The organism is Croceivirga radicis (assembly GCF_002072105.2).
Classification (GTDB): Bacteria; Bacteroidota; Bacteroidia; order Flavobacteriales; family Flavobacteriaceae; genus Croceivirga; species Croceivirga radicis.
The window spans coordinates 57,672-173,014 of sequence record NZ_MTBC01000006.1 but is presented as its reverse complement, the minus strand read 5'-3'; the positions used below and the strand labels follow the sequence as shown (position 1 = coordinate 173,014).

The 115,343-nt window shown below is 37.1% G+C and carries 101 protein-coding genes and 1 tRNA gene (2 of these 102 cut by a window edge); 47 read left to right on the top strand and 55 right to left on the bottom strand.

The genetic code is table 11. The annotated features are described in order from the left end of the window. A protein-coding gene (locus tag BUL40_RS10600) for a BaiN/RdsA family NAD(P)/FAD-dependent oxidoreductase (protein ID WP_080319240.1) crosses the window boundary here: on the top strand, window positions 1–995 show its 3' portion. Its footprint begins 280 nt before the window's first position; 995 of the gene's 1,275 nt are visible here — the last part of the coding sequence; the start codon falls outside the window, past its left edge; it ends in the stop codon at window positions 993–995. On the opposite strand, the gene BUL40_RS10595 is transcribed toward BUL40_RS10600, so the two are convergent. Both BUL40_RS10595 and glpK read right to left on the bottom strand, forming a co-directional pair. Then, the gene (locus tag BUL40_RS10595) at window positions 992–1,720 is read right to left on the bottom strand and encodes an MIP/aquaporin family protein (RefSeq protein WP_080319239.1); all 729 of its coding nucleotides are present in this window, start codon (window positions 1,718–1,720) and stop codon (window positions 992–994) included. The genes BUL40_RS10600 and BUL40_RS10595 overlap by 4 nt on opposite strands. Before the next feature lie 21 nt (window positions 1,721–1,741). Further along, window positions 1,742–3,235: a glycerol kinase GlpK gene (glpK, locus tag BUL40_RS10590; protein ID WP_080319238.1), complete on the bottom strand. Its 1,494-nt coding sequence runs from the start codon at window positions 3,233–3,235 to the stop codon at window positions 1,742–1,744. Window positions 3,236–3,289: 54 nt separating this feature from the next. On the opposite strand from glpK, the gene BUL40_RS10585 reads away from it, so the two are divergent. Beyond that, window positions 3,290–3,829 (top strand): DUF1697 domain-containing protein, encoded by a 540-nt coding sequence (locus tag BUL40_RS10585; RefSeq protein ID WP_080319237.1) that lies wholly within the window; start codon window positions 3,290–3,292, stop codon window positions 3,827–3,829. Here the strand turns inward: BUL40_RS10585 and BUL40_RS10580 are convergent. Next, entirely contained in the window at window positions 3,822–4,295 is a 474-nt protein-coding gene (locus BUL40_RS10580) for a TspO/MBR family protein (RefSeq protein ID WP_080319236.1), read from the bottom strand. The genes BUL40_RS10585 and BUL40_RS10580 overlap by 8 nt on opposite strands. A gap of 91 nt (window positions 4,296–4,386) precedes the next feature. Here BUL40_RS10580 and BUL40_RS10575 point away from each other — a divergent pair, with 91 nt between their 5' ends. The 5 genes from BUL40_RS10575 (at window position 4,387) to BUL40_RS10555 (ending at window position 9,412) form a co-directional block, all read left to right on the top strand. Then, window positions 4,387–5,475, top strand: coding sequence for a diphosphomevalonate/mevalonate 3,5-bisphosphate decarboxylase family protein (locus BUL40_RS10575; RefSeq protein ID WP_080319235.1), 1,089 nt, complete (start codon window positions 4,387–4,389; stop codon window positions 5,473–5,475). Window positions 5,476–5,607: 132 nt separating this feature from the next. Then, entirely contained in the window at window positions 5,608–6,540 is a 933-nt protein-coding gene (locus tag BUL40_RS10570; protein ID WP_080319234.1) for a mevalonate kinase family protein, read from the top strand. 6 nt (window positions 6,541–6,546) lie between these two features. After that, window positions 6,547–7,452 (top strand): geranylgeranylglycerol-phosphate geranylgeranyltransferase, encoded by a 906-nt coding sequence (locus BUL40_RS10565; protein ID WP_080319233.1) that lies wholly within the window; start codon window positions 6,547–6,549, stop codon window positions 7,450–7,452. A gap of 78 nt (window positions 7,453–7,530) precedes the next feature. After that, window positions 7,531–8,373, top strand: a complete 843-nt coding sequence (locus BUL40_RS10560; RefSeq protein ID WP_080319232.1) for a pseudouridine synthase — start codon at window positions 7,531–7,533, stop codon at window positions 8,371–8,373. A 100-nt stretch (window positions 8,374–8,473) separates the two neighbouring features. Then, complete coding sequence (locus BUL40_RS10555; protein ID WP_244901858.1) at window positions 8,474–9,412, top strand: YihY/virulence factor BrkB family protein; 939 nt, start codon at window positions 8,474–8,476, stop codon at window positions 9,410–9,412. Here BUL40_RS10555 and BUL40_RS10550 read toward each other — a convergent pair. The 5 genes from BUL40_RS10550 to BUL40_RS10530 form a co-directional block, all read right to left on the bottom strand. Further along, the gene (locus BUL40_RS10550) at window positions 9,379–10,302 is read right to left on the bottom strand and encodes a PorP/SprF family type IX secretion system membrane protein (protein WP_080319231.1); all 924 of its coding nucleotides are present in this window, start codon (window positions 10,300–10,302) and stop codon (window positions 9,379–9,381) included. The genes BUL40_RS10555 and BUL40_RS10550 overlap by 34 nt on opposite strands. A 3-nt stretch (window positions 10,303–10,305) precedes the next feature. Continuing rightward, window positions 10,306–17,442: a BspA family leucine-rich repeat surface protein gene (locus BUL40_RS10545; RefSeq protein WP_080319230.1), complete on the bottom strand. Its 7,137-nt coding sequence runs from the start codon at window positions 17,440–17,442 to the stop codon at window positions 10,306–10,308. Window positions 17,443–17,711: 269 nt separating this feature from the next. Beyond that, a complete protein-coding gene (locus tag BUL40_RS10540; protein ID WP_080319229.1) occupies window positions 17,712–19,319 on the bottom strand; it encodes an AraC family transcriptional regulator in 1,608 nt (535 codons plus the stop codon). A 35-nt stretch (window positions 19,320–19,354) separates the two neighbouring features. Further along, on the bottom strand, window positions 19,355–19,891 hold the full coding sequence (locus BUL40_RS10535) for a hypothetical protein (protein ID WP_010518188.1): 537 nt from the start codon (window positions 19,889–19,891) through the stop codon (window positions 19,355–19,357). 155 nt (window positions 19,892–20,046) lie between these two features. Further along, on the bottom strand, window positions 20,047–20,577 hold the full coding sequence (locus BUL40_RS10530; protein WP_080319228.1) for a hypothetical protein: 531 nt from the start codon (window positions 20,575–20,577) through the stop codon (window positions 20,047–20,049). Window positions 20,578–20,886: 309 nt separating this feature from the next. Between BUL40_RS10530 and BUL40_RS10525 the strand changes: the two genes are divergently transcribed. Continuing rightward, the gene (locus BUL40_RS10525; protein ID WP_080319227.1) at window positions 20,887–21,963 is read left to right on the top strand and encodes an endonuclease/exonuclease/phosphatase family protein; all 1,077 of its coding nucleotides are present in this window, start codon (window positions 20,887–20,889) and stop codon (window positions 21,961–21,963) included. Here BUL40_RS10525 and argH read toward each other — a convergent pair. From argH to BUL40_RS10445, 17 genes are all read right to left on the bottom strand, one after another. Next, entirely contained in the window at window positions 21,960–23,240 is a 1,281-nt protein-coding gene (gene argH, locus BUL40_RS10520) for an argininosuccinate lyase (protein WP_080319226.1), read from the bottom strand. The genes BUL40_RS10525 and argH overlap by 4 nt on opposite strands. Before the next feature lie 68 nt (window positions 23,241–23,308). After that, window positions 23,309–24,376 carry a M20 family metallo-hydrolase gene (locus BUL40_RS10515; protein ID WP_010518195.1) on the bottom strand — a complete coding sequence of 356 codons (1,068 nt, stop codon included), beginning with the start codon at window positions 24,374–24,376 and terminating at the stop codon, window positions 23,309–23,311. Further along, a complete protein-coding gene (gene argB, locus BUL40_RS10510) occupies window positions 24,373–25,149 on the bottom strand; it encodes an acetylglutamate kinase (RefSeq protein ID WP_080319225.1) in 777 nt (258 codons plus the stop codon). Before argB ends, BUL40_RS10515 begins: the two co-directional genes overlap by 4 nt. A gap of 19 nt (window positions 25,150–25,168) precedes the next feature. After that, window positions 25,169–26,107: an N-acetylornithine carbamoyltransferase gene (locus BUL40_RS10505; RefSeq protein WP_080319224.1), complete on the bottom strand. Its 939-nt coding sequence runs from the start codon at window positions 26,105–26,107 to the stop codon at window positions 25,169–25,171. A gap of 2 nt (window positions 26,108–26,109) precedes the next feature. Beyond that, entirely contained in the window at window positions 26,110–26,874 is a 765-nt protein-coding gene (gene proB / locus BUL40_RS10500) for a glutamate 5-kinase (protein WP_080319223.1), read from the bottom strand. A gap of 1 nt (window position 26,875) precedes the next feature. Next, window positions 26,876–28,000, bottom strand: coding sequence for an aspartate aminotransferase family protein (locus BUL40_RS10495; protein ID WP_080319222.1), 1,125 nt, complete (start codon window positions 27,998–28,000; stop codon window positions 26,876–26,878). 40 nt (window positions 28,001–28,040) lie between these two features. Continuing rightward, complete coding sequence (gene proC / locus BUL40_RS10490) at window positions 28,041–28,835, bottom strand: pyrroline-5-carboxylate reductase (protein WP_080319221.1); 795 nt, start codon at window positions 28,833–28,835, stop codon at window positions 28,041–28,043. A 23-nt stretch (window positions 28,836–28,858) separates the two neighbouring features. After that, window positions 28,859–29,833, bottom strand: coding sequence for an N-acetyl-gamma-glutamyl-phosphate reductase (gene argC / locus BUL40_RS10485; RefSeq protein WP_080319220.1), 975 nt, complete (start codon window positions 29,831–29,833; stop codon window positions 28,859–28,861). After that, the gene (locus BUL40_RS15650) at window positions 29,826–30,071 is read right to left on the bottom strand and encodes a hypothetical protein (RefSeq protein ID WP_141239657.1); all 246 of its coding nucleotides are present in this window, start codon (window positions 30,069–30,071) and stop codon (window positions 29,826–29,828) included. Before BUL40_RS15650 ends, argC begins: the two co-directional genes overlap by 8 nt. Window positions 30,072–30,076: 5 nt before the next feature. After that, window positions 30,077–31,258 (bottom strand): argininosuccinate synthase, encoded by a 1,182-nt coding sequence (gene argG, locus BUL40_RS10480; protein WP_080319219.1) that lies wholly within the window; start codon window positions 31,256–31,258, stop codon window positions 30,077–30,079. Continuing rightward, window positions 31,255–31,872, bottom strand: a complete 618-nt coding sequence (locus BUL40_RS10475; protein WP_010518203.1) for a GNAT family N-acetyltransferase — start codon at window positions 31,870–31,872, stop codon at window positions 31,255–31,257. The genes argG and BUL40_RS10475 overlap by 4 nt, the downstream gene beginning before the upstream one ends. 233 nt (window positions 31,873–32,105) lie before the next feature. Next, window positions 32,106–33,452, bottom strand: coding sequence for a polyprenol phosphomannose-dependent alpha 1,6 mannosyltransferase MptB (gene mptB / locus BUL40_RS10470; RefSeq protein WP_244901857.1), 1,347 nt, complete (start codon window positions 33,450–33,452; stop codon window positions 32,106–32,108). Between the two features lie 3 nt (window positions 33,453–33,455). Further along, entirely contained in the window at window positions 33,456–34,940 is a 1,485-nt protein-coding gene (locus tag BUL40_RS10465; protein WP_010518208.1) for a cellulose synthase family protein, read from the bottom strand. A 2-nt stretch (window positions 34,941–34,942) separates the two neighbouring features. Next, window positions 34,943–35,632: a glycosyltransferase family 2 protein gene (locus BUL40_RS10460; protein ID WP_080319218.1), complete on the bottom strand. Its 690-nt coding sequence runs from the start codon at window positions 35,630–35,632 to the stop codon at window positions 34,943–34,945. After that, window positions 35,632–36,105 carry a toxin-antitoxin system YwqK family antitoxin gene (locus BUL40_RS10455; RefSeq protein ID WP_080319217.1) on the bottom strand — a complete coding sequence of 158 codons (474 nt, stop codon included), beginning with the start codon at window positions 36,103–36,105 and terminating at the stop codon, window positions 35,632–35,634. The genes BUL40_RS10460 and BUL40_RS10455 overlap by 1 nt, the downstream gene beginning before the upstream one ends. 4 nt (window positions 36,106–36,109) lie before the next feature. After that, window positions 36,110–37,714, bottom strand: a complete 1,605-nt coding sequence (locus BUL40_RS10450) for a 4Fe-4S binding protein (protein ID WP_080319216.1) — start codon at window positions 37,712–37,714, stop codon at window positions 36,110–36,112. 20 nt (window positions 37,715–37,734) lie between these two features. Further along, a complete protein-coding gene (locus BUL40_RS10445; RefSeq protein WP_080319215.1) occupies window positions 37,735–39,081 on the bottom strand; it encodes an NAD(P)/FAD-dependent oxidoreductase in 1,347 nt (448 codons plus the stop codon). A 233-nt stretch (window positions 39,082–39,314) separates the two neighbouring features. On the opposite strand from BUL40_RS10445, the gene BUL40_RS10440 reads away from it, so the two are divergent. From BUL40_RS10440 to BUL40_RS10420, 5 genes are all read left to right on the top strand, one after another. Beyond that, on the top strand, window positions 39,315–40,034 hold the full coding sequence (locus BUL40_RS10440; RefSeq protein WP_080319214.1) for a DUF547 domain-containing protein: 720 nt from the start codon (window positions 39,315–39,317) through the stop codon (window positions 40,032–40,034). 25 nt (window positions 40,035–40,059) lie between these two features. After that, window positions 40,060–40,950, top strand: coding sequence for a hypothetical protein (locus BUL40_RS10435; protein WP_080319213.1), 891 nt, complete (start codon window positions 40,060–40,062; stop codon window positions 40,948–40,950). Between the two features lie 47 nt (window positions 40,951–40,997). Then, the gene (locus BUL40_RS10430; protein WP_080319212.1) at window positions 40,998–42,020 is read left to right on the top strand and encodes a glycoside hydrolase family 113; all 1,023 of its coding nucleotides are present in this window, start codon (window positions 40,998–41,000) and stop codon (window positions 42,018–42,020) included. Beyond that, window positions 42,021–43,274, top strand: a complete 1,254-nt coding sequence (locus BUL40_RS10425; protein ID WP_080319211.1) for a POTRA domain-containing protein — start codon at window positions 42,021–42,023, stop codon at window positions 43,272–43,274. It begins immediately after the preceding gene. A 73-nt stretch (window positions 43,275–43,347) separates the two neighbouring features. Further along, a complete protein-coding gene (locus BUL40_RS10420; RefSeq protein WP_080319210.1) occupies window positions 43,348–44,277 on the top strand; it encodes a hypothetical protein in 930 nt (309 codons plus the stop codon). A 2-nt stretch (window positions 44,278–44,279) separates the two neighbouring features. On the opposite strand, the gene BUL40_RS10415 is transcribed toward BUL40_RS10420, so the two are convergent. Genes BUL40_RS10415 through BUL40_RS10395 form a run of 5 tightly spaced genes read right to left on the bottom strand, consistent with a single transcriptional unit; the run spans window position 44,280 to window position 47,905 of the window. Next, window positions 44,280–44,984: a TIGR04283 family arsenosugar biosynthesis glycosyltransferase gene (locus tag BUL40_RS10415; RefSeq protein ID WP_080319209.1), complete on the bottom strand. Its 705-nt coding sequence runs from the start codon at window positions 44,982–44,984 to the stop codon at window positions 44,280–44,282. Window positions 44,985–44,991: 7 nt separating this feature from the next. After that, window positions 44,992–45,957 (bottom strand): arsenosugar biosynthesis arsenite methyltransferase ArsM, encoded by a 966-nt coding sequence (gene arsM, locus BUL40_RS10410; protein ID WP_010518221.1) that lies wholly within the window; start codon window positions 45,955–45,957, stop codon window positions 44,992–44,994. After that, window positions 45,954–46,769 carry a purine-nucleoside phosphorylase gene (locus tag BUL40_RS10405; protein WP_080319208.1) on the bottom strand — a complete coding sequence of 272 codons (816 nt, stop codon included), beginning with the start codon at window positions 46,767–46,769 and terminating at the stop codon, window positions 45,954–45,956. Before BUL40_RS10405 ends, arsM begins: the two co-directional genes overlap by 4 nt. Beyond that, window positions 46,769–47,389, bottom strand: coding sequence for a TIGR04282 family arsenosugar biosynthesis glycosyltransferase (locus BUL40_RS10400; protein WP_080319207.1), 621 nt, complete (start codon window positions 47,387–47,389; stop codon window positions 46,769–46,771). The genes BUL40_RS10405 and BUL40_RS10400 overlap by 1 nt, the downstream gene beginning before the upstream one ends. A gap of 12 nt (window positions 47,390–47,401) precedes the next feature. Continuing rightward, entirely contained in the window at window positions 47,402–47,905 is a 504-nt protein-coding gene (locus BUL40_RS10395; protein ID WP_080319206.1) for a rhodanese-like domain-containing protein, read from the bottom strand. Window positions 47,906–47,970: 65 nt separating this feature from the next. Here BUL40_RS10395 and BUL40_RS10390 point away from each other — a divergent pair, with 65 nt between their 5' ends. From BUL40_RS10390 to BUL40_RS10360, 7 genes are all read left to right on the top strand, one after another. Continuing rightward, the gene (locus BUL40_RS10390; protein WP_080319205.1) at window positions 47,971–49,536 is read left to right on the top strand and encodes a glycoside hydrolase family 32 protein; all 1,566 of its coding nucleotides are present in this window, start codon (window positions 47,971–47,973) and stop codon (window positions 49,534–49,536) included. 549 nt (window positions 49,537–50,085) lie between these two features. Then, window positions 50,086–50,679, top strand: a complete 594-nt coding sequence (locus BUL40_RS10385) for a phage integrase SAM-like domain-containing protein (RefSeq protein WP_080319204.1) — start codon at window positions 50,086–50,088, stop codon at window positions 50,677–50,679. Next, entirely contained in the window at window positions 50,655–51,239 is a 585-nt protein-coding gene (locus BUL40_RS10380; protein WP_080319203.1) for a site-specific integrase, read from the top strand. Before BUL40_RS10385 ends, BUL40_RS10380 begins: the two co-directional genes overlap by 25 nt. 122 nt (window positions 51,240–51,361) lie before the next feature. Beyond that, window positions 51,362–52,018: a hypothetical protein gene (locus BUL40_RS10375; RefSeq protein WP_080319202.1), complete on the top strand. Its 657-nt coding sequence runs from the start codon at window positions 51,362–51,364 to the stop codon at window positions 52,016–52,018. 244 nt (window positions 52,019–52,262) lie between these two features. Continuing rightward, window positions 52,263–52,571, top strand: a complete 309-nt coding sequence (locus BUL40_RS10370; protein WP_080319201.1) for a helix-turn-helix domain-containing protein — start codon at window positions 52,263–52,265, stop codon at window positions 52,569–52,571. Between the two features lie 37 nt (window positions 52,572–52,608). Continuing rightward, the gene (locus tag BUL40_RS10365) at window positions 52,609–53,007 is read left to right on the top strand and encodes a hypothetical protein (protein WP_080319200.1); all 399 of its coding nucleotides are present in this window, start codon (window positions 52,609–52,611) and stop codon (window positions 53,005–53,007) included. Window positions 53,008–53,118: 111 nt separating this feature from the next. After that, window positions 53,119–53,718 carry a hypothetical protein gene (locus BUL40_RS10360; RefSeq protein ID WP_080319199.1) on the top strand — a complete coding sequence of 200 codons (600 nt, stop codon included), beginning with the start codon at window positions 53,119–53,121 and terminating at the stop codon, window positions 53,716–53,718. 271 nt (window positions 53,719–53,989) lie between these two features. Here BUL40_RS10360 and BUL40_RS10355 read toward each other — a convergent pair whose 3' ends face one another. From BUL40_RS10355 to BUL40_RS10345, 3 genes are all read right to left on the bottom strand, one after another. Beyond that, window positions 53,990–54,907, bottom strand: coding sequence for a hypothetical protein (locus BUL40_RS10355; RefSeq protein WP_080319198.1), 918 nt, complete (start codon window positions 54,905–54,907; stop codon window positions 53,990–53,992). 307 nt (window positions 54,908–55,214) lie between these two features. Next, window positions 55,215–57,965 carry a DnaA ATPase domain-containing protein gene (locus tag BUL40_RS10350; protein WP_080319197.1) on the bottom strand — a complete coding sequence of 917 codons (2,751 nt, stop codon included), beginning with the start codon at window positions 57,963–57,965 and terminating at the stop codon, window positions 55,215–55,217. A 290-nt stretch (window positions 57,966–58,255) separates the two neighbouring features. Further along, a tRNA-Phe gene (locus BUL40_RS10345) sits at window positions 58,256–58,328 on the bottom strand. A 134-nt stretch (window positions 58,329–58,462) separates the two neighbouring features. Here BUL40_RS10345 and BUL40_RS10340 point away from each other — a divergent pair. The 7 genes from BUL40_RS10340 (at window position 58,463) to BUL40_RS10310 (ending at window position 66,263) form a co-directional block, all read left to right on the top strand. Further along, complete coding sequence (locus BUL40_RS10340; protein ID WP_080319196.1) at window positions 58,463–59,191, top strand: type III pantothenate kinase; 729 nt, start codon at window positions 58,463–58,465, stop codon at window positions 59,189–59,191. Then, window positions 59,192–60,454 carry a hypothetical protein gene (locus BUL40_RS10335; RefSeq protein WP_080319195.1) on the top strand — a complete coding sequence of 421 codons (1,263 nt, stop codon included), beginning with the start codon at window positions 59,192–59,194 and terminating at the stop codon, window positions 60,452–60,454. It abuts the gene before it with no gap. Between the two features lie 101 nt (window positions 60,455–60,555). Then, window positions 60,556–61,929, top strand: coding sequence for a tetratricopeptide repeat protein (locus tag BUL40_RS10330; RefSeq protein WP_176465473.1), 1,374 nt, complete (start codon window positions 60,556–60,558; stop codon window positions 61,927–61,929). 2 nt (window positions 61,930–61,931) lie between these two features. Next, entirely contained in the window at window positions 61,932–62,540 is a 609-nt protein-coding gene (lptC, locus tag BUL40_RS10325) for an LPS export ABC transporter periplasmic protein LptC (protein ID WP_080319193.1), read from the top strand. Next, window positions 62,533–62,730 (top strand): hypothetical protein, encoded by a 198-nt coding sequence (locus tag BUL40_RS10320; protein WP_010518234.1) that lies wholly within the window; start codon window positions 62,533–62,535, stop codon window positions 62,728–62,730. The genes lptC and BUL40_RS10320 overlap by 8 nt, the downstream gene beginning before the upstream one ends. A gap of 9 nt (window positions 62,731–62,739) precedes the next feature. After that, entirely contained in the window at window positions 62,740–64,032 is a 1,293-nt protein-coding gene (locus BUL40_RS10315; protein WP_080319192.1) for a hemolysin family protein, read from the top strand. Window positions 64,033–64,142: 110 nt separating this feature from the next. Beyond that, complete coding sequence (locus BUL40_RS10310) at window positions 64,143–66,263, top strand: peptidylprolyl isomerase (RefSeq protein WP_080319191.1); 2,121 nt, start codon at window positions 64,143–64,145, stop codon at window positions 66,261–66,263. On the opposite strand, the gene BUL40_RS10305 is transcribed toward BUL40_RS10310, so the two are convergent. Then, complete coding sequence (locus tag BUL40_RS10305) at window positions 66,260–67,168, bottom strand: GYDIA family GHMP kinase (protein ID WP_080319190.1); 909 nt, start codon at window positions 67,166–67,168, stop codon at window positions 66,260–66,262. The genes BUL40_RS10310 and BUL40_RS10305 overlap by 4 nt on opposite strands. Further along, complete coding sequence (locus tag BUL40_RS10300; RefSeq protein WP_080319189.1) at window positions 67,169–68,476, bottom strand: hydroxymethylglutaryl-CoA reductase, degradative; 1,308 nt, start codon at window positions 68,474–68,476, stop codon at window positions 67,169–67,171. A gap of 134 nt (window positions 68,477–68,610) precedes the next feature. Here BUL40_RS10300 and BUL40_RS10295 point away from each other — a divergent pair, with 134 nt between their 5' ends. Both BUL40_RS10295 and BUL40_RS10290 read left to right on the top strand, forming a co-directional pair. Beyond that, window positions 68,611–70,770: a S9 family peptidase gene (locus BUL40_RS10295; RefSeq protein WP_080319188.1), complete on the top strand. Its 2,160-nt coding sequence runs from the start codon at window positions 68,611–68,613 to the stop codon at window positions 70,768–70,770. 26 nt (window positions 70,771–70,796) lie between these two features. Continuing rightward, complete coding sequence (locus BUL40_RS10290) at window positions 70,797–72,332, top strand: peptide MFS transporter (protein WP_080319187.1); 1,536 nt, start codon at window positions 70,797–70,799, stop codon at window positions 72,330–72,332. Here the strand turns inward: BUL40_RS10290 and BUL40_RS10285 are convergent. The 5 genes from BUL40_RS10285 to surE are packed head-to-tail and all read right to left on the bottom strand — an operon-like array spanning window position 72,329 to window position 77,102. Further along, entirely contained in the window at window positions 72,329–74,356 is a 2,028-nt protein-coding gene (locus BUL40_RS10285; protein WP_080319186.1) for a ComEC/Rec2 family competence protein, read from the bottom strand. The genes BUL40_RS10290 and BUL40_RS10285 overlap by 4 nt on opposite strands. 1 nt (window position 74,357) lies before the next feature. Beyond that, window positions 74,358–74,900, bottom strand: a complete 543-nt coding sequence (locus BUL40_RS10280; RefSeq protein WP_080319185.1) for a C40 family peptidase — start codon at window positions 74,898–74,900, stop codon at window positions 74,358–74,360. 31 nt (window positions 74,901–74,931) lie between these two features. Then, on the bottom strand, window positions 74,932–76,041 hold the full coding sequence (gene lpxB, locus BUL40_RS10275; RefSeq protein WP_080319184.1) for a lipid-A-disaccharide synthase: 1,110 nt from the start codon (window positions 76,039–76,041) through the stop codon (window positions 74,932–74,934). Window position 76,042: 1 nt separating this feature from the next. Beyond that, complete coding sequence (locus BUL40_RS10270; RefSeq protein WP_010518245.1) at window positions 76,043–76,330, bottom strand: hypothetical protein; 288 nt, start codon at window positions 76,328–76,330, stop codon at window positions 76,043–76,045. Beyond that, window positions 76,323–77,102, bottom strand: a complete 780-nt coding sequence (gene surE, locus BUL40_RS10265) for a 5'/3'-nucleotidase SurE (protein ID WP_080319183.1) — start codon at window positions 77,100–77,102, stop codon at window positions 76,323–76,325. The genes BUL40_RS10270 and surE overlap by 8 nt, the downstream gene beginning before the upstream one ends. A gap of 188 nt (window positions 77,103–77,290) precedes the next feature. Here surE and BUL40_RS10260 point away from each other — a divergent pair, with 188 nt between their 5' ends. Together BUL40_RS10260 and BUL40_RS10255 are read left to right on the top strand one after the other, a co-directional pair. Next, window positions 77,291–79,489 carry a carboxy terminal-processing peptidase gene (locus BUL40_RS10260; RefSeq protein ID WP_080319182.1) on the top strand — a complete coding sequence of 733 codons (2,199 nt, stop codon included), beginning with the start codon at window positions 77,291–77,293 and terminating at the stop codon, window positions 79,487–79,489. Between the two features lie 75 nt (window positions 79,490–79,564). Further along, the gene (locus tag BUL40_RS10255) at window positions 79,565–80,365 is read left to right on the top strand and encodes a DNA/RNA non-specific endonuclease (RefSeq protein WP_080319181.1); all 801 of its coding nucleotides are present in this window, start codon (window positions 79,565–79,567) and stop codon (window positions 80,363–80,365) included. On the opposite strand, the gene rodA is transcribed toward BUL40_RS10255, so the two are convergent. The 7 genes from rodA to BUL40_RS10220 form a co-directional block, all read right to left on the bottom strand. Continuing rightward, on the bottom strand, window positions 80,362–81,642 hold the full coding sequence (gene rodA / locus BUL40_RS10250; protein WP_029511455.1) for a rod shape-determining protein RodA: 1,281 nt from the start codon (window positions 81,640–81,642) through the stop codon (window positions 80,362–80,364). The genes BUL40_RS10255 and rodA overlap by 4 nt on opposite strands. After that, a complete protein-coding gene (gene mrdA, locus BUL40_RS10245) occupies window positions 81,632–83,500 on the bottom strand; it encodes a penicillin-binding protein 2 (RefSeq protein WP_010518255.1) in 1,869 nt (622 codons plus the stop codon). The genes rodA and mrdA overlap by 11 nt, the downstream gene beginning before the upstream one ends. A gap of 10 nt (window positions 83,501–83,510) precedes the next feature. Next, entirely contained in the window at window positions 83,511–83,855 is a 345-nt protein-coding gene (locus BUL40_RS10240; RefSeq protein WP_244901856.1) for a hypothetical protein, read from the bottom strand. 157 nt (window positions 83,856–84,012) lie between these two features. Further along, window positions 84,013–84,822, bottom strand: a complete 810-nt coding sequence (gene mreC / locus BUL40_RS10235; RefSeq protein ID WP_010518257.1) for a rod shape-determining protein MreC — start codon at window positions 84,820–84,822, stop codon at window positions 84,013–84,015. Between the two features lie 50 nt (window positions 84,823–84,872). Beyond that, complete coding sequence (locus tag BUL40_RS10230) at window positions 84,873–85,901, bottom strand: rod shape-determining protein (RefSeq protein ID WP_010518258.1); 1,029 nt, start codon at window positions 85,899–85,901, stop codon at window positions 84,873–84,875. A 54-nt stretch (window positions 85,902–85,955) separates the two neighbouring features. Further along, window positions 85,956–87,488, bottom strand: a complete 1,533-nt coding sequence (gene purH / locus BUL40_RS10225; RefSeq protein WP_080319180.1) for a bifunctional phosphoribosylaminoimidazolecarboxamide formyltransferase/IMP cyclohydrolase — start codon at window positions 87,486–87,488, stop codon at window positions 85,956–85,958. A 90-nt stretch (window positions 87,489–87,578) separates the two neighbouring features. After that, entirely contained in the window at window positions 87,579–88,031 is a 453-nt protein-coding gene (locus tag BUL40_RS10220) for a GAF domain-containing protein (RefSeq protein ID WP_010518260.1), read from the bottom strand. A gap of 125 nt (window positions 88,032–88,156) precedes the next feature. On the opposite strand from BUL40_RS10220, the gene BUL40_RS10215 reads away from it, so the two are divergent. From BUL40_RS10215 to BUL40_RS10200, 4 genes are all read left to right on the top strand, one after another. After that, window positions 88,157–88,570 (top strand): HYC_CC_PP family protein, encoded by a 414-nt coding sequence (locus BUL40_RS10215; RefSeq protein ID WP_080319179.1) that lies wholly within the window; start codon window positions 88,157–88,159, stop codon window positions 88,568–88,570. Window positions 88,571–88,643: 73 nt separating this feature from the next. Then, entirely contained in the window at window positions 88,644–90,890 is a 2,247-nt protein-coding gene (locus BUL40_RS10210) for a TonB-dependent receptor (protein WP_080319281.1), read from the top strand. 8 nt (window positions 90,891–90,898) lie between these two features. Further along, the gene (locus BUL40_RS10205; RefSeq protein ID WP_080319178.1) at window positions 90,899–91,258 is read left to right on the top strand and encodes a heavy-metal-associated domain-containing protein; all 360 of its coding nucleotides are present in this window, start codon (window positions 90,899–90,901) and stop codon (window positions 91,256–91,258) included. After that, a complete protein-coding gene (locus BUL40_RS10200; protein ID WP_080319177.1) occupies window positions 91,258–91,974 on the top strand; it encodes a heavy-metal-associated domain-containing protein in 717 nt (238 codons plus the stop codon). The genes BUL40_RS10205 and BUL40_RS10200 overlap by 1 nt, the downstream gene beginning before the upstream one ends. A 312-nt stretch (window positions 91,975–92,286) precedes the next feature. On the opposite strand, the gene groL is transcribed toward BUL40_RS10200, so the two are convergent. The 7 genes from groL to miaB all read right to left on the bottom strand — a co-directional run bounded on the left by groL (window position 92,287) and on the right by miaB (window position 99,030). Then, a complete protein-coding gene (groL, locus tag BUL40_RS10195) occupies window positions 92,287–93,918 on the bottom strand; it encodes a chaperonin GroEL (protein ID WP_010518265.1) in 1,632 nt (543 codons plus the stop codon). A 75-nt stretch (window positions 93,919–93,993) separates the two neighbouring features. After that, window positions 93,994–94,272 carry a co-chaperone GroES gene (locus BUL40_RS10190; protein WP_080319176.1) on the bottom strand — a complete coding sequence of 93 codons (279 nt, stop codon included), beginning with the start codon at window positions 94,270–94,272 and terminating at the stop codon, window positions 93,994–93,996. 149 nt (window positions 94,273–94,421) lie between these two features. Further along, the gene (gene secG, locus BUL40_RS10185; protein WP_010518268.1) at window positions 94,422–94,775 is read right to left on the bottom strand and encodes a preprotein translocase subunit SecG; all 354 of its coding nucleotides are present in this window, start codon (window positions 94,773–94,775) and stop codon (window positions 94,422–94,424) included. A 5-nt stretch (window positions 94,776–94,780) separates the two neighbouring features. Then, a complete protein-coding gene (locus BUL40_RS10180) occupies window positions 94,781–95,752 on the bottom strand; it encodes a hypothetical protein (protein ID WP_080319175.1) in 972 nt (323 codons plus the stop codon). A gap of 3 nt (window positions 95,753–95,755) precedes the next feature. Next, window positions 95,756–96,280 (bottom strand): LptE family protein, encoded by a 525-nt coding sequence (locus BUL40_RS10175; RefSeq protein ID WP_080319174.1) that lies wholly within the window; start codon window positions 96,278–96,280, stop codon window positions 95,756–95,758. After that, window positions 96,280–97,566 (bottom strand): sigma-54 interaction domain-containing protein, encoded by a 1,287-nt coding sequence (locus BUL40_RS10170; RefSeq protein ID WP_080319173.1) that lies wholly within the window; start codon window positions 97,564–97,566, stop codon window positions 96,280–96,282. Before BUL40_RS10170 ends, BUL40_RS10175 begins: the two co-directional genes overlap by 1 nt. A 3-nt stretch (window positions 97,567–97,569) precedes the next feature. After that, window positions 97,570–99,030, bottom strand: a complete 1,461-nt coding sequence (gene miaB, locus BUL40_RS10165; protein WP_080319172.1) for a tRNA (N6-isopentenyl adenosine(37)-C2)-methylthiotransferase MiaB — start codon at window positions 99,028–99,030, stop codon at window positions 97,570–97,572. A gap of 130 nt (window positions 99,031–99,160) precedes the next feature. Here miaB and BUL40_RS10160 point away from each other — a divergent pair, with 130 nt between their 5' ends. The 9 genes from BUL40_RS10160 to BUL40_RS10120 all read left to right on the top strand — a co-directional run bounded on the left by BUL40_RS10160 (window position 99,161) and on the right by BUL40_RS10120 (window position 110,981). After that, window positions 99,161–99,922 (top strand): hypothetical protein, encoded by a 762-nt coding sequence (locus tag BUL40_RS10160; RefSeq protein ID WP_080319171.1) that lies wholly within the window; start codon window positions 99,161–99,163, stop codon window positions 99,920–99,922. 117 nt (window positions 99,923–100,039) lie between these two features. Further along, window positions 100,040–101,278 carry an LVIVD repeat-containing protein gene (locus BUL40_RS10155; RefSeq protein WP_176465472.1) on the top strand — a complete coding sequence of 413 codons (1,239 nt, stop codon included), beginning with the start codon at window positions 100,040–100,042 and terminating at the stop codon, window positions 101,276–101,278. A gap of 118 nt (window positions 101,279–101,396) precedes the next feature. After that, window positions 101,397–103,880, top strand: coding sequence for a type I DNA topoisomerase (gene topA / locus BUL40_RS10150; protein ID WP_080319169.1), 2,484 nt, complete (start codon window positions 101,397–101,399; stop codon window positions 103,878–103,880). A 23-nt stretch (window positions 103,881–103,903) separates the two neighbouring features. Beyond that, on the top strand, window positions 103,904–105,061 hold the full coding sequence (locus BUL40_RS10145) for a formimidoylglutamase (protein WP_010518279.1): 1,158 nt from the start codon (window positions 103,904–103,906) through the stop codon (window positions 105,059–105,061). Between the two features lie 122 nt (window positions 105,062–105,183). Further along, window positions 105,184–106,557 carry a T9SS ring complex lipoprotein PorK/GldK gene (porK, locus tag BUL40_RS10140; protein ID WP_010518280.1) on the top strand — a complete coding sequence of 458 codons (1,374 nt, stop codon included), beginning with the start codon at window positions 105,184–105,186 and terminating at the stop codon, window positions 106,555–106,557. A 79-nt stretch (window positions 106,558–106,636) separates the two neighbouring features. Then, window positions 106,637–107,290 carry a type IX secretion system motor protein PorL/GldL gene (gene porL, locus BUL40_RS10135; protein WP_010518282.1) on the top strand — a complete coding sequence of 218 codons (654 nt, stop codon included), beginning with the start codon at window positions 106,637–106,639 and terminating at the stop codon, window positions 107,288–107,290. 51 nt (window positions 107,291–107,341) lie between these two features. Then, window positions 107,342–108,910: a type IX secretion system motor protein PorM/GldM gene (gene porM / locus BUL40_RS10130; protein WP_080319168.1), complete on the top strand. Its 1,569-nt coding sequence runs from the start codon at window positions 107,342–107,344 to the stop codon at window positions 108,908–108,910. A 13-nt stretch (window positions 108,911–108,923) separates the two neighbouring features. Beyond that, window positions 108,924–109,829 carry a type IX secretion system ring subunit PorN/GldN gene (gene porN, locus BUL40_RS10125; protein ID WP_010518285.1) on the top strand — a complete coding sequence of 302 codons (906 nt, stop codon included), beginning with the start codon at window positions 108,924–108,926 and terminating at the stop codon, window positions 109,827–109,829. A 96-nt stretch (window positions 109,830–109,925) separates the two neighbouring features. Further along, a complete protein-coding gene (locus BUL40_RS10120) occupies window positions 109,926–110,981 on the top strand; it encodes an NAD(P)/FAD-dependent oxidoreductase (RefSeq protein ID WP_176465471.1) in 1,056 nt (351 codons plus the stop codon). Here BUL40_RS10120 and BUL40_RS10115 read toward each other — a convergent pair. Then, window positions 110,978–111,385, bottom strand: coding sequence for a DUF983 domain-containing protein (locus BUL40_RS10115; protein ID WP_080319280.1), 408 nt, complete (start codon window positions 111,383–111,385; stop codon window positions 110,978–110,980). The two genes, BUL40_RS10120 and BUL40_RS10115, sit on opposite strands and share 4 nt — an antisense overlap. A gap of 65 nt (window positions 111,386–111,450) precedes the next feature. Between BUL40_RS10115 and BUL40_RS10110 the strand changes: the two genes are divergently transcribed. The 3 genes from BUL40_RS10110 to BUL40_RS10100 all read left to right on the top strand — a co-directional run. Next, entirely contained in the window at window positions 111,451–113,358 is a 1,908-nt protein-coding gene (locus BUL40_RS10110) for an ABC-F family ATP-binding cassette domain-containing protein (protein ID WP_080319166.1), read from the top strand. Window positions 113,359–113,507: 149 nt separating this feature from the next. Further along, window positions 113,508–114,395: a leucine-rich repeat domain-containing protein gene (locus tag BUL40_RS10105; protein WP_080319165.1), complete on the top strand. Its 888-nt coding sequence runs from the start codon at window positions 113,508–113,510 to the stop codon at window positions 114,393–114,395. A gap of 149 nt (window positions 114,396–114,544) precedes the next feature. Further along, on the top strand, window positions 114,545–115,343 hold the 5' portion of the coding sequence (locus BUL40_RS10100; protein ID WP_080319164.1) for an efflux RND transporter periplasmic adaptor subunit. It continues 332 nt past the right edge of the window; 799 of the gene's 1,131 nt are visible here — the first part of the coding sequence; the start codon lies at window positions 114,545–114,547; its stop codon lies beyond the right edge, outside the window.

Here is a 115,343-nt window from a genome sequence, read left to right as displayed (position 1 = left end):
TACCCCTTAAAATTGAGGATGACGGACGTATTTTTCCCCTTTCAGATTCATCACAAAGTATCATAGATTGTTTTTTAGCAGAGGCGGCAAAATATAATATAGAAATATTAAAAAATAGTTCGGTAAAACAGATTATTGCTCCTTTAGAAACAGAGGACAACTGGCAATTGGTGACCAATAATAAAACCTATTTGTCCAAAAACTTGGTGTTATCTACAGGTAGTAATCCAAAGATTTGGGAGCAATTAAAAAGTTTGGGACATACCATTAGTACGCCGGTGCCTTCTTTGTTCACGTTCAATATTAAAGATACCCGTATAGATGGTTTACAAGGTGTGGCTACCCAGGCAACGGTAAAAGTTCTAAACCCCACCAAATTAAAACTAAAGGGATATACCATTGCTAGCAAAAACGTTAACCATGCTGTTTTGGAAGAAACAGGTCCGGTATTAATTGCACATTGGGGATTAACGGGTCCGGCTATTTTGCGTTTATCGGCTTGGGGGGCTTTGGTATTGAATCAGATGAATTATCAATTCACGATTCAAATAAATTGGTTGCCAGATTATACTTCGTCCTCTTTGTTAGCCTATTTTAAGGTGTGTAGGGAACAAGAACCTAAAAAAACGATCTTAAAATCCAAGGTGGTAGATATGCCAAAGCGGTTGTGGAATAGCTTAGTTAAATCTTCTGGTATTTTAGCTTCGGATAAGTGGGCAGATGCCAACAATGACACCCTTAAGACTTTGGCAAAAGCAATAACAGAAACAACGTTGGCCGTTAATGGAAAAAGTACATTTAAAGATGAATTTGTTACCGCAGGTGGTGTAGCTTTAACCGAAGTCAACTTTAAAACTATGGAGAGTAAAGTTATTCCTAGGTTATATTTTGCGGGTGAAATTATAAATGTAGACGCCATAACAGGCGGTTTTAACTTTCAAAATGCTTGGACTACGGCTTACTTGGCGGCTAAAGCTATTGCTGAGAAAATCTAAGCAAGTACAAGGGCCAATAATGCTGCCAAACTAGCACCTATAATAGGTCCTACTACAGGTATCCAAGCATAACCCCAACCCATATTTCCCTTATTCTTGAGAGGTAATAACGCATGTACTATTCTAGGACCTAAATCTCTTGCAGGATTTATGGCATAACCAGTTGTACCGCCCAAAGAAATACCAATGGCCCAGACCAATAAAGCTACTGGCAATGCCCCAAGGGAGCCTAAACCTATAATGGTTTCACTATCCGATATAATGGCATCCGTAAAATATAAAACGGTGAAAACCAATACAAAGGTGCCCAGTATTTCATTAAAGAGGTTTATGGTTGTGTTTGGTATGGCCGGTCCGGTACAAAACACACCTCTTTTGCTATCGCCGTCTGCTGTAACATCAAAGTGATCCTTATGCGTAATCCAAATCAAGAGTGCCCCTAGCATGGCTCCAATGAACTGCGCTAAAATATAAATGGGTACTAAATTCCAATCAAATTTATTGGCAACGGCCAGGCCAATGGATACTGCGGGGTTTAAATGTGCGCCACTATGTGGTGCGGCTACCACCACGCCAACATATACTGCAAAGGCCCATCCTGTTGTTATTACTATCCAGCCAGAACCTTGGCCATATGTTTTATTTAGTGTAACGTTCGCATTTACGCCAATTCCTAATAACATTAAAAGCGCGGTGCCTATAATTTCTGCAATAAAGGGAGTCATGTGTAAAGTTGGGGTTTAAATTTAGAGTGTAGACCAATATTCTAAAGCTTTTATTGCTTTATGCCAACCAGCTATTCCTTGTTCAATTGGTTCACGTTTTTTAGTTGGTTCAAAATGTACATCGGCATCCCAGATATCTTGTATGTCTTCAATATTATCCCAAAAACCAACAGCCAGACCTGCCAAATAAGCTGCACCTAGCACGGTTGTTTCTATAGATTTGGGTCTAACCGTAGTGGTGTCTAAAACATCGGCCTGAAATTGCATTAACAAATCGTTCACGGTTGCACCACCATCTACTCTAAGTTCCTTAATAGCAATACCAGAATCTATTTCCATTGCTTTTAAGACATCCATGGTTTGGTAGGCAATAGATTCCAAACTAGCTCTAGCTATGTGTGCATCTGTACTGCCTCTAGTTAAACCAAAAAAAGAACCTTTGGCGTTTTGGTTCCAATAAGGAGCGCCTAGACCTGCAAACGCTGGCACAAAATATACCCCGTCTGTATCTGTTACGGATTTAGCCAATAATTCTACTTGGTTAGATTTTCTTATAATTCCTAAACCGTCTCTTAGCCATTGTACTACTGCACCGGCTATGAAAATACTACCTTCAAAAGCATAAGTAGTTTTGCCTTTGATTTTCCAGGCAACGGTAGTTAATAAGTTGTTTTTGGATACGGTTGGGCTATCGCCAATATTCATAAGCATAAAACAGCCTGTGCCATAGGTGTTTTTAACCATTCCTTTCTTAGTGCACATTTGGCCAAACAAGGCAGCTTGTTGGTCTCCTGCTATGCCTGCAATAGGAATTTCATTCGCAAATATGTTTGGTTTGGTTTTGCCATAGACTTCGCTAGATTCTTTTACCACGGGCAACATACTAGAAGGAATATTGAATAGTTCTAGTAGTTCATTGTCCCACTCCATTGTATTTATGTTAAATAGTAAAGTTCTACTAGCATTGGTAACGTCGGTTACGTGTAGTTGACCTTGGGTCATTTTCCAAATTAACCAAGAATCTATGGTGCCAAAAGCCAACTCCCCATTTTCTGCTTGTGTTCTGGCGTTTGGCACATTATCCAAAATCCATTTGACTTTAGTTGCAGAAAAGTAGGAGTCGATGACCAATCCGGTTTTTTCCCTAATAGTTTTGGAATGGCCGTTTTTTTTTAATTCATCACAGAAAGATGCTGTTCTTTTATCTTGCCATACAATTGCATTGTAAACAGGAACTCCGGTTTTTTTATTCCATACTACGGCGGTTTCTCTCTGGTTGGTAATGCCAATACCTACAATTTGTGTTGCTAGAATTCCTTTGCTGGAAATTGCCTCTGCTGCCATACCCGCTTGTGTAGACCAGATTTCGTTTGCATCATGCTCTACCCAACCCGGTTTTGGGAAATACTGTGTAAACTCTTTTTGTGCAACGGAGATAATTGCCCCTTTTTTATTTACTACTACCGCCCTAGAACTTGTTGTGCCTTGATCTAGTGCTAAAATATATTCTTCCATAAAGTAGATTTCAGTCTGAAAATAATAATTTTATCCTTTGTTAATTGCATTATTATGAAAAACCATATTGTTTTTTTGAGGGGTATTAATGTTAGCGGTGCCAAAAAAATTAAAATGGTACACCTTAAAGGAGTTTTAAAAGATAATGGTTTAAAAGAGGTATTAACTTATATCCAAAGTGGAAACTTAGTTGTGCAAACCAATATGGATAGTGAAGAGCTTTCTAGGAAAATAGCGCAGATAATTAAGACAACATATGATTTTGATGTGCCGGTCAAGGCCTATGCCCCAGAACTATTACAAAAGCTTATTGAAAATAATCCCTTTAAAGGTGAACAGGAAGTTTCAAAATTATACTACGTGCTTCCGTTCACTAATATTGATATAGAAAGAAAAAAAATATTTGAGAAAGAAACGTTTGTGAATGAGGATTTTATAATAACTGATTCTTGTATCTATCTTAAGTGCAACGCGGGTTACGGAAAAGCAAAATTGAATAACAACCTAGTAGAGAAAAAATTAAAATTGGTGGCAACTACCAGAAATGATAAAACCATGCATAAGATGCTAGAGTTGGCCAATAATCCTAGTTAAGTACCCATATTTTGTAATTCAACACTGTGGCAAAAGCTACCCATGCAAAATAAGGTATAAGTAATAATGCAGCTTTTTTAGATACAACTTTAAACCATTTGTAGGTAAGCGCTATTAAAACAAGTAAGGCAATGATAATTATTAGCGCCAATTCAGGTTTTTTAAGGCCAAAAAATACAATACTCCATAGTGCGTTTAGCAATAGTTGAAATCCAAAATGGTATAGGGCCGTTTTAACCCATAGATGATGAAATCCTTTAGCCCATACCAAGCCAGCAGCCAATCCCATCATTATGTAGAGTACGGTCCAAACCGGAGCAAAAAGCCAATTTGGCGGATTAAAACTTGGTTTGTTAAGTGTAACGTACCAATCGTTAACAGAAGATTGTGTGGCAAAACTAGAAAGGAAACCAATGAGTAAACAAATTAAAATGGCAACGCCTACTTTTACTAGTTTTTTCTTCATTTTAAGTGCTTTGTACTAAAGTAGCAATTTATTTTGTTTGTAAAACAGGCTTCATTTATACATCTAGTATATTTGCGCAAACGCTTTTGGCATGACGGAAAAAGATTTTATTCCACAAGAAAATTTAAATTATCCTAAAAAAGGAAAGGTAGCCTATAAAGCACCAAGTAATATTGCTTTAGTCAAATATTGGGGTAAGAAAGAGAATCAAATCCCTGCTAATCCATCGGTTAGTTTTACACTTGATGCCTGCGCTACAAGAACTACGCTTACTTATCATCAAAAGGAAGATAAAAGTGATTTTTCCTTTGATTTGTTTTTTGAAGGCAAACCAAAAGAAGACTTTAAACCAAAAATTGAAACTTTTTTAAAACGTATAGAAAGTTATTTACCATATCTAAGAGAATATCATTTTACTATAGAAACTTCTAATTCATTTCCGCATAGTAGTGGTATTGCATCTTCTGCCAGTGGTATGGCAGCCCTAGCTTTATGTTTACTGGAAATAGAAAAGGAAGCAACGGTAAACCAGGATTCAGAATTTTTTAATAAAAAAGCTTCTTTTTTGGCCAGACTAGGTTCTGGTAGTGCGTGCCGAAGCATTAAGGGGAATTTGGTACAGTGGGGAAAGCATGAAGGTCTGGAAAACAGTACGGATTTGTTTGGAGTAAACTATCCAAATAAGGTTAACAATGTTTTCAAAAGCTTTCATGATACTATTTTATTGGTGCATAAGGGCCAAAAGACGGTAAGTAGTACGGTGGGACATAATTTGATGAACGGGCATCCGTATGCAGCAAGTAGGTTTGTACATGCCCATACAAATTTAGCGGCACTGGAAGCTGTCTTTGCAAATGGCGATTTGAACCAATTTATAAATATTGTGGAAAGTGAGGCACTTACGTTACATGCCATGATGATGAGTAGTACCCCATATTTTATACTCATGATGCCCAATACTTTAAATATTATTAATGCAATTTGGACTTACCGTAAAAAGACTCAAATTCCTGTGTGTTTTACATTAGATGCAGGAGCAAATGTACATGTGCTTTATCCAGAATCCTACAGTAAAGAAGTTATTGCTTTTATTAAAACGGAGCTAGTTCAATATTGTGAGAATGGGCATTATATTTGTGATAAGGTGGGGAATGGCGCTAAAAAAATAGAATTGAAATAATTTTCTTACAGTATTTAGCGTTATTGAGTTCTTAAATTAACGGTATAAATTAAGGTAGAATTAGATTTTCATCTATTTTTGTTTAACTTTATTAAAGTGTCTGTTTAACAAACAGCTTTTTGGTTAGAAATTATGAAGGGACCATTATTTTATTCAAAAATTTTACTCTTTGGTGAGTATGGAATTATCAAAGATTCTAAAGGACTTTCTATACCATATAATTTTTATAAGGGTGCTTTAAAATCATCAAATAACCTGTCTGATAGTGCAAAGCAGTCTAACGAAAGCTTAAATAGGTTTGCCAATTATCTGGAAAACTTACAATCAGAAGATTTGGTGTTGTTTGATATAAAAACACTTAAAAACGACATTGCCAACGGTATGTATTTTGATAGTTCTATTCCGCAAGGCTATGGTGTTGGTAGTAGTGGTGCCTTGGTTGCCGCTATTTATGACAAATATGCACAAGATAAAATCACGGTTCTAGAGAATTTAACAAGAGAAAAATTGTTGAAATTAAAGACCATTTTTGGTAAAATGGAATCCTTTTTTCATGGTAAAAGCTCTGGATTGGACCCGTTAAATAGCTATTTGAGTTTACCTATTCTTATTAACTCCAAGGATAATATAGAATCTACTATTTTACCAACTCAGAATAAAGAAGGTAAAGGTGCTGTTTTCTTGTTAGATAGTGGAATGGTAGGGGAAACGGCTCCTATGGTTCAAATATTCATGGAGCAAATGAAAAATGAGGGCTTCAGAAATATCATTAAAGAAAAATTTGTAAAACATACAGATGCTTGTGTAGAGCATTTTCTAAATGGGGATATCAAAGGGCTATTTGGTCACGTAAAACAACTATCTCATGTTGTTTTGGATAATTTTAAACCAATGATTCCAAAACAATTTCATCAACTTTGGCAAAAAGGAATTGAATCTAACGATTACTATTTAAAACTTTGTGGTTCTGGAGGTGGGGGCTATATCTTAGGTTTTACAGAAGATATAGAAAAGGCAAAACAAGCTTTAAAAGGGCATAAACTAGAAGTAGTCTACAACTTTTAGCAGACTATGCTAAGCCGAAAAAACAAACTTCTTTTATTTAAATTATTAAGTCTCTTCTCTGTTGTAAGAGGGTATAATGTGCTTATAATTACCTTGGCACAGTACTTGGCCAGTATTTATATATTAGCTCCGGATTGGCCGTTGAGAAAGGTAGTCTTAGATATTAACCTCTTTTTAATTGTAACGGCATCTGCCTTGGTCATTGCCGCGGGTTACATTATAAACAACTTCTACGATGCGGAAAAGGATTTAATTAACAAGCCTACCAAAAGCATGCTAGATCGTTTGGTGAGTCAAAAGTTTAAGTTAACCACCTATTTTGTTCTCAATTTTGTGTCCATAGTTGCAGCAAGTTATATATCGTTTAAGGCAGTGGTGTTTTTTTCTGCATATATTTTTGGAATATGGATTTACTCACACAAGTTAAAACGGATTCCACTGCTAGGAAATTTAGTTTCTGCCACCTTGGCAATTTCTCCGTTCTTCGTCGTTTTTGTGTACTACAAAAATTTCGAGCCTGTAATATTTGTTCACGCTATCTTTTTATTCTTACTCATTCTATCTAGGGAAATTATAAAGGATTTGGAAAACTTGGCAGGAGATATTGCCCAAAACTATAAAACATTTGCTGTTGTATACGGAGTTTCTAAAGCTAAATTATTAATTGGTTGTCTGTTATTGTTTACTATGATACCGGCCTATTTATTAATACATGATTTTAAAGTGGGCTATATGTATCTCTATTTTTATTTGTGTATTGGATTAATTTTGGCTGTATTAGTACTTCTCTTTAGAGGCACTTCAAAAAAACAGTATGTCTATATGCATAATCTACTTAAGCTGATTATAGTACTAGGCGTTTTTAGTATTTTATTGATAGATGTGGATTTAGTTTTAAATAGGGTGATTTAGAAAAGAATAGCTAAATAATTGATAATAGTAATAGTTGCTTTCTTTTATCAACTACATTTGCAAAAAATTTAAAGACTGATGAGAAAATCAGACAACGAACGCAATCGTAGACCTTCTAACAATAAAGGAGGCAACTTTAAAAAGAAACCTTTCAATAAGGGAGGTTCAAAGCCATTTAAATCGGCTCCTAAAAAAACAAATAGCAACCCGGATTTAATTCGTTTAAACAAGTACATAGCCAATGCTGGTATTTGCTCGCGTAGAGAAGCAGATACATTTATTACGGCGGGTAATGTAACGGTAAACGGTAAACCAGTTACAGAACTTGGTTATAAGGTAAAGAAATCTGATGATGTTCGGTTTGACGGAAGAAGATTAAACCCAGAGAAAAAGGAATACGTGCTGTTGAACAAGCCAAAAAACTTTATTACCACCACCTCTGATGATAAGGGCAGAAGAACGGTAATGGAATTGGTTTCCAGTGCGTCTAAAAATAGATTATACCCCGTTGGCCGATTGGATAGAAATACAACCGGTCTATTATTGTTCACCAATGATGGTGAGCTGGCTAAGAAGCTAACGCATCCAAAACATAATGTTCGTAAAATATACCATGTGCACTTGGACAAGGCCCTAACCATGAGAGATTTGCAGCAAATTATGGAAGGACTAACCTTAGAAGACGGGCCTATTACGGTAGATGAGGTTAGTTATGTGCAAGGAGCAACCAAAAAAGAAGTGGGTATTGAAATACATTCTGGTAAGAATAGAATTGTACGTCGCATATTTGAACATCTTGGTTATACTGTGGTTAAGCTAGACCGTGTGGTGTTTGCTGGGCTTACCAAAAAAGATTTGCCAAGAGGACATTGGCGCTTTTTAACAGAACAAGAGGTGATTAATCTTGGAATGATACGATAAACATAAAGACCGACTTACACGTCGGTTTTTTTATGAATTGAAGTCGTCTTTTATGGTTTTGCGCTCACTTTAATTAGGTTAATATAGTACCTTTCTTTGTGTGAAGAAGTGGTTGAATATACTATTTGAATCTCCAGAGAAAAACGTTCGTTTTAGCTGGAAACACCTGCCGTTCTTGCTTAAGGAAACCTATTTTTCTTGGATAGATAAAGACCCATTTAAGCTTAGTGCGGTTACCGCCTATTATGCTATTTTGTCCTTACCGGCATTTTTGATCATGGTACTTAATTTAGTAGGTTCCGTTTGGGAAAAAGACTTGGTCCATGGTAAATTATTTGGAGAAATTGCAAGTGCCTTGGGTCCAGACACCGCAATGGCCATTCAAAATATGATCGCCAATAAGGGTAATGAAAATACTTCTTTGACCACCACCATATTGGGTGTGGGTATTTTGCTATATGGTGCCACCGGAGTCTTTTATCAATTACAAAACTCCCTTAATGAAATTTGGAACGCCAAGACCAATTATGCCAATGGCATAATTGCCATGTTCATTGGTAGGGTCAAAGGTTTGGGTTTTATATTAATTCTTGGTTTTCTATTGTTGATTAGCTTTATATTAACCTCTTTGTTATCCGTATTTTCAGAACAATTATCTGCTTTGTTTAGCATAGTAGACCTAAGGTGGGCCATGGTTGTAGATTTCTTGTTCTCCTTTGTATTTATATCACTCTTGTTCGCGGCTATGTTCAAATACCTTCCCAGTACGGTAGTTCCTTGGAAAGCTGTAAGTAGGGGAGCCATTTTAACTGCAATTTTATTTCTAGTAGGTAAATACGTGCTGGCATTTTATTTTAGCGAAGCAGAGCCCAGTTCTACCTACGGAACAGCAGGCTCTGTTATATTGGTAATGCTTTGGGTCTCTTATTCTAGTTTAATCGTTTTTTTTGGAGCCAATTTCACCAAGGTATTTCAAGATAAATACCTAACTGATTCTAGTTTAGATCAATTAAACGCAAAACCCCTGCCACCTCTATAATTTAATACGATACCATGAAAATTCCCCAAGGGTGAATTTGCGTTGGCGCTAGAGTAATTATACAATACCCTAAAGTTTTTAAAGGCATACAGACCGGCGAATAAATTTAAGCTACTGCTACTTCTAAAGCCAGCACCTACTTCTAATACATTTTTATAGCTTACGGATATATTCGCATCTACCTGAAAGGGAGCCCCTGCTTCGTGTTTAAGTAAAACACTTGGTTTCATTATGTAGGTTGGGTCGTATTTGTTCGTGATGAAATGATAACCTAAATAGCCATAGATAGGCCGCGTTAGGTTTAAATTTTGGGAATTGGCAAAAGTATCCCCCAAAATATTTGGTGCGGAAATACCTGCAAAAAAATTTTCATGCCCAAATAGAAAGCCTAATCCAGCCATTGGCAAAGTCTCGTTTATGTTTTCGGAGAAATTGGCATCGTTCTGAATTTGTAGACTCAGCAGGTCTTCATTATAACTAAGTACACCTGCCGTTACGCCAAAAGAGAGCACAGTTCGTTCAAAGACCTGCCAATAAGGCCTGTTCTTCTTCCAATCAAAAAATAGTTTGTATGAAAATGCAGCAAAACCTTGCGTAGCCTTTGTAACGCCTATTTCGTCTGAAATTACGGCCGCACCCAGTCCCATTTTCCCTTGTTGTAAAGGCGCAGTAAAGCTAAAGCTTAGGTTCTTGGGCGTGTTTTGTATTTCACTTCCAAATCCAGAATTGCTCAATACCGCCTCTGTACCATTAAAGGAGCCGGAATACGCGGGGTTGATCAAGAACGGATTTACATTATATTCTGCGAATACGGGTGTTTGTTGGCAAAAGGAAAAATGTGTTCCTGCCATTAAAAGACCTAGGTAAAGTAGTTTTTTTATTTGGTTCATAGCTTATCTTTTTAAGACAACAAAGCCTTTGGTTGTTTGTAGGTTATGATTTTCAGGTAAGATTATCGTGAAGAAATAGGTTCCCTCCGGTAGTTGGTCCGCGCCCAATCCCATAAGTTGGTTCGCCTGCCCGCTGAATACTTTGTCCGCATTGTTATAGCCCTCTATTTTAAAGACCAAGTCCCCCCATCTGTTATAGATGTATACGGTGTTTTCCGGATAGGCTTCTATACCGTTAATTTCCCAGAATTCGTTAACTCCGTCGCCATCTGGTGAAAAGCCATATTTAGAAGCAACTTTTTCCTCCTCTGGCTCTTCTTCCGTTACGAATGATTCTATGCTGCAATTTTCAGCATCCCCTAAGGCATTATAAGGGATTATGCTAACAAATAGCTCCTGTCCATATGGTAAGTCGGCCGTAAAGGAATAATTGGTCAAGATACCAAGGTCGGTTCTTGGTACTATTTCATCACCTCCAGCGGTGGTTCCTACGGTCAAATAGTAGCCATCTGCATTGTCAATGGCGTTCCATCTTAAATCGGTTGAAATGGAAACTGATGTTGCCCCGTTCAAAGGAGCTGTCAAGCTGGTACAGCTTGGTATGGTAGCGACCGTTTCGGTAGTAAACGATTCTTCGGTACAACCTGTTGTGTTACCCACTCCGTTGTACGGAACTAGCGTTACGAATATTTGTGTGTTCTCCGGTAAATCGGCAGGCAAATCAAATGTAGTACCGGTAACATCCTCGGCGTCCAAGATATCGCTAGCACCAGCTGTGGTACCTACGGTTAAATAGTAGCCATCGGCATTGGCAACTGCGTTCCAACTTAAATCGGTAGCAACGGAGACACCTGTAGCAGCATTAAGTGGTGCACTTAAACTAGTACAATTTGGAACAGTAGCCAAGGTCTCGGAGGTAAAGGATTCTTCGGTACAGCTTGTTGCGTTACCCACTCCGTTGTACGGAACAACAGTTACGAATATTTGTGTGTTCTCTGGTAAATCGGTAGGCAAATCAAAAGTAGTACCGGTAACATCCTCGGCATCCAAGATATCATTGCCGCCAGCTGTAGTACCTACGGTCAAGTAATAGCCATCAGCGTTAGCAATAGGGTTCCAACTTAAATCGGTAGAAACGGAGACACCTGTAGCAGCATTAAGCGGTGCACTTAAACTAGTACAATTTGGAACAGTAGCCATGGTCTCGGTAGTAAACGATTCTTCGGTACAGCCTGTTGCATTACCAACACCGTTGTACGGAACAACAGTTACGAATATTTGTGTGTTCTCCGGTAAATCGGCAGGTAAATCAAATGTAGTTCCTGTAACATCTTCGGCGTCCAAGATATCGCTAGCACCAGCGGTGTTTCCCACGGTCAAATAGTACCCATCTGCATTGGCAACTGCGTTCCAAGTTAAATCGGTAGTGATCGAAACATCGGTAGCACCGTTCAAAGGCATGCTCAAATTGGTACAACTAGGTACGGTTGGTAAGGTCTCGGTAGTAAACGATTCTTCGGTACATCCGGTAGCACTTCCTACAGCATTGTAAGGAACTAGTGTCACGAAAATTTGAGTGTTTTCCGGTAAATTGGCTGGTAGGTCAAAGGTAGTTCCTGCAACATCTTCGGCATTCAATATATCGTTGCCACCAGTAGTTGTACCTACAGTTAAGTAGTACCCGTCTGCATTAGCAATAGCATTCCAACTTAAATCGGTAGTGATTGAAACATCTGTAGCACCGTTCAAAGGCGTATTCAAATTGGTACAACTAGGTACGGTTGGTAAGGTCTCGGTAGTAAACGATTCTTCGGTACATCCAGTAGCACTTCCAAAAGAATTGTAAGGAACTAGCGTCACGAAAATTTGAGTGTTTTCTGGCAAATCGGAAGGCAAGTCAAAAGTAGTCCCCGTAACATCTTCAGCATTCAAGATATCATTACCACCAGCGATGGTTCCCACGGTTAAATAGTACCCATCAGCATTGGCTGATGCATTCCAACTAATATTGGTTCCTATAGCTACGTCTGTTGCAGCATTTAATGGATTGCTCATTGACGTACAGTTTGGTGGGTCTGATAAAGTCCCTGCTCCTGTTGTAAATGATTCTTCGATACAACCAGTTGCATCTCCTATAGCGTTGTAAGGAATAATACGAACGAAATGCGTCCTATTTGCTTGGAGGTCTGAACTAAAGGAATAGGTGGTGGTATTACCAACATCTATATTATTTACTACTTCTATTCCACCAGAGGTTATACCTACACTAACTAAGTATCCAGTTGCATCTGCAATGGCATTCCAGCTTAAATCTGTATCAATAGGTACATTTACAGCTCCGTTGGTTGGACTGGAAATTGTAGTACATGATGGAGGAACTGGAATAAATTCCGTTCTAAAAGATTCTTCAATACACCCAGTGGCAAGGCCTTCTTCATTGTAAGGTAGAATAGTAACATAAATTAAAGTGTCTTCTGGTAAATCCGTAGAAAAATCATATTCGGTTACATTACCTACATCTTCATTGTTAACTAAATCTGTACCTCCGGGGGTTGTTCCTACATTGATTCTGTATCCATCTGCATTGCCAACAACAGTCCAGTTTAAATCTGTGTCAAAAGGAACATCGGTAGCGTTATTCAGCGGTAAGGTTAAGTTGGTGCAATCTGGAACGGTTGGTGGGTCGTTTGTAACGGTAAAACTTTCTTCCGTACAAGGCCCAACCGCATCACCATTTTCATTGGATGGAATAATGGTAACATAAACGGTAACACCGGGGTTAAAATCCGCAGCGAATTCAAATGAGGTGTTATTTACGACCACTTCGTTATTTAAGATATCTGTTCCTCCTGGTGAGGTGCCAACAAATAATTTGTATTCTCTTGCAAATTGAACCGCTTCCCAGGTAATATTAGTATTAACGGGAACATCCGTGTCGCCATTCAAAGGTGCAACCAGTTGGGTACAATCTGGGATGGGGCAATCAAGTACATCGCCAGTAAAAGTCCACCCAAAATTGTCTATCATAGATTGGCGTTCTTCAACCGCATCACAATACGGTAGGGTATTGGCTCCTAGGTTAATACCAGGAGTTACTATTTGTTCTGACCATGCGATTAAGGTGTTGTCATAATTTTCTCTTGAAAGAGCTGTATCATCCAGCATGCCTTGCATGTTGGTTACATTACTTACATCCCAATCCCCTAAAAATTGATTAAACGAAGTCGCATCATGAAACATATCTCGCATAGAAACGGTACCAATTAGCCATTGATCAAAAGATTGGTCTAGCGCACTAGCACCAAAGAACATTCTCTCCATATTGGTTACCCCGTTTACCCGCCAATTGTTTAAACTTTGATTGTAACTACTAGCACCATTGAACATATCTTGCATTGTAGTTACCGCCCTAACATTCCAATCGTTTATGGAGCTATTGAAGGAAGTAGCCTCTTGGAACATGCCACGCATAGTAGTTACAGATGCCACGTTCCATGCGTTTAAAGATTGATTAAAGGCACTTGCCTCTCTAAACATTTCTTGCAGGGTGGTAACAAAGGAAGTGTTCCAAGCAGAAATATCTTGGTCAAAAACAATTGCTCCATAGAACATTTCGGCCATATTTTGAGCCTCACCGGTATCCCAAGTATTAAGGGGTTGGTTAAAAGCCTCGGCCTCTTTGAACATGGAATTGAAATTGGTGACCACCCCTACGTTCCAATTGTTCAAAGGTTGGTTAAAAGCTAAAGCTGCATCGAACATGGATGGCATTAGGGTTACCGAACTTACATTCCAAGTATTGATGGGTTGATCAAATACTTCGGCATGCTCAAACATAGCGCTCATATTAGCAACAGCACTTACATCCCAATTATCTAAGGGTTGGTTAAATACTTGGGCGCTCCTAAACATACCGCTCATGTTTACAACAGAGTTCACATCCCAATTGTTCATTGGTTGGTTGTAAGAGATGGCATAGTTAAACATGTTGCTCATGTTGGTTACGTTAGTTACGTTCCAGCTATCAATATTTTGATTAAAAGCCTCTGCTCTAGAAAACATGGAGTTCATGGTGGTAACAGCACCAACATTCCAATTATTCAGTGGTTGGTCAAATGCTGTTGCGTCGTAGAACATTTGGCTCATATCTGTAACAGACGATACATCCCAACTATTGATGTTCTGGTTAAACAATTCTGCATCATAGAACATGGCAGACATGTCTATGACGTTCCCAGTATTCCAGTTATTTAAAGGTTGATTAAATACTTCTGCTCTTTGGAACATTTCTGACATATCTGTTACCTGACTTACATTCCAACTGTTAATAGGTTGGTCAAAAGCCTGTGAGCTTTGAAACATACGTCCCATATTTGTAACACTACCAGTATCCCAACTACTTAAATCTTGGTTGAAATCCTGTGTTTGGGCGAACATAAAATTCATGTTGGTCACTTGGCTAACATCCCAATTGTCCAAAGGTTGGTTAAATAATTGAGCAGCCCCAAACATTCCATACATATTGGTAACATTGCTGGTGTCCCAACTGTTTAATGGCTGATTAAAAATTCGTGCAGAAATAAACATGCTCTGCATGTTGGTAATATTGCTAACATCCCAATTGTCTATTGCACCATCAAATAAGTAACAACCGGAAAACATGTTGGAGGCTATCTCTACTTGCGAAAGGTTGGGCACATCTGTAGCGTTGTATTCCATATTTTCGCAACCATAAAATGCATAATTCATAGATTGCCAAACTTGGGTGCCCCATTGATCAATAGAAATAAGTTTAATATGATCAGAATTACTTACATAATGATAGGGAGCCGGAAAATCTCCAATAATAGCTACTGTATAAACACCTGGTGTTAAGTATGTATGTGTAATTTCACCGGTAACATTATTATTATACTGTCCGTCTCCCCAATCAATTGAATAATTATAGGTTAAGTAACCTGGATAACCTGTATTTGCTTCAATTTTTAACTGATTGGCAGGTGTTGAGCCAGATTCTGTGATGCTAGTATCATAGGTTAATTTGAAGGCATCAGGACTATTAACCCAACTTTCAACTACTGTAAACGAAAGTTCTTGGCAGCCGGTTGCAGGTCCTTCAGTATTATAAGGCACTACTGTTACGTAAACCGTATCACCGGCTTGAAATTCATTGGAAAAACTAAGACCAACCACATTACCTACATCATAGTTGTTTAATGTGTTCCCGTTTAGAGAAGCGTAATTTCTATTACCGCCACGTTCAATTTCTAAGGTAATACGATAACCATCGGCATTAGGAGCAGGATTCCATCTAATATCACTGTTGGCAGGTGTCATAGTGTCTCCTGCGGCCGGCATGGTAATTTCCGTACAGAGTACATAAGAACAGTTTACATTGTCTCCAGTAATGGTCCAACCGTTTGTGTCTATTAATCCTTGCCTTTGATTTAATGCATCGCAATATTGTAGTCCATTTGCTCCTAGGCTAACTCCATTCTGAACGGCTTGGCCTGCCCAACCAATTAAGGTATTATCATAATTTTCTTGAGATATTCCACTATTAGAAAGCATGTTACTCATTTGAGTGGCGTTAGCAATATTCCAATTGGCTAGATTTTGATCAAATGAACTCGCATTCAAAAACATTGCGGTAAACTGTGTTACATTGGAGACGTTCCACGTGCTAATGTCTTGGTTAAAATCTGTTGCTAAGCGGAACATATCCCTAAAGCTTGTAATACCAGATACATCCCAATTATCTAAAGGTTGGTTAAAAGCCGTTGCATCAAAGAACATACCTTCAATTGCTGTAACACTACCAATATTCCATGAGTTCAAGGGTTGGTTAAAAGCCGTTGCTTCATTAAACATTTGACTCATATTTGTAACATTGCTAACGTCCCAGTTATCTATATTTTGATTAAAAGCAGGGTTTTCTTCGAACATACCTCGCATGTTGGTTACGCCACTAACGTTCCACATACTTATGTCTTGATTAAATGCAGAATTATCCCTAAACATGTATTCCATGTCTGTTACGTTACTCACATCCCAATTATCTAAGGGTTGGTTGAAGACTGCTCCCCATATCCAACCATCAAACATCTCGGACATGTCCGTAACGTTGCTTACGTTCCAATTGTTTATGGGTTGGTCAAATGATCGGTTTCTATGAAACATTTGAGACATATTGGTTACAGTACTCACATCCCATAGGTTTAAAGGCTGGTTGAATTGTGATTCCCTAAAAGTAGCTTCCATAGTAACCACATTACTTACGTTCCAGTTGTTTATTGGTCTATTGAATGCAGAGCCTTGAAATGTACCCGTAAGGTCGGTAATATTACTTACGTCCCAATTGTCTAAGGGCTGATTAAAATTGCCTGTATATCTAAACGTTCCAATTAAATTGGTGAGATTTGAGATGTTCCAATTGTTGATATTTTGGTTAAAGGAAGATGCTTCTGATAAGAAAAACTCCATATCAGTGACAGCTGCAACATTCCAATTGTCCAAAGGTTCATTAAATGCCCTTGCTCTGTGAAAGGTGTAAGACATATCGGTAATGTTAGCTGTGTTCCAAAGATCCAAAGGCCTATTAAAAATGGTACATTCCTGAAACATTCCTGATATATTGGTTATAGTGCTAACATCCCAATTGTTAACAATACCATTGAAGGCTTCGCAGCCATTAAACATATTTTGTAGTGTGGTAACCTGAGAGAGGTCTGGTGAATCAATAGCATCAAAATTTAAGTTTTCGCAGCCATAGAATGCGTTCTCCATGGTTTGCCATTGGATATTGCCCCATGCCAATATTTCTATGATTTTTAATTTATCACTGGCATTTTCATCGTTAAAATAGATAGATGGAAAGGTGCCGCTAATTTCTATAGTATACGTGCCAGCAGTTGCATAAGTGTGGGTTATGTTTCCGGTAACACCAGTATCTATGTTGCCGTCTCCCCAATCAACATCATAATTGTAAGTAGTGAAGGCTGGGTTGGTGGGTATGGTTACTTCGTTATTGGCAGAAGAACCCGATTCTGTATTATTGGTATTCCATATAGATCTAAAAGACTGACCATGTACATTTACTACTAGTAAAAAAATACAACTGAAAAGTAATTTTTTAAACATATACTTAGGTTTGGTTTGGTAACAATGATGATAGGTTAGGGGTTTACATTGCGTTAGAAAAACACAGTGGGTTTTTCCGTAAAACTATATTTTAAGTAGCTTTAAGGGATACCCCGAAAACAGGGTTTTTTTAAATAACAGGTTAACCCTAACCAGAAAATCGTTGTCTTTGTTTTTTTGGTTAACGGCAGAGAAAAGCTAGGTAGTATGCCATTTGTACCACTCGTCCGAGTGGTACATGTTTTTTTAAAATGTAGTAGAATTAAGGGTTACCCCAAGAACTTATTTCTGTATTCAGAAGGGGTAAGGCCGGTATAATTTTTAAACAATCGGTTAAAGGTAGTTTTGCTTTTAAACCCGGAATCAAATGCAATGGCTATAAGTTTGGTCTCTTTATGCTTTTTGTTCTTAAGCATTTCTTGTGCGGCCAGTATACGATAAGAATTTATAAAGTTGTAAAAGTTTTGATTGAATCCTTTATTTAAAACTTCGGAAAGATGATGGCTACTGATGTTAATTTGTTCCGCTAAATCTTTTTGTGATAGTTCGCTATCTAAGTATGGTCTATTAGTTTTTATATGTGTGGTTAATCTTGCTTTGTATGCTTCAAAATCTTCTTCGTTAATAGAAGAGCTCTTGTAGGAGGCCTTCTGTTTTGCATCCGTTTTAGAGGATTTTTGTTGAGCATCCAAAGGTTCTTCTGTTTCTTTTTGAAGTACCAAAAATTGTTCTCTTAATAGTGTATTTTGTTTTTTGGTTTTAATCCTATAAAACAACAATAACGAACTCAACAACACCAAACAACCACCAAAGATCAAACTAAATTTTTTAAACTTGCTTTCATTTTGTGCCAAGTCAAATATTGCACGGTCCTTATCTTTTATAATCGCATTTTTGTCAGATAGGTCTTTTTGTAAATCAACTTTTATGGCATCTTGCTGCGTTGCCAAAATCTCATTTTGTATTTGTAGATAACTTTCCTTGGCTTTGCTACTAGCTTCTAGATTACCGGTAGCTTTTAAAACTTCGCTTAAATGTAAATAGGTCTCCGCTTCAATTTGGTTTAGTTTTTTGGTTTGGGCTATTTTGGTGGCTTCTTCTAAGAATGTTATAGCTGCTTCAATTTCTCCTAGTTTCCATTTGGCCAATGCCAAACTAGTGAGTAGCCAAGCACGTTCTTTCGTTGGTGCGGCGGTATGTTTTAAGTTTAAGCCGTCCAATGCGGCAAGTTTAGCTTTTTTAAATTTTTTCTCTTTAAAATAAAGTTCACTAATACTGTTAAAGGCCGTTGCTACAATTATTTCATTATTAATAGCCAAACCTAATTCTTTGGTTTTGGTGTGGTATTCTAACACTTTATCTAGCTGCCCAATTTTTTGATAATTAGTAGCAAGACCGTTATAGGCAGAGGCTCTTATTTTGGGATTGTCTTCATATTCATCTAAAAGTGATAACACGGTTTCCATTACATTAATGGCTTTATTGTGTGATCCAATAGCATTATAAACATTGCCAAGATTTACCAATACAATAATTTTAGACCTATAATCTTCTGGTGATGCATCACAAAGTTCCAATGCATTTCTGTAAAGTCTAATTGCCTTATCCTGTTGTGCCCTATTGTTAAAATAGATAGCTTGGTTAACCATGCCAAGTACTTGAAATTTGGTGTTTTGGTTTGTTTTTCCAAGAAGTACAAGAGAATCACTCAATAGCTTATGCTGTTCATAGTCACCATTGGCATATGCCGTTTGTAGCTTTTTAAGATAGCTATTGGCTTTTTGGTCTATGTTGCTTTTTAAGGTATCAACTTCCTGTCCGTAAATAAATAGTTGACCTAAAAAGAGTAAAATAAATAAGTTGGGGGATAATCTCATTTAAAATTAAATCTTTAAAGTAAAACTAAATATAGTTAAAACCTGCTAACTGTTAAATCATGTTGTTTGGCATAGGGTACCGAGGTTTGCATTAAATCTTGGTATAACGACTTTAATTTTTTACGTTTTTCTTGATCTAAATGAATCATCAAGTCTTGTATGGTAGTGGCATCTTCTCTATTGTCAATGAGCTGGGCAATGGCTATATAATCGTTTTTATAAGTTTCATGGGCAAAATTATAAAGGGCTAAAGAAGCATTGATCATGTCTTTGGTTTCTTCTGTTGGCTTTAAACTTTCAATTTCCATTATATAGCTTTCAACATTTGGAATTAAAAATGTCTCTATATGCTCTTGTATGCTTATGGTCTTAACCTTTCTGTTGTTTTGAATGGCTACCAAATTATTAGCATCTCTAAATTCTATAAAGCTCTTAAGGTCTTTGCTTCCAAACCCCCAAAATATATCTGTAGACTTGGTGGTTTTACTATAATATAAATCTGGCGATTGTGTTTTACAGCTGGCAAACGTAATTAATAATAGTACTAAAGTGGATGTGAAAAATCGTGTCATTGATGTTGGTTTTTGAGGTTGTAAAATTACCTTGGGGCCAACATGGATCAATCCCTGTTTTCAGGGGTTTACACCTAACGGAATAGCGTGATTTTATCTCAAGATCAAACAAAAAAAACCGACCTTGCGTCGGTTTTTGAACTATTTGTTATTAATTAATGGATAATTACCTCAATGTTATTGGCTTCTGCATAGGGCAGTGCCAAGGCCCATAATTCTGAATGTAATACATCAAATCTTGGAACTTTTAAACTATCTAGTTTAATAAGTTCCAGATTAATTGCATCTGCAGATTCATTGTTGTCTATCATTTTAGCAATAGCAATGTATTCTTTGGAATACGTGTTCTTGGCATATTCAAAAACCTCCAAACTTTTTACTATCATTTCTTTTGTTTCCTCAGTTGCTTTTAGCGTTCTAATTGTCTCAATGTTTGTTTCAATGTCTGGTATTATATACCCTTTAATGTATTCTTCTACCTTGGTTGTAGGTTTTACTTGATTTCCTTTGACTATGAACAAGTTATTGGTTTCTTTTAATTCTATAAATCGTATTAGATCATTACTTCCAAAACCCACAAGCTTGTTGCTGTTTAATGCGGCCCTATCAAAATAATTTTCTGCAGATGTAAAGTTGCAAGCGGTAACCAGTACACCTATAAATATTAAGGAAAAGAAGTTTTTCATGATGCGTTTTTGTTTGCCGTAAAATTAAGGAAGACAGGTAATGTTTTAACCCCTGTTTTCCGTTAAAAAAGACTATAGTTGATTAAAAGAGTTAATACTATTTTGATATACAGTAAATTATAAATTTATAGGCTGGTATATTGCAAACAAAAACATGAAAGCAGGCTCGTTATTAAGCATAGCAAAAGTTTTTGCTAAAAGTAAAAAGGTAAAGATTCTATTGGTTGGTGCCCAGTTGGGGTATCTGGGTTATACATATCTAAAAAATAGAAATCAAAATAAGGCAGAAATTACTCAAGAGTAAGCAAAATGGTAGTAAAATGGATTTTACGGGTATTTGCTATTCTGGTTATTTTATTAACCTTATTTCCGTATTTATCTTTTAATCAATGGTACGTTCGTATTTGGGATTTTCCACACCTACAGATTGCGCTATTAACTTTATTTGCCATAGCACTTTATTTTATTAAGTTCAATTTAAAAAGTAAATCGGATTATGCGGTAGTCTTGGCCCTCACTGGGTGCTTCTTGTTTCAGAGCGTTAAAATTTATCCCTATACGGCTTTTGCTGATAAGGAGATGGGTAATGCAAGCGCCAATGTCACCACCTCTTTGAGCGTTTATGCCGCAAATGTATTGCAGAAAAACAAAAAAGTAGAAGCGGTAGTAAAAGATGTTTCAAAATATCAGTCTGATGTGGTTTTGTTAACCGAAACTAACGAGAGGTGGAAAAACGCTGTAGTGAATAAATTAGAAGCAGCATATAAACATTCGTTCTTAGTACCAAAAGAAAACACCTATGGCATGCTGTTGTTCTCTAAATATCCGTTATATGAAACCAAGGTGAAGTATCTTGTAGAAGACACCATACCGTCTATACATACCAAGGTAATAATAGATACAAAAGACACTATTCAATTATTTGCTATTCATCCCGCACCGCCTACTCCACAACACAATCCTTCTTCCGTAGATCGGGATGCAGAGATGATGAAGATTACCCAGTTAACTCGAGAAACAGAATACCCTGTAATTGTTTTAGGAGACTTTAATGATGTAGCATGGTCAGAAACCACAGCATTATTTCAAAGGGTTAGTGGACTGTTGGATATGCGAAAAGGAAGAGGGTTTTTTAATACCTACAATGCCAATAGTTGGTTGATGCGGTGGCCGTTGGATCACGTATTCACCTCTGCAGATTTTAGGGTGATGCAAATAGAACGAGGTGCCGATATTGGCTCTGACCACTATCCATTTTATGCTAAACTTTCCTTGGAACCCAAATTGGCAGAAGAACAAAAGCTTCCACCACCTTCAAAAGAAGAAGTAGCAAAAGCTTTTGAACAAATCTCTGAGAAAGAAACTAGCCAAACAGCTGGCCATTAGGCAATAGCTTCCATCTTCTTTTTTATTTCTTCTAAACACAGATTTCCCAAACTACCTTCATGAGTGTGCTTTATATCTCTTTTGGGTTTAAAATTGCCATTTTCTATGGCCTTGCCCATGGTTTTGTAAGCATCCCTAAAGGGCATACCGCTTTTAACCATCTCATTTAACGTATCTACGCTAAACAGGTAATCGTACTTGGTGTCCGTTATAATGTCCGCATTCACTTTTATTTCTTTTAAACTAAAGTGGAGCATTTCCAAACAGGCTTTCATATCCTGAATAGCAGGTACAATTACTTCCTTTACCAACTGCAAATCCCTATGATATCCACTTGGTAAATTATTCATAATTAGGATTAACTGATTGGGCGTAGCTTGTACTTTATTGCATTTGGCACGAATTAGTTCAAATACATCCGGATTCTTCTTGTGTGGCATTATACTACTACCCGTAGTAAGCTCATTTGGAAAAGAGATAAAATTGAAATTTTGGCTCATATACAGCGTAATATCCATGGCCATTTTAGACAAGGTGGCTCCTAAACTAGAAATGCCAAAAGCCGTTGCTTTTTCTACTTTTCCACGTCCCATTTGAGCTGCCACCACGTTGTACTTTTGTGTAGCAAAATCCAATTCTGCTGTTGTAAAACTTCTATCTATAGGAAAAGAGCTTCCATAGCCGGCTGCGCTGCCTAACGGATTTTGGTCTGCAATTTTATACGCAGCATCTACAAAGTACAAATCGTCTATTAAACTCTCCGCATAGGCCGAAAACCACAATCCAAAAGAAGATGGCATGGCAATCTGCAAATGTGTATAACCAGGCAAAAGGGTTTTTTGATGTTTCTCGGCCAGTTTCATCAGTAAATCAAACAGCTGTTTGGTCTGAATTTTAATTTCTGATAGTTCTGCCTTTAAATACAACTGCATGGCAACTAAAACTTGGTCGTTTCTTGACCGTGCGGTATGAATTTTTTTACCTACATCTCCCAATTTTTCGGTAAGAATGTACTCTATCTTTGAGTGCATATCCTCAAAATCGTCTTCTATGGTAAAATTTCCTTTTTCTATGGATTTACCAATAGCCGTCAATTCTTTGACCAAAAGCTTCGCTTCCTCATCAGATATCAACCCTACTTTGGCCAACATTTTTGCATGCGCTGTGGAGGCGATTACATCATACTTGGCCAATAGTAAATCGAGCTCCCTGTCGTTACCAACAGTGAATGTGTCTATTTTTTTATCGGTACTGAATCCTTTGTCCCAGAGTTTCATTTTCTAGTTATTAGATTTTAGTTAGTAGTTATGAGTGATTAACTAGTACTATGTTTTTTATTAGAGAGTTACAAAAATCCCTCTAAAATATCTATATAAAGTTGTACCCCTTCATACACTTCATCCACATAGATAAACTCATCTGCTGAATGACTTCTAGGGCTATAGCCAGGGCCTAATTTTAAGGATTGACAGCTAAGTTCCGCTTGGTCTGATAGTGTAGGGCTACCATAAGTTTCCCTACCCAAGGCAATACCAGATTGCACCAATGGATGCTCAATTGGTATAGAACTACTGCTTAAATTCAATGACCGTGGTCTTAACTTGCAAGGAGCTTCACGCTGTAGCATTTCATTGATTTCTTCATTGGTATAACAATCGTTAACACGGGTATCTATAACTAAATCAACTTGAGCGGGTACTACATTATGTTGGCTACCCGCTTTAATTTGGGTAACCGTCATTTTTACCGGGCCTAATACATCAGATACCTTTTCAAATTGGTAGTTTTTAAACCATTCCAACACTTGTATGGTATTGTAAATGGCATTATTATCGTTTGGGTGGGCGGCGTGCGAGGGAGTGCCTTCGACGGTGCCTTCAAAAACTACCAAGCCTTTTTCCGCAATAGCCAATTGCATTTGGGTTGGCTCACCCACTATGGCCACATCAATCTCAGGTAGAATGGGTAACAAGGCCGAAATACTTTTATCGCCAGCATCTTCTTCTTCTGCCGTGGCACTCATGATAATGTTATAGCTCAAATCTTCTCGCTCATAAAAATGCACGAACGTGGCCAACAAGGAACACAGAGCACCACCAGCATCATTACTCCCTAATCCGTATAATTTGCCGTCTTCTATATGCGGATGAAAAGGGTCTTTGGTATAGGCTTTGTTTGGTTTAACCGTATCGTGATGGGAATTCAACAACAAGTTGGGTTTGTTCTCATCATAATACTTGTTAAAAGCATATATATTATTGTACTGTCTTTTGGTTGCCACCCCATGACCTTTTAACCAATTGTCTATTAACGTAGCCGTTTCATCTTCCTCTTCAGAAAAAGAAGGTATAGCGATTAATTGTTTTAGTAATTCTAGGGCTTCTGTGCCCAAGGCTTTTTTATCTAACTTCATAAAACCAATGTTGTATAGTTGGTGTTTGCTGTTTGAAACATTCCTAAATTTCCAATTTTTACTTGTTTCACCCCATTTTTTAAGGCGTGAAAACAATTATGCATCTTGGGCAACATACCGTCTACAATAATGCCTTTTGCAACCAAGGTATCGTAAGTAGTTGTATTAATATGCTTAATAACAGAATCTTTTCTGTTGATGTCTTCCAAGACCCCATCTAGTTCAAAACAATAATAGATGGTCGTGTTAAAATGGTTGCTAAGACCAATAGCTACTTCGGCGGTAATGGTATCTGCATTTGTGTTTAGCAATTGCCCTTTTTTATTATGCGTTAGTGCACAAAATACGGGAGTTAAACCTATGTGTATTAATTTACCAATGGTTTCTCCATCCACTCCTTTAACATCACCAGCAAACCCGTAATCAATTTCTGTAACGGAGCGTTTTTGTGCTTGTATGGTATTTGCATCCGCACCGCTTAACCCAATGGCATTTATGCCTTTGGCCTGTAATTGTGCCACCACGTTTTTATTTACGAGTCCACCGTAAACCATGGTAACCACCTCTAGCGTCGCCGCATCGGTAATACGGCGGCCGTTTACCATTTTTGGTTCTATACCTAACTGGGGTAACAACTGTGTTGCCTTTTTGCCACCGCCATGCACCAAAACTTTATGACCAGGCAATTGTGCAAATAGGGTAAGGAACTGGTCTAGCGCATCGCTATCCTCAATAATATTACCACCAATTTTAACTATGCTTAAATCTTCCATTTAAATTTTTTGTGTAGGCTTATAGGTCTTTTAATAGTTGCTTTAGCACCACCTGTGCAGCAAAAGTTCTATTGTTTGCCTGTTCCATACATAGGCTTTGGTCACTATCCATAACAGCATCTTCTACCACTACATTTCTACGTACCGGTAAACAATGCATAAACTTGGCCTTACCCAATTTTTCTTTGGTCATCATCCAATTGCTATCGGTGTTTTTTACTTGACCATAATCTTGGTAATTGCTCCAGTTTTTAACGTATACAAAATTCGCATTTTTAAGTGCTTCTTCCTGGTCGTGAACAATTTTACATCCTTTTGTTACTTCCGGGTTTAATTCATATCCCTCTGGATGGGTAATTACAAAATCGGCATCTTGCAATTTCATCATAGCTACAAAACTATTGGCAACCGCATGCGGCAAAGCGCGTGGATGTGGTGCCCAAGACAAAACTACTTTAGGTTTTTGAGCGGTTTTGTTTTCTTCCAAGGTAATGGCATCTGCCAATGCTTGTAGAGGATGGCCTACAGAGCTTTCCATATTTACCACGGGAATGTTCGCATATTTTTTAAAGGCGTTTAAAACCAACTCGGCCTCGTCGGCCTCTTTATCCGTTAAACCGGCAAAAGCGCGTATAGCCACGATATCTGCGTATTGGCTCACCACTTGTGCCGCTTCTTTTACGTGTTCTGCTTTGCCTTGGTCCATAACGGCACCTTCTTCAAACTCTAATTGCCACCCTTCACTGCCAAAATTCATAACAATGGTATCCAATCCTAAATTTATGGCAGCTTTTTGTGTGCTTAAACGGGTACGTAGGCTATTGTTAAAGAACAACAAGCAAATGGTTTTGCCTGCACCTAGTTTTTTAAACTGGGTGGGTTCTTTTTTTAGTTCGATAGCTTCTTGTACCGTTTGTTGTAAACTGTCTAAATCGTTGATTTGTAAGTAATGCTTCATTGTTATGTTGCTATTATTTTGGTGAAAGGCTGCGTAGCATTAAAACTATCTAGGATAAAATTATCCAATAAGCCGTTCACTATCCAAGTTTCTATATGTGCTTCTTGCGCAATTGCAGAAGCTTCTATTTTTGATTGCATACCGCCTGTTCCGTGAGAGGATTTTGTGGTACTAATTTCCTTTTGCATGGCTTGCAAATCACGTACTTCTAAAATGGTTTCTGGTGTTCCTTTTTCCATGGATGCTTTGCTATACACGCCATTGGTATTGGTAGCGATTATAAGTAAATCTGCCTCTAAAAAAGCCGCGGTGTAGGCAGCTAGCTTGTCATTATCACCAAACTTAATCTCCTCTGTGGCTACGGTGTCGTTCTCATTGATGATGGGTACTACGTTGTTTTGTAATAAAACATCTATGGTATTTTTTATGTTTTGGCGCGATTTATCATCCTGTAAATCCGAATACGAAAACAAGCATTGCGAAGTAAACAAGCCCAATTCTCTAAAATTCTCCTGAAAAATATGCATTAATCGGGGCTGCCCAATGGCTGCTAAAGCTTGTTTAACATTAATGTCTTTACCAGTATGTTCTAATTGTACAAACTGCTTTGCAGTTGCAATGGCCCCAGAGCAGACCAAGATAAATTCGTATTGGTCTTTTAATGCCGCCAATTGCCTGCCAATATCCTCTATTTTACCGCGGGATATTTGGTCTGTTTCTTTGGTCAGCGTATTGGAACCAATTTTGATGAGAACGCGCTTTTTCATGCTACAATTCCGCTTTAAGGGCGTTAAAGAACAGGTCTATTTCTGGTTTGCCAATGTTTAAGGCAGGTAAAAATCGAAGTACATGTTTATTGGCTGCGCCACCAGTAAATACATGCTGATTAAAAATAAGTTTCTTGCGAAGTTCCGCTACCTCAAAATCAAACTCGAGGCCTAACATTAACCCTCTACCTTTTACCTTTTTTACTTGTGGAATTTTGGCTGCCTCAGCTGTGAAGTATGTTCCCATAGCTTCGGCGTTAGCCAATAGGTTTTCTTTTTCAATTACTTCTAGAACCGCTAGGGTTGCAGCACAAGCAAGGTGGTTTCCACCAAAAGTGGTGCCTAGTAAACCATAAGAAGCCTTAATATCTTCATGAATTAAGATGCCACCTACGGGAAACCCATTACCCATACCTTTGGCGATAGAGATAATATCTGGTTGTATGTTGTGGTGTTGAAACCCAAAGAATTTACCACTTCTACCAAAACCGGCCTGCACCTCGTCTGCAATAAGCACTACACCATGGTTTTTACATTCATTTTGAATAAGCTGGTAAAATTCGGTAGTAGGTTCATCCAAACCGCCAACACCTTGTATGGCTTCTAAAATAACCGCACAATAGTCACCAGAAGCTAGTTCTTTTTTCAGGCTTTCAGCATCGTTAAAATCAATAAAAGTTACCTTTTGCTGTTGATTAATAGGCGCGTTGATTTTTGGATTGTCCGTTGTGGCCACTGCAGCTGAGGTACGCCCATGAAAGGCTTTTTTAAAGGCCAAGACCTTGGATTTTCCAGTATGGAAAGATGCCATTTTCAAGGCATTCTCATTCGCTTCTGCTCCAGAATTGCATAAGAATAAGTTGTAATCTTCACAACCAGAGAGCTGGCCTAATTTATTTGCTAACTCTTCTTGTAATGGATTTTTTATAGAGTTACTATAAAAACCTATCTGTTGCAATTGGTCGGTAAGCATATTTACATAATGTGGGTGGGAATGCCCTATGGAAATCACGGCATGGCCGCCGTAAAAATCGTAATATTTTTGACCCTTATCATCAATCACCTCAATGCCTTTTGCACTTACAGGGGTAACATCATATAACGGGTAAACATCAAATAATTTCATGTTATTGGTTTTTCTAGTTACTTGGTAGTATAGCCTAAGTCTAGTTGTTTTTTATGTCGCTAATTTTCTTGTAAGAGCTTACAATACCTTGGATTAGGGAAGAGCTCAATCCCTGATGTTCCATTTCATTCAAACCTTCTATAGTACAACCTTTGGGTGTGGTTACACGGTCTATTTCTTGCTCCGGATGGTTGCCGGTTTCAATTAATAAAGCTGCGGCGCCGTTACAGGTATGCATGGCCAATTCTTGCGCTTCCTTAGATTCGAATCCCAATTGTATGGCACCTTGTGTGGTAGCGCGTATTAAACGCATCCAAAAAGCAATGCCACTGGCACAAATAACGGTTGCCGCTTGCATTTGCTCTTCTGGAATTTCCAAGGTATGTCCCATTCTATTAAAAATGGCCTTGGCCAAGTCTACTCGTTTTTTACCAACGCCGTTACTACAAATACAAGTCATGGATTTGCCTACGGAAATAGCGGTGTTGGGCATACAACGTAATATGTATTTATCTGCTCCAATGATAGACTCAATTCTGGAAATTGGAAAGCCGGTAATTACACTAATTACCACATGTTTTTCAGTAAGTTGGTCTTTAACGTCGTACAAAATGGCTTCAAAATGACCTGGTTGCACGGCAAAAATTAAAATATCCGAATTGTTTACCGCTTCTTCGTTGCTAGCCGTAACGGTTACATTACCGTAATCTTCAAAATGCTTTAATTTTTCAGGATTACGTTTGGTAAGGTACATACTGGTTGCACCATTAGAATTTAGAATGCCATTGGCAATAGATTGACCCAAGTTCCCGGTTCCTATAATTGCAATTTTCATGGTAAAGTTTTACGGTTTGGTTTTTAAAATACGCCTGCCTTTAATTTTAATCCTTTAGATTCTTTAAAGCCTAGCATTAAATTCATGTTTTGTACTGCTTGTCCAGATGCGCCTTTTAATAGGTTGTCTATAGCAGAGGTTACCAATAAGATATCATCATGTTTGTGTAAGTGAATATGGCAATTATTGGTATTTACCACTTGTTTTAAGTGTATGGGTTCATCTACTACTTGGGTAAATTTGGCCTCCTGGTAAAAATCTGTAAATAGACTTTTTGCTTCTTCCGCACTACCATTGAATTTGGTATAGGTTGTAGCCAATATGCCTCTAGTAAAATTACCACGATTGGGTAAAAAATAAATTTTACCTGTAGGATTGCCAAATGAATTTAAGCTCTCCCCAATTTCTCCTAAGTGTTGATGAGTAAAGGGTTTGTACCAACTTACGTTGTTGTTTCGCCAGCTAAAATGGGTGGTGTCCCCTGGTTTTACACCAGCACCAGTGCTGCCCGTTACCGCATTTACATGAATATCTTCTTGTAGCACACCGGCTTTTGCCAAGGGCAATAATCCCAATTGAATGGCGGTGGCAAAACAGCCTGGATTAGCCAAGGCATCTGTTTTTTTAATCGCCTCTTTGTTCAGTTCAGGTAAGCCATAAACATAGGTTCTACCTTGAAATGTAGCATCTGCTTGAAGCCTAAAATCGTTACTCAAGTCAATAATCACCGTTTCTTCTGAAAACTTATGCTCCTTTAAAAAGTTGCTAGAATTTCCATGTCCTAAGCACAAGAATACCACATCAACCTGGGTATTAACCTCACCCGTAAAAGTAAGGTCTGTAGCGCCAATTAAATCCGAATGGGCACTACTAATTTTTTTACCAGCTCTGGTAGTGCTGTATACAAAATCTATAGTAACATCACTATGGTTTAATAGCAGGCGAATTAACTCACCTCCTGTGTAACCAGAACCTCCTATTATTCCAATTTTAGCCATTATAAATTGTATTTTGAGTCATTGGGTCTTTATTATTTCCTAGAATGATATGCTGTAATTTTAGCTGTTCATTTTCCTTGCTTGTCCAAAGCAAACGAACCAAAAGAAAAGACACTTTATACGAGGTATTTTTTTCGAACATCGAAAAAACCAAATTCATCATTCTAAATTTTCTCCAAGGCTTCCAAAATTCTAAACGAATGATTGATTTTATACTGCGTATAAAGATTGTTCTCATGGAATTTAGCCGTTTACGTGATTAGAGATTTTACCTGGATTGGATAGGATTTTAATGAAACCCTTTGCATCATCAGCTGTCCAACCTTTGTTCATTTCGCCATAGCTGCCAAAAGAGGCATTCATTAAATCGTTGGGTGATTTAATTCCGTCTAATCTAAATTGGAAAGGATACAAGCTAACAAATACCTCGCCCGTAACGTTCTTCTGCGTATCAGTTAAAAAAGCTTCTATGTTGCGCATCACTTCGTCTAGGTAGTTGCCTTCGTGCAACAACATACCATAGAAGTTGCCCAACTGTTCTTTTTGAAATTGCTGCCACTTACTCAAGGTGTGTTTCTCTAGCAAATGGTGTGCTTTTAAGATAATTAATGGTGCAGCTGCTTCAAAACCAACCCTACCTTTAATTCCGATGATGGTGTCACCCACGTGAATGTCCCTACCGATGGCATATTTGTTGGCAATAGCTTCTAACTTTTCAATATTAGCTACGGGCGCATCCTTCTCGCCATTAATCGCTACCAATTCGCCTTTTTCAAAAGAAAGACTTACTTGTGTAGGTTCTTTTTCTTTTAGTTGGCTAGGGTAAGCACTATCTGGTAAAGGTTTTTCACTGGTCAAGGTTTCTTCACCGCCTACAGATGTACCCCAAAGTCCCCTGTTGATTGAATATTTTGCTTTTTCCCAAGAATAATCTACCCCATTGGCTTGTAAATAAGCAATCTCTTCTTCTCTTGCGAGTTTATTGTCTCTAATAGGAGTTATAATTTCAATTTCAGGAGCAAGCGTTTGAAAAATCATATCAAAACGTACTTGGTCGTTACCCGCTCCGGTACTACCATGAGCAATATATTTAGCTCCTATTTTTTTGGCGTGTTCTACAATTTCTACCGCTTGTACAATACGTTCTGCACTTACAGAAAGTGGATAGGTGTTGTTTCTAAGGACATTGCCAAAAATGAGGTATTTAACCACTTTATCATAAAAATTCTGTACGGCATCTATAGAAGTGTAGGTGCTAGCCCCTAAAGCCAAGGCTTTTTCTTCTATGGTTTTAATTTCTTCAGGTGAAAAACCACCTGTGTTAACGCTTACGGCGTGTACTTCAAAACCATGCTCTTTAGATAAATTCATGGCGCAATAAGATGTATCTAAACCGCCACTATAAGCCAATACAAGTTTTTTCATTTTTCTTTCTTCTTTACTAGCATTTTGTCCTTAATACTTTTAAGACGTTCAAATGCTTTGTTATTTAGGTTTTTATGTTTTTGGTTTTCTTTTGCCAGTGGATCATATAACATGCCGGTACACAAACACATTTTGCGTTCCGTACGCGTTAGAATGTCAAAATTTTTGCAAGTTTGGCACCCTTTCCAGAATTCTGGGTCGTCTGTTAATTCAGAAAAAGTAACCGGCTTATAACCCAAGGCATAATTCATTTTCATTACCGCAAGCCCCGTGGTAATACCAAAAATTTTGGCGTCTGGGAATTTTTCTCGGGATAATTCAAAAATGCGCTGTTTTATCTTGCTGGCAAGGCCTTCGCCTCTATAGTCTGGGTGCACAATAAGACCAGAATTGGCCACAAAGTCTTTGTTGCCCCAAACTTCTATATAGCAGAAGCCAGCAAATTTATCACCATCTAAGGCAATGATAGCGTTGCCATTTCTAAGACGTTGCGCAATATATTCTGGTGTACGTTTGGCTATACCCGTACCGCGAACCTTGGCAGAGTCTGTAATAGTCTCGCTAATAATAGTTGCATATTGTAAATGCGATGCGTTGGCTACAACAATTTTCATCGTTGGCGTATGAATTAAATTTAAAAATGAATTTGTTTGCTGTGAAATACGGGATTGGACTCACCTAATCCCAATAATAGAATTGCACCCTTACGGGCGACGGCGGCGTGTAAAGAAAGGACGAACGGGAGACGGGATGCTCGCGTTTCTAGATACTGGTATGTGTCTTTGTTCTTTCATTGTTGATGTAAATGTACAAATAGTGAGAAACTGACCTAACCGATTCTAAATTTTTAACGAAAATGAAACGTTTTGTTTCGGTTTTTTAATATTTCGTAGGTCATGTAGCCAAACACCAAAATATATTCAACAACGAGCAGTGGCAAATATTCCTTAAAGTCTGGTTGTGAGTAAGTATAGTAACTCAAAAATACGGTGGCAGACCAAAGCAATGGAAATCTATATGTAGTAAATAAACAAAGCCCGATTGGGAATACAAGATACCATGGATGCACTGTGCTTGTTATAAAGTAATAGCCCGTCATTAGTATAAGCATGCCAGTTAGTAGGCCGCCTATACTTTTCATCCGTTTAAAAATCAAAAGCCCAAGCGCAATACCAATAGTAAGTAGCGGTATTATTTTACCGTAGGTTTTAATAAATAACCAGGGTTTGGCATCAAAATACGTTGTAGCTACATATTCAGCTGTATTATAAATGCTAGCGTTAAATTCAAAATTAGAAAACCACAAGGCAATAGTTTTACTATAATTAGCGGCAAAATCTTCCGTATAGAAAGGCAAAAAGAGCAATACGCAGCTAACTGCGATACTTGCATAAAACACTGCCGATTTTTTAAGGCCTAGAAAAGGTAAAAATAGCGGTAAAAATAATAGCGGAACCAGTTTAAGAAGAATGGCCATGGCATAAATTAGGCCCGCAAAAATGGGTTGTTGTTTTTGTAAAAGATAAATACTGGTAATAAACAAAAAGAACATAACACCTTCAAAATGTAGGTTGCCCGTAAGTTCTATTATGATCAAAGGATTAAGAAAATACCAAAAGATTAAATGTGGAGACAAATTGTTTTGTTGCAGTATTTTTTTGCCGAACCACAACACACCAACATCTGCCAATAGTATTAGTAAACGTAGTGCAACAATTCCTCCTTTTATACTGCCAAAACCTAAAAAAGCGGCTACAGTAAAGAGTAGTTGATTTAAAGGAGGATAATTGCTGTAATGCTTTGCACTTAAACTGCCCATAGATTGATGCAGTAGTTCTTTATTGGGGAAAGAAGCATCCAATTGGGATAGCAATTCATTTGGGGTAAATAGGTAGGGGTTAACCCCATTTAGCATAAGTTGCCCATCCCATATAAATCGGTAAAAATCTTGAGATAAATTAGGAGTGCTAAAAAGAAATATCGCCCTAAAGGCAATTCCAGCAACGAGTAGAAATGTAAAATTCCACCGTTCTAATTGCATCAATTTAAACAAGAAAAAAAACAAAGCGGCTACCAAGGTGATGAGGCGAATAAAATCTTCTCGAACCAACTGGTAGCCGAATATATAGTAGAACGCCATACTACCCAATACCATAAGAATTGGGAATTTATGGAGTTTCCAATACGTAAGCATGGATTATGCTTTTGCTGTCAAGGATTTAAAGAATACAAAGCCAAAACCTAAGAACAACATTAAATGAAATGGGAACAATCCATAATCATTAAACGGAATTGCAATGTACATGCCATATAAGAAATATAGCATAAGGGCAAACTCCAAAATCATGTTAGGCGATAGCTTTTTTGCAAGGTATTTGTTACCCTTCCAACTATCAGACAAGCTATTAATGTTGAATTTTGGTGTGCGTACAAACTCACTCTTTTTACCCATGTGGCCTTCTATAACTGCCAAAGCATTGTGTAAAGACAATCCTAAGGCTACGGAGAAGAAGGTAAAAAATAGTTTTACATAGTCTACAAACTTATCAAAACCACTGCCTTGAATGCTTTTGTAGGTAAACCAATAGCAAAAGAATAAGATTACGGTACTAGCTATAAAAAAGCTGGTTACCTCGAACACCCAAGCCAAGTGGCCAAAAGTATTTTTAATAATAAGCATAGGTACACTTAAAACCGCTACTATAAATACGCAAAGGAACATAGAGCTGTTTAGCAAGTGCATAACCCCATGAAATTTAGTTTTAAAGTTGATGTTTTTAGCAGAAACAACACTCCAAACTGTTTTTCTGAAGTTTTCTGCACCACCTTTGTTCCAACGGAATTGCTGTGAACGGGCAGCACTCATTACCACGGGTAATTCTGCTGGGGTTTCTACATCTTCTAAATATTTAAACTTCCAGTTCTTTAACTGTGCACGGTAGCTTAAATCCAAATCTTCTGTAAGGGTATCTCCTTCCCAGTTACCAGCGTCTAAGATGCAATCTTTACGCCAAATACCAGCCGTACCATTAAAATTGATAAAGTGCCCTTTTGCGTTTCTACCAACCTGTTCTAGGGTAAAGTGGGCATCTAAAGCAAAGGCCTGTATACGGGTAAGGGTGGAGTAGTCTCTATTTATGTGTCCCCAACGGGTTTGCACCACGCCAATTTCAGGGTCTTTAAAATACGGAACCGTTTTCTTAAGCCAGTCTGTTTCTGGTAAAAAATCCGCATCAAAAATGGCGATAAAATCACCTTTAGCAATTTCTAAACCTTCTTTTAGTGCACCGGCCTTAAAACCTACTCGGTTTTCCCTTCTTATATGCTGTATATCCAATCCGGTTTCTTTTAATTCCTGCACACGAGCAGCGGTGTCTACTACGGAGTCGTCTGTGGAATCGTCTAAAACCTGAATTTCTAATTTACTCTTTGGATATTCTATTTTGGCAATATTGTCCAATAGACGTTCCATTACATATTCCTCATTGTATACCGGTAATTGTATGGTTACAAAAGGAATCTCTTTAGGGTCCAAAAGATTGTATTTTGGAGCCTCTTCATTCTGTCTTTTATTGCTTAGGTAGTTGATTAGCAGGTTTAACTGCGCCAAGCTGTAGCAAAAAATTAAAATCAAGGCGATGCTATAGATAGCGATGATGATGTAAGCGATTGTAATTCCCATGATTATTTAATGCTGTATTTAAAAATCCAACCCAATATTTTTATGCCTGCAAATATAGTACCTTTTACGGTTCCTGAAACTTTTGAGACACCTATTCGTTGTTTGTAACGCACAGGTACCTCTTTGTATTTCAATTTTTTACGTAAAGCTTTCAATTGCATTTCTACCGTCCATCCGTAGGTGGTGTCTTGCATTTGTAATTCTTTGAGCTTTTCGTATTTAATGGCCCTAAAAGGTCCTAAATCCGTAAATTTTGCGCCAAAAAATAATCGCATTAAAAATGTGGCTAATGCATTGCCAAAAACCTGTTGCGGTGTCATTGACCCAGGCTCGCGAAGCGATTTTTTTCTCGCTCCAATAACTAAATCCATATCTTCTTCTAAAATGGGAGCTACAATTTTCTCTAATTCTTCTGGATAATCAGAGTAGTCTCCGTCTAGAAATACGATAATGTCTGGGGTATTGGATGTGGATGCCACATAATTTAAGCCACAAAGGCAAGCATAACCGTAACCCTTTCTAGTTTCTGTAAGTACAGTGGCGCCTGCTTGTTTGGCTACTGCTACCGTTTGGTCCGTAGAGTTGTTGTTCACCACAATAATCTCTGCCACAATAGCTGGTATTTCTGCAATGACCTTGCCTATGGAATCCGCCTCGTTATAGGCGGGAATAATAACTTTTAGTACAGGCATTATCTTAAATCGGCTAGGTTATTTTCTCTTTTAAAGCTGGCAAAGCTAAACCATTCTTTGATTTTTTTACCCTTGCTATATTTTTCTGCCGATTTTAAATCGTTGTTCCTATACTTTAAGCAATAGCCATTTTTAATACCTTTTTGCAGTTGGCATTTGTGGTTGATGTTGCCTTTGTCATCATAAAACAACCACCAACCGGTCTTTTTATTTTTTTGGTATCTGCCTTCTGCCGATTTAGCGCCCGATGTATCAAAATGAAACCAATAGCCATTGCGATTCCCCTCTGTGTACTTGCCTTTTGCGGCCAGTGTGCCATTTGCGTGGTATTGGTGCCAATAGCCCACTTTTTTATCGTTCTTAATCCAACCTTGTTCTTTGAGTTCACCATTTTCGTGATATACTTTTACGTATTCCTTGGCGAAGGAGACGAGAGTCATCCAACTAAAAACTAAAAGAACCCAATACCTCATGGTTTTATTTTTTGTTTACCAATTGCATTAAATCAACATCATTCCCCAACAACACTTGGTTGCTGTCTATTCTGCCCTCTAACGGCCCGTTCTCCAACTTAAGAACACCTCTTGGGCAAACAGCGGAACAGATGCCGCAACCAACACAGCTAGAACGCACAATATTTTCTCCTTTTTGAGCATATGCGCGTACGTCTATACCCATTTCACAATAGGTAGAGCAATTACCACAAGAAATACACTGGCCACCATTGGTAGTAATTCTAAATTTTGAGAACATACGTTGTTGAAATCCTAGAATAGCAGCCATTGGGCATCCAAAACGGCACCACACCCTATTTCCAAAAATGGGATAAAAGCCAGTGCCAATAACACCAGAAAAAATACTACCAATTAAAAAGGAATAGGTTTTGCGTAAGGATTCTGATTTGAATAAAAATACATTGCCTTCACCACTGAAAAAATGCATACCTATTAATGCCAATATGATGACAAAATAACCTATAGCCCCATACTGTGCATCTTTTTGCAATTGTTCTCTTTTAAATAGCATGACCCATCCAAATACTAAAGTTAAGAATACGCCTACGCCAATTAAAAAGCTAGACTTGGTTAGCCAATACTTGCTAGTATCTGTGCCCAAATAAGAGTAGATAACCGCCGTGGTCATTAAAGTAACAAAAACCACTACACTATGTATAACCCAACGTTCTACTTTCCAAGCAAAGGTAGATTTGTCGCTCAATTGCCTAAAGGCATCTCCTGCAGTTTCTGCTAAGCCACCGCAGCCACAAACCCAAGAGCAATACCAGCGTTTGCCGTATTTGTAGGTTAGGATTGGGGTGATAACAAATATAGAAGCGATACCAAAAATGAGTAAGGCAAAGCCTATTTCCCCAGAGCTCAAAAATCCTTTTATGCGGTAACCTTCAAAATTGTAATAGTTTAACGGCCAGATGTTTTTTAAATCGTAATACGGTAGGCTGCCTCCGTTAAGTACTGAGCTACCATTTAAACGCGCCATTAATTCGGGAATAATGAATGCAAAAGCGGTTTGGAAAAACATTACACTGGCGGTACGTAAACGTTCGTATCTATTGTGTCTATATTTCCATAAGAATTTGATTCCGAAAGCTAAAATGGCAACCGTGTACAAAGTACCATAAACAAACCATTGGCTGGCTGGGTTACCACTAAGAGCTTTGCTCAAGGGGTCAAACAAAGCAATAACACCCTTGTTGTCACCATCATTGACCAAGCCAAGGTATTGTGGATAAAAATACAAGACAATGTAAAATCCAGTAAGGGCAATACCTGCTACCCATCCCCAAAGTCCACGACTAGAAACTGATTTAAACCAAACGCCATCGTTTTTAATGCCTGGTTGTTTGTCTTTATAGGCTTCCCAAGAAAACCAAGTTATACCTACAAATAAAGCAAGAAGTGATACACTTAGCCATAAACCTTGCTGGGGGAAATTTATGTTGAAGGCCGCCAAAAGCATTATGCCTAAGCCAGACATACCCAATACAACTGCCAATTTTTGCGGTAACGATAAGCTTGCCGGTGGTTGCCCAGTAAGCGCCATACTTTTATCTACAGTACTCATGTTCTTAATTTGTATTTAGGTTAGCCTAGTTGAAAAATGCGTTTAAGGCTTTTAGATTTTAGTTTGATATTCTTAATTCTAGTTTGGTTGTAGTCCGCCATAATGAGGCGCTCGTAGGGTTTGTAGAATTCTGGGTCAAAATTGGCATCTTTAAGATGGGCTACCACGTAGTCTATGTTCTTTTCTTCGGTTAACCACCTATCAAACATTTGATGGCGCATACGCATACCAAAGGTGTTAATACCCAAGAATTTTTCGGTGTTTTTATCATACGCTATGGTAACACAGATTTTTTCTTCAGGGTGGCGCCAATGGTAATGGGCTTCATACTCTGGCTTGCCTTTTCTACCAAAAACCCAACCATAAGTTTGGTATTCAATGTCTAAGAATTTTGCGGAGTTGAACCAGTGTCCTGGTTTGTATTCGGTAGGGTTGCCACAGATGGTCTGTGCAACGGTTTCGCCCATCATCCTGCCGGTGTACCAAACAGCTTCTATTGGTCTTCTATTGCCAATACCCGAATGTTGTTCGGCACAATCGCCAATGGCATACACATCTGGGATGTTGGTTTCTAATTTTCTGTTTACGAGCACGCCACGGCCGGTTTCTATTGTAGAATCTTCTAGGAAATCAATATTAGGACTTACCCCTGCCGTTAAACCTACTAAATCACATTCAATAGTTTCGCCTTGGTCTGTAGTCACAGCCTTTACCCGGCCAGAACCATTATCAATAATGGTATCTAGATTCGTGCTCAATCTTAAGTCTATATGGTGTTCCTTAATGTGTTCATTTATCATGGCCGATTCACCTGCTGGTAAAACGCCATTCCAAAAACTATCTTCTCTTACCAAAAAGGTTACTGGAATTTCTCTTGTACGTAGCATTTCTGCCAACTCAATACCAATTAAACCGCCACCAACAATAACAGCCCGTTTACAAACTTTGTTGTTTGGAGCGTTTTCTTCTAACTGTTCTAAATCCTGTTTAGAATATAAGCCCTGTACACCCTGTAAATCTTGACCTGGCCATCCAAATTTATTAGGTTTAGAACCCGTTGCAATGATGAGTTTATCATAACTAATGGTATTACCCATAGCCAAATGCAAAACTTTTGCATCAGTATCTACCTTTTCTACAAAAGCCTGCAGCAAATCAATTCGATTTTTCTTCCAAAACCCATTTTCATAAGGTTGCGTATGCTCAAATTTCATATGACCCATGTACACATACATGAGCGCTGTACGCGAAAAAAAATAAGGGGTTTCTCCAGAAATAATGGTAATGCGCTTATCCGACAACTTTCGGATATGCCTTGCGGCAGTTACGCCTGCAATGCCATTACCAATGATTACAATATGCTCCATATTGGTTTGTTGATGTTCTTAAATGTGTCGCACTTAAAGTTACGAACTTTACACCCCAGGTATAATTTAGATGCATTATAAATACACAGGGAGGGTGTAAGGAATAGTATCCCTTTTCGAACAGGCAATCCACTGTAGTTCAGTGTGATAAAAAATTAAAAAAAATTGAGGTGGAGTGTAGGGTATTATTTTTTATTGCGACAGAATGAGGGAATGACAATTAAACGATAGCTATGAAATATATAAAAACCATATTACTAGCAGGCCTTTTGTTGGTAGTGCAACAAGGAACTTCACAAGTCACAGACCAATTTTTTGCCAAGGCAGATAGTTTTTTTAAAAGTTATGTTTCAAATGGGCGGGTAAATTATAAAGCAGTAAAAGAAAATCCAGAAGCGTTGCAAGAAGCACTGAGATTGGCTAAAACGGTACGTGTAAACCCAGAAGATGCTAAGACGTACCAAGCTTTTTGGATTAACACTTACAATTTATTGGTGATAGAGGGTATTCTAGCTGCATATCCGGTAAAATCGCCTTTAGCAATCAATGGTTTTTTTGATGGTAAAAAGCATGAAGTAGGTGGGGAAAACATCACCCTAAATGCTATTGAAAATGATTTGTTGCGGAAAAACTTTAAGGAAGAGGCACGGTTTCACTTTGTATTGGTATGTGCAGGATTGGGCTGTCCGCCCATCATTAATAAAGCATATTTGCCCAGTACTTTAGAATCCCAGTTGCAAGAACAGACTGTTTTAGCGTTGAACAATCCTTCTTTTATTCAGCTAAAAGGAAAAAAAGTATTACTGAGTCAAATCTTTGAATGGTATAAGGAAGATTTTACAAGAAATGGGGATGAAATCGACTTTATAAATCGCTTTAGAAAAGAACCTTTAGACCCAAAAACCAAGGTGGGGTACTACCCTTACGATTGGACATTGAACGACACCAAATAATTTCAACAAAATAAATAAACCAGTAATGAAAAATTTTAAATTCTGCCTAGCGGCGGCAGCCCTACTAGTGGCTCAATTAAACGTAAATGCACAAGACGACCAAGGTACAGACCCACCTGCGAAAAGTAACATTCAGCAATACACACCTTCTAAACTTATTGGCAAAGGACAGTGGGACCTTAAATGGTTCAACAATTTATACACCCAAACAGAAAGTACTTTTTCTGAGGGGAAAGAGCCTAGGGAATCCTTTTTTACCTCTACACTAGAGGCTTACACTGGAGTAGGAACAAATAAAAGATGGAATGTTGGTGCTATCGTAGAATTTAGGTCTAATGTAGTAAATGACCGTAGCGCGCTAGATGTTTTTAAGTTTGATGGAGAAGAAGGTTCTGCGCGTTCCGGTCTTACTTCTATAGCACCTTCTGTAAAGTTTGTTCCAATAGCTTCGGTAAGTAATTTTTCTATTCAAAGCTCTTTCTTTATTCCATTAGTTGACAATGAAACCGAAAACGGCGTGTTTTTAGACCAAAAGGGATACACCTGGCAAAACCGTTTTTTCTATGACTATTCCTTTGCAAGTGGTAAATGGCAGTTGTTTTCAGAAATTAATTCGGAACTTAATTTTGGAGATGCTGCAGATAGTTTTGCAAACAATAGTTTGCGGTTAACTCCAGGAGTTTTCTTAAGTTATTTTCCAAGTGCTAAGTTTACCGTGTTGGCTTTAGCGCAACATTCACAACTCATAGATACTGGGGGTACAGAATTCTCGCAAGATTTTACCGCCTTGGGCGGTGGTATTAAATACCAATTAACCAAAGCATTGAATATAGAAGCACTCTATACCAATTTTGTAAGAGGTACGGATACAGGCTTAGGAGAAACATTTAACATAGGTCTTAGAGGTATATTCTAGTGGAGATAGCGTTAAAACATTTAAATTAGTCCTAAACCAACGTAAGAATGAGGAGTTTAGGGCTAATTTTTTTGTGTATACTTTTTTCTGGGTGTCAAGGGCAACAAACCGTTGAAGAGAAAATAAATGGAGTAAGTTTTGTTGCTACCCGTGATGCGGTTGGTCCTGAACATTTGGGGCCTGTAGAACAACTACATGCCAATTACGCCGCCATAATGCCCTTTGCCTTTATTAGAAGTGTGGACGAACCAACTGTTATTTTTAATAGGGAGCGCCAATGGTTTGGAGAAACAGAAGAAGGTGTAAAGCAATACACCAAAGAATTACACAGCAAAGGCATTAAAGTAATGCTAAAACCGCAAATCTGGATTAGAAATGGCGAATTTACAGGTGAATTTAAGCCGAACACTGAAGCGCAGTGGCTGGCATTAGAAAAAAGCTATTCTGATTTTATTTTGACTTTTGCCAAAGTAGCTCAAGAGAGCAAGGTAGATATTTTTTGTATTGGCACAGAATTGCACAGGTTTGTAGAGAATCGCCCTGAATATTGGCATAACTTGGTAACCCAAGTAAAACAACAATACAAAGGTAAACTTACCTATGCCGCCAATTGGGACGAGTATACCAAAACCCCTTTTTGGAAAGACCTAGATTATATAGGTATAGATGGTTATTTTCCGCTTTCTGAAGAAAAATCACCAAAAAAAGAAGATTTGGTGAAAGGTTGGCAAAAATGGAAAGACCAAATGCAAAAGTTGCATGTGGCTTTGGATAAACCTATTTTATTTACTGAATTTGGGTACAGAAGTATGGATTATACGGCTAAGAAACCATGGCTGGTAGACCGTAATCAAGAAAATGTAAATCTAGACGCACAAGCATTGGCGTTGCAAGTGGTTTTTGATGAGTTGTGGAAAGAAGAGTGGTTTGCAGGTGGTTTTATCTGGAAATGGTTTCCGCACCATAATGAAGTTGGAGGCAAAGAAAACAACCGGTTTACCCCTCAAAACAAACCCGCAGAAGAAACCATACGCCAACACTATAAAAACCAATTAGAAAATCAAGGCTAAATGCGATTCCTTCTGTTGTGCTGTTTATTAAGTTCTCTGGCTTTTGGGCAGACAACACACACCATAAAAGAAATTACGGTAACAGGTAATACACGCACTAAAACAGCACTCCTAAAGAAGCTTATAAATCTGGAATTAGGTACGGTGGTAGATAGTACCAAATTAGCAAACACTGCCGCCCGTTTAATACGTTTGCCCGGGATTGCCCATGCCTATTTTACGGTAGAGGAGAAATCCAATGGCGCAAAGATTGTTTATACCGTAGAGGAGCAACATACATTTATTCCTTTTGCCAATGTTTACAGTTCGGACAATGAAGATTTGGCTTTTAGATTGGGCTTGCAGGAATTCAACTTTGCCGGTCAGATGATGACCGTTGGGGGATTTTACCAATACGATGTGTTTCATAGTTACGGGTTGCAATTTCGTGCTCCGTATTTATTTTCTCCACAATGGGGTTTAGAAGTAAACTACCAAGACTTAACCACACAAGAACCGGTGTTTTTGGCAAATGGAACGGCAGATTACAAATACAACAACAGATCTATAGAGGTTTTTGGGCTTTACGCGCCTTCCTATAAACATAACTTTGCATTAGGCCTGTCTAGTTTTCAAGAAGATTACGCCTACCTTTTTGGGAGTACGGACCCTAATGTGCCGCAAGAACTCAAAGTAGATAAATGGCTTGTAAAATTGTTGTATACGTATGATAACATCAACTATTTCTACTACTATTTAGATGGATTTAAAAGCAGTTTAAACTTACAGTATGTACAATCTAACGATGGTAATTTATTGCCGTTTTGGTTGGGTTTTAACGATTTCACCTTTTTTAAACGGATTGGAAAAAGAGGGAACTTTGCGACTAGATTACGCCTTGGGCTGGCTAAAAACATTGCATCACCGTTTGCTCCTTTTGCGGTAGATAACAATTTAAATATAAGGGGTGTGGGTAATACTATTGATCGTGGCACCGGGTCTGTTGTATTGAACACGGAATATAGATTTACCCTGCTAGATAGAAATTGGTTGGTACTGCAAGGAAATGCTTTTATAGATAGCGGAAGTTGGCGTAACCCAGGTGGTACTTTTGACGATTTTATTCAGAGCGAAAACTTACGGGTATATCCTGGGATAGGTATTAGGGTGATGCATAAAAAGATTTTCAATGCCATATTTAGAATAGATTATGGTCATGGCATTACGCCAGACAGTTCCAAAGGTTTTGTATTTGGGATAGGGCAGTATTTTTAACATTTCAACGTTAAAATTTGCATTTCATCGATTAAGGTCTATATTTGTTAGTGTTACAGCTAATTCTATAATCATGAAATCATCCATTCTTACGCTATTTTTTGTGTATTCGATTGCAGCTAGCTATGCACAAGAACAATACATAAAAGTAACAGCTGTAGCAGGTGACGGTGTTTATTCACTCCTAAGGAAAAATGGGGTAGAACCCACCAAATACGCTAAGCAGTTTATAGCCCTAAATAAAGATTTGCTAAAGAATGATAATGAACTGGTATTGGGTAAAGAATATAAGATTCCGTACCATATGGCTATGGTAAGAACAGTTTCTGAAACGGAGACCGTTGAGAAAGATAATTTGGTAATTCCCCAAATAGTACCAGAAACCAATAGTTTAAAAGAAGCCATAATCTACTTGGTGGTTAATGGTCCAATAACTAACACCAATAGCTCTGAGAATTTTCTAATGAATCTTTCAAAAGAGTTAATGTTAAAAGGAGCTACCATAGTACCTATTGGTCTAGAATCACAAATGGCAAATTCAACAGCAATGACCGTAGAACAAGCTATGGCAGAGGATCCTATTTCTAATCTAGATAACCTAAAGGCATATGTAGATAGAATTAACCAGAATTACTTAAAAAATAGAGGGGCATACCAACGTATATTGGTGGTAGATTTATCTAAAGTTAAAACCAGTGAAAACAATGTGGCCGTAACAATTTTTCATCATAAAAAGAGTGATGTTGGTGAACGTTTTGCTTTCCATCTAAATGAAATATTCGTAAATGAAAACAAAGCTAATTCTACTCTAAAATATACGGATACCTTTAAAAATGAGCGTAATTTGTTCCTGGCACGTAATACCTTACCTCCAGTTACGCTTATTAAATTAGAAACTTCTAAAGATGCCAAGAGTTTAATACTTAGAGAGCCTAATATTCTACATAAGTTAATAACTTCTGGTATTGAAAAAGATTATAGCTCGTTGTCTTTGACCAATTAGGCTTAGTTATAACTAAAGTGTTTTTGGTAATACGCATACAGTTGATGTGGAGGTGCTCCCAGCCAACTTTTAACATGTATAACGCCAAAATGAAACTGTGTTTTAGCCCATCCAAATTCATGGTATTTTCTAGCTGAGGTTCTTACGAAATCGGGCAAAATCTTAAAATTAGTGGTTTTATAGATCCGCCTTATAAATTCACTGTCTTCGTAAATGGTATACGCCTCGTTAAATCCGTTTAATTTTAAAAATAGATTTTTGGTTATGAAGAGTGATTGGTCTCCACCTCTACATATGCTAAAATTAAAACGGGTAAACCAAGCAAAACCTTTTAAGATGAAGTTATTGGTTTCAAATTTCATTCTAAAACAGCCTGCTTTGCTCCCCTTTTTGTAGGCGTTTTGTATTGTGATATCAAACTTTTTGGGCGGAAAAGTATCTGCATGCAGAAAGTAAAGGATTTTTCCGCTAGCATGTTTTGCCCCATGGTTCATTTGTTTGGCCCTACCTTTATTGCACCTTAAGGCCAGAACAGGGTAGTTCTCGGCTATTTGTATTGTTTGGTCTGTACTACCCCCATCTACAATTATAATTTCTTTAGAAATAGTGCTAGAAGCATTGGTAGTTAACCAATTAAGTAAACTACCAATTGCAACCTCTTCGTTTAAGGTGGGGATAATTATGCTTATTTCCGGACCACTATTCATTTAATCTTTAGCAACAGCCACCTCCATTGTAATGATAGGTGCTTTCACTTATGTGTATTTGTGGGTGGGCTTTACCCAAAGCGGCTGCAGTTTTGTCGCAAACGGCCAATGGCTGATTTTGCATTAACACGTGTCCTGCACCATCGTCAAAATAAGCTTCATCGCCATAATAAATAGCGGTTTTACCTGTAAAAACGCAGGGTCCGTCTGCGGGCATGGGGTCTTTTATAGCTGCTATTTCTATGGATTCAATGTGAATTAATTCGTCCGTAGGGTAATGGTTGGGGCTCAGCACACGGTAAGAGTGCTTTGCTCTAATTTCTATGGTTCCAAAACCAGCATCCGTAAGAACCTTAATGTAGTCTTTCATAGGAATACTTCCGCTTAGGCAAAGAGCCCTTAGACGGTCGTCATTACGTAAGGCATCGTTCATGGGTTGTTCGCAAATAGGGTCGCTCATTACCAATCTGCCATGTGGTTTTAATACACGGTACATTTCTGCTACCGCTTTTTTTAAATCTTCCATCTTAAAAATATTGAACAAACAGTTTTGTGCTGCTACATCAATACTTTCATCTGCTACAGGTAAAGCCAAGGCATCGCCCTTAACCAGATTTACAAAATCACTTTGGAACCAATCGTTTTCCTCTTCGGCTATTTTAAAATTCTTTTTGGACGCTTCTAGCATTTCATCTACAGAATCTACCCCGGTTACACCACCAGTTTGCCTAGAGAAGTAGGAAAATTGCAAAAGTTCCATACCACCGCCAACACCTACGTAAAGAATTTTTGGATTGTTTACCAAATCTTGAGCAGATACGGTGCTCCCGCAACCATAGTTCATTTCTTGCATTATTTTAGGGATAGAAAGCCCTGGAAATTGCCAGATGGGGTTGGTGGTGCAGCAAAGGCCTACATCTGGAGTAAGCGCAGCTGCTTTGTAAAGGTCTTGGGTGGCATCTAAATAACTCATATTCTTTTTATTAATTCCTTAAATAGTGTTATCATTTTTGGTTCTGCTTTACCGGCAATTTCTATGATTTCTTGTACGTTGATAGGTTTTAGGTTGTCTGGGTCGCACTCGTCTGTTAGCACAGAAACAGCCACTACGGGTAATTTTAAGTGATTGGCCACGATTACCTCTGGCACGGTACTCATACCCACGGCATCTGCTCCTAAGATTTTTAACATACGGTATTCTGCTTTGGTCTCTAGTTGCGGCCCTACAACAGATGCATAAACCCCTTGTCTAAGGGTAATGTTATGGGTTGAAGCTATATCTTTTAAAATACTGCGCATTTCTACATCATAAGGTTCGCTCATATCTACAAAACGTTCTCCAAAATCGCCAACATTTTTAAAGGCTAAAGGAGAACCACCTTGCAAGTTAATGTGGTCTTCTATGAGCATAATATCTCCCTTTTTAAAATCTAGGTTAACGGCACCTGATGCATTGGATACAAACAATTTTTGAATGCCCAGTTGTTGCATTATGCGGATAGGATAGGTGATGTCTAAAAAATCATATCCCTCGTATAAATGAAAACGCCCTTGCATAACCACAACTTTTTTGCCCGCAATGGAACCATAGATTAATTTACCTGTATGGAATTCTACGGTAGCAAGGGGAAAAAACGGAATGTTGTTATAATGGGCAACTATTGGGTCTTCTATTTGGTCTACTAATTGCCCAAGCCCGGTACCTAATACAATACCTATTTCTGGGTTTTCAAATCCTTTACTTTGTAAATAAGCAACCGATTCTTGCAATTGTTTTTTTGTCATTATTTTACGTGTTTTATAAAAGGGTCAAAGGCAGGTATGTCTTTGATGTCCTCAAAGTAATCAACATCATTTTTTTCTTCCAATAAAAAGTAGGTCTCTTTTTGTAAATCTTGTAGGGTGCTTTGTAGCACATCATCTGTGCCCCATTTTTTGTTGGTAAATAGCGCTGGCAATAATTTGTTCATCCCTAATAAATAATAGCCGCCATCTTCTGCAGGGCCAACTACAAAATCATGTTCTGCTAGTTGTTCAAAAGCATGGTTTAAATCTACTGGATGTACATCATACAAATCACTTCCAATAACAATAATGTTTTTGTAGCCCGCGGCAAAACCCTCTTTAAATGCATTTATCATTTTTTCGCCTAAATCTGAGCCTTCTTGTAATTTTTTCTCATACGTGTTGGCATCCCAAACATCGTCTTGCCAAATTTCTTCGGAATAATACACTGCTTTATCACAAGATAATTGGCTGGTAACCTTGGCGGTATGTTGTAATAAAAAGTTATAAATGTCTAACGCGGCTTGGTCACCAACAGTTGCTGCTAACCTAGTTTTACATTTACCTAATTCTGGATTTCTAGTAAAGATGAGTAAGAGGTTGGTGCTATTTTTTATCAATTTATAATTTTTTTAATCGTATACTTTTTCACCATTCGTCAAAAGTTTACCCCATTGCTTACTGTAGGCATGTACTTTTTTTGTGGTGTTATTATTTTTATCAATCAGAGGATAACCCTTATTAGACCATTCAAAAATACCTCCATATAAATTCTTGACATTGGTAAAACCTGCCTTTTGTAGTCTTTCTCCAATATTTTCTGAGCGTACACCTATAGAACAATAAACAACAATAGGTGTTTCCGTTTTTTTAGGAAGTTTTTCACTAATACTTTTTAGTTCAAAATTCTTATAGCCAACAAATACGGCATTGGGTAAATGGCTTACGGCAAATTCCTCTTGTTCCCTTGCGTCTAAAATAATGTATGAGGTTGGGTTGCTACGTAGTTCGTCAACACTAATGTAGGTAACGCTCTCTTTATTGAGCGCGGCTAGGGATTCGGGTATGGTTTTTTGTGCGCATGCAGAAATAAAACTAACAAAAACAGTTAGCCATATCCAATGATTCTTTTTCATACTTTCAAAGATACCAATTAAAGTATTTGTTATATTCAAGAGGTCATATTTTGAAAAGTACTGTCATGAATAAATTATATATAATAGGGGTATTGTTTCTACTGTTTTCTTGCCAAAGGAAAACGCAAAGTAAAGGAACCAACCAAGAGAATAGTGAAACGGATGCAACCACCATCTATGACGAAAACTATAGGGGGCAATATCATTTTAGTCCGGAAAAAGGTTGGATGAACGACCCTAATGGTTTGGTGTACAAAGACAGTATGTATCATTTATTTTATCAATACTATCCAAATGCTACGGTTTGGGGGCCTATGCATTGGGGCCATGCTACAACCAAAAATTTTAAAAAGTGGGAACATAAGCCAATTGCACTATATCCAGACGATTTAGGGTTTATTTTTTCTGGTTCTGCCGTAGTTGATGTTGAAAATACATCAGGCTTTGGAAAAGATGGCAAAGCGCCTCTTGTGGCAATTTTTACCCATCATAATATGAAGATAGAAAAAGAAGGCGGGCCGGTTTACCAATACCAAAGTTTGGCGTATAGTCTAGATGAGGGTGAAACATGGACAAAATATGAAGGTAATCCCATTTTGGTAGATGAAAAAAATAAGGATTTTAGGGATCCAAAAGTATTTTGGCATAAGGAAACCAAAAGTTGGATTATGGTATTGGTTGCTGGAGACCATGCCAAATTATACCGCTCTAAAAACTTAAAAAAGTGGGATAATATTAGTGATTTTGGTTTGGAGCAAGGTGCTCATGGTGGCGTTTGGGAATGTCCAGATTTGTTTAAGTTAAAGGTTAAAGATAACGATGAGGAAAAATGGGTAATGCTTATTAGTATTGGATCGGGCGGCCCTAATGGAGGTAGTGCTACGCAATATTTTGTGGGTGATTTTGATGGTACAACCTTTACTTCGGAACAAAAAGTACACCGTTGGTTAGATTGGGGTACAGATAATTATGCTGGGGTTACCTATAACGATGCGCCTAAAAACGAAAGGGTGTTTATAGGGTGGATGAGTAATTGGCAATACGCATTAAAAACCCCTACCGGTAATTGGCGGAGTGCCATGACGCTGCCTAGAAAACTAGGTCTAGAAAAGAAGGATAACAAGTACTACCTTACCAGTAGCCCTTTAAAAGAATTTTTGGAACTAAAGAGTATGGCAGATGGTCTATCTTTTGATTTGAAAAAGGGAGAACAAGAAACTTTAGATATGCCTGGCGTAGGGCAATCTGTTTTACAGTTTAAAATGGAAAAAAAGGATTTAAAGTTTGCTTTGACCAACGCTGCAGGAGAAAGGGCAACTATGCTTTTTGATAGTGCAAGTAAGCTCTTTATTTTTGATAGGACCCAATCTGGTAATCATGGTTTTAACTATGAGTTTGGAAACAAACTACACTATATGCCCGTTGATGATCTACCCGATACTTTTGAAGTAACTATATATGTAGATAGGTCCTCTTGGGAGGTTTTTATTAATGATGGTCAATTTGTGTTTACCCAACAATTATTTCCCAGTGAGGAATGGTCTGGGGTTTTGTTAGAAAATTTATCGGGTAATCAGAACCAAATTAAGGGTTTAAAAATGGCTGCTATTCCTAGTATTTGGTCTAATTAAGATAAAAATAAAGATTGGTTAAAAGAAGGCCTAAAGACAAGCCAAGAACCATGTACCAAGCAAAATATCCAAGTTTTTCTCCAATAGTGTTCATAGTGTTGTTAGTTTAATTCGAAAACTAATTTAGAGTTGGAATAGCATAGACAAGTGCGGGTTTTTATAATTGGTAAGTTTTTTGGTGTAATTGGTACAATAGGAAGTAGTTCACTACTCTTGGTGCTGTAATAAACTAGTATTGCGGTGGGCTAGGTAGGTGCAAAAACTAAAAAATCCTCACATTGCTGTGAGGATTTTAAGTGGTACCTCCAGGAATAAAATTATTTTATTCAACATTTCTCCTTGGGCCAATAATATATACTCCATTCCTTATTTAATTTACTACTTATCAATATATTTATAATGTCTTATAGTTTATTGAGATAAAGTTGAATTAAAGTAAATAAAAATTGTAACGGTACAATTAGCGGTACAAATTTTTATTATTTCAAATTATTATATGCCTTCTATTCGTTACTTGGTTCGAGGGAAACGTAATCCTTCTAAAATTACTTGTCGATTTATTTAAATGGTAAAATTGACTTCAGAAGGACAGTTCCACTTTTAATTAATCCTGCATATTTTAATAATGAAACTGGTAAAGTAAGAAAGTTGTCTGAGTTTCATGAAAAAGATAAAATTACGATTGATTTAAAGGAACTATCTAATCATATACTTAAAAAGTATAATTCTAGTATTGTCAATGGTGATTCAATAAATTCTTTTTGGCTAAAAAACAGGATTGATGAGTTTTTTGGTATGACGAAGGAATTAAACTTAGAATTTCTTTTGAACTATTCCCAAAACTTTATTGAGAATCTAAGATATAAAGTGAATAGAAGAACCCACAGGAGAGGTGTGTCAATCGGTACCGAGAAAAGTTACAAAACCATAAAAAGGAAGATTGAAGATTTTGAAAGTTATACCAACCAAAAATTATTACTTAAAGATGTTGATATAGTACTTGCCAATAATTCCAGTGATTACCTTAAAGAAGTTCAAAATCTTTCTGAAAATACTATCGGTAAGTATATTAAGTTGCTTAAATCAATTTGCTTGGATGCCCAGAAAATGGTTATGAGGTGGCAAATAATATTCGAGATGTAAGAAGTTTTACCGATGAGGTAAAAACCACATATTTAAATTGGGATGACATAAAAAAATTAGAAGACATTACTCTTGATGATGCTCAATTAGACATTGCTCGCGATTGGTTGCTAATAGGTTGTTCAATAGGGCAGAGGGCAGGTGATTTAATGCAACTCTCAAAAGATAATTTTTTAGTTGATGATAATCTCAATTTTATAGAATTAATACAGCAGAAAACTAATACACATGTTATAGTATGGTTGGATGATGATGTTCAAAAAATACTGGATAAGTATGATAATGATTTTCCACCGATTTTCAGTGAAGTTCTATCTAGTAATCTTGCCATTTTCAATCGAAAAATCAAAGAAGTATGCAGACTTGCTGGTATAAATAATATGATTGAAGGAGCCAAAATGAACCCTCAAACTAATCGAAAGGAAGTTGGGATTTATTATAAATATGAATTAGTTACCTCTTACATATGTAGAAGGTCATTTGCAACTAATAGATATGGATTGGTGCCTACAGAATATATTATAATGCGACGGGACATAAGACGGAAAGTGAGTTTTTGAAATATATAAAGAAGAAGCCCTTAGATAAGGCAAAACGGATGGCTTTATTCCAAAAACAAATCCATGCAGAAAAAACCGATTGACCTCAACAAAGTAGTACTTAAAAACTAGTTGGACTTAAAATGAAGGACCCAAAAAACCCAATACCTGAAAGTATTCTGAAAATAATTAAGCAACAGAATAAAATGTTAGGAAAGGTTTATCCATATATGGAGCACTTCGATAAGGAGTATGATAAGATGAGGGGGTATTTTGAATTAGGGAACCAATTAAGAAAGTCTAATTCTAGGTTTGAAGATAGCCCCACCGGATTAAAATTGGACGAGTTGGTAAAATTTAGGTTGAGTCTGGAAAAGGCAAAAGAGGAGTTGGAATCAAACCCATTTTATCAATTATCACAATATGAAAACAGTGAATTACAAATTGAGAATGATTCAATTAAAAAGGAGTTGGAAAATTTAGAAAAGATACATTCCAACTTTGAAGAAAGAATTAAACATGCGGATTTTATCATTGATAAATTTAGCAGAAAACCTATAAATAATAAGGGTGTCCAACTGACATTAAAGCCAAATTTTATAGCCCCAAATTGGCAAATTTTAAAATTATTTGAAAATTCACAAGAATTGTTTGAGTCAAATCTTGAACAATGGCAAAATCTTTTTTCTGCCAATATTGAGGTTTTTGTAGTGCCAATAAAATTAAAGCCGGGTACTACAATTTCAGAGTTGAGATATTTCCTTGATATGTTGATGCAAAAGCAGTTTATCAAGCGATGAGGGGCATTGAAAACTATAGAAAAAACACGAGCATTCTCATGCGATAATAGTCCAATTACAAGCAAGCAACTACGAGATGCTTTGAAATCAATAAATAATCCATTTTTTGGAAAAACCGAGTTAGTAGATAGGATTATTGAGGCAATGAGACTAGACTGAATAAAATGTTCCCATTCTACTCGTCATTGTCGACTGTGTCGAGTTGGTATTTAAAAACCTTTGCATTGAACAAAAAAATTAAACGATGCAAAGTAAAGAGTATATAAAAACCGAAGTTCAAGGAATCCACTCAAAGGATTTATTAGGCAGATTTCAAAACCTTGAGGAAGGTCTTCAAGAACTAAAAGAGAGATATAAACCTCAGCCTAAGGACCAATTATTAACACGACAGGAGGTTGCATCTTTATTAACCATTTCATTGCCCACATTGCACAGTTGGACTAGTAAAGGAATCCTTCAATCTTATCGAATTGGAAATAAAATAAGATACAAGAAAGATGAGGTTTTAATGAGTTTAAAGCGCATTAGTTATAGATCGGTAAGTAACGATTAAAGATAAGATTTCTGATTAACAATTAATAGCCTTTAACATGATAGACAGTGTCAAAATAGATATTCTGAATTTTGATGGAAACCAATGGTTACATAATTCATTGTTGGAATTTCATGTCTATACAAATACGCGGACAGGCGAGTTGGGCAATAAGTTAGTGGCCAAATATAGAGGTCTTAAGTTTATTCTAAGGGAATCAAGCATGTGTTCTGGAGCGTATAACTGTAGCATCGAAGGTTCTCTTCATAAATACTTCAATCGGGGAAGAAACAACACCACTGATTTTGATATAGGTCAGTTACAAGATGCAATTTTGGAGATCCAGAAAAAATTTAATGTTGACCCTAATTTGGCAATTTTGAGAAATCTTGAAGTTGGAATTAATTTAAATGTCCCTCTTTCTGCTGGAGAATTAATCGGGAATCTTGTTGCATAAAGAAATAGAGCATTTTCAGAGTTTAATGTAAACCGTATCAAGTTAGGGAAGACTATAGGAAGGCAACAGTATATTCTGAAAATCTATGATAAAGGAAAGTAAAGTGGACTTATGATTGAAAATCTTGTGAGGGTAGAGGTGGCCGTTAAGAAAATGGCATACGTTAAGAAGTTCAATATTATTAAACCGTCTGATTTACTTATGGTAAATAAAGTTAAGTTGCTTGGGAACTTAATTGTTCACTTATGGGAAGAGATAATATATTTTGATAAGCAATTAATGTGGAGAGATTTAAGCGTCTTTCAACAAAAAAAGGTTCTTTACTATGCAACGCCAAGAAATTGGGAAGATTTTAATCGGGTGCAGCGAACGAGGGCTAAACAACACTTTCTAAAACTTTATTTGTCTCCTACCTATAAAGAAATAGGATTGTTATTAGTAGATAAATGGAATTTTTTGACAGCAGAAAAGCGTATACGTTTTAACCATAAAAAAATTAATCACAGTGGAAAGGAAATGTATACGTTTTATTCGTTAGAATGCAAGGTTAAAACGTACAAACAGGACCAAGGAGAAAAGATTGCAAAAAATATAACCCAAAAACAGTGTAAAGTATGTGGTAAGAATATTCGACTTAAACGAAGTGATGCAATTTATTGTTCTAAAAAATGCAACAACAAGTACCATTCAGAACTAAGGAAAAAAGGTTAAAACAAAAAAACAATTGTATGGTTTAAACGTGTTTTAATCTTTGTTAAAATTTCTTGAAACCGCATCTGGATTAGTGTTGAGCAGTTTTTTATTTGAAATAACCATATAATTTTCGGAGGTCAATACGCGTGCGTGCGTTAGATATTTCTTACAAATCTTATTGATGAGTTGGAATCATATAAATTGATAGACTTGATTGTGCCCAATGCTTTATTACATTGCAACAAAAATAGAGGCCGGAGTTTTAAACCGGCCCCAATTATCAATAAACTTAACTGGCAATAGAAATATCATCGTCGTATATTACGGCCATGATTTCATCATCAGTAAGTGGTCTAATTCTTCCCTTCAAATAATCGGTTTTGTAGTCGACCAATAATGGGCCATATTTTAAAACCCAATTATTAAGGGAGCCTTTTGATAAAGGATACTTTGATTGAACATCTCTCAGTAAAATTTCCCCATCCTTACCCGATGGGCTTACATCTACTAGCATATCTTTATCATGAACTATAAAATTTCTAATTGCAAAGCGGTAGAAGCAGCCGATATTGTGACCAGCCGAATTTTCAAGTCTAACAATGTTTTTTGGAACCAATAAAATTGGTTTCCCAAAATAGACAGGCAAATTAACCTTTCTCCTTACCCAGCGATGAGTTTTCATATCGAAAATATCGTCCTGTAAAACCTCAACTGTTGGGATATTATGCAATTTGCATTGTTCCTGAGTAAACTCGATGAGGACTTCTTTAATTATCTTGGTTGTTATATCTGAAATCCTATCAGAACCAATATCCTCAATAAATAGTTCAACATCAGAAAAATGACTTAAAATGCCCGATTGAACGGCCTTATTTCTTTGAATTGCATCAACGATTTTCGGCTTTAACTTGGCTGCTACAGAATTTCCTTTTGGTGTGCTAAAAGCGTAACCAAGTCTTGTTTCGTTTGGCTCCTTTAGCCCAGAAAGCAGATAATAAACTCTTTTGGTATCTTTCGCTTTTACACTTTTAATTAATTCACCCCAAAAGACTTCAATTCTTTTTTGCATCAACACACAGAAATGTGTGTTTTGGCTTTCAATTAATCTCGGGTCTATGAACAATGTGTTGTCCGTATTTAATTTGATGTCGACAAAGTCTAAATTGGGTTGTCGACTACCCAGTTTATAAAAAATGCTAAAATGCATAGTGTTGTAATTTAAAATATTAAAAATCGTGAGAACGATCTCACTTCTTGTTTTGCTAGAAAATGTCTAGCGCGCCTTATTATTACTGGGGTTCTTTACGATTTTTATTTTTAAATTATAATTCTATGTTACATTGTCAATTAACAATTTTGTTTATCTTAGCATTTGATATCTCCAAATATCTATACTATTAATCTTAAGTATTTTTCGGCTTTAAAGATGGAGGTTGTAAGCCTACATTTTCTAGTTTCGAAAACCTTAAGGGACAATATTTTTAAGCCAATTCGGGTCAACGGGTTGGCTTAATTTATTCTATTCTATTCTTCTTTTTATCTTTAATTTCTTCAATAATATCTTCAACAATTTCCTTAACCTCATCACCCATTTTTAAATATTCTGAAGGATATTTTTCCTTCATAAAATACATGAGCGAAAAATAGATTGGTTTAAAAGTTTCGATAAGGTCGTATTCTGTTAACAATTTTAAAGCACTTTCATAATTATCATAACTTATTAACTCGATGAAGTACTCAATTAAAAAATCCCATTGAGAATCTTCCTCATCATCAATTTCTTCAGTATCAACAAGGTCATCATATAAAACTTCCGCATCAGAATTTTTTACAGATTGACTGAATTCATCTATTACGGGTTCAATTTCTGCTAGGGATTTTTCCAATTGATTATTCCATAAGAGAGTTATGGCAAGTAAAGTGATTTCGCTATGGTCAAACTCCAGATTTTCACGGGCATTTTGGATGTGTTCAAGGGCTTTTTCTTTATTTATATTGTATTCACGATAAAATTCTGCAAGGCATAATAATGCTGAATAGTCTTCACCAATTTCATAAGCAGCGATAAATGATTTTTCAGCATTCTTTTTATCATCAATTTTTTGGTATACATGTGCTAGTTTATGGTAAGCAGAATTGTTTCCAAGATCAATCGCTTGTTGAAGATGTTTGATTGCTTTTTCTGAATTTTCAGTGTACCTATCATAGATTCTACCAATTAAGTACTCCATGTTTGGGTCTTCAGTATTTTCAAAATCATTTAGATATTCTAACCCTTTACTTTCATTTTTGTGGTCAAAATTTAATAGGGCAAGACTGATTTTAGCCTCTACAGGATATTTTTCGAGAGCCTTCAGATAATGGGATTCAGAGTTGATGAAATCATCATTCATATCATAAAACCTAGCAAGGCATAATTGGGCTTTGTCGTTACCTAATTCAATGGCTTTTTCAAAATTTGAAATGGCTTTTTCTTTCTCATTTAGGAATTCGTATAGGTGGCCTAGTTGATGATAGGCTTGTACTTTACAAGAATCTATTTCAATACCTTTGAGGAAGGCTTCTTCTGCTTTTTCGAACTGTTCATTTTTAAAATAGACAACGCCAAGTTCAACTTGAACATATTCGTTACCCTTTTCCAGTGCCATTTTAAATGAATCAATTGCATCTTCATACTGCTTGAGTTCATGAAATACCTCTCCTCTCAATGCAAAATCAATTTTATCTGGGTTGGCAGTTTTAATGGATAGGTCTGAATATTTTAAAGCATTATCTAAATCTCCTATTCTTAAATAGTTATCCGTAAGAAAGCCGTAAACTTTTTCATCTGTAATTTCTAAGGCATATTTGATGGCAGTTTCATATTCCTCTTCTTTATAATATTCGAAAGCAGTTTTGAATACATCAGAATCGAAATAATTCATACCCTCGGTGAGGTTTTCTGGAAGATACTTAATTGAACTATTTAGTAGTTCCTTTTTTAAATGAAGGCCAACTGATTTGCAAGCGAGATAGGCTTCGCCTAAAAGACTTGCTGCTTCTTCATCATACTGGCCGCTTTCTAAATAACTTATATGTGAAGTAATCCGACTTTCTAACTCTTCTTTTGAGCACCAAGACTCTAAAAATCTTACTAGCCAAATAACCCTTTTTCTATCATGTTTTCTGCCATAACGCATTAGATACCATATGTTAAAGAATCTTTCCTTGATCTGATACAGATGGTTTTTAGTGTCAGTTGGGATTTTTTCAATTATCTGTTTTTTTTCTAACTGTCTGATTTGTGCAGATACCGTCTTACTTTCTTTCCTTGTGCTTTTGACTATTTCTTTTACACTAGTAGCGTCCCAACTTTTTGCTATTACGTCAACAATTTTTTGTTGGTTTTTTGGCAAATCATCCATGTTGTGTTTGTATAGCGGGGTCACTGAATCTAGTGTAAGTTGTAAGTCGCGTACAGATTTGCCACTAACATTGTCGGTGAATATTTTGTACAAAGAGACAATTGTTCTTGTAACACCTCCAGTAAGTAGTCTAAGAATTTCTATCCTTTCTGGATTGTTTTGGATAATGTCTTCAATTTTATTTTTACTATTATCTGATTCTGATAATTTAAGAAGAAGTCTCCTTATTTCACTATTAGTTAGGCCGTTAAGATGTATTCTGTGAAATTGATGAAATAGGTTTTCGAACGATTCATCAAGGTTTTCAGGGGAAATTGGACTAGCTGCAACAATTTTAATGTTTAAGCATTGAACTAAAACGCTCTGTAAGTAATTAATTTCTTTTTTTGAAAATTTATCGAGTAAATCAATAAAATTATCAATGAACAAGATGATGATTTTATTCTTATCTCGGACTCTATTGAAAATTTGCTCAAATATTTCGGATTGATTTTCTTCAGCATCAATTTTGTCTTGAACTTCAATGCATAAATTGTTGAAATGATAATAGTCTTCTAACACTTCTGCAATCTTTTCCCAAAGATTTAAAAGTTCACTAATTCCATATTGTTCTTCACCTAGGGTAATTGGAATTACATTTTTAAATTCATTTCCTTCTTCTATAGCGTACTTTACCCTATGAATCAGTGTAGTTTTGCCAGAACCTCTTTGTCCAATTATTAGGTAGTGTTGGTTGATGGTTTGACCTAAGTTTTCAGTAATCTCTGTGAAAATCTGATTGAATTCCTTAGTCCTGACAACAAATTCATTAATCAGTTGTTCTTTTCTCTTATTTGCGGGGTTGTATATTGTTGTGTTCATAATTTCACAGTTGGCAAAAAAAATATAGTCAAATATACGACATTAAATCCAAACCGCCAAAAGATGACAAAAAAAATATAGTCAAATAGTGAAATATTTGTAAAATGTTATGTTTAGAGTGTTTAGAGGTATGTGAAAACTGAAAATTTATACTGAATTTATGATGATAACAGGTGGGGTATAACTGTTATTTGTGGTGAAAGTGACTTGAAAACGGAACAAATAACGGGACGTGTTGAAATAAAAAATCCGCAATACACAGAATAACAGTGTCTTACGGATTTTTATTGTGGTACCTCCAGGAATCGAACCAGGGACACACGGATTTTCAGTCCGTTGCTCTACCAACTGAGCTAAGGTACCAGAATGTCATTTTAGCTATTGAGAGGTTCAAATCATTTCTCAAAGGCGGGTGCAAATATAATTTCAATTTTAGGATTTACAAACTAAAACGCAAAAAAGAAGATTCTTTTTTTCTATTTGCCGTACTTTGTATTATGAACTTGGTAATAGATAAAGGAAACACACAGGTAAAATACGGTGTATATCAGCGTAATAGCTTGCTGTTGTTTAAAACTAGTGATGCGGATGATTTTTTGGAAACAATCAAGAAAATTTTTGATGAGTACCCAAATATTAAACAATCTATCTATTGTTCGGTAGGTGGTGTGGATCAAAAGGAAATAAAAATTCTTACCCTTTTTAACAAAGTTCATGTATTATCGCCTACATCTAAAGTTCCCTTTTCAAATAATTATGCAACACCTGCAAGTTTGGGGGTAGACCGTATGGCTTTGGCAACCGCTGCTTTTTATTATAACCAATATGGAAATACACTGGTAATTGACATGGGTACGTGTATAACCTATGATATTGTAAACGCAGACGGTACGTATTTAGGTGGGGCAATTTCTCCTGGTTTGGCTATGCGCTATAAGGCGCTTCATGGGCAAACCAATAAGCTACCCTTATTAACTGTAGAAGCACCATTGAGTTTGATTGGTAATAGTACCGTACAAAGTATGCATAGCGGTGTGGTTAATGGTATTATACATGAACTAGATGGTGTTATTCTGGAATATAAAAACCGTTTTAAAGATTTAACAGTTATTTTAACAGGAGGTGATGGGCAATTTTTTGCTAAAAGACTAAAAAATTCCATATTTGCGAATTCTAAATTCCTGCTGGAGGGGTTAAATTACCTGTTGGAATACAATAAACAGTAAATGGTTAGACAAATTTTGGTGGCATGTATGTGCTTGCTTTCGGTTGGTATATATGCGCAAAAGAGCACTATTTCTCCATATTCCTATTTTGGTGTTGGTGAGGGTCGGGATAATGGTACCGTAGAAAATCAAATGATGGGCGGCTTGCAATTGTATGCAGATAGTATACATTTAAATCTAAAAAATCCTGCCGCACTATCCAAACTTCGCTTAACCGTTTACGGTGGGGCCATATCTAGAAAAGAAAACAGACTTAAAGATAACTTTGAGGAACAAAGAACTTCTGTAAGTAATTTAGATTATTTGGCAATTGGTTTTCCTGTCGCAAAGAATATGGGTGTTGCTTTTGGTCTGCAACCTTATTCTTCTGTTGGTTATAGTTTAAACCAAACAAGGGTAAATGCAGATTTGGATTCCGTAACCAATGTTTTTAGCGGTGAGGGTAGTCTAAATAAAGTGTTTCTTTCATGGGGGTACGAGCCTATAAAAAATGTAAGTATTGGTGCAACTATAAACTATAACTTTGGAACCCTAAATTATCAGCGTTTACAAAGTGTGCAGGGCGTACAATTTGGTACTATAGATAATAGGGATTCTAGAATAGATGGGTTTGACTTTAATTACAGTATAAATTACTCCCCAAGCATTGGTAAACATACGTTGCATACTTATTTTGGAGCGGATACCCAGGTTAATCTTATTTCTAAAAACAGTCAGCGTATTGGTTCTTTCTCAACAGAAACAGGAGCAGATATAGAAGTGTTGGATGTTAATTTGGATGCCCAGGGACTAAAAAATGGAGAAATCAAAATACCAACCACATTTACCTTTGGATTGGGATATGGTGAAGAACGTAAATGGTTTGTTGGTGCTGAATATGCCATGCAGCAAATGAGCGACTTTGAAAATGAGTTTATTGCACAAGCCAATGTAGATTATATAGATGCTTCAACAGTATCTTTTGGAGGGTACTTTATACCTAATTATCGTGCGCTAACGAACGTATTTAATAGAATTACCTATAGGGCAGGTCTTAAATACGATAAAACTGGCTTAGTTATTGAAAATAAGGAGATTAATAATTTTGGCATAACTTTTGGTTTAGGTGTACCACTTGGCAGAGACTTTTCAAATTTAAATATTGGTTTCGAGCTAGGGAGAAGAGGAACAAGAGCTGCAGGTTTGGTGGAAGAAAGTTATTTAAAAATGAATGTAGGATTTTCACTAAATGATAGATGGTTTGCTAAAAGAAAAATAAATTAAATCCATTATTTTAAAAAATCACTAAAAAGCTCTTAAAGCCCTGATTTTTAAAGGGACAGTTCTATAAAAATTTGTACATTAACCACTTTAAAATTAACAAAATGAAGAAGAATTTCTACTTAACCATGTTTGTTGGGATCATGTCGATCGGTTTAAGTACTGCTCAGGCGCAAAATCCTGAATGCATGACCAATCTTTCAATTTATGCAGAGCATGCAAAAGTAAAAAATTACGATGCTGCTTATGAGCCATGGAAAATGGTGTACGAAAATTGTCCAGGTTTAAATAAGGCTAATTATTCTTACGGAGAAAAAATCTTAATGCACAAGATTGAAAATACATCTGGTGCAGAAAAAGATGGCCATATCAATATGTTATTAGCGGTTTATGATGCTTCTAAAGTTCATTTTCCAGCAAAATACACTACTGCCTCCGTTACTATAGATAAGGTAATGTTGAAGCGTGATAACAATATGATTTCTGATGAGGAAACGTATCAGCAATTGGGAGACGCTTTTAATTCTGACAAGAAAAATTTTAAAAACCCAAAGGCCTTATACCTTTATTTCTCTAGCTTGGTAGATCTGCATGAAGCGGGAAAGAAAGATTTGCAAGAAGTTTTTGATGTTTACGATGAGGTTACCGAAAAATTAGAGGAAGAAAACAAAGCAATTACAGCCTCTTTAGCTAAGCTTTTGGCTAAAGAAGATGCCGGTACGGCTTTAACTTCAAAAGAAAAAAGATACGTAAAAGCATATACCAATAACTCTAAGGCATTTGGTCAAGTGGCTTCTAGTGTAGATGGTAAGTTGGGTAAATTGGCAGACTGTGAAAACCTAATACCGTTATACGAAAAGAATTTTGAGGCAAAAAAGAACGACGTAAAGTGGGTTAAGCGTGCTGTAGGTAGAATGTTCTCTAAAGAATGTACAGATGATCCAATGTTCAAGAAATTGTTTGAGGCCCAGTTGGCTTTAGATCCTTCTGCAGATGCTTATTTGTACGGTGGTACGCTAAAAGCAAAGTCTGGAGATAATAGTGGTGCAATCGCGGACTTTAATAAGGCGGTAGAATTAACTACAGATTCTTATAAAAAATCGAACATCCTATATAAGATTGCAACTATTGTAAGAAAGTCTAGCAAATCTCAAGCTAGAAATTACTTGAATAAAGCTATAGAAGCAAACTCTGCAAACGGTAAAGCTTATTTGTTGTTGGCAAATTTATATGCTAGTAGTGCAAATGATTGTGGTACATCTGCTTTTGAGAAAAGAGCTATTTACTGGAAGGCAGCAAATACTGCTAGCCAGGCTGGTAGGGTAGATCCTTCGGTAGCGTCTACGGCAAGTAGGACGGCTGCTAGTTATAATGCCAAAGCTCCGGACAAGACCATGATCTTTAACTCTGGAATGGCCGGTAAAACAATTACTTTTAGTTGTTGGGTAGGCGGTAGCGTAAAAGTACCTAGTCTATAAGCGTGTTACAAAACATACAAGATACAAGTTTAAGATTTGCCACAGCATTAGCTGTGGCAATCCTTTTTATAGCCTGCCAAGATAATTATGAAAGAGTGGGTCAAGAGGCTAAAGCCAAGATTTTTCCACAAGGTGTAGCAGAGAATTTTAAACTAACATACACAGAGGCAGAAAAACCCATGAGTACCAAAGACTCTGCCGTTACCAAGGTAATTGCCATCTTGGAGAGTCCGTTAAATGAAGATTACGATAACTTGTCTTTTAGGTACAAAGTGTTTCCCAAAGGTCTTCAGGTAGAATTTTATGACGAAGAAGGAAACAAAAATACCGTAAAAGCAGATTATGGTATGGTTTATACACAGACCAAAATTATAGACTTGCGCGGTAACGTGGTTATAACCAGCAATGATGGCAAGCAATTGGAAACAGACCAATTGTATTGGGATCAAAATAATAATTGGATATTTACAGAAGAAAAGTTTACATATACTAATCCTGAAGAAGGAACCGTCATGGATGGCGAGGGAATGGATTTTAATAAGGATTTTACCTTTTTAAATGCGCATAAAACTTTTGGTATCATGACCATTAAAGAAGAACAGAATGACTAAGATTTTAAAGTATACGGAGTATTTGTATTTGGCTGTTGCAATAGCTTCTATTTATAAAATAGTAACACTTTGGAGTGCAGCACCCCAAGAAACCTATATATTTATATTTTTTGCAGTGGTTTCAATTGCTATGTTTTTCTTTCGTAGAAAATATAGAAAGAAATTTGAGGCCAGAAAAGACCATAATTAATAAATACCATTGAGCACGGCTATTCTTGTTATAGTAATTTCCTTATTGTTCTCTGCTTTTTTTAGCGGAATGGAAATTGCATTTGTTTCTGCGAACAAAATACATATTGAACTAGAAAAAAAACAAGAAGGTTTTTTGGCAAAGGTTTTGGGGTGGATAACGGAGAAGCCTTCAAAATTTATAGCCACCATGCTTATTGGCAATAACATTGCGTTGGTGGTTTATGGTATGTTCATGGGCGATTTGCTCATGATGTGGTTTCAATCAATGGTGCCTACCCAATCTAATTTTTTAAATGTACTATTGGTAGAATTTAGTTTGTTAACCCAAACGGTGATTTCTACCCTTGTTATTTTAATTACGGCAGAATTTCTACCAAAAGTATTGTTTCAGATTTATGCCAATACCCTTCTTAAGGTACTAGCACTTCCGGCATACTTCTTTTATTTGTTGTTTTCCGGAATTTCTTGGTTCGTTATCAAAATTTCAGATTTCATTCTAAAATACTTTTTAAAAACGGATGGAGATGAAGTGCAATTGGCCTTTACCAAGCTAGAGTTGGGAGATTATATATCGGAACAAATGGAAGCCGTAGAAGAACAAGGTGCGGTAGATTCAGAGATACAAATATTCCAAAACGCGTTAGAGTTTTCAGCGGTTAAAGCTAGGGACGTTATGGTGCCTAGAACCGAAATTATGGCGGTAGAACTTAAAGAGACCCCTAAAAACCTTAAAAATTTGTTTGTAGAAACCGGGTATTCTAAAATTCTGGTCTATAAAGAAACTATAGAAGAAATAATTGGCTACGTTCATTCTTATGAAATGTTTAAAAAGCCAAAAACCATTAAACATATTTTAAGACCGGTAGAGTTTGTGCCAGAGACCATGCTTATTCATGATATTTTAAACGTCTTAATACGTAAACGCAAAAGCATGGCTGTTGTGTTAGACGAGTATGGAGGTACCTCTGGTATTATGACGGTAGAAGATATTGTGGAAGAATTGTTTGGTGAAATTGAAGATGAACACGATACTACAGACTTAATTGAAGAAGATTTAGGAGAAAATAGCTTCAAATTCTCTGCTAGATTAGAAGTAGATTACCTTAACGAAAATTACAAACTAGAACTTCCGGAGAGCGAGGAATATGGCACGCTTGGTGGTTTTATCACTAATTTTACGGAAGATATTCCAAGGCAAGACGATGAGATTAAAATAGAAGGGTTCTTGCTTAAAATTGTAGAAGTCTCCAATAATAAGATAGACTTGGTAGAACTGCACAAGACAGAAGAAGATAAATAGTATTTCTACTATTCCATTTACAATACCTTTTCAGGTATATTTTTTAGCTTTCTATTTTAAAAAGAAAATGGTATTTTCGCCCACTGAATTTAGCATAAAGCAGTACGCAAATGGCAATATTGGAGAATATTAGGAAGCGAACTACGGTACTAATTTTAATAATTGGTTTGGCCTTGTTCGCATTTGTTATTTCTGGAATCTTTACAGGAAGCGATTTTTCTGGCGGAAAAATCAGCTCTATAGTAGCAGAAGTAAATGGAGAGGCAATAGGTAGAGAGGATTTTACCAGAAAACTAGAGTTGGCGCAACAACAGTTTGGTCAGAATTTTTCTGCCACTCAATTGGTTAATCGTGTATACGATCAAGAAGTTAGAAATACACTATTAAATCAAGAGTTTGAACGTTTGGGCATCGATGTTGAAAGTGATCAAATTGTTGATTTTATCAAAAATACAGGTTATGCACAAGACCCATCTTTTCAAAATGAAAATGGAGTTTTTGATGCAGAGGTGTTTAAAACTACCATTGCAGATTGGAGAGAGACACAGCCATTATTGTACGATAATTGGTTGACCATAGAAAAATCCATAATTCAATCAGCTAAAGAGCAAATCTATTTTAACTTAATAAAATCTGGAGTAGGCGCTACCTTGGCAGAAGGCGAATTTGACTATCAATTGGCCAATGACAAAGTAGATTTAGCGTACGTTCGTGTACCATATACCTCAATTGCAGACAGCAGTATACAAGTAAGTAAAAGTGAGATTGCGGACTACGTAAAGCAACATCAAAATGAATACAAGCAAGAAAAAGCTAGGGATATTCGCTTTGTGTTCTTTGAAGAAAAGCCTTCAACTGCAGACGAAACAGCGGTTAAGGAAGCCGTGACCGCATTGATGGGAGACACAGTAGAATTTAACGAGGCAGCCAATACTACAGATACCATAGCAGGCTTTAAGACTACTAAAGATATGGCGGCTTTCTTGGATAGAAATTCTGATGAAAAATTAGATACAATTTACAAAGCCAAGCGAGATTTGCCAGCAGTAGCCGCAGATCAAATTATGGCGTTGGCAGTAGGTGAAACTTACGGCCCTTACAAAGATGGTTCTTCTTATAAGGTTACTAAAATGATGGATAGAAAATCCAATGGAACTGTAAAGGCTAGCCATATTTTAATAGCTTATGAAGGTGCTACAAGAGCAAACTCAAGTATTAAAAGAACTAAGGAAGAAGCAGAGGTAGAGGCCAAACGTTTATTAACGGAAGCCAAGAAAGCAGATACGGAATTTAGCGTGTTGGCAAGAGATAACTCAGATGGTCCTTCTGCACCAAGAGGTGGAGATTTAGGATACTTCCAAGAAGGGGTAATGGCAGATGAGTTTAATGACTTTTGTTTTAACAATCCTGTAGATGCCATTGGTTTGGTAGAAACAGAATTTGGTTTTCATATCATTAAGGTTGATGATAAGCAAGATGTGGTACAAGTAGCTACATTAGCTAGAGAGGTAGAGCCATCTGAAGAAACCGTAAATACATTGTTTACAGATGCAACTCAGTTTGAAATGAAAGTTTCTGACGCGGACGCAAATGCTTTTGACGACATTGCAAAAGAAAGTGATTATACCGTTAGGCCTGTTAATAAAATTGCAGAGATGGATGAAAACCTTCCTGGTTTATCCGCGCAACGTAATATTGTACAATGGGCTTTCAACGAAGAAACTAGCGTTGGTGATATTAAGCGTTTTGATTTGGCCAGTGGTTATGCGGTGGTGCAATTGACCAAAAAGTATAAAGAAGGGCCAATGTCTGCAGAAGATGCTTCTGCTTTGGTTTTGCCAAAAATTAGAAAAGAGAAAAAAGCCGCTCAAATAATAGCTAATAACAAAGGCAAGACAATGGATGCTTTTGCTAAAGATAACAATGTAACTGTATCTACTGCTTCTGCAGTAACTATAAAATCACCAACTATTCCTGGTGCTGGGCGTGAGCCGTATGTGGTAGGTAAAGCCTTTTCTCTTGCGGAAGGTGCAACCTCTGGATTGCTAGAAGGAGAAAGTGGTGTTTATATGGTTAAATTGAATAAAAAGAACCAAGGTGTTAAATTGCCAAACTTTAGCACATTTGCCCAAACCTTGTCTACACAGAATCAAAACTCTGTTAATTCTGGTGTATACAATGCTTTAAAAGAGGGTGCAGAAATAGAAGACAATAGAGCTACATTCTATTAAAGAATCATATCCGTAAAAGGAACAACAGTATCAAAACCCTTGGCTTTAAAATAGTCAGGGGTTTTTTCATTTCCGGTAGCTAAAATAAAATCACCTCCCCAGGCTCCTAAGCTTTTTATAGCACCAAAATAATCGGGAAATTTGTTCTGAACGGGAGATTGGCCCAAAATAGTTCCAATGGCCATTTCATGCTCAATTACTAGTGATTCAAATAACTCAATGCTTTCCGTTTCTAGGAGTTTATGGGATATTCGGTTTATTTGCGCTATAAGGTCTGCCTTATTAAAAATCTGCTTTCGGTAAGTGGCAATAGCATCTCTACTATTTTGCTTTTTATTCAGGTAAATAAAAAACAACTTATCGCTAAAATCCGGATTAAAGCGTACCGGTAGTATTTGTGGTTTGCCCAAATCCAATTTATACAATATAGGTTGCATGTGTTGTGCACAGGCAAGGTCATAACCACTTCCTCCCAAAGTTTGCCCTAAAAGTTCAAAAGCATCTACTTGGGTCCATTGGGCTATGTTATTGAGTAAAGTAGAACTGGTACCTAAGCCCCAATTTCTAGGAAAGCTTAGCTTTGTTTCAATTTGCCAGCCACTGCCACTATGGTCCAAAAAATCAGGCTTTTGAATTCTAACTGCTTTAAAAATCTTTTTAAGAACTTTTGCCTTTTCAATGTCGTTAGTTTCTCTAATCTCTAAAGCGGGTAAACTAAATTCTGCATGAAACCAGACGCTACCATCCGCATCTTTGCTAAGCCAGTTTAAACAAGGTTTGGCCGTTTGGTCCGCATAAAGCCACTGTCCAAATTTTGTAGGTATGGCAAGACCTGTAGCACCATCTAAAATGGCATACTCTCCCGTTAGCAGCAGTTTGCCGTTGCTATAAAATGTATTTGTCATTTACCTGCGTAGATTTTCTAATGCTTCGGTTACGGCAGCATTACTTACGGTCTGCTCTTTAAAGAGAGCTACCAATTGTTCTTTTTCTCTGTCATTTGCGCCTAGCGTATTAAGAATATTTAGTAGGTGCATCTTCATATGGCCTTTTTGTATGCCAGTGGTAACTAAGCTTCTAAGGGCGGCAAAGTTTTGGGCTAAACCGGCCACTGCTATTATTTGCATCAATTCTTTTGCAGAAGGTTGCTGCAAAATTTCTAAGCTTAGTTTAACCAAAGGATGTAAGGAAGTTAGACCTCCAACAGTGCCTAGCGCCAACGGAACATCAATCCAAAACTTGAATTCATTGTTTTCTATGGTGCAATGGGTTAAGCTGCTGTATTTACCATCTTTAGCTGCGTAGGCATGTACACCGGCTTCTATTGCCCTAAAATCGTTACCTGTGGCTAAGACAACCGCATCAATACCATTCATGATGCCTTTGTTGTGCGTAACGGCTCTAAACGGTTCGGTTTTAGCAATGGTAACCGCTTGGTACATCTTTTCAGCAAAGGTTCTAGATACGCTGTTTTCAGATTTAGTATTGGTTATTGGGCAGCTTACACTAGCCCTTACCACACAGTTTGGAACATAGTTGCTTAAGATGCTCATGACTACCTCTGGTTTATCATTTGCAAATTCTGGATGTATGGCAACGGCATTTTCTAGCGTTGTGGCAAACTGTTCCAAACAACTATTTATAAAATTGGCACCCATGGCATCAAGCGTTTCAAAGGTGCAGTGTAGCTGATAATATCCTTCTAGTTGGTCTGTCTTGTCTCTTAAATTTATAGCACTAATACCACCACCACGTTTATTCATATTCTTGGTTATGGCTGCGGTATCTGCCATAAACTTGGGTTGTAACGCATCAATTAAGTTAACTAGTTTATTCTTTTGGCCATGGTACATAAAATGTACTTGTCCAATTTTCTCCGTTCCTAAGACTTCGGTTTTAAAACCACCTTTGGTTAACCAAAATTTAGCTGCCTTACTAGCTGCTGCAACCACAGAACTCTCTTCAATGGTCATGGGTATAGCCAATAATTGCTCGTTAATTAGAAAATTTGGTGCTACGGCATAGGGTAGATAAAAATTAGAAAGTGTATTTTCTATAAACTCATCATGGGTTTTTTGTAAATCCGTATCGGCGTTCCAGTACTTTTCTAATAGTTTCTTGGTTTTTTCGGGGTCTTGGGTGCATTCTTTTGCAATCCATTCAATTTTCTGTTGCTTGGATAACTTAGAAAAACCATTTACCGGTCTCTGCATAATATCAACTTAAATTTCAAAGATAAATCTTTAACGGTTTTGGCTTGTTATTTGTGTTTCAAATATAACCTAGAGTGTGATTTTTACGTAAATTATTAGTAAACTTGGGGGTTTTAAATCAATAATTAACTTAAATGAACAGACTATTTTTAGTTGTTACCAGCAGCATTTTGTTTTTGACCGGGCTAACAGCGCAAAAAAAAGACATAACCCTAGAAGAAATATGGGGAGGTGCCTTTCGTACAGAGTATATGGATGCGTTACGTTCTATGAACAATGGTAAAGAATACACCGTTTTGAACTTTAGCCGTAATCCGCAAGGAAGCAGTTTGGATAAATATGACTACAAGACACAAAAAAAGGTAGCTACTATTGTAGCTTCTAATGATGCAATTCCCTTTTTTACATCCTATGAATTTTCTAATGACGAATCCCAAATAATACTGGCCACAGAGATTGAGCCGATTTTTAGGCATTCTAGACTAGGTGTCTATTATGTATACGATGTAAAATCAAAGGAATTGGTTAAAATTTCCGATGACAAAATACAAGAGCCAGAACTTTCGCCAGATGGTACAAAAGTTGCCTATGCCAAAGAAAACAATCTTTACCTGTTTAACCTAAAGACCAAGCAGACCACGCAACTTACTACGGATGGTGTGGCAGGTTCAATAATTAATGGTATTACCGATTGGGTATATGAGGAAGAATTTGCATTTGTACAGGCTTTTGCATGGAACAGCAGCGGTACTAAAATTGCTTTCTTAAAGTTTGACGAATCCAATGTGCCAAATTTTTCTATGGATGTTTACGGGCAAGACCTTTACCAATATCAATATCAATTTAAATACCCAAAAGCAGGAGAGGAAAATGCCAAGGTAAGTTTACATATGCTAGATGTAAGCTCTGGGGCAATTTCTGAAGTAAATCTGGGCAATCCCTACTATATACCTAGAATAAAATGGATGAACAATGCCGATTATTTAAGCGTTAGGACCCTAAATAGGCATCAAAACATAATGAAGTTGATCGCGGTGAATGCCAAAGATAATTCTACTGAGGTTTTATTGGAAGAAACAGATGAGGCTTATGTAGACGTAACAGATGATTTAACGTTTCTTGAAGACGACAGTTTTATTTGGACAAGCGAGAGAGATGGTCACAATCATGTCTATTTGTATGACCAAGATGGTAAGTTAATGAATCAAATTACCAAAGGGCCATGGGAAGTGACCCATTATTATGGTTATGACCAAGCCAATGATCGTATCTTTTATCAGTCTACAGAAAATGGGTCCATAAATAGAGATGTTTACCATATAAGTAGCAATGGTTCCGATAAGACTAGGTTAACCAACAAAGAGGGCACTAACGGTGCTTCTTTTAGTAGTGATTATAGTTACTTTATAAATACCTATTCTAGTGCTACAACACCTTATGAATTTACCTTGCACAAAGCGTCTAACGGTAAAAAGGTTGCCGATATAAAAGATAACAAAGCCTTATTAGAGCAATTAGAAGGTTATAATCTGGCCAAAAAAGAATTTAGCACCATTAGTATAAATGGTAATGAGTTAAATATGTATATGTACAAGCCTGTAGATTTTGACCCAAATAAAGAATATCCTTTATTCATGTTTCAGTATAGTGGGCCGGGTTCTCAGCAAGTGGCCAATAGATGGGGTGGCGCTAATGATTATTGGCACCAAATGTTGGCAGCTGAGGGTTATATTATAGCTTGTGTAGATGGTCGTGGTACCGGTTTTAAGGGTAGGGACTTTAAAAAAGTTACGCAATTAGAATTAGGTAAATATGAAGTAGAAGATCAAATAGCAGCTGCAAAGGAGTTAAGTAAGTTGCCGTATATAGATGCAGAAAGAACTGGTATTTGGGGTTGGAGCTACGGTGGTTTTATGTCTACCAATGCAATTTTAAAAGGGAATGATACTTTTGAGATGGCAATTGCGGTAGCACCGGTTACCAGCTGGCGTTTTTATGATACCGTTTATACGGAACGTTATATGCAAACACCACAAGAAAACGCAAGTGGGTATGATGATAATTCGCCATTCAATTATCCAGAATTGTTAAAAGGTAAATACTTATTGGTACATGGTACGGGTGATGATAATGTGCACGTACAAAATTCAATGCGGATGATAGAAGCCTTGGTGCAAGCCAATAAGCAATTTGATTGGGCTATCTACCCAGATAGAAACCATGGAATTTACGGAGGCAATACCAGATTGCATTTGTATACTAAAATGACCAATTTTATCAAGGAAAACTTATAATCCAGTAACTAAACTCAACTCAATATATGTCAGAAATGATAACACCGGCTAGCGAAAAGCAGTTGCTTGGGCATCCTCAAGGATTATTCTATCTCTTTTTTGCTGAGTTATGGGAGCGTTTCAGTTTTTATGGAATGCGTGCCCTTCTTACACTTTACATGGTAGATGTAATTTTTGAGGCTTTGGCTAAAAAAGATTATGCAACCGCAGCAGTTTATTCGTCTTACGGGTCATTAGTTTATGCGTCTACAGTAATTGGTGGTAGAATATCCGATGGTATCTTAGGAATGCGAAACTCTATTTTTCTTGGCGGTATTTTAATGTCTTTGGGGCATTTTGTGTTAGCTATAGAAAATAATGTAGCCTTCTTTTTGGCCTTGTCGTTAATTATTGCAGGAAACGGCTTCTTTAAACCCAATATTTCAACTTTTGTAGGATCACTCTACAAAGATGGAGACCCTAGAAAAGATTCTGGATTTACCATTTTCTATATGGGAATTAATATTGGTGGATGGGTAGCTCCATTACTCTGTGGTTGGTTAGCTGCGGCATATGGTTGGCATTATGGTTTTGGTTTGGCCGGTATAGGCATGTTAACCGGTTTAATTGTTTTTTGGAGTGGTATAAAAAAAGGTGTTTTTGGAGACAAAGGTTTACCACCAGAAAATGGAAATATAGATAAAAAGGTAGCCGGTATTAAACAAGGTATTTTGGTGCCCATATTGGCGTTTGCTTCGGTACCTGTAATAGCTTATCTATTGTCTTCTTACCAAGCACTAGGAGAAGAAGGTACCTGGTTGGGCGATCAGAACATCGTAAACATTATATTTAAGCTGATAGGTATATCTATTTTAGGATATTTAACCTACATCATGGTACAAGCAACCCCAGATGAGCGTAAAAAACTATTTGTAGCTGTTCTTATCACTTTTTTTATGACCATTTTTTGGGGTTTTCATGAATTATCTGGTAGTGTTATAACCTTGTTTGCCGCTAGAAACGTGGATTTGGAAGGTATTATGTCTGCTTCACAAACCAATTCATTGAACTCTATGTGGATTATAATCTTGGCCATACCCATCTCTATGTTATGGCAGTGGTTGTCCAAAAAGAATTTAAATCCCAGAACACCGTACAAATTTGGGATGGGATTGTTATTTGCCGGTATTAGTTTCTACGCATTGGCCATAAGTGGGGCTAGCGCCAACGAGAGTGGCTATGTGCCCTTTGCGTATTTGCTGCTAATGTATTTTTTACTTTCGGTTGGTGAATTGTTTATGTCTCCTGTTGGTTTATCAAAAATCACGGATTTATCACCAAAACGTATTGTTGCTTTTATGATGGGCGTCTGGTTTTTATCTTCGGCTTTTGCATTTCAAGTTGTTGGATTTATAGGAAAGCAACTTGCAATTGAAAGTTCTGATGGCACTATTTCTGGTTTTGAAACGCTCACGGTCTATACAGACGGTTTTATGCTAATAGCAAAATATTCTTTAGGCGCGGGCTTGCTGGTAATTCTGGCTTCACCTTTAATTAAAAGACTTATGGGTAACGTTCATTAATTATTATCCAAAGGAAATTGAAAAGCTCCCTTTTTGCGCGTGTCGTGAAAAGGGATTTTCTTTTCTAGGCAGGTTTGTTGCCAAAGAGCGCTCATAAAGGCGTAATTGCTACCGTCTGCAATAACCATAGTTGGTTTATGTTGTTCTAGTAAACGGTTAAGGTTTATTTTAGCATTATGGGTAAGCCATAAGTAATCTATCTTAAAATTCTTATGTGGTAACACAAGATTGCTATCAATTCTAAATAAGTTTTTGTGGGTTATGGTGTATGCATTTTGTAGTTCTTGTGTGTTCACAAGCTTAATACGCTCAGCAACCATATAATTTTTAATTAGGTATGGGTTTCTAGAGTTATTGGTATAGCAATTTAAAAGAAACCCGTTTTGATGAAGTAAGACGTTTTGTTGGTTTTGGTGTAATATGTACGTATAAATTCTTTTACTAGCTTCTATGTCTTTAAATAAGAGCACCCCTAAAAATACGCCTAACGCGCTAATAGAAATTACAAATAAATTCTTTTTCGGTTTTGAAAAATACAAAACACCAAATAGAATAAATGTATAGCTTAAAATAACCTCAGAAAAATCGAAACTTATATCGGTTAAAACAAATGCATCTTGCTCCGCTACTAATTTGATAATGTGGTTCATCAACCTAATAAGAGTATTGTAGAGATTTACCAATACGGTAGGTAAAACTTGCAGCATACTTAATACTATAGTCAGTAAACCTAGTCCCAAAATTACCCCCAAAAAAGGAACAATTAACAAATTGGCTATAAAGAACAATCCTGGAAATTGGTGAAAATAAAATAAGCTTAATGGAAGTACGCCCAATTGAGCGGTAATGCTAACGGCCAGCAATTGCCATACTTTATTTAAAAATAGATTTTTGGGATACCAAAGCAACATTAGCTTAGGGTGTAGCCAAACTATTGCTAACACGGCAGTATAACTTAATTGGAACCCAACTTGAAAAAGGTTTAGTGGGTTAATTAGAAGTACGGTTACATAGGATAACGCCAATAAATTAAACGTATTTGTAGGTCTATTAAGTAATAACGCATAGGCTAGAAAAGAATACATGGTGCAGGCCCGGACTATGGAAGGGGATAGTCCCGCTATAAAAGCATAGGTCCACAAGAGAAGCAAACCTAGCAGTAATTTAATTTGATTTCCGTGTGGGAGGCGCTCTAAGGGCTTTAGTAGAATGTTGAAGAGCAATAATAAAATGCCAATATGAAGACCAGAAACAGCGAGAATATGAATTGCACCAGCTTTTTTATAGTCTTCCAGTACGTCTTTATTTACTCCATTACGCTCCCCTAAAAGTAGGGCCTGTATAATACCCAGTTCTTCACTGCCAAAACCTTCAGTTTTTAAACGGCTAGTAATTTTATTTCTGTAATTGGCCGATAGTGTATATATGCTCGAATTTTTTTTGTCCAACTTTTTAAACCACTCTGGCCGTAGTTGAATTCTATAATGGATTCCTTGATAGGCCAAATACTTTTTGTAATTAAATTGATACGGGTTTAATGGGTTGGTAACGGATTTAATCTTAGCTATGGATACCAACTGGTCACCAGGTTCTAAACTTTGCTTTCTTAAACTGTCTTTAGCAATGTTTAAAAGAGCTAGCCCTTTGGTTTTGGTATTGGATAAACTGTTTACGCTTACAATATAGTTTCTGGCGTAATCATTAGGCTTTAATTCGGACTGTATCGTAAGGGTAAGTTGTTGCGGATTAGGGGTGGTTTTATGACTGTAATGAAGTTTTTGATTTATTGGAAGCGTTAGACTGTGAACTAGTGCGCCTAACAATATGCTGTTCAAGAAAAAGGTAATATTGGGAATATGTTGTACGTTATATTTACGCATTTTAAGAATTGCGCCAAAAAGGAAAATCGAAATTAAAAATGGTAGTAACCAATAAAGGGAAGATAGGTTTAATAGGTTGTTAAGTAATATGCCCAGTGTTAAACCTAGGGAAATGCGTACGGATATAAAATCCCATAACCGCATGCTATAAGATTCTATTGGCTTTTACAAAGCTATTGCTCCAATATCCTTCTCGTAAAGAAGAGACAATAACCCCTCTTGAAGTAGTGGCGTGTATAAATTTAATCTCATCGTCCGCTATAGAGACCACCAAGCCAACATGGTTTATGCGCTTGCCTTTTCTTCCAGTTTTAAAAAAAAGTAAATCGCCTTTTTGTACTTGGGATAGATTGATTTTTTTTCCTTCTGTGGCCATTTGGTAAGAAGCTCTAGGAAAAGAAATATTGTTTTCTAATAAGGCAACATAAACCAGGCCTGAGCAGTCCATCCCTTTTCTGGTAGTGCCACCAAACTTATATCTTGTGCCTGTAAATTGTAAAGCAATATTTATGATTTCATCTGCTTTTTCCAATTCTTTAGTTTTCTTTTTACGAATTCTAGGAGTTGTTTCTAAAGGTTGGTCGGCCTCTATGGTAACCGTTTTTGCTTTTGCGTAAGTAGTTTTCTTTTTAACCACACAATTTGTGAGCGATATAGTTAAAACTAAGAGCAAAAACTTTTTATGCATAGAAAAGGATTAAGAACACGTGTTTTTAAAGTTAGGTGTTTTTTACGATTAATTTTGCCGCTTTTTCACTGGCTCCGCTACCGCCTAACTTTTCTTCTAATAACGCATAATTGGCTAACATCTTATCTCGTGCATTTCCATTAACAATTTTGGTTAGCTCTGCCTGTAAGTTTTTTGAGGTAAGTTCATCTTGTATTAATTCTTTAACAACCTCTTGGTCCATAATTAGATTTACAAGTGAAATGTATTTTAAAGTAATAATTCGTTTTGCTATCTGGTAAGAAACCCAATTGCCTTTATAGCAAACCACCTGTGGTACTTTAAATAGTGCGGTTTCTAGTGTGGCAGTACCGCTTGTGACCAATGCGGCATGAGAGTGGCTCAAAAGAGCATAGGTTTGGTTTTTTACAAAGCTTACCGTGCCTTTTTCTAAAAACTTTTTATAAAAATTATTCTCTAAACTGGGCGCGCCCGCAATTACAAATTGGTAATCTGTAAACAACGGAGCCATGCTTAACATAATTGTGAGCATTTTTTCTACCTCCTGCTTTCTACTGCCTGGTAATAATGCAATAATTGGTTTGTTGGGGTGTAAATTGTTGGTGTTCCTAAATTCCTCGTTGATTATTACTTCGGTTTGTGAAATGGCGTCCAAAAGCGGATGCCCAACAAAGTTAACTGGGTAGTTGTATTGGCTATAGAATGCTTTTTCAAACGGAAGTATAACATACATATGGTTAATGTATGCCTTTATCTTTTGTATACGGCCAGCTCTAGACGCCCATACTTGCGGACTAATATAATAATGGGTGTTATAGGTGTTTTCTTTTGCCCATTTTGCTATGCGTAGATTAAAACCAGAAAAATCTATAAAGATGATGGCATCTGGTTTAAAATGGGTAATGTCTGTTTTGCAATAATTTATGTTAGAAAAGATTTTAGAAAGGTTTTTTATAACCTCTAAAAAACCCATAAAGGCCATTTCTTTATAATGTTTGGCCAAGGTGCCACCGGCCGCCTGCATCAAATCGCCACCCCAACATCTTATTTCGGCATTTGGGTCTTGTTTCTTAAGTGCTTTAATTAAATTAGAGCCATGTAAATCTCCAGAAGCTTCGCCGGCGATGATGTAATACTTCATCCTAAAAAATCTTAAAATACAAAATGGTTAGGGCGGTAATTACGGTGGCGATCATTACACCACGGGCACGGTAATCCCTTTTTATTTTTAAAAAGCCAAAAAATGCCAAAAGGTTTAGAATTGCCCCAAGCGCCAGAATACTGCCTAGGTGTCCTTGTTCTCTTGCAACTTTTAAGGTTTCTACAATACTAAAGTCTGAAAAGACTATAATATAAAGTAAGGAGCCAAACGTATTGGCGATAAGACCAACCAGTAGACCAATTAGCACGTCTTTTTTAGGGTTATTCATTTAAATTCCAGTTGTTTAAAGTTTGCATGGCGTGGTGGGCGGTTAAATCGAACTGAGTGGGCACAACGGAAATGTAATTGTTGTTTAAAGCAAAAATATCCGTATCCTCACCTTTGTCCAAAAGTTCAAACTCACCAGTTAACCAATAATATTCTTTGCCACTTGGGCTAAATCTTTTATCAAATTTTTCTTTCCAATTTGCCTTTGCTTGTCTGCAGACCCGTATGCCTTTAACGGGCTTACCATCTGTTTTTGGTATGTTCACGTTCAACACCGTTCCTTTAGGCAGGCCATTGGTTAAGGCTTCCGAAACAATTTGTTTAATTTCTTTGTCAAAGCCATCAAAATTAGCATCCCACTTATAATCACATAAAGAAAATCCTATAGCGGGTAAGCCTTCAATACCAGCTTCTATAGCAGCACTCATAGTACCAGAGTATATAACGTTTATAGAGGCGTTAGAGCCATGGTTTATGCCACTTACAACAATATCTGGCTTTTTGGGCAAAAGTTCTTGTAAGGCCAGCTTAACACAATCTGCGGGCGTACCGCTGCAACTATATTCTAAAGATGCACCATTGTCTTTATCAATGGTCATTTTTTTAGAATAAAGGGTGTTGTCTATGGTTATCGCATGGCCCATTCCAGATTGTGGGCTATCTGGGGCTACTACTACAACCTCTCCCAATTGTTTCATTAAAGCAATTAATTTTCGTAGACCGGGAGCGGTAATACCGTCATCATTGGTAACTAATATTAAAGGTTTTTCCATTGGGTATAATTAATAGCGTAAAAATACGTTTTTCATAAGGATGTGGTGAATGTTCCGTTTAACAAAAAATTAAATGGACATAGCCAAACTGGCATGGTTTTTTCAGTATCTTAGAGAATTAAGAGTGGTATTGCAGCTAAGCAGCAATCCAATTTTATAATTATAAATCACTGTTCTAACAGGTTATTATGAAGAAGAATTTAATATTGGTCCTTTTGGTGGGGATGGTAGCTGTGGCTTCTTGCAGTTTTACCAACAAATCTTTTGAAAACGATGATAAGGATAAATTGTTGTTAGATTTAATTACGTATGTACTAGAAAAAGGGCATTATGAGCCTAAAGAAATTAACGATAAATTTTCTGCCAACGTATTTGAAGATTTCTTGGACATTCTAGACCCTACAAAAAGATATTTTCTAGAGAGTGATATCAAGGAATTTGAGAAATATAAATATCAAATTGACGATCAAATAAAAAACACGGACATAACCTTCTTTAGTGTTGTTCATGAGCGTTTAATTCAGAGAATGGACGAGGCCAAGGAAATCTACGCTGAAATTTTGAGCGAGCCTTTTGATTATACTATTAAAGAAAATATCAATGTTGATTATAGCGAGGAACCTTATGCTAGTAACAGAAGACAATTAAAAGAACGTTGGAGAAAGCAACTAAAGTACAATACATTAGGAGTTTATGATAACAAGGTTACTATTAGAAAAACAGCGCTTAGCGGAAGTTCTAAAGAAGATGTAGGGCCAGATATGGCATCTGTAGAAATAGAGCGTGCAAAAGATAATGGTTCAAAAAATTTAAAAGACATGACCCTAGCCGAAGTAGAGGTGGCTTCTAGGGAAAATGTAAAGAAAAACTTAGATGAGTATTTTGATTTTGTTTCGGATCTAGAGCGTAAAGATTGGTTTGTTCAATATCTAAACACTATTGTAGATGAGTTTGACCCACATACGTTTTACTTTGCTCCAGAAGAAAAAGACAAATTTGACATTAGCATGTCTGGGAAATTTGAGGGTATTGGAGCACGTTTACAAAAGAAAACGGAAGGAGCTAAAATAGTTGAGATTATTTCTGGTGGTCCGGTATGGAGAGATAAAACACTAGAGGTAGGTGATGAAATTTTAAAAGTTGGTCAAGACGGCGATGAACCTATAGACATAGTGGGTATGCGTTTAGATGATGCCATTAAATTGATAAAAGGACCAAAAGGCACCGTAGTAGATTTAACCGTGAGAAAAGTTGATGGTACTGTAGAGGTTGTTTCCATAACTAGAGATGTGGTAGAGCTAGAAGAGTCTTATGCTAAATCTGCTACCGTTATTAAAGGAGACAGAAAATATGGTCTTATAGATCTGCCAAAATTCTATGTAGACTTTGAAGATTATACCGAAAGAAATGCCGCCTCTGATGTTGCTAAAGAAGTAGAGCGATTAAAAGAAGCGGGCGCGGAAGGACTTATTCTAGATTTAAGGGATAATGGTGGTGGTTCTTTGAAGACTGTTGTTGAAATGGCAGGTTTATTTATAAAAGATGGGCCAATAGTGCAAGTACGTTCTTCTGGACAGCGTAAAGAAATACATGAAGATAAGGATGAAAGAATACAATGGGACGGACCATTGGTAATCTTGGTGAACGAACTATCCGCTTCTGCCTCTGAAATATTAGCGGCTGCCATGCAAGATTATAAAAGAGCAATTGTTATTGGTAGCAAGCAAACCTTTGGTAAAGGAACCGTTCAGAACGTAATTCCTTTGGACAATATTGTTCGTAGTAACGAGCATGGAGAATTGGGGGCTATAAAATTAACCACTCAAAAATTCTATAGAATTAATGGTGGATCTACCCAATTAGAAGGTGTTAAAAGCGATATAGTGGTGCCAGACAGATATAGCTATATAGACCTTGGGGAGCGTGATCAAGATAACCCGCTTGGATGGGACAGAATTTCCCCTGCGGATTACAATACTTGGGAAGGGTATCTAGACTATGAAGGTACCATTGCAAGAAGCAAGGCGCGTATGGCCACTAACAATCAAATTAAGATGTTAGAAGAAAATGCAAGATGGGTAAAAGAACAACAAGATGAGAATGTTGTTTCTTTAAACTATGAGCAATATAAGACGGAACAAGAAGCAAATAAACGCAAGTCAGATTACTTTAAGGCACTAAGGGATTATGATTCTAAATTAACGTTTGAGTCTTTAAAATACGAGCAAGAGTTGTTTACTCAGGATGAAATACTTCGTGAAAAGAGAGACAGATGGCATAATGAATTGGCCAAAGACGTTTATGTAGAAGAAGCAGTAAGTGTATTAGAAGATTTAAAACTTACAGCTATCAAGCATCAAAATGCAAAATTAGCTGTTAAAGGATAAAATTATATAAGCAAGCATAGATTAGAGGTCCTAGCAATTTTGTTAGGACCTTTTTTATGCAATACATTTACGGCTATGAAACGTAAATATTTTTATCCTTCAGCCATAGCGGTGCTAACTATTGGTTTTTGGTTGTTCAATAATTTCTATACTCCTGCTAGTTACAGTGATACTAACCAAAAACCCGTAAAAAATAATGTCAATGACCAATATATGCCTAGCGCTACCCATGGTGAAATAGTTGCACATAATTATTTTACGCTTTCTTATAGTGAGCCTCACGAGCAGGCAGAATGGGTGGCTTATTGGTTAAAGAGAGAACATTTAACCTATGAAGATCGTAAACGACCTTACTTTATAGAGGATCCTAAAGTAAAGACAAAATCCGCAGATTGGAAAAATTATAGAGGTTCGGGTTATGATAGGGGCCATTTGTGTCCGGCTGGTGATCGTAGGTTTAGTTTGCAGGCATACAATGAAACATTTTACACCTCTAATATTTCACCTCAAGACAGAGCGTTCAATGCAGGAATATGGAATAGGCTTGAGCAAAAAACAAGGTCTTGGTGTAAAAAATATGGGGATTTATTTATTGTAACTGGCGGTGTTTTAGAAAACGGATTGGCAGAAATAGGAGAGGAAGATGTAGATGTGCCCAAAATGTTTTACAAAATAATACTTAGAAAAAAGGGTGATAGGTTTACGGCTTTGGCTTTTTTAATGCCAAATAAAGAGCGTAAAGAAGCATTTCAATCTTTTATCGTACCCATAGATAAGGTAGAGCAGGTTACTGGAATAGACTTTTTTAAATCTATGCCCAAAGAAGTACAAGACCAATTGGAAGCTAATACCTTTGTTGATGATTGGAACTTCTAAAGTTCGTTTAACCGTTCGGTGTCAAACTTTAGAAAGATAAACAGCATTGCGGTAAAAAATATAAGCCCAGAGCCACCATAACTAAAAAAAGGTAGTGGAATACCAATTGTGGGTAATAAGCCAATTACCATACCTATATTCACAAAATAGTGCGTTAGTAATATAGAAATTATGCCATAGCCATACATTCTGTTAAAAGGCTTTTTTTGGCGTTCTGCCAACATGATGAGTCTTAAAAAAAGCAAGGTAAAAACTACTACTACAAATGTAGTACCCATAAAACCCCATTCCTCACCAACAGAACTGAAAATATAATCTGTGTGCTGTTCTGGTACAAAATCTCCTTTGGTTCGGGTGCCTTCTAAAAACCCTTTTCCAGATAAGCCACCAGATTCTATTGCTTTCTCTGCCTGATACGTATTGTACCCTATGGTTTTTTTTATTTGTTGAATACGTACTGGATCTTTTTCTAAGCCCAACCAAAGACTAAAACGATCCCGGTGTCTTTGTTCAAAAACATTGTTGTAAACAAAGTTTACGGACAAAGAAATAACCACCGATGCTACCAAAAATAAAATTAAGGGCAGTGTAGGAATTTTAAACTTTGATTTTTTAAAAAGGAAAAACAGTGACGTTAGAATGCCTAGACCAATACAGACCCATATTACCCCATATTTTAGGGTGGTCACAAACAAAACGATTAGCATTAGGGCGAAGGCCAAATATTTCATGGGAAACCCTTCTCTAAAGAGTACAAAAAATAAAGAAAAGTAAACCAATGCACTACCGGGGTCTGGCTGTGGTAATATTAAAATAATTGGCACAAGGAGTATAATCACGGCATACCACTGGTGTTTGCCTTTTTTAAGGTCTGTTTGTATATCACTTAAAAACTTGGCTAAAGCCAGGGCAGTAGTAAGTTTGCCTAATTCTGAAGGTTGAAAATTAAAGAAACCGAGATCATACCAGCTTTTGGCTCCACCAATGGTTTTACCAAATAGGAACAGGCCAATTAAGAAAATGATGGATACCACATAAAACAGGCCGGAAAAACGCTCTAAAAATGCACTTTCCACGGCAAATATCAAGATGATAAAAACAAAGGATACCGCCATGAAAAAGAACTGTTTTCCGTATAACGTACTCATGTTGAACAAAGAGAGGTCTGGGTCTAGCATAGTTGTGCTATAAATATTGACCCAACCAAAAACAACTAATATGAGATATAGAAAAATAGTTAGCCAGTCTAGGCGTTTTAGCAGGTTGCTACCAGCCATATTCATTTATTTTAAATGGTTCTCCGCTTAGAGGTTTGGCATACTCGTGCTCTAGCGTTTTTTCCAACATTTTCTTCTCTAAGTCGGTTCTGGTTATAGCCCCTTTAATATATTTTTCTATCATCAATGAGGCAATGTGTCCGGCATACCTTGAGCCATAATAGCCATTTTCAATATACACGGCTATGGCAATTTTAGGCTTTTTAATTGGCGCAAAAGCAGAAAAAAGAGAGTGGTCTGTTAATTGCACTCTTTTTCCATCAATTTTTGTGAAGTTTTCTACCGTTCCGGTTTTACCTGCTATGTCTATATCAGGTATTTTAAGCCAGCGTGCGGTTCCAACGTTATACACATTGGCCATTCCTTCAATTACCGGTTCAAAGTGTTTGGGTTCAATGGTGGTGTATTTTCGTTCCGTGAACTCAGCGTTTATCTCAATATTATTGCCAATTTCTTTGATTACATGAGGGGTGTAATAAAAACCGCGGTTAGCAATTGCCGCAGTCATGTTAGCCAATTGTATAGGGGTTAAGGCAACTTCTCCTTGGCCAATAGAATTGGATATAATGGTAGAACTAGCCCATCTATTGTCTCCATACCATTTATCGTAAAATTCCTTGCTAGGTATTCTTCCAGGTCTACCAGTGGGTAAATCTACACCTAAGTAATCGCCAAGACCAAAACTTTTCATATGGGCTTCCCAAGCATCCATACCTTCATCGGTAGTTTCGTACTTACCATAAATTTTTCTAAAGGTACCCGCAAAGTAAGCATTACAAGATTTGTAAATACCAGAATTCATATCCCGAACACCACCCCCACAATGGCATCCTTTTTTGTGATTGCCAACATAGAATCCATTATAACACGTAAATCGTGTATCCGGGTCAATTACACCTTCTTGCAGGGCAACCAATGCATTAAGTGTTTTAAAAGGAGATCCAGGAGAAGGTTCTGCTAATATAGAGCGGTCCCAAGTAGGCCTAGCAATGCTATCATAGTGTAATTTACTATAGTTTCTAGAGCGCTCCCTACCTACTAAAAGTGCAGGGTCATAAGTGGGGCCAGAGATAAGGGCTAAAATTTCACCCGTAGATGGCTCAATAGCCACAATACCACCTCGTTTACCGTGCATTAGTCTTTCACCATATTCTTGTAAATCTTTATCTATGGTAATATGAAGTTCTTTTCCTAGTTTAGGTAAGGTATCCAACTTGCCGTCCTTGTAGGGGCCAATATCTCTATTAAAGCGGTCTTTCTGAATGTATTTTACACCTTTTCTACCCCTTAGGATTTCTTCGTATTGTTTTTCTATTCCGGTTCTTCCTTTTAGCTCTCCAGCCCGGTAATAAGGATTTGCTCTTAAATCTGTTTCGTTAACCTCACTAATGTAGCCTAAAACGTTAGCACCACTATTGGTTTTGTAGTCACGTAAAGATCGTTTTTGTATATAAAAACCAGGGTATTTACGCATTTTCTCTTGTAGACCGGCATAATCTTCTTTTGATAACTGCGGTACTAGTACAGAGGGTAATCTGGGTGAATATCTTCTAGCTTTTTCTATCTGAAAATCAAATCGCTCTTGGCTTATACCTAAAAGGCTGCAAAATTCTAAGGTGTCTAGGGCTTTGGTTTCCCTTGGAATAACCATAACATCGTAGGCAGGTTGGTTGCCTACCAATAGTTTGCCATTACGGTCATAAATATACCCGCGCTCAGGATAGTCATATACCGCTTTAATAGCAGGGTCTTCTAATATTTGATTGGGGGCAAAACGAATTAATTGCAAATAGGATAATCTACCTATAAAGGTAAAACCTACAATAACAATTATGGAGGATAACAATAACCTTCTCATTTTTTACAATCTAAATATCTTGGTCTGTGGCGAATAACGAACTTAACAGTATACTAAATAGAAACGTTACAATAGCGGTAAAAAGTATCTTTTTCAAAATTAATAGTAAATGGGAAAAACTTAAAATTTCAAAAGAAAAGTATACTATATGTTGTATTAAAATTAGCAATAGTAAAAAGGTTGCCCGCTGTACCTTGGTGGTATTTTTATAGGTAAATCCTTGAAATTCAAAATTAACTCCAAAACAAAAACGCATTAGTAGTGGCCTACTAAAGGCTACCGTTATGGCTGCCATTGCGTGTAAAGCAGTAGTGTCTGAGAAAATATCTATAAAAAGGCCAAGGATAAAACTCAATAAAATAAATAGGGATTTATTTTCGCGAATGGGATACCAATAAAAAAATAACACATAAACTAGTGGGTTTATGTATCCGTAAAAGTTTAAATGATTAAAGATTAATACTTGCGCAAACACTAGTAATATTAATCGTATTATAGAAAGTAGTATTAGATTATTTTGCATCTTCTACCGCTTTTTGTAAGTCTATTATCTCTTTACGGGCCTTATTTTTGATTACATAAACGTTCTTTACGTTAGCCATATCATTAAATAAGGTTACATCAATAGTATAGGTGCTTTGGTTTTGTCCTAACTCAAATGATTTAATGGTTCCAATAGGAATGTTCTCAGGAAATATACTAGACATTGCGCCTGTGGTAATGGTATCTCCAGTAACCAATGGTACCGATCTGGGAATATCTATTAGTTGTACAATATGATAGTCTTTTGCATTCCACACCAAGGATCCAAAATAGTTGGTGTTTTTAATTTTGGCATTAATATTTGATTTGGTATTAAGAATACTTTGTACAACGGTAAAACCATTTGAGGTGTTTTCCACTATACCAAGTATGCCTAGTGGGGTTATTACACCCATATCTTGTTTTATACCATGCTTTTCTCCTTTATCCAAGGTAATGTAGTTCCTAGGCGAAGCAAACATGTTTTTGATTATTTGAGCAGGTACAATTTCAAAATTTAACGTGCTGTCCGTTAGGTATTCTTTAGGGGCATTCAACACTTGTTCCCTAAGTTGCTGGTTTTCTTCTACAAGGCGTTTATTTTCTTCTTTTAAATTAAAATAGTTGGTAATACCGTGCGAAATACCGTAAATAGTACCACTTATCCACTTTGTGGAATTGAAATAACGCGATTGATGGTAGCTATGCGATTTTATGGTTATCCCCAAAGAAAAAACCAACAACACAACATAAAGAAATGTATTTCTATTGTTGAGAATAAAGTTGATGATTCTTTGCATTCCATCAATTCGGTTTTACCCCAATAACATAAAAGGAGTGGTAAAGGTTTTTACTTAATTAAAATGTTCTTGTAGCGGTCCAGATTTTTTAGGGCTATGCCGGTACCACGCACTACTGCTCTTAAAGGATCTTCTGCAATATATACGGGTAAATCCGTTTTTTGGGATAAACGTTTATCCAAACCTCGAAGCATAGAGCCTCCACCAGCAAGGTAAATTCCCGTATTGTAAATATCTGCGGCAAGTTCTGGCGGCGTTTGGGATAGGGTCTCCATTACCGCATCTTCTACGCGTAAAATACTTTTATCTAAGGCCTTTGCAATTTCACGGTAGGTAACCTGTACCTGTTTAGGTTTTCCGGTTAACAAATCCCTACCTTGAATTTGTTTATCTTCTGGCGGGGACTGCAAATCTTCCGTAGCAGCTCCAATTTCAATCTTTATAGCTTCTGCAGTACTTTCTCCCACATATAAATTGTGTTGTGTACGCATGTAATAGATAATATCATTGGTAAAGACATCACCAGCAATCTTTACAGATTTATCACACACAATACCACCAAGGGCTATAACCGCAATTTCTGTAGTACCACCACCTATATCTACGATCATGTTGCCTTTGGGTTGCATAATATCTAAGCCAATACCTATTGCTGCCGCCATAGGTTCATGAATTAGGTATACTTCTTTGCCATTAACACGTTCTGCGGATTCACGAACGGCGCGCATTTCTACTTCTGTAATACCAGAAGGAATACAAATTACCATGCGCAATGCAGGTGGGAACCATTTCTTTTTAAGCGCAGGTATGTTCTTGATGAACATATTGATCATCTTCTCAGAAGCATCAAAATCTGCGATTACACCATCCTTAAGTGGGCGTATGGTTTTAATGTTTTCATGGGTTTTCCCCTGCATCATACTCGCCTCCTTACCTACGGCAATTATCTTCCCAGACACACGGTCACGGGCAACAATGGAAGGGCTATCTACCACAACCTTGTCCAAATGTATTATTAAGGTGTTTGCCGTACCAAGGTCAATGGCAATCTCCTCGGTCATGAAATCAAAGAATCCCATAGAAAGGTCCTAATTTTAGATTAAAGGTAAATTTTGTCGGTAAAAGTAAGCAATTTAATGCTTAAAATGTCTTGTGCCCGTCATTACCATAGAAAGTCCGTTTTCGTTGCAATAATCTACACTCAATTGGTCTTTGATAGAACCACCTGGTTGTATAACGGAACTTATTCCTGCTTTGTGGGCAATCTCTACACAATCTGGGAATGGAAAAAAAGCGTCACTGGCCATGACGGCACCATTCAAATCAAAATTAAAAGAACCTGCTTTGTGTATGGCTTGGTTTAAGGCATCTACTCTAGAAGTTTGCCCGGTACCGCTAGCACACAATTGTTTGTTTTTGGCCAATACAATGGTGTTACTTTTAGTATGCTTGCAGATTTTAGAAGCAAAAAGTAAATCTTCTATTTCCTCAGCAGTGGCTGCCTTATCGGTAACATTGTTTAGATCTTCTTTTGCGTCGCTCTTGTTGTCTTTGTCTTGTAACAAAAAACCGTTTAAACAAGTACGTACTTGGTTGGCGGGTAATACTACTTCTTTTTGTATTAAGATTATTCTATTCTTTTTGCCTTTTAAAACCTCTAAAGCCTGATCAGAATAAGAAGGTGCGATTACCACTTCGCAAAACAGTTGGTGAATTTCTTCAGCAGTTGCCTTGTCAATTTCCGTGTTGCTGATTAAAATACCGCCAAAAGCAGAAACAGGGTCGCCAGCAAGTGCGTCCACATATGCTTCTTTTATGGTATTTCTAGTAGCAAGACCACAAGCGTTATTGTGCTTTAAAATAGCGAAAGTAGGAGCGTCGTTTTGGAATTCTCCCATTAAATTAACGGCTGCATCAACATCTAATAGGTTGTTGTAAGATAATTCTTTACCGTGTAGCTTATCAAACATAGCGTCAAAATCGCCAAAGAAATACCCTTTTTGGTGTGGGTTTTCTCCATAACGCAATACCTGTCCTTGCGTTTCGCTGATTTTTAAACTAGTAACTTCTTGTTTTTGATTAAAGTAGTTGAAAATAGCGGAATCATAATGTGATGAAACATTAAACGCTTTAGCGGCGAACAATTTTCTTTCCTCTAAGGTAGTCTCGCCATTACCATTGGTTATAATATCCAAAAATTGGCCATAATCTTCCATAGAGGAAACGCATAGCACATCTTTGAAATTTTTTGCGGCCGCTCTAATTAAAGAAATACCACCTATATCAATTTTTTCAATAATATCTTGTTCAGCAGCACCGCTGGCTACCGTTTTTTCAAAAGGATACAAGTCTACAATAACGATGTCTAACTGTGGAATTTCAAATTCTTGCATCTGAGCCACATCGCCTTCATGATCTTGTCTGTTTAATATGCCACCAAAAATTTTAGGATGTAAGGTTTTAACGCGGCCACCCAAAATAGAGGGGTAGCTAGTTACATCTTCTACGGCAACTACATCTATGCCTAGGTCTTTAATAAACTTCTCCGTGCCTCCGGTAGAATATAGGGTAACCCCAAGTTCGTCTAGTTTTTTAACAATAGGTTCTAGTCCGTCTTTATGAAATACGGAAATTAATGCCGATGTTGCTTTTTTGGTAGTACTCATTAGAATTTTGAAGTGGAAAAAATTAAGCTTCAAAAGTACTTTATTTCACCAGAAAAACCTTAATGGGTTATTAACAAAAAACCTTAAGTTTTAAAGAATTTGAGAAACACCTTCGTTTACCCATTCCAGAAAACGTTCGTCTTCTGCTGTAAAAGGGTCCGGTGTGTTAGAGTCTATGTCTATCTGGCCAATATTCTCTCCATTTTTAAACAATGGAATTACAATTTCTGACTTTACGGTAATGCTGCAAGCAATGTAATTATCTTGGGCTTGTACATCTGGTACTACAAAGTTTTGGTTGCTTTCTGCCACTTGTCCACAAATGCCCTTGCCAAAAGGAATAATGGTATGGTCTGTAGGCGCACCCGCATAGGACCCTAATTTTAGTTCGCGCTTATCGCCATTTTTAAAGTAAAATCCAACCCAATCATAGTGTGGAATATTTGCCTTCAATAGCTCGCAAATTGCTTGCATGCGTTGCTCTGCGGTTTGGGTTGTGTTATTTAGTAGGGTTGTTATCTGTGGTTTTAAAGCGTCGAACATTGCTATCAAAATTTATAGAGTGCAAAAGTCGGTAGTATTCCTATTCCTTACAATAGAAGCTGTTAAAAATATATCAAACAAAAACGCGTTTAAGTATCGAGCTTAAAATTTTGTATTTTTGCAGGGTGAAAAAAGCGGTAATACATAGTTTTTCTATAGCATTAGCTTGCCTAGTATTGCTTTCTACATTCTCTTGGACGGTAGACAAGCATTTGTGCATGGGCAGGGTTATGGATGTTGCTTTTTTTCATGGTGCGGAAGATTGTGGTATGAAAGCTGCCTTGGCAGCCCTAGAAATGGAACAGGAAAATCCAGGTTGTTGTGATGATGATTCTTTTACCCTAACGGGTCAAGATGATTTAATTAAAGTTTCTTGGGACGATTTAGATTTTGAGCAACAAGTTTTTCTACAAACCTATACGGTTGCTTATCTTCATTTACTATCCGTAGTATTGGAAGAGGTTGCTACACCATTAATTGAAGCACCGCCCTTACCTGAACGGAAACTACATCAGCTTTATGAAGTATATCTAATTTGATTTTAAGGTTTTACAAAAAATTGGTCTATGACGACCTGAAAAATTGTATGTAACCTTATTATATCAAATTACAATGAAAAATACTTATTGGCTTTTTGCCATTTTACTACAAATTTTAAACTTAGGTCATGCCCAGGATAAAGTAGAAGGCATGATTATGGAGGGCAATGCAGCAGGAAAGCATTTGGCACTTCCTGGAGCTAATGTATATTGGCTCAACTCACCTATAGGAACCATTACTAATGAAGAGGGTCTTTTTGCTATACCCTATACTGGTGAATACGATAAATTGGTTGTCAGTTATATTGGTTTTAAAACCGATACTCTAACCATTACCGAACCAATAATGGTGCATCACACCCTACAGCCTTCCAATCAATTAGATGAGGTTGTGGTGGAACAAAAAAGAGATGCGGTACAAAAGGCATTTTTATCTTCAGAGAATATAGTTACCATTAATAGTGCCGAATTATTAAAGGCCGCTTGCTGTAATCTATCAGAAAGCTTTGAAACCAATCCGGCTATAGACGTAAACTTTAACGATGCGCTTACAGGCACAAAGCAAATAGAGATGTTGGGGTTAACAAGTCCGTATATCTTAATTACACAAGAGAATATACCCATGGTACGTGGCGCTTCTCAAACCTTTGGCTTAACATTTACCCCGGGTACATGGGTAGAAAGTATACAGATAACCAAAGGTGCTGGTTCTGTAGTAAATGGTTACGAAAGTATATCTGGCCAAATAAATACAGAGTTGGTAAAACCCTTTACAGATCATAAGCTTTTTGTTAATGGATACGCAAATCAAAATGGCAGGTACGAGGTAAATACGCACTTAAATGCAAAGGTTGCTGAAAAATGGTCTACCGGTCTATATGTGCATGGTAACAAAAGGAGCCAAAAAGAGGATAATAATGAAGACGGGTTTTTAGATGCGCCATTGGCGGAACAGTTAAATGTTTTTAATAGATGGCAATACCAAGATGCAGCTAAAGGTTGGGTAGGTTTTTTGGGAGCCCGCTTTTTAGTTGATGATAAACAAGTTGGGCAAGTAAACTTTAATCCGGAAACGGATAAATTTACCACCAATGCTTGGGGTAGTGAAATCAATACAAAGCGATATGATCTTTCTGGTAAAATGGGTTATGTATTTCCAGATATGCCTTTCCAGAGCATGGGCCTGCAAATAGCTTATAGTAAGCACGAACAGGATTCGTATTACGGATTTAATCAATATGACATTTCACATGCTAGTTTGTATTCCAATTTGGTGTTTAATTCTATTCTGGGCGATACTAGAAACACCTTTAAAACAGGTATTACGTTTGCTTATGATCAGTATGACGAACTGGTTAATACGGTCGATTTTAATCGGGTAGACCGTTCTGTTGGTGCTTTTTTTGAGTACGCCTATACCAATCTTGAGAAATTGAGCCTTACCGCTGGTGTACGGGTAGATAGCCATAATAGACTTGGAACGTTTTTTACGCCAAGATTGCATGTAAGGTATACGCCTTGGGAGAACGCAAGTTTAAGAGGGTCTTTTGGTATTGGGCGTAGGGCTGCAAATATTTTTGCAGAGAATCAGAGATTGTTCGCATCTAACAGGCAATTACTTCTTAATAGCTCTACAGGTCCCATTTATGGTTTTGAACCCGAAAAGGCAACGAATTTTGGATTGAGTTTTTTACAAGGATTCACATGGGAAGGTCGTAAGGGTAATGTTGGTCTGGATTTTTACCGTACCCAGTTCAATAATCAGGTAGTGGTAGATTGGGAGAATCCCAGTCAGGTAATTTTTTCCAATTTAGAGGGAGATAGTTATGCCAACAGTTTTCAGGTAGAATTAAATTATGAGGTTTTACCACGACTAGATTTTAGAACCGCCTACAAGTTCTACAGTGTTAAGACCAATTACCAAAACGGATTATTGCAAAAACCGTTAACCGCTAAAAACAGGTACTTTTTAAATATAGGATACACCACTAACCCTAAGGAGAATGGTGCACAATGGCGAATGGATTATACTTTACATACGGTGGGGCAACAACGTTTGCCTAGCACTGTGGTTTTTGAGCAAAACTATCAATTAGGAGATGCTTCCCCTTCTTATGCCTTGATGAATGCGCAGGTAACCAAAGTGTTTTCTAATGCTTTTGAAGTGTATTTGGGTGGTGAAAACTTAACTAATTTTACACAGGATAATCCTGTTCTTGGGGCAAATGACCCTTTTGGTCCAAACTTTGATACAAGCATAGTATATGCGCCCATAATGGGTAGAATGTTCTATGCTGGATTTAGATATAAACTTAATTAAACAATACGATGAAAAAACTTATTTTATTTTTAGGAGTAGCGTTAATGGCGCTTACCGCAACAGCGCAAGACAAGAACAAAAAGTTGAATTTTGAGGTCAACGGTAAATGTGGCATGTGTAAAGCTCGTATAGAAAAGGCTTGTTTAAACGTAAAAGGCGTAAAATATGCCTCTTGGGACATTCCTACGCATGAATTGTCTTTGATAATAGATGAGCGCAAAACCAATAGCATGGAAATTAAATCTGCTATTGCCGCGGTAGGCCATGATAGTAAAGAGTTGAAGGCAACAGAAGAGGCATATGCCAAGATACATCCATGCTGTAAGTACCGCGAAGACAATACAGACGATTCTAAGCATCACGACTAATGGAGCAACAATTTAAGGTGACAGGGATGACGTGCAATGGTTGTGTAGCGTCCGTGACCAAAAAAATAGCTGCTATTTCTGGGGTAATCCAGGTTGATGTAAATTTGGAAACTTCTTTGGCCAATATTACCTCTAATCGGGTAATAGCTGCCACAGAATTACAATCGGTTTTGCCTGAAAAATATACGGTAACTAGTACAACCGAAACTCATCCTGAAGCTGCCCCTGAGGAAGTAGTATCTAAATGGAAGCAGCTTAAGCCTTTGTTTCTCATATTTGCCTATTTGTTTGTTGCAGCTTTTTTGCTCAATTACAAAAGTTGGGACTGGAGTAATGCCATGTTAGATTTCATGGGGCTATTTTATATCGTTTTTAGTTTTTTTAAACTACTAGATTTAAAAGGCTTTCCAGAAAGTTTTGGCATGTACGATCCCTTGGCAAAGCAGGTACCTGTTTATGGTAAAATTTACCCTTTTATAGAACTGGCGTTAGGGCTGATGTTCTTAATGCGATTTCAGTTGCAATTGGGGCTGGTAATTACCTTAATTGTATTGGGTATAACAACTGTTGGTGTAACTAAGTCTATCTTGGATAAGAAGGCAATAAAATGTGCTTGTTTGGGTACAACATTAAATTTACCAATGACAGAGGCAACTTTCATAGAAAATGCTATTATGCTAGTTATGGCAATAGTGATGCTTTTAGTTAATCTTTAGCTAAAAATGACCAACGGATTATTTCTTAAGATACATTTATATTGGTTTTTAAATTAATGATTATGGCAAAAGCTAAATCTTCAGGAAAGTCTCAGCCAGCAAAAGCAGCTCCTGCTGCTAGAGCTCAAAAGACTACCCAAGCTACTGGCAAGAAGAAGTAATTTGGTGGTTAGATTCCATGATGGAATCTGTTTTTAAAAATAACGGGAAGAGTCGGTTTAACCGACTCTATTTTATTTATCATTCTTTACTAAAAAAAACCCATGTTGCTAGCAACATGGGGTTTTTAATTAATTATTAGTTGATGTGAGATTACATCATACCTGGCATACCGCCTCCTGGCATTGGAGGTCCGGCAGGTGCATCTTCTTTAATATCTGTCAACGCACATTCGGTTGTTAAAATCATTCCAGAAACTGAAGCTGCATTTTCCAAAGCAACACGAGTTACTTTTTTAGGGTCAATAATACCCGCTTTCATCATCTCTACATATTGGTCAGATTTTGCATCGTATCCAAAATCACCTTTACCTTCAAGAATTTTAGCAACTACTACAGAACCTTCGCCACCTGCATTAGAAACAATAGTTCTAATTGGTGCCTCAATAGCTCTTGCAACAATTTGTAAGCCAGTAGCCTCGTCTGCATTTTCGGTCTTAACTTTGTCTAGAACAGATTTTGCTCTAACCAAGGCCACACCACCACCAGCAACAATACCTTCTTCTACGGCAGCTCTGGTTGCGTGCAATGCATCGTCTACACGATCTTTCTTCTCTTTCATTTCAACCTCAGAAGCAGCACCAACATAAAGTACGGCTACACCGCCAGCCAATTTGGCCAAGCGCTCTTGAAGTTTTTCTTTGTCGTAATCAGAAGTAGTGGTCTCAATTTGAGATTTTATCTGATTTACTCTCGTTTTTATGTTTTCTGCTGCACCAGAACCATTCACTATAGTAGTGTTGTCTTTGTCTATAGAAACACGCTCTGTTGTACCCAACATATCAATAGTAGCAGTTTCTAAAGAGAAGCCTCTTTCTTCAGAAATTACTGTACCGTTAGTTAAGATAGCGATGTCTTCTAACATTGCTTTTCTTCTGTCTCCAAAACCAGGCGCTTTTACAGCGGCAATTTTTAAAGAACCACGTAGTTTGTTTACTACCAAAGTAGCTAATGCTTCGCCATCTACGTCCTCAGCAATAATCAACAATGGTTTTCCAGATTGGGCTACCGGCTCTAAAACGGGTAACAAATCTTTCATGGAAGAGATTTTCTTGTCAAATAACAAGATATAAGGGTTGTCCAATTCAGCAACCATCTTTTCAGAATCGGTTACAAAGTATGGAGATAGGTAACCTCTATCAAACTGCATACCTTCTACAACATCTACATATGTATCTGTTCCTTTAGCTTCTTCTACGGTTATTACTCCTTCTTTTCCTACTTTTTCAAAGGCTTGGGCAATTAAATCACCAATAGTATCATCGTTATTGGCAGAAATAGAAGCAACTTGCTTTATTTTATCTGTAGAATCTCCAACAGTTTTAGCTTGCTTTTCTAAGTCTGTAACAATAGCCTCAACAGCTTTGTCTATACCTCTTTTAAGGTCCATTGGGTTAGCACCAGCCGCAACGTTTTTAAGGCCTTCCTTTACAATAGCCTGTGCTAAAACGGTGGCTGTAGTGGTACCGTCACCAGCTAGGTCATTGGTTTTAGAAGCAACTTCTTTTACCATTTGTGCCCCCATGTTCTCAAGGGCATTTTCTAATTCTATTTCTTTTGCAACGGTAACACCATCTTTTGTTACTTGTGGTGCGCCAAAAGATTTGCTAATAATAACGTTTCTGCCTTTTGGGCCCAATGTTACCTTAACGGCATTGGCCAATGCATCTACACCTCTTTTGAGGCCGTCACGTGCATCTATATCAAATTGAATGTCTTTTGCCATTTTATTTGTTTTTTGTGAAGTTTAATTAGGTTAAATTATAACTTAATTGTTTCTTTTTTTTGTGGTTAGAAAGGGTTAGACAATTGCAAGAATGTCACTCTCTCTCATAATTAAATAGTCAACGCCATCTAATTTCAAATCGGTTCCGGCATATTTTCCATAAAGCACGGTGTCTCCAACTTTTACTGTTATGTCCTCGTCTTTTGTTCCAGGACCTACAGCTACAACTTTACCTTTTTGAGGTTTTTCCTTGGCAGTATCGGGAATAATAATTCCAGAAGCCGTTTTGGTCTCGGCTGCCATTGGTTCTATAAGAACCCTGTCTGCTAATGGTTTAATATTAACGTTCGCCATTTTATGAATTTTTAGGTATTAGTTTTTAATATTACGGATAGCAAGTGGCAGAAATTATGCCAAGACATAAAAACTGACAATTTGTAGAAACAAAAATGCCAGCTTGTCATATACAAGCTGGCATTGTAATTTTTAAACTGTAGATGCTACTACTGTATTGTATCTGTGGTAGTGCTTTCTACAGGTGCAGGCACCTCTGCAGGTACTTCTTCTGGAACGGTAGTTTCAATATCGGTTCCTTGTAATACTTTGGATTCTGCTGCTCCAAACCCTCCATTCAATGAAAGATTGGATAATAAAATCAATACGATTAAAAGCACGGCTAAAGTCCAAGTACTTTTATCTAAAAAGTCCCCTGTTTTCTTAACACCGCCAACAACTTGTGTTCCACCTCCAAAAGATGAAGACAAACCACCACCCTTAGGGTTTTGTACCATTATGACCAATATCAATAATAAAGAAACGATTATGATAAGGCCTAAAAAAATAGTAAACGTACTCATGTTTTTTAATTCTTTTCTTTCTGCAGCTGCTTTACTGCTCGAATTTGGTCGGCAAAGAAACCACTTTTTTCTGGATATTTCAAACTCAATATCTTATAAGCTTGTATTGCTTTCTTATATTTTTTTTGTTCCAAATATACTTTGGCCAAGGTTTCTGTTGCTAATTCTGCGGTGTCTGCTTTTTGCGTATCGTTAATTACTACCTTTTTCATCAGTTCTTGATTGGGAACAATTTTGGGATTGGTAGTTATGAATTTATCCAACAAGTCAAATTTTTTCTTTTTCTCAAGATCAATAACCTCGGCATCTTTTTTAGTTATTTCGATAGGAGGTTCTTGTGTAGGTTCCTTTTCTGCTTGCGGTAATTTTTGCTTGGCAAGCGTGCTCAATTGAAGCCATTCCGTAAAACTATGTTTTTCTGTTTTTGAAAATTGCAAAGGCTTTCCCAGGCCTAACCTTTTTTTTGCATTTTCTTGGGCTTGTATTTTTTCAATTTCTTGAGGTGGATCTTGCTGCTCTGTGCTGCTACTAGGTTCTAGGGAAGGCTCTTTTTGGTTGAACAAGGCTGGGTTTAGAATTTCTTCGGCCTCTTTGATGTTTCTGGGTAACGGGTCTTCTTCCGTGCCTTCTATAAAAGTTTTGGTGTCTGGATTTGGTTCAATTTCCTCAGAAAACGTTTCTTTATCGTTTAATGTTGTTGTTCTGCCTAGAATGGTGTTGGCAATTTCATTATTCTCAAAAGACGCTGAAGTAATGTAATCGAATAAAACTTCACGATCCGTGGTATGGGCCGCTGTAACTTTTAGGGCATTGTTGTATTTGTACGATTCTAAATTTTTAAGCCCTTTTAAATGCAAGGCTCTTGCAGCTTGAAAATATGGATATTCCTCTAGCATTTCTTCTAGCTCTCTGGTTTGCTGAGGCGAAATAATGCTATTGGCATCTTGTAAAATGGATATGAATTCTGTAACGTTCATCTATTACCAGTCTGCAAGTGATGCGTTAAAAATATCTTGTGTTATTCGTTCAAAAATTACTTCATGGGCTTCGGTCTTTACATTTTGTAGTAAAGAGGTGCCTGGGTAATCATAAAAGAAAGAAAAGCGTCTTTCAAAATCCGAATCTTCTTTGGTCTTATTGTAAAACCGAACATTAACACTAATGGTTAGCCTGTTTTGTGCGGCTGTCTGGTTGGCGGTTGCAGACATTGGTGAAACACGGTACTCTACAATTTCGCCTTCATATAACAAATCGCCATTGCTGCCGGTTAAATTTAAACTGGTTAAATTGGTGATCAGGTCTTGTAATGCATTGGTAAAATCATTATCCAATCCTGGCTCAATTGTTGACCCTGGGGTTTGATCCGCGTAATTCTGAAAAAAATTTACTTGAACACTCTCTGCAGTACCCGTACTGGCTCCTGAAAAATTATAAAACCCACATCCTTGAAACAAAAAAAGTGTGGTTATGCTAAATAAAAAAGTAAAAACTTTAAATTGTTTCATTACAAGTCGTATTGTTTTATTTTACGGTACAAGGTGCGTTCAGAAATACCTAGCTCAGCCGCCGCGGCTTTTCGTTTGCCATTATTGCGCTCAAGAGATTTTTTAATTAATTCTATCTCTTTGTCCTGTAGGGAAAGCGTTTCTTCTTCTTCAATTTCTTCTGCAAAATGATACCTATCTTCCCCAGTAGGTATTGTTGGTTTTGTTGGCGTAACAGTATTATGCTCTTCCTCAAAAGGCTCTGGTAAATGTAATACCTCGGTTATGTGTTCTTCGGTATCGTAATTTTCGGTTTCATTACCGTATATTTTTCGGATAAGCTTTTCGTTTTCTTCCTGAACTTTTTCGGAATCGTTTTCCTTCATTAGCTCCAAGGTCAACTTTTTTAAGTCGTTCAGGTCACTTTTCATATCAAATAAAACCTTATATAAGATTTCACGTTCCGTACTAAAATCGCTTTCTTTCTTTTGTTGGTTTACCAATGCAGGCAAATTGCCGCCGCTCATATCTGGCAGGTAAGAACCTAGAGTTGCTGCAGAAACTTCTCTGTTTTCTTCTAATACCGAAATTTGTTCCGCTATATTTCTTAGCTGCCTAATGTTACCGGGCCAGCGGTAGCGTTGCAATAGTTGTATTGCTTCATCTGTTAACCTTATAGTTGGCATCTTGTATTTTTGGCCAAAATCTGAAGCAAATTTTCTAAATAATAGGTGAATATCGCCTTGGCGGTCTCTTAAAGGGGGTATCCCAATTTCTACTGTACTTAAACGATAGTATAAGTCTTCTCTAAATTTCTCTTTTTTAATGGCATCGAACATGTTAACGTTGGTTGCCGCTACAATGCGCACATCTGTTTTTTGAACTTGAGAAGAACCTACTTTTAAAAACTCACCATTTTCCAACACGCGTAATAGGCGAACTTGAGTGGTAAGGGGCAATTCTCCTACTTCATCCAAAAAAATAGTACCGCCATCTGCTACTTCAAAATAGCCGCTACGTGTTTGTGTAGCGCCTGTAAAAGCTCCTTTTTCATGGCCAAAAAGTTCACTGTCTATAGTGCCTTCTGGTATGGCGCCACAGTTTACCGCTATATATTTTGCATGTTTTCTGTGGCTTAAGGAGTGTATTATTTTAGGAATAGATTCTTTACCAACACCACTTTCACCAGTAACCAATACGGATATGTCCGTAGGGGCTACCTGCATGGCCTTTTCTAGGGCTCGGTTAAACTTTTGGTCATTACCAATAAGTTCAAAGCGTTGTTTTATGGCTTGTACAGATTCCAATTCTTAGTTGTTTTTAGATAGTTCTACTGCTTCTCCTAATAAAGTGGCAGAAGTACAATCGTTTATTTTTACGTTTACAAAGTCGCCCACCTTATAATTTTCTTTCGGAAAAACTACAACGGTATTTTGCGAATTTCTACCCATCCAATGTGCATCAGATTTTTTACTAGTACCCTCAATAAGTACCTCTTCAACTTTGCCTACGTGTTGTTGGGTTCTATAAAGGGCATGTTCTTGTTGAAGGTTAATTATTTCTGTAAGCCTACGTTTCTTTATATCCTCAGGAATGTCGTCTTCTAGTTTTCTTGCGGCAAGTGTGCCTGGTCTTTCAGAATATGCAAACATAAAACCAAAATCGTACTTAACATACTCCATTAAGGATAGGGTGTCTTGGTGGTCTTCTTCGGTTTCTGTAGGGAAACCCGTAATCATATCTTGGCTTATGGCACAATCTGGAATTCTAGCCTTAATATTATCTATGAGGGTAAAATATTCCTGTCTGGTATGCAAGCGATTCATTTCTTTTAAAATTCTATCGCTACCACTTTGTACCGGTAAGTGTATGTATTTGCAGATGTTCTCAAATTTGGCCATGGTGTCTATAACATCCAGGGTCATGTCTTGTGGGTTGGACGTAGAAAAGCGAATACGCATTTTTGGTTGCGCCGTGGCTACCATTTCCAATAATTTGGCAAAGTTTACAGAGGTGGCTTTTTGCATGTCCGTAGCCTTTTCAAAATCTTTTTTTAGGCCGCCACCATACCACAGATAACTATCCACATTTTGACCAAGTAAGGTAATTTCCTTAAAGCCCTTGTTCCAAAGGTCGTTTACTTCTTCTAATATAGATTGTGGGTTACGGCTACGTTCCCTGCCTCTGGTAAACGGTACTACACAGAAAGTGCACATATTGTCGCAACCTCTAGTAATAGAAACAAAAGCGGTAACGCCATTAGAGTTTAGGCGCACAGGGGCAACATCGCCATAGGTTTCGTCCTTGGACAAGATTACGTTTACCGCGTTTCTTCCTTCATCTATCTCTTGTATTAAGTTGGGAAGGTCTTTGTAGGCGTCTGGGCCTACCACCATGTCTACGATTTTTTCTTCTTCTAAGAACTTGCTTTTTAGGCGTTCTGCCATGCAGCCTAGAACACCAACCTTCATTCCAGGGTTAACCCGTTTAACGGCATTAAATTTTTCTAGCCGTTTGCGTACGGTCTGTTCTGCTTTTTCTCTAATAGAACATGTATTTACCAATACCAAGTCGGCTTCCGCTAATTCTTGCGTAGTGTTAAAGCCTTCTTTGGCTAAAATGGAAGCTACAATTTCGCTATCCGAGAAATTCATCTGGCAGCCATAGCTTTCTATATATAATTTACGAGTATTGTCCTTTTTGTTATCAAGGTTTAATGTGGTGCCTTGAACTTTCTCGTCTATGATTTTTTCCGTTTCGTTTTGCATCATCCTTAACTTTCTGCGGGCTGCAAAGATACATTTAAATCTAAGTTAATGACAAATTGGCAGTATTTTTAAGACGATTTAATTTTATTTAACGTTATACTCTAAATTTACAATCAACCAATAACTTAAAATTATGAATTTAGAACAGCTTAAAGCTGCAATTGCAAGAAGTCCAGAACTTAGTTTTGGCGATATCTTTAGTAAGTCTACCGAATTATTTAAAAAAGTTTGGGTACAAGGTCTGGTTACCTTGTTGCTGATGATGGTTTGTATGATGCCATTTTATTTAATAATCTACGTACCACTCATGCTTACGGGTATGGCAGATCCCCAAGCTTTTCAGCAAGAAGAACCACCTGTGGGTATGATGATTGTTTTTTTTCTGCTTTATCCTATTTTAATCTTAGGTGTCTTAACTATAAGTAATAGTTTAATGGCCTCTTTTTATGACATCTGTAAGCGAAAAGACCTAGATGAAATGGGTGCGGAGCAATACTTTAAATATTTTAAAAAACCACATCTTCAAAAATCCTTTGTACTAGGTTTGTATGGCTTAGGATTAAGTATCTTGGGAATGTTGGCGTGTGGTCTGGGTATGTTCTATGTAATGGTGCCTGTGTCTTTGTTTCCGGTATTTATGGCCTTTAATCAAGAGCTTAGTGCAAAAGAAATAGTATCGGCAAGTTTTGCGCTGGGTAATAAGAACTGGTTAACCATTTTTGGTCTAATTCTAGTATGTGGTTTTCTAGCCAATTTAGGTTTAATATTGTGTATAGTGGGAGTGTACTTTACGGCTATGTTCGCAAAGATTCCTATGTATTATGTGTATAAAGATAGTTTAGGGTTTACAGAGCAAGGTGCTGAAACGGGATCTGGTTTTATAAGTAACTCTTAAACTAATTAGAATATATTTAGAAGTGCGTGCGTGTTGCTATTTATGCAGTGCGCACGCAACTTTTTTGTGGCTACTTCATCTAATTGGCAAACAGTCAATAAATTAAAAACCATTGCCATGAAAAGATTCTTGTTTTTGCTAGTACTTATTAATAGTACCCTTTTTATTAGTTGTAACGATGATGATGAAAGTGAATACGCAGATTATATTGTTGCAACTCCGTTGTTAGTTAACAAAGCGGAATTACGTGCAAGTGTTACCGTTACAGCACCTATACCTACGGAAACGTCTGGTAAGATTTATGCTTACAACGACTATATTTTTATTAACGAAAAATACAAAGGTGTGCATATTATTGATAATTCCAATCCAGAAAACCCGTCTAAAATTGGTTTCATTACAATTCCTGGCAATGTAGATATTTCGGTAAAAGACAATTTTCTCTATGCAGACAGTGTGGTAGACCTGGTAGTTCTGGATATTTCCAATAGTGATGAGATTAAAGAAGTTAATCGGTTAGAGAATGCCTTGCCGAACAATGTGGTTTGGCCTATCGCGGAAATTTATGAGTATGCACAGGTAGATTACGAAAATCAGTATATCATAGGTTGGGAAACTAAAATAGAGCGTAGAAAGATAGAAGAGGTTGGAGGTCCGGATATCTTTTTGGAAGCAGATGCTATTGCTAACCAATCTGGTGGCAATACTGGTCAAGGCGGTTCTTTGGCTCGTTTTAAGATTGTAGATGAATATCTATATGCTGTAGACAGTCATAATATCAACGTTTTTAATATTTCTAATTTAAATGCTCCGGAAAAATTGAATCCAATTTATGCTGGGTTTGATATAGAAACCATTTTTAACAAAGGAGATTACTTGTACCTAGGTAGTATGCAAGGCATGTTCATTTATAATCTTAATGATCCTGCTATGCCTAGTTATGTTTCAGAGTTTAGACATGGTACGGCTTGTGACCCTGTTGTGGTTGATGATAACTATGCCTATGTTACCTTAAGAGGAGGAAATTTTTGCGGTGCAACAGAAAGTGGGCTCTACATTGTAGACCTAGCCAATATAGAAGCCCCAGAATTAAAAGTAATGTACCCTATGGATGAACCCTATGGCTTAGGAATAAAGGGAAATCAGCTATTTATTTGTGATGGTGCGTCTGGATTAAAAGTATATGATACCTCTAGGGTGCCCGATCTGCCGCAATTAAATCATTTCAAAGACATAGTTACTTTTGATGTTATCCCTTTAGAAGAGCAGCTTTTAATGGTAGGTGATGGGGTGTTGTATCAATATACCTATACAGCTAACAATATAAAATTATTGAGCGAGTTTAGGCTAAACTAAAACAAGATTTTAAAACTATTTTTCTATCCCGCTTACCGCAGGATATTTTTTGGATAGGCGCTAGGGTAAGGGTCAAATCAAAAAATTCATATACTTTTGTTGCAACAAACCCACGTTAATGCCAAAGAATTTAGTAATAGTAGAGTCCCCCGCCAAGGCGAAGACCATAGAGAAATTTTTAGGGAAAGATTATCAAGTAGAATCCAGTTTTGGGCATATTGCCGATTTGCCCTCTAAAGAATTGGGAGTAGATGTTGATAAAGATTTTACCCCAAAATATGTGGTGGATAAGGACAAGAAAGCTCTTGTTAAGAAATTGAAAGATTTGGCTAAAAAGGCAGAGATTATATGGCTTGCAAGTGATGAGGATCGCGAGGGAGAAGCCATATCTTGGCATTTGGCAGAAGAGTTGGGTTTAGAGCAAAAAAAGACAAAAAGAATTGTTTTTAACTCTATTACAAAATCGGCAATACAAAGGGCAATTCAAAATCCAAGAGAAATCAACTACAACTTGGTTAATGCCCAACAAGCACGTAGGGTTTTGGATCGTTTGGTGGGTTACCAATTGTCTCCGGTACTTTGGAAAAAAATTAAGCCGGGCCTTTCTGCGGGTAGGGTACAGTCTGTTTCTGTTCGTTTAATTGTAGAGAGAGAAAGAGAAATAGAAGCTTTTGCTCCAGAGGCATCTTATAAAATAAAAGCTGAATTTAAAACACAAGAAGGTGTTGCTTTTGATGCAAAACTAAATAAAAGCTTCGGCTCTAAGGAAGAAGCACAAGCCTTTTTGAATAATAATATAGGTGCGGATTTTAAGGTAGCCAAATTAGACACCAAGCCGGCCAAAAAATCACCGGCGGCACCGTTTACCACTTCTACTTTACAGCAAGAGGCTTCTAGAAAACTATATTTTTCCGTAGGGCGTACCATGCAAGTTGCACAACGGTTGTATGAGGCGGGTCTTATTACCTATATGAGAACCGATAGTGTAAATTTGTCTAAAGAAGCACTAGACGCCGCAAAGGATGCAATTGTTTCCAATTACGGTGAAAAATATAGCGAGGTGCGCAGTTATACAGGTAAGGCCAAAGGGGCTCAAGAGGCGCACGAGGCTATTAGGCCCACAGATATGAAGCTCCAGAGCCCATCTTTAGAGCGGGATCAGGCAAAATTATACGAACTAATTTGGAAACGTACATTGGCATCGCAAATGAGTGATGCACAGTTAGAGCGTACCAATGTAAAAATTGCCGCTAGTAGCCATGACGAAGAATTTACTGCCAATGGCGAGGTGGTTAAGTTTGACGGCTTTTTAAAAGTGTATTTAGAAGGTGTAGACGAAGAGGATGTAGCGGAAGAGCAAGAAGGGATGTTGCCGGCCATGAAGGTGAATGAGGTTTTAAATAACACATACATCTCTGCAACGGAACGCTTTACTAGGCCTCCCTACAGGTACACGGAGGCGTCCTTGGTTAAAAAATTAGAACAATTAGGTATTGGTAGGCCATCTACTTACGCGCCAACTATCTCTACCATACAAAACAGGGGTTACGTAGAAAAAGGTACGGTAGAAGGTGCGGAACGTAACTATACGCAATTGGTATTAGAAAATGGAAAAGTTACTGCCAAGGAGTTAACGGAAACCGTCGGGTCTGATAAAGGTAAGTTGGTGCCTACGGATATAGGAATGATTGTGAATGACTTTTTAGTTACCAATTTTTCTAAAATATTAGATTACAACTTTACTGCACAGTTAGAAGAAGACTTTGATGAAATTGCTGCAGGTGAAGAAGATTGGAAAAAAGTAATGAAGGCTTTTTATGAAGATTTTCATCCTACGGTAGAAGACGTAGAAGAGAACGCGGAGCGTGCCAGTGGTGAGCGTATTTTAGGTAAAGATCCAGAATCTGGAAGGCAAGTATCCGTAAGGTTGGGTAGATTTGGGCCTATGGTGCAGATCGGAACTGCAGAAGAAGAAGAAAAACCGCAATTTGCTAGTTTACTTCCAGAACAGTCTTTAACAACAATAACCTTTGAAGAAGCAATGGAGCTTTTTCAACTACCTAAAAAGTTAGGGGTATATGAAGGGGAAGAAGTAGAAGCCAACGTAGGTAGATATGGCCCTTATGTAAGGTTTGGTAAAAAGTTTATCTCATTGGAAAAGGGCGAAAGTGCTTTTGATGTAGATATGGATAGGGCAATAGAGCTAATAAAGGCAAAGCAGAAGGCAGATGCTCCTATTGCCACCTATAAGGGAACAGATGTGACCAAAGGTGTAGGTAGGTTTGGACCCTTTATTAAATGGGATGGTATGTTCATAAATGTGAACAAGAAATACGACTTTGATAACTTGAGTAAAGCGGATATTGAAGAATTAATAGAGGCTAAGATTCAAAAAGAAAAAGATAAGCTAATCCAAGAATGGCCAGAAGAGGGCATACGTATAGAAAAGGCCAGATGGGGTAGGCATAATGTTATCAAAGGCAAAATTAAGGTAGAGCTATCTAAAGATGTTGATGTTTCCAAAATAGATTTGGAAGAGGCAAAAGCATTAATTGAAAAGAAGACGCCAAAGAAAAAGACAAGAAAAACAAGTAAGAAATAAATTAACTATAAACGAATAGGTATATGGCATTTGATTTTTTAGTGCCCGTAAGTGAAAAGGTAATGGCATTTACGGAATTTCTACCGCCCCAAGCACTAGGAAAGAATATTCATAAACATACCGAAAAGAAAGGTTTGCCCGTTTTTGCCAATGCTACTGTTGCATTGTTTGGTGTGCTAGAGTCTAGAAACGCCTTTGAAAAAAAGAATGCCAAATTAGATATAGATGGTCTCCGGTTAGAAATATACCGTCTTATGATGGGTAACTGGAATGGAACTATCATAGATATAGGAGATATCCAGGAGGGAGAAAGTGTAGAAGATACCTATTTCGTGGTTCGTGAAATAGTTGCGGGCCTATTAGAGGAAAATATCATTCCTATTATTTTGGGAGCTACCCAAGATTTAATATTTCCGGTTTATCGTGCTTTTGATAATATCAAAAACATGATAAATATTGCCAATGTAGATTGTAAGTTTGATTTTGGTATGGATGATGAACTAATATCATCAGAATCATACATGAGTAAAATCATTACAGATAAACCCAATAACTTATTCAATTTTTCAAATCTAGGGTTTCAGAGCTATTTTAACGCACAAGAAGAGATGGATCTTATGGAACGTCTATTTTTTGATGCCTATAGACTGGGAGAAATAAGCCATAATATTACCCTGGCAGAGCCCGTGTTGCGTAACGCCCATTTGGTAAGCATAGATATGAAATCGGTTAGGGCATCAGAAATGGGGGCTACAGCTAACTTTTCGCCCAATGGTTTTGATGGTAAAGAAATTTGCGCAATTGCCCGCTACGCTGGCCTTAGCGATAAAGTGTCCGTTTTTGGTATCTATGAAATGGAAAATTCTACCTTATCTCATCGCCTAATTGCGCAAATGGTATGGTATTTCATGGAGGGGTTAACGTTTCGTATTCTAGAAACTCCTAGTTCTGATAATGAAGACTTTACCAAATTTACCGTACCTACAGACGCAGAAGAACTTATCTTTTTTAAAAGCCATGTCACGGAAAGATGGTGGGTAGAAGTGCCATCTATTTTAATGGAGCATAATAAATCCAATTCCGTGGCGTTATTACCTTGCACTCAACAGGATTATTTGGACGCATGTAATCAAATGATTCCGGAGAGATGGCTAAAAGCCTTCAAGAAAGGCTTAAACTGAACAATAAAATTTTTTGACACATATTCTGCAATTGCACAATAAAATATTCAAAATCAAGTTTTGAGAGTATGAAATTGTGTTATGCAGTTTATAAATCTTAAATCGAAAATTTAACCTAAAGTATGAGAAAGCTATTGTTATCATCTCTAGCGCTTGTTTTTTTACTTACCAGTTGTGGTTCTAAATCAAGGTCAAAAGGTGAATTAGTTGGTGTGAAAGGGAAGAAATGGTATCCCGAGAAGCCCTATGGTATGGAATTAATACCAAGAGGATCCTTTATAATGGGTAAAGCAGAAGAGGACCAGGCAAAGGTGTTGAACGCACCAACAAGAACCGTTACCGTAAGGTCTTTCTACATGGACGATACTGAAATTACCAACAGTGAATACCGTCAGTTTGTAGAGTGGGTAAAAGACTCCGTAGCAAGAACTAAACTTGCTATTTTAGCAGAAGAGCTAGGTCTAAGTCCAGAAGATGATGGTACTATTGGCGAGTACGCATTTGCCAGTGCCGATACAACTAAACTTTCTGTTTGGGAAAAATACAAATTAGACAATTTTATTGGTGGTGATGGTTATGAGGCGTATGCTTTGAACAAGGATATAGACCTTATTTGGGATACCAACGACTATCCAGATGAGTACTATGCAGAGATAATGGATTCGCTTTATTTGTCTGAAGAAGAAACTTATAACGGTCAGCGTTCTTTAGATGTTAAACAGTTAAAGTATAAGTACAACTGGATGGATATTGAAGCGGCTGCAAGATCTAAAAGCGGAAAACGTAGCGATTTCATCAAAAAAGAAGAGTTGAATATTTATCCGGATACAACGGTTTGGATTAGAGACTTTGAGTACTCTTACAATGAACCAATGCATAACGATTATTTTTGGCACGATGCGTACAGTGATTATCCTGTAGTAGGTGTTAACTGGCAACAAGCTAAAGCATTCTGTCATTGGAGAACCAAGTTCAAAAATGATGACCAGAAGAGTAGAGGTAAGCAGTTTGTGAATCAATTTAGATTGCCAACCGAAGCGGAATGGGAGTATGCAGCAAGGGGCGGTATCGAAGGCGGTACGTATCCATGGGGTGGTCCTTACGTAATTAGTGATACAGGTTGTTTTATGGCAAACTTTAAGCCACAACGTGGAGATTATGCAGCGGATGCAGCATTATATACGGTAGAGGCTAAATCTTATGAGCCAAACGACTACAACCTTTATAATATGGCCGGTAACGTGTCTGAGTGGACCAACTCTAGCTATGATCCAGGTGCTTACGAGTACGTTTCTACCATGAACCCAAATGCTGGTTCTGGGCAAAACAAAAGAAAAGTAATTCGTGGTGGCTCTTGGAAAGACGTAGCCTACTTCTTGCAAGTAAGTACTAGAGATTATGAGTATCAAGATTCTGCACGTAGTTACATAGGCTTTAGAACCGTACAGGATTATATGGGAGAAGAAGATTCTACCAAAGGAAACAACGGACTATAAACAAGAAAAAGTTTACGAGAACACTAATTTAAACTTGTAACCAAATTCTTTATTTATATAACTTAATTTAATTATCATTATGGCACAGTCAAAATCAACAAAAAAGCTGTTTAACATGGCCTACGGGCTTGGAGCATCGGTAGTAATTATTGGTGCATTATTTAAGATTCTTCACTGGGAGTTCGGTCCTTTAACAGGTGGTTTATTACTAGCTATTGGTCTTATCACAGAAGCATTAATTTTTGCTATCGCTGCGTTTGAGCCAGTAGAAGAAGAATTAGATTGGTCTTTAGTTTACCCAGAATTAGCTGGTGGCGAAACTAAGAAATCTCAAAAAAGAGAAGCTGCAGAAGCAAAAGAATCAGAAGGTATTCTTTCTAAGAAATTAGATGAGATGCTTAAAGAAGCAAATATAGATTCGCAATTATTTAGTAGCCTAGGAGAAAGCATCAAGAGCTTTGAAGGTGCCGCTAAGAACATTGCACCTACTACAGATGCAATACAGCACACTAAAAAGTACTCAGAAGAGTTGTCTCATGCTGCTGCCCAAATGGAATCTTTAAATAGTCTTTACAAAGTACAATTAGAAAGTGCTAGTCGCCAAGCTTCAATTAACGAAGAAGTAGTGCAAAACGCTGGTGCTTTAAAAGATCAAATGGAATCTTTGGCCACAAACCTATCTTCTTTGAATGGTGTATATGGTGGTATGTTGTCCGCAATGTCAAAGAACTAATTAGTTACCAATTATTAACCCCAAATTATTAATTAAAACTAATTAGAAAACATGGCAGGAGGAAAAGCTAGCCCACGTCAGAAGATGATCAACCTTATGTATTTGATCTTCATCGCGATGTTGGCGTTAAACATAGGAAAAGAAGTATTGGCCGCATTTGGTGTAATGAATGAGAAGTTCGAAGCATCAAACGTAAAAGCCAGTGAAAACAACGTAGCCTACTTAGATGGTTTAGCAACTAAAGCTTCTGAAAACGAAGAAGAGTATGCTCCTTTATACCAAAAGGCAACCCAAGTAACAGAATTATCCAATGAGTTCTATAGCTATATAGAAAGCTTAAAAGGAGAAATGTTAGAAGGTTACGAAGATAAAAAGGACTATGAGAAAATGGATAAGTCCGATTTTCTTGATCAAAAATTCTTTGGAGGTGATAAAGTTACCGAAGAAGGTCAAAAGTTCTTAAACTGGGTTAACCGTTACCGTACGGAAGTGGGTAAAGTGTTACCAGAAAGCATGAAGGATATCAAAGAGTCTGTTAATGCACGTTTTGCTACAGGAGACGCTAATGGTAAAGTAGAAAAAAGCGATGGTACCAAAGAAGATTGGTTAAACTATCACTATGAGAGAGTACCTATGGTAGTTTCTTTAACTAAACTTACTGCAATGCAGTCAGACATTAAGTCTACTGAGCAAGATGTATTAAAAGGTCTTTTAGAAGGTAACCTTACTGAAGCTGTTTCTTTAAAGAATTTTGCAACTTCATTGTCTGCTTCTAAATCTGCTTTCTATAGCGGAGAAAAGTATGATGGTAAAATCATTATCTCTAAGACAGACAAAACATCTACACCTGTACGTGCAGAGTTAACTTTAGACGGTAGAAAATTAGTAGCTGATAAAGATTACAAATTAGAAGCTGGGGGTGTAAAAATGTTAATCGGTGCTGGTGGTGCTGGTGACCACACTATAGAAGGTATGCTTTACTTTATGCAAGACGGTAAAGAGATTGAAGTTCCTGTAAACAATACGTTTGCAACTATTTCTAAGCCTAATGCAGCCGTAATTGCAGCAGATAAGATGAATGTTGTGTACCGTGGTGTTGCTAACCCAATGACCATTTCTATACCAGGTATTCCAGATAACAAAGTAAGTGCTTCTGCACCTGGATTAAGAAAAGTGAGCGGTAGTAGATATGTCATGAACCCAGGTACTGGTAGAGAGGTTACAATTAGTGCCTCTGGTGTATTGCCAGACGGACAAAGGATTAGTACTCCTGCTACATTCCGTATCAAAGATATTCCAAGGCCTAGCGGAACAATCCGTGGTGAGGCTGGTAGCGCAAAAATGCCAAGAAGAAACTTAGAGATCTCTACGGTAAGCGCTATGTTAGAAGACTTTGATTTCGATTTAAAATTAGCTGTAAGTGGATTTAAATTTAAAGTTCCTGGACAACCAACTGTTGTTGTAAGTGGTAACAAATTAAACGCTAAAGCCAAGTCTGCACTAAAAAGAGCAGGAAGAGGAGATGCAGTACAAATTTTTGATATCCAAGCATACATTAGCAATAACAAGAGCTATAAGCTTAAGAAAGTATCTCCTGTTGTTGTAGAATTGACAAACTAAAGATAAGAGTAAAATGAATTGGAAAAATGTTTTATTAATCGCTGCGGTTGGTTTATTACCGGTTTCAATGATGGCACAGGCAAACATATTAAATGCCAAAAAACCAGAAGAAATAGGTAAGAAGACCGAGGAGCAGATTGCTCAAGACAATGATGAGCCTTTGGAATATGGTTATGTGGATGATAGGGATATCCTTTGGTCCAAAACAGTATGGGAGGTTATAGATTTAGATGAGCGTGTTAACTTTCCTTTGTATTACCCAACAGATACCGTAGGTATTGGGTCAGACAGAAGGTCTTTATACCATGTTCTAATCAAGAACATTAAAAATGGTAAGTTAACAGATATTTATGCGGATTCTTACTTTACTGAAAAGTTAGACGGTCTAGGAGATCTAGAAGCAACTTTAAAGAAAGTAGATACAACAGATTACGGTTACGAACAATTAAATGCTGGTGAGGAAGTTTCTCAAGAGTACATCAACAGGAGAGAACTAGACGCTGCAGATATTGAGGAGTATCGTATAAAAGGAATCTGGTACTTTGATAAGCGCCAGGGCGAGCTAAAATACCGTTTATTGGGTATAGCTCCTGTTGCTCCAGACGTTAACTTCGTGGACGATGAGTCTGTAGACCCAAATGAGAACAAAGTAGAATTGTTCTGGGTTTGGTATCCAAGTGCTAGACAAATCTTACACAAAGCCAAGGTCTTTAATAATAGGAACTCTGCACAACCTATATCTTTTGATATGTTGCTAAACGCAAGAAGGTTTAATGGGGTTATTTATAAGGAAGACAACGTACATGGAGACCGTGAGATTGATGATTACGTTTTTGACAATGCACTGTTTCAACTGTTAGAAGCTAACAGAATCAAGGAGACTATCCGAGATAGGGAACAGGATATGTGGGCATACTAGTCCATAGATATTTCCAATTCAACAAAACAGAACGCCTTGGTAATTTTACCAAGGCGTTTTTCTTTTTCTAATCGTAGCTACTGTAAATTTGCAGCTATGAAAGATGTGTTGTTGGTAGGTTTAGGATTGGCAGGTATTGCCATGTGCGAGCGTTTGTTAGCTGAAGGTAAAACTTTTGACGTATACGAAAATGGTTCTCAAACCTCCTCCAAAGTAGCCGGTGGTTTGTACAATCCAGTTATACTTAAACGGTTTACCTTGGCATGGAATGCAGACACTCAATTAGCACAAGCTGTTCCATTTTATCAAGCTATAGAAGAAAAGCTTAACATTGCTATAGATGATAAACTAAAAGTACTTAGAAGATTTGCTAGTATTGAAGAACAGAATTTGTGGTTCGAGGCTGCAGATAGACCAAGATTAAAACAACTCTTAAATAATCAAATTCATAAAAATAGAAATGAAGGTATTGCTGCAGATAAGGGATTTGGGGAGGTTTTAAAAACAGGAAAGATTGATACGGCTAACTTGCAACAAGCGTATACTAGTTATTTAGAAGATTTAAATTGTATATCAAGAGCTACTTTTGATTATAATGCGCTCCAGATAAAAGCAGATGCATTTGAATTTAAGGGAACTAACTATAAAAAGATAATCTTTGCAGAAGGATTTGGACTAAAAAAGAATCCTTTTTTCAATTATTTGCCCTTAAATGGAACTAAAGGCGAATTGTTAACTATTAAAGCGCCTAATTTGAAAGAAGAGTCAGTCATAAAATCCTCATGTTTTATTATTCCCTTGGGTGGGGATTATTACCGGGTTGGTGCCACCTATAAATGGAAAGATAAAACAAATGCGCCTACAGAAGCGGCAAAGGAAGAATTAATCACCAAGTTGCGTATGTTTTTAACTTCAGAATTTGAAGTAGTAGACCATGTAGCAGGAATTCGCCCTACGGTTACCGATCGTAGGCCTTTGGTTGGTAGCCATCCCAAGTTTAATAATATGTATGTTTTGAATGGTTTTGGGTCTAGGGGTGTATTATTGGCTCCCTACGCATCGCAGCAATTATTTGATCTCATCTATAAACAATCAAGTTTGAATCCAGAAATAGATATTGCTCGTTTTTCTAAGAAGTATTTTGTGAACTAGGCCGTTACTTGATTGTTGTTTTTTTGCTTGGCAGAACTTGGGTCGTATGAGATAAAAAAGTTAATCCAAATGTTTCTAGACAACCTCATAATTATGGGCATAAAAACTACCAAGGTTGCAATAATGCTAATAAAGGTGTTAATTAGGTTGGCGCCGAAAAATAAATTACTAACTACAAATGCAGCTACGGCAAAAGCAACGCCAACGGCATAACTTACATACATAGCGCCATAAAAAAAGGAGGGCTCTATTTTATATTTGGTATTACAATGAGAACAACGTTCATGCATTTTGAACAAATCGCCCAAAGCGTATGGATTTTTGTTTTCGTACATGCTTTCATTGTGGCATTTTGGGCAACTTCCTGTTAAAATGCTGTAGATTTTAGTGCCTTTTTTTAACATTTGCATTTCTTTGAATCAAAGATAAAAAATCTAATATCCAAAGATTGTAACATTTATCACAAAACATGCTTAACGTACACAACCTATCCGTTTCTTTTGGCGGCGAATATTTATTTAATGAAATAACCTTTAAACTTAGTCCTGGCGACAAGGTGGGGTTAATTGGGAAAAACGGAGCTGGTAAATCTACCATGTTAAAACTGTTAGCAAAAGAGATGCCTTTGGACGAGGGTACTATTGCTACGGATAAAGAGATAAAAATTGGGTTTTTAAAACAAGATATAGACTTTGAACAGGGTAGAACGGTTTTAGAAGAATCTTACCAAGCGTTTGAAGAAATAAAGTTGGTTGAGCAAAAGCTAGAATCTATAAATACGCAATTGGCAGAGCGTACAGATTACGAAAGTGAAGGGTACAACCAGTTAATGATAGATCTAAATGATTATACCCACAGATATGAAATTTTAGGCGGGTATAATTACCAAGGAGATACAGAGAAGGTTTTACAAGGACTTGGCTTTAAGAGAGAGGATTTTGAAAAGCAAACCGAAACTTTTTCTGGGGGATGGCGTATGCGAATAGAATTAGCAAAACTTCTACTTCAAAACAACGATATTTTGCTTTTAGATGAGCCTACCAACCATTTGGACATAGAATCTATTCTTTGGTTAGAAAGTTTTTTAAAAAACTATGTTGGTGCGGTAGTAATTGTCTCTCACGATAAAATGTTTTTGGATAACGTAACCAACAGGACCATAGAAATTTCCCTGGGTAGAATTTATGATTTTAACAAGCCCTATACGCAATACTTAACCTTGCGTTCAGAAATTAAAGAACAACAGCTAAATGCCCAAAAGAATCAAGAGCGAGAGATACAACAGGCAGAGCGTTTAATAGAAAAGTTCAGGGCCAAGTCTAGTAAGGCCTCTATGGCGCAATCTTTGATTAAAAAATTGGACAAGATTGAACGTATAGAAGTAGATCAAGACGATAATAGCGTAATGAACCTAAGATTTCCCATTTCTAAGCAACCAGGAAAGGTGGTTTTGGAAATAACCCAACTAGGGAAAAGTTATGGTGCTAAAAAAGTACTAGAACGGGTAGATTTAATGGTAGAGCGTGGGAGTAAGGTGGCCTTTGTGGGTCAAAACGGTCAGGGTAAAACAACCTTGGCTAAAATTATAGTAGACGAGTTAGATTATACCGGAAACCTAAAATTGGGGCATAATGTAGAACTGGGTTATTTTGCGCAAAACCAGGCAGAATATCTAGATGGTAATAAGACCATTTTAGATACCATGATAGATGCCGCCAATGAATCAAATAGAGCAAAGGTTAGAGATATACTGGGGTCTTTTTTGTTTGGTGGAGACGATGTGGAAAAGCAAGTTAAGGTACTATCTGGAGGAGAAAGAAACAGATTGGCTTTGGCCAAGCTTTTGCTACAGCCTTTTAATGTTCTGGTTATGGATGAGCCTACCAACCATTTAGACATTAAATCAAAAAATGTACTTAAACAAGCCTTGCAGCAGTTTGAGGGTACATTGATACTGGTTTCTCACGATAGAGATTTTCTTCAAGGTTTAACGGATACGGTCTATGAATTCAAAGACGGTAATATAAAACAGTACCTAGGAGATATAGATTATTATCTTGAACAACGTAACGTAGAAGACTTCAGAGCTATAGAGAAAAAAGAGGAATCAATTCCCGAAAAAGTTAAAACAGATTCTGGGGCATTGGATTATAAGCGGCAAAAAAAGATTAAATCCCTAAAGAATAAATTAAGTGCTTTAGAAAAAGAAATTTCAAAGTTAGAGCAGCAAATAGCAGATTATGATCAGGAACTTCTTATGAATTACGATGAAACTATAGCTAAAACTGATTTTTTCGACAAGTACAATGGTTGTAAGAAAAAACTGGAAGATAGTATGTTAGAATGGGAAAACGTCTCCTTAGAATTGGAAAGCTAAAAAATCCTTTCACAACAGGTTTTACTCTTTTTGCCACTTAAAAGCACGTTTTTACAACAATAGAGAAGCTGTTTAACGATTTAATTTGTTGGGGCGGAATACTTACATTTAATTTGTAGGACAATTCTTATGAATTAAACCATACCAACATGAAAATAGCCAAAACTTTATTTCTTTTACTAAGTATTGCATTAGTACCTGTAGCAAGTATTGCTAATACCATTACTAAGGAAGAAAAATCGGCTTTAATAGATTTTTACCAACAAACCAATGGTAAAGAATGGATAACGCCTTGGGATTTAGAAGCTCCCATTGCTACTTGGAAAGGGGTTTTCTTAAAAGATGGGCATGTGGTAGGTTTAAAATTGTTTAACAACAATTTAAAAGGTACAATTCCAAATAGCATTGGAAATTTAGCCCATTTAAAACATTTAAACCTTGCATTTAACAACCTAACGGGTGTCTTACCAAAAGAATTAACTTCTTTAAAGGAATTACGAGTTTTAAAGTTAGAAATGAATAGAATAAAAGGGGCACTTCCAAAAGAGGTAGGTAATCTTACAAATTTGGTGGAGCTTTCTATGTTCAATAATTTTTTAAGTGGCGAAATACCAGAAAGTATTGCACAACTAAAGCAATTAAAAATACTAAACCTTTCTAGTAATAATCTTCGTGGTAGCATCCCTAGTGGTTTTGGAAATTTAACTAAACTGGTTAAGTTGGGTTTATTTGAAAATAATCTAGAAGGTAGTTTACCTGCAGATTTAGGTAAATTGGTTAAACTACAAGAATTAGTTTTGGCCAATAACGATTTAGCTGGAGAGATACCTGCGGAATTTGCCCAACTAAGCAATCTTAAAATTTTACAAATACAGAATAATAAATTCAATGCATACACCGGTTTAGAAGCTATGAATACCAAGCATTTTTTGGTTTTTGATACGGATAGCAAGGATTTATCACCTTATAAAAATTTAGATGTACAAACATTGCCAACAAGAATGGCAGATACCAAGTTTGTAGATGATAATAAGTAGTTAGTTATACTTTAGTTTGTTTGGTTCGGGGGTGCAGAGGTGTGCCCCCTTTTTTTTGTGAAATTATCAGGTGTTAACTTTTTATGAATTTTTTAACCTGTCTTACCCGCTGTTAGCAATAGCTTTGCTTTTTAACAAATACCAAACTAATGCAACGTACAATTATCTCTATTGTTTTGGGGATTATCATTATTATTGGCGCCATCTTTTTTGCCAATAAAATTATAGACAGTAAACAAGATAGAAGACCTGCCCCCCAGAAAGTAGTCAAAACAGTTTTTGTAGATACCGTAAAAAATGGAGAGGTGCCAGTAACGGTTCCCGCTAACGGAAATTTGGTTGCCAAAGATAGGGTAGAACTCTATGCAGAGGTTCAAGGGGTATTTAGAAAAGGAACTAAACCTTTTAAAACAGGACAGGAATATAATGCAGGGCAAACCTTAATAAGAATAGATGCTTCTGAATATTATGCCAGCGTACAATCTGCTAAAAGTGAGTTTTATAATCTGCTTACATCTATAATGCCAGATTTACAATTAGATTATCCGGAACATTTTGCCAAATGGCAAACTTATTTGTCCAATTTCGATTTAGAAAAGGCTACTCCAGAATTGCCAAAAGTAGATTCAGAGAAGGAAAAATTCTTTATTACCGGTAGGGGAATTTTCGGTAGCTACTACAACGTTAAGAATTTAGAGCAACGTTTATCTAAATACACCATTTCAGCACCCTTTACAGGTATTTTAACAGAAACCTTGGTTACGGAAGGTACACTAGTACGCTCTGGTCAAAAGTTAGGCGAGTTTATAAAAACAGGGGTTTATGAATTAGAAGTTGCCGTAAGCAAAACCTTTGCAGATTTTTTATCGGTAGGTAAGTCCGTTAAATTGTTCAATTTAGACAAGAGTCAAGAATATACGGGTAAGGTAATACGTGTAAACGGACGGG

Coding starts and splice junctions, on each gene's coding strand:
- BUL40_RS10565 (WP_080319233.1), top strand. CDS start 6,547: ATGCTAAGCCGAAAAAACAAACTTCTTTTATTTAAATTATTAAGTCTC.
- BUL40_RS10295 (WP_080319188.1), top strand. CDS start 68,611: ATGAACAGACTATTTTTAGTTGTTACCAGCAGCATTTTGTTTTTGACC.
- BUL40_RS10585 (WP_080319237.1), top strand. CDS start 3,290: ATGAAAAACCATATTGTTTTTTTGAGGGGTATTAATGTTAGCGGTGCC.
- glpK (WP_080319238.1), bottom strand. CDS start 3,235: ATGGAAGAATATATTTTAGCACTAGATCAAGGCACAACAAGTTCTAGG.
- BUL40_RS10335 (WP_080319195.1), top strand. CDS start 59,192: ATGGTTAGACAAATTTTGGTGGCATGTATGTGCTTGCTTTCGGTTGGT.
- BUL40_RS10535 (WP_010518188.1), bottom strand. CDS start 19,891: ATGACACGATTTTTCACATCCACTTTAGTACTATTATTAATTACGTTT.
- miaB (WP_080319172.1), bottom strand. CDS start 99,030: ATGATGCAAAACGAAACGGAAAAAATCATAGACGAGAAAGTTCAAGGC.
- lpxB (WP_080319184.1), bottom strand. CDS start 76,041: ATGAAGTATTACATCATCGCCGGCGAAGCTTCTGGAGATTTACATGGC.
- BUL40_RS10330 (WP_176465473.1), top strand. CDS start 60,556: ATGAAGAAGAATTTCTACTTAACCATGTTTGTTGGGATCATGTCGATC.
- BUL40_RS10370 (WP_080319201.1), top strand. CDS start 52,263: ATGCAAAGTAAAGAGTATATAAAAACCGAAGTTCAAGGAATCCACTCA.
- BUL40_RS10545 (WP_080319230.1), bottom strand. CDS start 17,442: ATGTTTAAAAAATTACTTTTCAGTTGTATTTTTTTACTAGTAGTAAAT.
- BUL40_RS10525 (WP_080319227.1), top strand. CDS start 20,887: ATGGTAGTAAAATGGATTTTACGGGTATTTGCTATTCTGGTTATTTTA.
- BUL40_RS10515 (WP_010518195.1), bottom strand. CDS start 24,376: ATGAAGTTAGATAAAAAAGCCTTGGGCACAGAAGCCCTAGAATTACTA.
- porN (WP_010518285.1), top strand. CDS start 108,924: ATGAATTGGAAAAATGTTTTATTAATCGCTGCGGTTGGTTTATTACCG.
- BUL40_RS10255 (WP_080319181.1), top strand. CDS start 79,565: ATGAAACGTAAATATTTTTATCCTTCAGCCATAGCGGTGCTAACTATT.
- BUL40_RS10355 (WP_080319198.1), bottom strand. CDS start 54,907: ATGCATTTTAGCATTTTTTATAAACTGGGTAGTCGACAACCCAATTTA.
- BUL40_RS10360 (WP_080319199.1), top strand. CDS start 53,119: ATGATTGAAAATCTTGTGAGGGTAGAGGTGGCCGTTAAGAAAATGGCA.
- BUL40_RS10230 (WP_010518258.1), bottom strand. CDS start 85,901: ATGGGATTCTTTGATTTCATGACCGAGGAGATTGCCATTGACCTTGGT.
- topA (WP_080319169.1), top strand. CDS start 101,397: ATGCCAAAGAATTTAGTAATAGTAGAGTCCCCCGCCAAGGCGAAGACC.
- BUL40_RS10395 (WP_080319206.1), bottom strand. CDS start 47,905: ATGAAAAAGAATCATTGGATATGGCTAACTGTTTTTGTTAGTTTTATT.
- BUL40_RS10320 (WP_010518234.1), top strand. CDS start 62,533: ATGACTAAGATTTTAAAGTATACGGAGTATTTGTATTTGGCTGTTGCA.
- BUL40_RS10560 (WP_080319232.1), top strand. CDS start 7,531: ATGAGAAAATCAGACAACGAACGCAATCGTAGACCTTCTAACAATAAA.
- argC (WP_080319220.1), bottom strand. CDS start 29,833: ATGGCTAAAATTGGAATAATAGGAGGTTCTGGTTACACAGGAGGTGAG.
- BUL40_RS10415 (WP_080319209.1), bottom strand. CDS start 44,984: ATGAATAGTGGTCCGGAAATAAGCATAATTATCCCCACCTTAAACGAA.
- BUL40_RS10435 (WP_080319213.1), top strand. CDS start 40,060: ATGAAAAATTTTAAATTCTGCCTAGCGGCGGCAGCCCTACTAGTGGCT.
- BUL40_RS10405 (WP_080319208.1), bottom strand. CDS start 46,769: ATGACAAAAAAACAATTGCAAGAATCGGTTGCTTATTTACAAAGTAAA.
- BUL40_RS10540 (WP_080319229.1), bottom strand. CDS start 19,319: ATGAGATTATCCCCCAACTTATTTATTTTACTCTTTTTAGGTCAACTA.
- argG (WP_080319219.1), bottom strand. CDS start 31,258: ATGAAAAAACTTGTATTGGCTTATAGTGGCGGTTTAGATACATCTTAT.
- proC (WP_080319221.1), bottom strand. CDS start 28,835: ATGAAAATTGCAATTATAGGAACCGGGAACTTGGGTCAATCTATTGCC.
- BUL40_RS10175 (WP_080319174.1), bottom strand. CDS start 96,280: ATGAAACAATTTAAAGTTTTTACTTTTTTATTTAGCATAACCACACTT.
- BUL40_RS10145 (WP_010518279.1), top strand. CDS start 103,904: ATGGCATTTGATTTTTTAGTGCCCGTAAGTGAAAAGGTAATGGCATTT.
- BUL40_RS10285 (WP_080319186.1), bottom strand. CDS start 74,356: ATGCGGTTATGGGATTTTATATCCGTACGCATTTCCCTAGGTTTAACA.
- proB (WP_080319223.1), bottom strand. CDS start 26,874: ATGAAAAAGCGCGTTCTCATCAAAATTGGTTCCAATACGCTGACCAAA.
- BUL40_RS10205 (WP_080319178.1), top strand. CDS start 90,899: ATGAAAAAACTTATTTTATTTTTAGGAGTAGCGTTAATGGCGCTTACC.
- mreC (WP_010518257.1), bottom strand. CDS start 84,822: ATGCAAAGAATCATCAACTTTATTCTCAACAATAGAAATACATTTCTT.
- mrdA (WP_010518255.1), bottom strand. CDS start 83,500: ATGAGAAGGTTATTGTTATCCTCCATAATTGTTATTGTAGGTTTTACC.
- BUL40_RS10350 (WP_080319197.1), bottom strand. CDS start 57,965: ATGAACACAACAATATACAACCCCGCAAATAAGAGAAAAGAACAACTG.
- BUL40_RS10160 (WP_080319171.1), top strand. CDS start 99,161: ATGAATTTAGAACAGCTTAAAGCTGCAATTGCAAGAAGTCCAGAACTT.
- BUL40_RS10260 (WP_080319182.1), top strand. CDS start 77,291: ATGAAGAAGAATTTAATATTGGTCCTTTTGGTGGGGATGGTAGCTGTG.
- BUL40_RS10280 (WP_080319185.1), bottom strand. CDS start 74,900: ATGCATAAAAAGTTTTTGCTCTTAGTTTTAACTATATCGCTCACAAAT.
- BUL40_RS10305 (WP_080319190.1), bottom strand. CDS start 67,168: ATGACAAATACATTTTATAGCAACGGCAAACTGCTGCTAACGGGAGAG.
- BUL40_RS10115 (WP_080319280.1), bottom strand. CDS start 111,385: ATGTTAAAAAAAGGCACTAAAATCTACAGCATTTTAACAGGAAGTTGC.
- argH (WP_080319226.1), bottom strand. CDS start 23,240: ATGAAACTCTGGGACAAAGGATTCAGTACCGATAAAAAAATAGACACA.
- rodA (WP_029511455.1), bottom strand. CDS start 81,642: ATGGCTGGTAGCAACCTGCTAAAACGCCTAGACTGGCTAACTATTTTT.
- BUL40_RS10465 (WP_010518208.1), bottom strand. CDS start 34,940: ATGGGAATTACAATCGCTTACATCATCATCGCTATCTATAGCATCGCC.
- purH (WP_080319180.1), bottom strand. CDS start 87,488: ATGAGTACTACCAAAAAAGCAACATCGGCATTAATTTCCGTATTTCAT.
- BUL40_RS10220 (WP_010518260.1), bottom strand. CDS start 88,031: ATGTTCGACGCTTTAAAACCACAGATAACAACCCTACTAAATAACACA.
- BUL40_RS10460 (WP_080319218.1), bottom strand. CDS start 35,632: ATGCCTGTACTAAAAGTTATTATTCCCGCCTATAACGAGGCGGATTCC.
- BUL40_RS10580 (WP_080319236.1), bottom strand. CDS start 4,295: ATGAAGAAAAAACTAGTAAAAGTAGGCGTTGCCATTTTAATTTGTTTA.
- BUL40_RS10505 (WP_080319224.1), bottom strand. CDS start 26,107: ATGAAGCATTACTTACAAATCAACGATTTAGACAGTTTACAACAAACG.
- BUL40_RS10190 (WP_080319176.1), bottom strand. CDS start 94,272: ATGGCGAACGTTAATATTAAACCATTAGCAGACAGGGTTCTTATAGAA.
- BUL40_RS10365 (WP_080319200.1), top strand. CDS start 52,609: ATGATAGACAGTGTCAAAATAGATATTCTGAATTTTGATGGAAACCAA.
- BUL40_RS10110 (WP_080319166.1), top strand. CDS start 111,451: ATGCTTAACGTACACAACCTATCCGTTTCTTTTGGCGGCGAATATTTA.
- mptB (WP_244901857.1), bottom strand. CDS start 33,452: ATGCTTACGTATTGGAAACTCCATAAATTCCCAATTCTTATGGTATTG.
- BUL40_RS10210 (WP_080319281.1), top strand. CDS start 88,644: ATGAAAAATACTTATTGGCTTTTTGCCATTTTACTACAAATTTTAAAC.
- BUL40_RS10425 (WP_080319211.1), top strand. CDS start 42,021: ATGCGATTCCTTCTGTTGTGCTGTTTATTAAGTTCTCTGGCTTTTGGG.
- BUL40_RS10530 (WP_080319228.1), bottom strand. CDS start 20,577: ATGAAAAACTTCTTTTCCTTAATATTTATAGGTGTACTGGTTACCGCT.
- BUL40_RS10595 (WP_080319239.1), bottom strand. CDS start 1,720: ATGACTCCCTTTATTGCAGAAATTATAGGCACCGCGCTTTTAATGTTA.
- BUL40_RS10440 (WP_080319214.1), top strand. CDS start 39,315: ATGAAATATATAAAAACCATATTACTAGCAGGCCTTTTGTTGGTAGTG.
- BUL40_RS10180 (WP_080319175.1), bottom strand. CDS start 95,752: ATGAACGTTACAGAATTCATATCCATTTTACAAGATGCCAATAGCATT.
- groL (WP_010518265.1), bottom strand. CDS start 93,918: ATGGCAAAAGACATTCAATTTGATATAGATGCACGTGACGGCCTCAAA.
- BUL40_RS10390 (WP_080319205.1), top strand. CDS start 47,971: ATGAATAAATTATATATAATAGGGGTATTGTTTCTACTGTTTTCTTGC.
- BUL40_RS10120 (WP_176465471.1), top strand. CDS start 109,926: ATGAAAGATGTGTTGTTGGTAGGTTTAGGATTGGCAGGTATTGCCATG.
- BUL40_RS10570 (WP_080319234.1), top strand. CDS start 5,608: ATGAAGGGACCATTATTTTATTCAAAAATTTTACTCTTTGGTGAGTAT.
- BUL40_RS10200 (WP_080319177.1), top strand. CDS start 91,258: ATGGAGCAACAATTTAAGGTGACAGGGATGACGTGCAATGGTTGTGTA.
- porK (WP_010518280.1), top strand. CDS start 105,184: ATGAGAAAGCTATTGTTATCATCTCTAGCGCTTGTTTTTTTACTTACC.
- BUL40_RS10155 (WP_176465472.1), top strand. CDS start 100,040: ATGAAAAGATTCTTGTTTTTGCTAGTACTTATTAATAGTACCCTTTTT.
- porM (WP_080319168.1), top strand. CDS start 107,342: ATGGCAGGAGGAAAAGCTAGCCCACGTCAGAAGATGATCAACCTTATG.
- BUL40_RS10495 (WP_080319222.1), bottom strand. CDS start 28,000: ATGAAATTATTTGATGTTTACCCGTTATATGATGTTACCCCTGTAAGT.
- BUL40_RS10450 (WP_080319216.1), bottom strand. CDS start 37,714: ATGAGTACTGTAGATAAAAGTATGGCGCTTACTGGGCAACCACCGGCA.
- BUL40_RS10420 (WP_080319210.1), top strand. CDS start 43,348: ATGAAATCATCCATTCTTACGCTATTTTTTGTGTATTCGATTGCAGCT.
- BUL40_RS10550 (WP_080319231.1), bottom strand. CDS start 10,302: ATGAACCAAATAAAAAAACTACTTTACCTAGGTCTTTTAATGGCAGGA.
- BUL40_RS10290 (WP_080319187.1), top strand. CDS start 70,797: ATGTCAGAAATGATAACACCGGCTAGCGAAAAGCAGTTGCTTGGGCAT.
- BUL40_RS10475 (WP_010518203.1), bottom strand. CDS start 31,872: ATGAAAATTGTTGTAGCCAACGCATCGCATTTACAATATGCAACTATT.
- secG (WP_010518268.1), bottom strand. CDS start 94,775: ATGAGTACGTTTACTATTTTTTTAGGCCTTATCATAATCGTTTCTTTA.
- BUL40_RS10340 (WP_080319196.1), top strand. CDS start 58,463: ATGAACTTGGTAATAGATAAAGGAAACACACAGGTAAAATACGGTGTA.
- porL (WP_010518282.1), top strand. CDS start 106,637: ATGGCACAGTCAAAATCAACAAAAAAGCTGTTTAACATGGCCTACGGG.
- argB (WP_080319225.1), bottom strand. CDS start 25,149: ATGGAAGATTTAAGCATAGTTAAAATTGGTGGTAATATTATTGAGGAT.
- BUL40_RS10430 (WP_080319212.1), top strand. CDS start 40,998: ATGAGGAGTTTAGGGCTAATTTTTTTGTGTATACTTTTTTCTGGGTGT.
- BUL40_RS10455 (WP_080319217.1), bottom strand. CDS start 36,105: ATGAGGTATTGGGTTCTTTTAGTTTTTAGTTGGATGACTCTCGTCTCC.
- surE (WP_080319183.1), bottom strand. CDS start 77,102: ATGGAAAAACCTTTAATATTAGTTACCAATGATGACGGTATTACCGCT.
- BUL40_RS10270 (WP_010518245.1), bottom strand. CDS start 76,330: ATGAATAACCCTAAAAAAGACGTGCTAATTGGTCTACTGGTTGGTCTT.
- BUL40_RS10575 (WP_080319235.1), top strand. CDS start 4,387: ATGACGGAAAAAGATTTTATTCCACAAGAAAATTTAAATTATCCTAAA.
- BUL40_RS10310 (WP_080319191.1), top strand. CDS start 64,143: ATGGCAATATTGGAGAATATTAGGAAGCGAACTACGGTACTAATTTTA.
- arsM (WP_010518221.1), bottom strand. CDS start 45,957: ATGAGTTATTTAGATGCCACCCAAGACCTTTACAAAGCAGCTGCGCTT.
- BUL40_RS10105 (WP_080319165.1), top strand. CDS start 113,508: ATGAAAATAGCCAAAACTTTATTTCTTTTACTAAGTATTGCATTAGTA.
- BUL40_RS10300 (WP_080319189.1), bottom strand. CDS start 68,476: ATGCAGAGACCGGTAAATGGTTTTTCTAAGTTATCCAAGCAACAGAAA.
- BUL40_RS15650 (WP_141239657.1), bottom strand. CDS start 30,071: ATGAGAACAATCTTTATACGCAGTATAAAATCAATCATTCGTTTAGAA.
- BUL40_RS10445 (WP_080319215.1), bottom strand. CDS start 39,081: ATGGAGCATATTGTAATCATTGGTAATGGCATTGCAGGCGTAACTGCC.
- BUL40_RS10375 (WP_080319202.1), top strand. CDS start 51,362: ATGAAGGACCCAAAAAACCCAATACCTGAAAGTATTCTGAAAATAATT.